General features: G+C 56.7%; 90 protein-coding genes and 6 pseudogenes (1 of these 96 running past the window's edge). 51 read left to right on the top strand and 45 right to left on the bottom strand.

All coding sequences use genetic code 11. The features are described from left to right. Both trmA and ALO43_RS13695 read right to left on the bottom strand, forming a co-directional pair. Positions 1-39 carry the 5' end (the start) of a tRNA (uridine(54)-C5)-methyltransferase TrmA gene (trmA, locus tag ALO43_RS13700; protein WP_024671636.1) on the bottom strand. 1,047 nt of this gene lie to the left of the window's left edge, so the window shows 39 of its 1,086 coding nt (coding positions 1-39); the start codon lies at positions 37-39; its stop codon lies beyond the left edge, outside the window. Beyond that, positions 36-1,331 (bottom strand): NCS2 family permease, encoded by a 1,296-nt coding sequence (locus ALO43_RS13695; protein WP_005894309.1) that lies wholly within the window; start codon positions 1,329-1,331, stop codon positions 36-38. Before ALO43_RS13695 ends, trmA begins: the two co-directional genes overlap by 4 nt. Positions 1,332-1,596: 265 nt before the next feature. On the opposite strand from ALO43_RS13695, the gene ALO43_RS13690 reads away from it, so the two are divergent. From ALO43_RS13690 to ALO43_RS28910, 6 genes are all read left to right on the top strand, one after another. Next, the gene (locus ALO43_RS13690) at positions 1,597-2,127 is read left to right on the top strand and encodes a (2Fe-2S)-binding protein (RefSeq protein ID WP_024671635.1); all 531 of its coding nucleotides are present in this window, start codon (positions 1,597-1,599) and stop codon (positions 2,125-2,127) included. Then, positions 2,124-3,113 carry an FAD binding domain-containing protein gene (locus tag ALO43_RS13685; protein WP_005894307.1) on the top strand — a complete coding sequence of 330 codons (990 nt, stop codon included), beginning with the start codon at positions 2,124-2,126 and terminating at the stop codon, positions 3,111-3,113. Before ALO43_RS13690 ends, ALO43_RS13685 begins: the two co-directional genes overlap by 4 nt. Beyond that, positions 3,110-5,311, top strand: a complete 2,202-nt coding sequence (locus tag ALO43_RS13680; protein WP_024690258.1) for a xanthine dehydrogenase family protein molybdopterin-binding subunit — start codon at positions 3,110-3,112, stop codon at positions 5,309-5,311. The genes ALO43_RS13685 and ALO43_RS13680 overlap by 4 nt, the downstream gene beginning before the upstream one ends. Before the next feature lie 500 nt (positions 5,312-5,811). Next, entirely contained in the window at positions 5,812-7,251 is a 1,440-nt protein-coding gene (locus ALO43_RS13675) for a cytochrome ubiquinol oxidase subunit I (protein WP_024671634.1), read from the top strand. 3 nt (positions 7,252-7,254) lie between these two features. Continuing rightward, a complete protein-coding gene (cydB, locus tag ALO43_RS13670) occupies positions 7,255-8,262 on the top strand; it encodes a cytochrome d ubiquinol oxidase subunit II (protein WP_024671633.1) in 1,008 nt (335 codons plus the stop codon). A gap of 21 nt (positions 8,263-8,283) precedes the next feature. Next, positions 8,284-8,451, top strand: coding sequence for a DUF2474 domain-containing protein (locus ALO43_RS28910; protein WP_005894301.1), 168 nt, complete (start codon positions 8,284-8,286; stop codon positions 8,449-8,451). Between the two features lie 94 nt (positions 8,452-8,545). Here ALO43_RS28910 and ALO43_RS13665 read toward each other — a convergent pair whose 3' ends face one another. Next, a complete protein-coding gene (locus tag ALO43_RS13665) occupies positions 8,546-9,670 on the bottom strand; it encodes a methyltransferase (RefSeq protein ID WP_053931548.1) in 1,125 nt (374 codons plus the stop codon). 128 nt (positions 9,671-9,798) lie between these two features. Continuing rightward, entirely contained in the window at positions 9,799-10,032 is a 234-nt protein-coding gene (locus tag ALO43_RS28905; protein ID WP_005894298.1) for a response regulator transcription factor, read from the bottom strand. Between the two features lie 336 nt (positions 10,033-10,368). Between ALO43_RS28905 and ALO43_RS13655 the strand changes: the two genes are divergently transcribed. Beyond that, positions 10,369-11,145, top strand: a complete 777-nt coding sequence (locus ALO43_RS13655) for a ferredoxin--NADP reductase (RefSeq protein WP_005894297.1) — start codon at positions 10,369-10,371, stop codon at positions 11,143-11,145. A 172-nt stretch (positions 11,146-11,317) separates the two neighbouring features. On the opposite strand, the gene mscL is transcribed toward ALO43_RS13655, so the two are convergent. Both mscL and ALO43_RS30130 read right to left on the bottom strand, forming a co-directional pair. After that, positions 11,318-11,764, bottom strand: coding sequence for a large-conductance mechanosensitive channel protein MscL (gene mscL / locus ALO43_RS13650; protein ID WP_005894296.1), 447 nt, complete (start codon positions 11,762-11,764; stop codon positions 11,318-11,320). 13 nt (positions 11,765-11,777) lie between these two features. Further along, on the bottom strand, positions 11,778-11,960 hold the full coding sequence (locus ALO43_RS30130) for a hypothetical protein (protein ID WP_144106539.1): 183 nt from the start codon (positions 11,958-11,960) through the stop codon (positions 11,778-11,780). Here ALO43_RS30130 and radA point away from each other — a divergent pair. Continuing rightward, positions 11,959-13,326, top strand: coding sequence for a DNA repair protein RadA (gene radA / locus ALO43_RS13645; RefSeq protein ID WP_003381736.1), 1,368 nt, complete (start codon positions 11,959-11,961; stop codon positions 13,324-13,326). The two genes, ALO43_RS30130 and radA, sit on opposite strands and share 2 nt — an antisense overlap. A gap of 13 nt (positions 13,327-13,339) precedes the next feature. Here the strand turns inward: radA and ALO43_RS13640 are convergent, their stop codons facing one another. Next, positions 13,340-13,714 carry a PilZ domain-containing protein gene (locus ALO43_RS13640; protein ID WP_005894295.1) on the bottom strand — a complete coding sequence of 125 codons (375 nt, stop codon included), beginning with the start codon at positions 13,712-13,714 and terminating at the stop codon, positions 13,340-13,342. 284 nt (positions 13,715-13,998) lie between these two features. On the opposite strand from ALO43_RS13640, the gene ALO43_RS13635 reads away from it, so the two are divergent. The 3 genes from ALO43_RS13635 to yjiA all read left to right on the top strand — a co-directional run bounded on the left by ALO43_RS13635 (position 13,999) and on the right by yjiA (position 17,380). Further along, complete coding sequence (locus tag ALO43_RS13635; protein WP_005894294.1) at positions 13,999-16,074, top strand: carbon starvation CstA family protein; 2,076 nt, start codon at positions 13,999-14,001, stop codon at positions 16,072-16,074. Positions 16,075-16,101: 27 nt separating this feature from the next. Beyond that, positions 16,102-16,299 (top strand): YbdD/YjiX family protein, encoded by a 198-nt coding sequence (locus ALO43_RS13630; protein ID WP_002555232.1) that lies wholly within the window; start codon positions 16,102-16,104, stop codon positions 16,297-16,299. A 103-nt stretch (positions 16,300-16,402) separates the two neighbouring features. Further along, entirely contained in the window at positions 16,403-17,380 is a 978-nt protein-coding gene (gene yjiA / locus ALO43_RS13625) for a GTPase (protein WP_054997668.1), read from the top strand. 108 nt (positions 17,381-17,488) lie between these two features. Here yjiA and glyA read toward each other — a convergent pair whose 3' ends face one another. After that, positions 17,489-18,742 carry a serine hydroxymethyltransferase gene (gene glyA, locus ALO43_RS13620; RefSeq protein WP_005894291.1) on the bottom strand — a complete coding sequence of 418 codons (1,254 nt, stop codon included), beginning with the start codon at positions 18,740-18,742 and terminating at the stop codon, positions 17,489-17,491. A gap of 346 nt (positions 18,743-19,088) precedes the next feature. On the opposite strand from glyA, the gene ALO43_RS13615 reads away from it, so the two are divergent. Continuing rightward, positions 19,089-21,833, top strand: coding sequence for a HopW family type III effector protein (locus tag ALO43_RS13615; protein WP_167346613.1), 2,745 nt, complete (start codon positions 19,089-19,091; stop codon positions 21,831-21,833). An 88-nt stretch (positions 21,834-21,921) separates the two neighbouring features. On the opposite strand, the gene ALO43_RS13610 is transcribed toward ALO43_RS13615, so the two are convergent. The 4 genes from ALO43_RS13610 to ALO43_RS13595 all read right to left on the bottom strand — a co-directional run bounded on the left by ALO43_RS13610 (position 21,922) and on the right by ALO43_RS13595 (position 29,435). Then, a complete protein-coding gene (locus ALO43_RS13610) occupies positions 21,922-23,373 on the bottom strand; it encodes an amidase (RefSeq protein WP_054997667.1) in 1,452 nt (483 codons plus the stop codon). A 47-nt stretch (positions 23,374-23,420) separates the two neighbouring features. Beyond that, positions 23,421-24,356: a SphA family protein gene (locus ALO43_RS13605; RefSeq protein WP_042932739.1), complete on the bottom strand. Its 936-nt coding sequence runs from the start codon at positions 24,354-24,356 to the stop codon at positions 23,421-23,423. A 93-nt stretch (positions 24,357-24,449) separates the two neighbouring features. Further along, positions 24,450-25,442, bottom strand: a complete 993-nt coding sequence (locus ALO43_RS13600) for a response regulator transcription factor (protein WP_024691299.1) — start codon at positions 25,440-25,442, stop codon at positions 24,450-24,452. A gap of 156 nt (positions 25,443-25,598) precedes the next feature. Continuing rightward, positions 25,599-29,435, bottom strand: a complete 3,837-nt coding sequence (locus ALO43_RS13595) for a sensor domain-containing protein (RefSeq protein WP_083492173.1) — start codon at positions 29,433-29,435, stop codon at positions 25,599-25,601. Between the two features lie 700 nt (positions 29,436-30,135). Here ALO43_RS13595 and ALO43_RS32110 point away from each other — a divergent pair. Both ALO43_RS32110 and ALO43_RS13590 read left to right on the top strand, forming a co-directional pair. Then, positions 30,136-30,319, top strand: a pseudogene (locus tag ALO43_RS32110) (IS256-like element ISPa46 family transposase); the annotation flags it as partial. A gap of 6 nt (positions 30,320-30,325) precedes the next feature. Next, a pseudogene (locus ALO43_RS13590) lies at positions 30,326-31,093 on the top strand (IS3 family transposase); the annotation flags it as partial. Positions 31,094-31,137: 44 nt separating this feature from the next. Here ALO43_RS13590 and ALO43_RS13585 read toward each other — a convergent pair. Continuing rightward, entirely contained in the window at positions 31,138-31,368 is a 231-nt protein-coding gene (locus ALO43_RS13585) for a helix-turn-helix domain-containing protein (protein WP_054997666.1), read from the bottom strand. 381 nt (positions 31,369-31,749) lie between these two features. Here ALO43_RS13585 and ALO43_RS31845 point away from each other — a divergent pair, with 381 nt between their 5' ends. The 4 genes and pseudogenes from ALO43_RS31845 to ALO43_RS31475 all read left to right on the top strand — a co-directional run. Then, the gene (locus ALO43_RS31845; protein WP_054997677.1) at positions 31,750-32,184 is read left to right on the top strand and encodes a hypothetical protein; all 435 of its coding nucleotides are present in this window, start codon (positions 31,750-31,752) and stop codon (positions 32,182-32,184) included. A gap of 49 nt (positions 32,185-32,233) precedes the next feature. After that, positions 32,234-32,995 carry an SIR2 family NAD-dependent protein deacylase gene (locus ALO43_RS13575; protein WP_054997665.1) on the top strand — a complete coding sequence of 254 codons (762 nt, stop codon included), beginning with the start codon at positions 32,234-32,236 and terminating at the stop codon, positions 32,993-32,995. A gap of 5 nt (positions 32,996-33,000) precedes the next feature. Then, positions 33,001-33,624, top strand: a complete 624-nt coding sequence (locus tag ALO43_RS13570) for a BPSL0761 family protein (RefSeq protein ID WP_054997664.1) — start codon at positions 33,001-33,003, stop codon at positions 33,622-33,624. Positions 33,625-33,728: 104 nt separating this feature from the next. Then, positions 33,729-33,928 (top strand): annotated as a pseudogene (locus ALO43_RS31475) (diguanylate cyclase); the annotation flags it as partial. An 87-nt stretch (positions 33,929-34,015) separates the two neighbouring features. On the opposite strand, the pseudogene ALO43_RS28890 reads toward ALO43_RS31475, so the two are convergent. After that, a pseudogene (locus tag ALO43_RS28890) lies at positions 34,016-34,222 on the bottom strand (IS3 family transposase); the annotation flags it as partial. A 572-nt stretch (positions 34,223-34,794) separates the two neighbouring features. Then, positions 34,795-35,025: pseudogene (locus ALO43_RS32105) on the bottom strand (IS66 family transposase); the annotation flags it as partial. Positions 35,026-35,457: 432 nt separating this feature from the next. Here ALO43_RS32105 and ALO43_RS13560 point away from each other — a divergent pair. Genes ALO43_RS13560 through ALO43_RS13540 form a run of 5 tightly spaced genes read left to right on the top strand, consistent with a single transcriptional unit; the run spans position 35,458 to position 45,058 of the window. Then, positions 35,458-36,363 (top strand): DUF4007 family protein, encoded by a 906-nt coding sequence (locus ALO43_RS13560; RefSeq protein WP_054997663.1) that lies wholly within the window; start codon positions 35,458-35,460, stop codon positions 36,361-36,363. Continuing rightward, entirely contained in the window at positions 36,356-39,814 is a 3,459-nt protein-coding gene (locus tag ALO43_RS13555; protein ID WP_054997662.1) for a hypothetical protein, read from the top strand. Before ALO43_RS13560 ends, ALO43_RS13555 begins: the two co-directional genes overlap by 8 nt. Further along, the gene (locus ALO43_RS13550; RefSeq protein ID WP_054997661.1) at positions 39,792-40,619 is read left to right on the top strand and encodes a phosphoadenosine phosphosulfate reductase family protein; all 828 of its coding nucleotides are present in this window, start codon (positions 39,792-39,794) and stop codon (positions 40,617-40,619) included. Before ALO43_RS13555 ends, ALO43_RS13550 begins: the two co-directional genes overlap by 23 nt. A gap of 15 nt (positions 40,620-40,634) precedes the next feature. Then, positions 40,635-43,055, top strand: coding sequence for a sensor histidine kinase (locus tag ALO43_RS13545; protein WP_054997660.1), 2,421 nt, complete (start codon positions 40,635-40,637; stop codon positions 43,053-43,055). Positions 43,056-43,057: 2 nt separating this feature from the next. Next, on the top strand, positions 43,058-45,058 hold the full coding sequence (locus ALO43_RS13540; RefSeq protein ID WP_054997659.1) for a hypothetical protein: 2,001 nt from the start codon (positions 43,058-43,060) through the stop codon (positions 45,056-45,058). A gap of 192 nt (positions 45,059-45,250) precedes the next feature. Here ALO43_RS13540 and ALO43_RS13535 read toward each other — a convergent pair whose 3' ends face one another. From ALO43_RS13535 to ALO43_RS13520, 4 genes are read right to left on the bottom strand one after another with little or no spacing between them, the layout of a single operon-like run. Next, complete coding sequence (locus ALO43_RS13535) at positions 45,251-45,649, bottom strand: hypothetical protein (RefSeq protein ID WP_054997658.1); 399 nt, start codon at positions 45,647-45,649, stop codon at positions 45,251-45,253. A gap of 2 nt (positions 45,650-45,651) precedes the next feature. After that, entirely contained in the window at positions 45,652-47,886 is a 2,235-nt protein-coding gene (locus ALO43_RS13530) for a hypothetical protein (RefSeq protein WP_054997657.1), read from the bottom strand. Next, positions 47,879-49,468, bottom strand: a complete 1,590-nt coding sequence (locus tag ALO43_RS13525) for a site-specific integrase (protein WP_054997656.1) — start codon at positions 49,466-49,468, stop codon at positions 47,879-47,881. Before ALO43_RS13525 ends, ALO43_RS13530 begins: the two co-directional genes overlap by 8 nt. After that, positions 49,468-50,730, bottom strand: a complete 1,263-nt coding sequence (locus ALO43_RS13520; RefSeq protein WP_054997655.1) for a site-specific integrase — start codon at positions 50,728-50,730, stop codon at positions 49,468-49,470. Before ALO43_RS13520 ends, ALO43_RS13525 begins: the two co-directional genes overlap by 1 nt. A 147-nt stretch (positions 50,731-50,877) precedes the next feature. Between ALO43_RS13520 and ettA the strand changes: the two genes are divergently transcribed. Then, on the top strand, positions 50,878-52,569 hold the full coding sequence (gene ettA, locus ALO43_RS13515) for an energy-dependent translational throttle protein EttA (RefSeq protein ID WP_083492172.1): 1,692 nt from the start codon (positions 50,878-50,880) through the stop codon (positions 52,567-52,569). A gap of 53 nt (positions 52,570-52,622) precedes the next feature. On the opposite strand, the gene ALO43_RS13510 is transcribed toward ettA, so the two are convergent. The 4 genes from ALO43_RS13510 to ALO43_RS13495 form a co-directional block, all read right to left on the bottom strand. Further along, on the bottom strand, positions 52,623-53,120 hold the full coding sequence (locus ALO43_RS13510; protein WP_024670498.1) for a GreA/GreB family elongation factor: 498 nt from the start codon (positions 53,118-53,120) through the stop codon (positions 52,623-52,625). A 76-nt stretch (positions 53,121-53,196) separates the two neighbouring features. Next, on the bottom strand, positions 53,197-53,550 hold the full coding sequence (locus ALO43_RS13505) for a lipoprotein (RefSeq protein WP_005894284.1): 354 nt from the start codon (positions 53,548-53,550) through the stop codon (positions 53,197-53,199). A gap of 132 nt (positions 53,551-53,682) precedes the next feature. Then, complete coding sequence (locus ALO43_RS13500; RefSeq protein WP_053931542.1) at positions 53,683-55,536, bottom strand: Lnb N-terminal periplasmic domain-containing protein; 1,854 nt, start codon at positions 55,534-55,536, stop codon at positions 53,683-53,685. Between the two features lie 62 nt (positions 55,537-55,598). Further along, on the bottom strand, positions 55,599-56,087 hold the full coding sequence (locus ALO43_RS13495) for a DUF3015 domain-containing protein (RefSeq protein ID WP_002555221.1): 489 nt from the start codon (positions 56,085-56,087) through the stop codon (positions 55,599-55,601). A 288-nt stretch (positions 56,088-56,375) separates the two neighbouring features. Between ALO43_RS13495 and ALO43_RS13490 the strand changes: the two genes are divergently transcribed. From ALO43_RS13490 to ALO43_RS13470, 5 genes are all read left to right on the top strand, one after another. Beyond that, positions 56,376-58,811: a Lon protease family protein gene (locus ALO43_RS13490; RefSeq protein WP_005894279.1), complete on the top strand. Its 2,436-nt coding sequence runs from the start codon at positions 56,376-56,378 to the stop codon at positions 58,809-58,811. Positions 58,812-58,992: 181 nt separating this feature from the next. Continuing rightward, a complete protein-coding gene (locus ALO43_RS13485) occupies positions 58,993-59,322 on the top strand; it encodes a PA4575 family protein (protein WP_032618877.1) in 330 nt (109 codons plus the stop codon). A 136-nt stretch (positions 59,323-59,458) separates the two neighbouring features. Further along, positions 59,459-59,947, top strand: a complete 489-nt coding sequence (locus ALO43_RS13480) for a TIGR00645 family protein (protein ID WP_003379718.1) — start codon at positions 59,459-59,461, stop codon at positions 59,945-59,947. Between the two features lie 109 nt (positions 59,948-60,056). After that, positions 60,057-60,365, top strand: coding sequence for a DUF6482 family protein (locus ALO43_RS13475; RefSeq protein WP_005894276.1), 309 nt, complete (start codon positions 60,057-60,059; stop codon positions 60,363-60,365). A 153-nt stretch (positions 60,366-60,518) separates the two neighbouring features. Next, positions 60,519-61,136, top strand: coding sequence for an FKBP-type peptidyl-prolyl cis-trans isomerase (locus ALO43_RS13470; RefSeq protein ID WP_005894275.1), 618 nt, complete (start codon positions 60,519-60,521; stop codon positions 61,134-61,136). A gap of 79 nt (positions 61,137-61,215) precedes the next feature. Here the strand turns inward: ALO43_RS13470 and ALO43_RS13465 are convergent, their stop codons facing one another. Next, positions 61,216-61,458 carry a PA4570 family protein gene (locus tag ALO43_RS13465; protein ID WP_005894274.1) on the bottom strand — a complete coding sequence of 81 codons (243 nt, stop codon included), beginning with the start codon at positions 61,456-61,458 and terminating at the stop codon, positions 61,216-61,218. A gap of 225 nt (positions 61,459-61,683) precedes the next feature. Continuing rightward, the gene (locus tag ALO43_RS13460) at positions 61,684-63,267 is read right to left on the bottom strand and encodes a peptide chain release factor 3 (protein ID WP_024670501.1); all 1,584 of its coding nucleotides are present in this window, start codon (positions 63,265-63,267) and stop codon (positions 61,684-61,686) included. A 299-nt stretch (positions 63,268-63,566) separates the two neighbouring features. Here ALO43_RS13460 and ALO43_RS13455 point away from each other — a divergent pair, with 299 nt between their 5' ends. From ALO43_RS13455 to ALO43_RS13435, 5 genes are all read left to right on the top strand, one after another. Beyond that, the gene (locus tag ALO43_RS13455; protein WP_371906436.1) at positions 63,567-64,325 is read left to right on the top strand and encodes an ABC transporter permease; all 759 of its coding nucleotides are present in this window, start codon (positions 63,567-63,569) and stop codon (positions 64,323-64,325) included. Positions 64,326-64,339: 14 nt separating this feature from the next. Further along, positions 64,340-65,233, top strand: coding sequence for a glycine betaine ABC transporter substrate-binding protein (locus ALO43_RS13450; protein WP_002555211.1), 894 nt, complete (start codon positions 64,340-64,342; stop codon positions 65,231-65,233). A gap of 13 nt (positions 65,234-65,246) precedes the next feature. Continuing rightward, positions 65,247-65,900, top strand: coding sequence for an ABC transporter permease (locus ALO43_RS13445; RefSeq protein ID WP_005894270.1), 654 nt, complete (start codon positions 65,247-65,249; stop codon positions 65,898-65,900). Beyond that, the gene (locus ALO43_RS13440) at positions 65,897-67,063 is read left to right on the top strand and encodes an osmoprotectant ABC transporter ATP-binding protein OsmV (RefSeq protein WP_005894269.1); all 1,167 of its coding nucleotides are present in this window, start codon (positions 65,897-65,899) and stop codon (positions 67,061-67,063) included. The genes ALO43_RS13445 and ALO43_RS13440 overlap by 4 nt, the downstream gene beginning before the upstream one ends. Before the next feature lie 202 nt (positions 67,064-67,265). Beyond that, complete coding sequence (locus ALO43_RS13435; protein WP_005894268.1) at positions 67,266-67,490, top strand: EF-hand domain-containing protein; 225 nt, start codon at positions 67,266-67,268, stop codon at positions 67,488-67,490. A 283-nt stretch (positions 67,491-67,773) separates the two neighbouring features. Here the strand turns inward: ALO43_RS13435 and ALO43_RS13430 are convergent, their stop codons facing one another. Then, complete coding sequence (locus ALO43_RS13430; RefSeq protein ID WP_054997654.1) at positions 67,774-70,260, bottom strand: M60 family metallopeptidase; 2,487 nt, start codon at positions 70,258-70,260, stop codon at positions 67,774-67,776. A gap of 433 nt (positions 70,261-70,693) precedes the next feature. Between ALO43_RS13430 and ALO43_RS13425 the strand changes: the two genes are divergently transcribed. The 4 genes from ALO43_RS13425 to ALO43_RS13410 all read left to right on the top strand — a co-directional run bounded on the left by ALO43_RS13425 (position 70,694) and on the right by ALO43_RS13410 (position 77,047). Next, positions 70,694-71,857 (top strand): type III PLP-dependent enzyme, encoded by a 1,164-nt coding sequence (locus ALO43_RS13425; RefSeq protein WP_003379704.1) that lies wholly within the window; start codon positions 70,694-70,696, stop codon positions 71,855-71,857. 283 nt (positions 71,858-72,140) lie between these two features. Then, entirely contained in the window at positions 72,141-73,340 is a 1,200-nt protein-coding gene (locus ALO43_RS13420; protein ID WP_054997653.1) for an alpha-xenorhabdolysin family binary toxin subunit A, read from the top strand. A 35-nt stretch (positions 73,341-73,375) separates the two neighbouring features. Further along, entirely contained in the window at positions 73,376-74,389 is a 1,014-nt protein-coding gene (locus ALO43_RS13415) for an alpha-xenorhabdolysin family binary toxin subunit B (protein ID WP_024670504.1), read from the top strand. 132 nt (positions 74,390-74,521) lie between these two features. After that, positions 74,522-77,047, top strand: coding sequence for a sulfite reductase flavoprotein subunit alpha (locus tag ALO43_RS13410; RefSeq protein ID WP_054997675.1), 2,526 nt, complete (start codon positions 74,522-74,524; stop codon positions 77,045-77,047). 103 nt (positions 77,048-77,150) lie between these two features. Here ALO43_RS13410 and ALO43_RS13405 read toward each other — a convergent pair whose 3' ends face one another. The 11 genes from ALO43_RS13405 to ALO43_RS13355 form a co-directional block, all read right to left on the bottom strand. Further along, positions 77,151-78,125, bottom strand: a complete 975-nt coding sequence (locus ALO43_RS13405) for a peptide ABC transporter ATP-binding protein (RefSeq protein ID WP_024690161.1) — start codon at positions 78,123-78,125, stop codon at positions 77,151-77,153. Continuing rightward, positions 78,125-79,093, bottom strand: a complete 969-nt coding sequence (locus ALO43_RS13400; protein ID WP_005905942.1) for an ABC transporter ATP-binding protein — start codon at positions 79,091-79,093, stop codon at positions 78,125-78,127. Before ALO43_RS13400 ends, ALO43_RS13405 begins: the two co-directional genes overlap by 1 nt. Before the next feature lie 10 nt (positions 79,094-79,103). Beyond that, positions 79,104-80,015, bottom strand: a complete 912-nt coding sequence (locus ALO43_RS13395) for an ABC transporter permease subunit (RefSeq protein WP_005887019.1) — start codon at positions 80,013-80,015, stop codon at positions 79,104-79,106. A 10-nt stretch (positions 80,016-80,025) separates the two neighbouring features. Continuing rightward, the gene (locus ALO43_RS13390) at positions 80,026-81,036 is read right to left on the bottom strand and encodes an ABC transporter permease subunit (protein WP_005887021.1); all 1,011 of its coding nucleotides are present in this window, start codon (positions 81,034-81,036) and stop codon (positions 80,026-80,028) included. A gap of 74 nt (positions 81,037-81,110) precedes the next feature. After that, positions 81,111-82,706 carry an ABC transporter substrate-binding protein gene (locus ALO43_RS13385; RefSeq protein WP_005887024.1) on the bottom strand — a complete coding sequence of 532 codons (1,596 nt, stop codon included), beginning with the start codon at positions 82,704-82,706 and terminating at the stop codon, positions 81,111-81,113. 83 nt (positions 82,707-82,789) lie between these two features. Then, complete coding sequence (locus ALO43_RS13380; RefSeq protein ID WP_005887025.1) at positions 82,790-84,169, bottom strand: OprD family porin; 1,380 nt, start codon at positions 84,167-84,169, stop codon at positions 82,790-82,792. Between the two features lie 151 nt (positions 84,170-84,320). After that, positions 84,321-85,910, bottom strand: coding sequence for an ABC transporter substrate-binding protein (locus tag ALO43_RS13375; RefSeq protein WP_024690158.1), 1,590 nt, complete (start codon positions 85,908-85,910; stop codon positions 84,321-84,323). A gap of 320 nt (positions 85,911-86,230) precedes the next feature. Continuing rightward, positions 86,231-87,859, bottom strand: a complete 1,629-nt coding sequence (locus ALO43_RS13370; protein ID WP_005887028.1) for an ABC transporter substrate-binding protein — start codon at positions 87,857-87,859, stop codon at positions 86,231-86,233. A gap of 258 nt (positions 87,860-88,117) precedes the next feature. Next, positions 88,118-89,725 carry an ABC transporter substrate-binding protein gene (locus tag ALO43_RS13365; protein ID WP_054997652.1) on the bottom strand — a complete coding sequence of 536 codons (1,608 nt, stop codon included), beginning with the start codon at positions 89,723-89,725 and terminating at the stop codon, positions 88,118-88,120. A 94-nt stretch (positions 89,726-89,819) separates the two neighbouring features. Continuing rightward, entirely contained in the window at positions 89,820-91,361 is a 1,542-nt protein-coding gene (locus ALO43_RS13360; protein ID WP_054997651.1) for an HET-C-related protein, read from the bottom strand. Positions 91,362-91,566: 205 nt separating this feature from the next. Further along, entirely contained in the window at positions 91,567-92,280 is a 714-nt protein-coding gene (locus tag ALO43_RS13355) for an SIMPL domain-containing protein (RefSeq protein WP_005887034.1), read from the bottom strand. A gap of 192 nt (positions 92,281-92,472) precedes the next feature. Between ALO43_RS13355 and ALO43_RS13350 the strand changes: the two genes are divergently transcribed. From ALO43_RS13350 to ALO43_RS13310, 9 genes are all read left to right on the top strand, one after another. Then, entirely contained in the window at positions 92,473-93,732 is a 1,260-nt protein-coding gene (locus ALO43_RS13350; RefSeq protein WP_024670915.1) for an ATP-binding protein, read from the top strand. After that, entirely contained in the window at positions 93,729-94,292 is a 564-nt protein-coding gene (locus ALO43_RS13345; RefSeq protein ID WP_005888899.1) for a response regulator transcription factor, read from the top strand. The genes ALO43_RS13350 and ALO43_RS13345 overlap by 4 nt, the downstream gene beginning before the upstream one ends. Before the next feature lie 87 nt (positions 94,293-94,379). Then, complete coding sequence (locus tag ALO43_RS13340) at positions 94,380-96,113, top strand: ABC transporter ATP-binding protein/permease (protein WP_053931537.1); 1,734 nt, start codon at positions 94,380-94,382, stop codon at positions 96,111-96,113. A gap of 99 nt (positions 96,114-96,212) precedes the next feature. After that, positions 96,213-96,962, top strand: a complete 750-nt coding sequence (locus ALO43_RS13335) for a FadR/GntR family transcriptional regulator (RefSeq protein ID WP_002555183.1) — start codon at positions 96,213-96,215, stop codon at positions 96,960-96,962. A 500-nt stretch (positions 96,963-97,462) separates the two neighbouring features. Continuing rightward, the gene (gene kdgD, locus ALO43_RS13330; RefSeq protein WP_005888902.1) at positions 97,463-98,374 is read left to right on the top strand and encodes a 5-dehydro-4-deoxyglucarate dehydratase; all 912 of its coding nucleotides are present in this window, start codon (positions 97,463-97,465) and stop codon (positions 98,372-98,374) included. A 163-nt stretch (positions 98,375-98,537) separates the two neighbouring features. Further along, positions 98,538-99,923, top strand: coding sequence for an MFS transporter (locus ALO43_RS13325; protein WP_053480161.1), 1,386 nt, complete (start codon positions 98,538-98,540; stop codon positions 99,921-99,923). Between the two features lie 10 nt (positions 99,924-99,933). After that, positions 99,934-101,487 (top strand): galactarate dehydratase, encoded by a 1,554-nt coding sequence (gene garD / locus ALO43_RS13320; RefSeq protein ID WP_024670917.1) that lies wholly within the window; start codon positions 99,934-99,936, stop codon positions 101,485-101,487. A 177-nt stretch (positions 101,488-101,664) separates the two neighbouring features. Next, the gene (locus ALO43_RS13315) at positions 101,665-101,904 is read left to right on the top strand and encodes a PLD nuclease N-terminal domain-containing protein (RefSeq protein ID WP_005888906.1); all 240 of its coding nucleotides are present in this window, start codon (positions 101,665-101,667) and stop codon (positions 101,902-101,904) included. Positions 101,905-102,093: 189 nt separating this feature from the next. Beyond that, the gene (locus tag ALO43_RS13310) at positions 102,094-102,288 is read left to right on the top strand and encodes a hypothetical protein (RefSeq protein WP_005888907.1); all 195 of its coding nucleotides are present in this window, start codon (positions 102,094-102,096) and stop codon (positions 102,286-102,288) included. Positions 102,289-102,550: 262 nt separating this feature from the next. Here ALO43_RS13310 and ALO43_RS31470 read toward each other — a convergent pair whose 3' ends face one another. The 3 genes from ALO43_RS31470 to ALO43_RS13295 form a co-directional block, all read right to left on the bottom strand. Continuing rightward, positions 102,551-102,754: a hypothetical protein gene (locus ALO43_RS31470; protein WP_005888908.1), complete on the bottom strand. Its 204-nt coding sequence runs from the start codon at positions 102,752-102,754 to the stop codon at positions 102,551-102,553. A 202-nt stretch (positions 102,755-102,956) separates the two neighbouring features. Beyond that, positions 102,957-103,742, bottom strand: coding sequence for a sulfite exporter TauE/SafE family protein (locus tag ALO43_RS13300; RefSeq protein WP_005888909.1), 786 nt, complete (start codon positions 103,740-103,742; stop codon positions 102,957-102,959). A gap of 91 nt (positions 103,743-103,833) precedes the next feature. Beyond that, entirely contained in the window at positions 103,834-105,657 is a 1,824-nt protein-coding gene (locus tag ALO43_RS13295; RefSeq protein ID WP_024690152.1) for a sensor domain-containing phosphodiesterase, read from the bottom strand. A 315-nt stretch (positions 105,658-105,972) separates the two neighbouring features. Between ALO43_RS13295 and ALO43_RS13290 the strand changes: the two genes are divergently transcribed. Then, positions 105,973-106,428, top strand: coding sequence for a GNAT family N-acetyltransferase (locus tag ALO43_RS13290; RefSeq protein WP_024670918.1), 456 nt, complete (start codon positions 105,973-105,975; stop codon positions 106,426-106,428). 12 nt (positions 106,429-106,440) lie between these two features. On the opposite strand, the gene ALO43_RS13285 is transcribed toward ALO43_RS13290, so the two are convergent. The 4 genes and pseudogenes from ALO43_RS13285 to ALO43_RS13275 all read right to left on the bottom strand — a co-directional run bounded on the left by ALO43_RS13285 (position 106,441) and on the right by ALO43_RS13275 (position 109,997). Then, the gene (locus ALO43_RS13285) at positions 106,441-106,941 is read right to left on the bottom strand and encodes a GAF domain-containing protein (protein WP_053480157.1); all 501 of its coding nucleotides are present in this window, start codon (positions 106,939-106,941) and stop codon (positions 106,441-106,443) included. Positions 106,942-107,169: 228 nt separating this feature from the next. Continuing rightward, complete coding sequence (locus ALO43_RS32100; protein WP_371906437.1) at positions 107,170-107,958, bottom strand: methyl-accepting chemotaxis protein; 789 nt, start codon at positions 107,956-107,958, stop codon at positions 107,170-107,172. Between the two features lie 66 nt (positions 107,959-108,024). Further along, positions 108,025-108,795: pseudogene (locus ALO43_RS32095) on the bottom strand (MCP four helix bundle domain-containing protein); the annotation flags it as partial. Between the two features lie 197 nt (positions 108,796-108,992). Further along, positions 108,993-109,997, bottom strand: a complete 1,005-nt coding sequence (locus ALO43_RS13275) for a proline iminopeptidase-family hydrolase (protein ID WP_005888916.1) — start codon at positions 109,995-109,997, stop codon at positions 108,993-108,995. 232 nt (positions 109,998-110,229) lie between these two features. Between ALO43_RS13275 and nhaA the strand changes: the two genes are divergently transcribed. Together nhaA and ALO43_RS13265 are read left to right on the top strand one after the other, a co-directional pair. Then, entirely contained in the window at positions 110,230-111,408 is a 1,179-nt protein-coding gene (gene nhaA / locus ALO43_RS13270; RefSeq protein ID WP_005888918.1) for a Na+/H+ antiporter NhaA, read from the top strand. Between the two features lie 378 nt (positions 111,409-111,786). Next, positions 111,787-112,089, top strand: a complete 303-nt coding sequence (locus ALO43_RS13265) for a hypothetical protein (protein WP_005888920.1) — start codon at positions 111,787-111,789, stop codon at positions 112,087-112,089. 122 nt (positions 112,090-112,211) lie between these two features. Here ALO43_RS13265 and katG read toward each other — a convergent pair whose 3' ends face one another. After that, entirely contained in the window at positions 112,212-114,482 is a 2,271-nt protein-coding gene (gene katG, locus ALO43_RS13260) for a catalase/peroxidase HPI (protein ID WP_054997674.1), read from the bottom strand. A 408-nt stretch (positions 114,483-114,890) separates the two neighbouring features. Between katG and ALO43_RS13255 the strand changes: the two genes are divergently transcribed. Further along, on the top strand, positions 114,891-115,322 hold the full coding sequence (locus ALO43_RS13255) for a GNAT family N-acetyltransferase (RefSeq protein WP_054997650.1): 432 nt from the start codon (positions 114,891-114,893) through the stop codon (positions 115,320-115,322). The last annotated feature ends 21 nt before the right edge of the window (positions 115,323-115,343 follow it).

Here is a 115,343-nt window from a genome sequence, read left to right as displayed (position 1 = left end):
CTGACGGTCGTAGCTCGCAGGGTCGAAGGAAACACTCATGCGTTGAACCAGCCCAGCTTGATCACGAACAGAATCGACAGGATCACCAGCGCCGAATTCAGCTCGCGCCAGCGTCCCGACAGCAGCTTGATTGCGGTCCAGGAAATAAAGCCAAAAGCAATGCCGTTGGCGATGGAATAGGTGAATGGCATCGCCAGGGCCGTGATCACCACAGGTGCTGCCACGGTGATGTCATCCCAGTCGATTTCAGCCATGCCCGAAGCCATCAGTACTGCCACGAACAGCAGAGCCGGGGCCGTCGCGAAGGCTGGCACGCTGCTCGCCAGTGGCGCAAAGAACAGTGCCAACAGGAACAGCACGGCTACCACGACCGCCGTCAGGCCGGTACGGCCACCAGCACTCACGCCCGCAGCCGACTCGATGTAGCTGGTGGTGGTCGAGGTGCCCAGCAGCGAGCCTGCCATTGCAGCGGTACTGTCGGCGATAAGTGCACGGCCCATTTTCGGCATGTGCCCGTCTTTGCCCATCAACCCGGCGCGCTTGGCCACGCCTATCAGGGTGCCGGAGTTGTCGAAGATATCGACGAACAGGAACGCAAAGATGATGCTGACCAGACCTACATCCAGCGCGCCCATAATGTCCAGTTGCATGAAAGTCGGTGCGAGTGAAGGCGGCATCGACACAACGCCGCCGAAGGGCGTGAAGCCCAGTGCGATGGAAACCAGAGTGACCGCCAGAATGCCGATCAGCACGGCGCCACGCACTTTGAGGTGGTCCAGCGCAACGATCAGAAAGAAGCCCAGGGTGGCAAGCACCGGAGCAGGCTGCTTGAGATCACCCATGCCGATCATGGTGGCCGGGTTGCTGACCACGATGCCTGCGTTGTGCAGGGCAATCAGTGCCAGAAACAGGCCGATACCGGCGGCAATCGCCGAGCGCAAGGGCAGGGGGATGCTGTTGATGATCCATTCGCGGATGCGGAAGATCGACAGGATGAAGAACATCACAGCGGAAATGAACACTGCACCCAGCGCCACCTGCCAGCTATGGCCCATGTGCAGAACGACGGTGTAGGTAAAGAAGGCGTTCAGGCCCATGCCCGGTGCCAGGGCAATCGGGTAGTTGGCGATCAGGCCCATTACGGTCGAACCGATGGCTGCCGCCAGACAGGTGGCGACGAACACGGCGCCCTTGTCCATGCCGGTCTCGCCGAGGATGCTCGGGTTGACGAACAGGATGTAAGCCATCGCCAGGAAAGTCGTGACGCCCGCAAGAATCTCGGTTCGCACGTTGGTGTTGTGTGCCCTGAGTTGAAACAGCCTTTCCAGCATGTCTGGCTCTCCGTGACGCGGCGTGCGTCGTGAATGATCGACTCCAACAGCAAAGCACAGACTGCAGGGCAGCCCGCTCGATTTTTGCGGGTCGGAAAAAGCCGCGCATCATACCAGCAGCTTGTCGGGATGGCTGCCTGCGGATGACGGTCTTTCGACGATAAGTACGCTCATCCAGAAAGCCTGAACGTTGCAAACCTCACGAAGTCCCACCCCTTAAGACGCATAAAAAGTGCGCCAAGCGACCGCCTACCGTGAGGTTTCCATGAGTGCAACGACCCCGAACCCCCAGGATTTCGCTACCCACGCGATTTCCCTGACCCTGAATGGGCAGCTCCGTCAGCTTGATGTGCTGCCCTGGACCACGCTGCTTGATCTGCTGCGAGATCAGCTCGACCTGGTCGGTACCAAGAAAGGCTGCGACCACGGCCAGTGTGGCGCATGTACCGTGCTGCGTGATGGTACGCGCATCAATGCCTGCCTGACGCTGGCGATCATGTGCGACGGCGCTGAGCTGACCACCATCGAAGGCCTGGCCGACGGTGAGCAACTGCATCCAATGCAGCAAGCGTTTATCAAGCATGACGCCTTTCAGTGTGGCTATTGCACCCCTGGGCAGATCTGCTCGGCGGTGGGCCTCGCCAATGAAGGTCGTGCCAGCACCCGCGCCGAAATTCAGGAGCTGATGAGCGGTAACCTGTGCCGCTGCGGTGCTTACAGCAACATCATTGCTGCCGTCGAAGAAGCGCTGCCACAGTTTCACAATGCCGCAGCCAAGCCGGAGGTGAACGCATGAACCCGTTCACCTACAGCAAGCCGACCGACGTCAGTGCAGCGGTCAATCTGAGCGGGCCGGCCACACGGTTTATCGCGGGCGGCACCAACCTGCTGGACCTGATGAAGGAAAACGTTGCCAGGCCTGAGCATTTGATCGATATCACCGGCCTGCCATTGCGTGAAGTCAGCGAGACCGCGTCTGGCGGGCTGATGATCGGGGCGCTGGTCAGCAACGCCGATCTGGCCTATCACCCCTTGATCGAGCAGCATTATCCGCTGTTGAGTCAGGCTGTACTGGCAGGTGCATCGCCGCAGCTTCGTAACATGGCCAGCACCGGCGGCAATCTGTTGCAGCGCACCCGTTGCTATTACTTCTACGACACCGGCGTGCCCTGCAACAAGCGCGAGCCCGGCACCGGTTGCCCGGCCCGCGATGGCCTGAACCGCATTCACGCGATTCTCGGTGCCAGTGATGCCTGTGTGGCGACTCACCCGTCTGACATGTGCGTAGCCCTGGCTGCGCTCGAGGCCGTTGTGCATGTTGAAGGCCGCGCCGGCAAACGCACCATCGAGTTTGCAGACTTCCATCGCCTGCCTGGTGATGCGCCGCAGCGTGACAACCAACTGGCAGACGACGAGTTGATCACTGCCGTCGAATTGCCAGCGGCGCGCTTTGTCAGCAACAGCGCCTACGTCAAGGTTCGTGACCGTCAGTCCTACGCCTTTGCACTGGTGTCGGTTGCAGCCGCGCTGGAACTCGACAATGGCGTGGTGCGCGACGTGCGCATTGCCTTGGGCGGCGTCGCGCACAAGCCGTGGCGTGACAAAGCTGTCGAGAGCCTGCTGGTCGGAAAGCCCGTGACTCGCGAAAACTTCGCAGCAGTGGCTGACGCCATGCTGGAAGACGCGCAGCCGCTTGCGCACAACGGTTTCAAAGTTCGATTGGCCCGCCGCGCGATCATTCGTGCCTTGAGCGACGCCGCAACAGGAGGGAGCGCCCAATGAACCAGCCATTTTCGCCAATGGGCAAACCCGTGGACCGCGTCGACGGTCGTCTGAAAGTAACCGGCGGCGCACGTTATGCCGGCGAGTACCCTGAAGAAGGCCTGCTGTTCGGCAGTGTGGTCTCCAGCACCATCGCCAGCGGTCGCGTGGTCAGCATCGATATCAGCGAAGCCATGAAAGTGCCGGGTGTCGTTGCGGTAATTGATCACACCAATCGTCCTTCGCTGGCCAGCTATGACGAGAACTATGAAGACGCTGACTCGGCAGACGGCTCGCCATTCCGTCCGCTGTACAACGATAAAGTGTTGTACAGCGGTCAGCCGTTGGCGCTGGTTGTGGCCGACACCCAGGAGCTGGCGCGACACGCTGGTTCGCTGGTACGCATCGAGTACGAACAGGCCAGCCACCAGACCGATCTGCAGGCCATGCTGGATACCGCGTACGACGCACCTGCCGAACTGCCGCCGCCGCGTGGCAACTTCGAGGGTGAGCTGGCAAGTTCGGCGCTGAGTGTCGATGTGACCTACAGCACGCCAAGCGAATACCACAACCCGATGGAACCGCATGCCTCGACGGTTCTGTATCAGGCAGACGGCAGTTTGCAGATCCACGACAAGACCCAGGGTACGCAGAACTGTCAGGACTACCTGCACAAGGTCTTCGGCCTGGAAAAGGACAAGATTCGTGTGTTGGCTGCCTTTGTCGGCGGTGCGTTCGGTTCCGGCTTGCGGCCGCAGTATCAACTGCCTTTGGCGGTGATGGCTGCGCTGCACTTGAAGCGTTCGGTACGCCTTACCCTGACTCGCCAGCAGATGTTCACCTTTGGTTACCGCCCACGTACTGTTCAGCGTCTGCGCCTGGGTGCTGCTGCCAATGGCCGCCTGCTGGCTGTGGGCCACGAAGCCATCGGCCAGACCTCGCGTTTCGAGGATTTCAGCGAGCACGTCGTGGAATGGAGCGGCATGCTCTATCAGTGTGACAACGTGCAACTGACTTACAAGCTGGTGCCGCTGGACGTGTTCACGCCGCTGGACATGCGTGCGCCGGGCGCTGCACTGGGCATGATCGGCCTGGAATGCGCGATGGATGAATTGGCCTGCGCGCTGGCGATCGACCCGGTACGCCTGCGGCTGACCAACTATGCCGAACGCAATGGTAACGAAGACAAGCCTTATTCCAGCAAGGAGTTGCGCGAATGCTACAGCCAGGGCGCCGAGCGTTTTGGCTGGGAACGCCGCAACCCTGAGCCACGCAGCATGCGCCAGGGTCGCCAACTGGTGGGCTGGGGCATGGCAGGCGGTGTCTGGGAAGCCATGCAGATGAAAGCCAGTGCCAAGGCGCGTCTGGGAGCAGACGGTTCGCTGGTGGTTAGCAGTGCCACCACCGATATCGGCACAGGCACTTACACTGTCATGACCCAGATCGCAGCCGAATCTGCGGGTGTCGATGTAGACAAGGTCACTTTCTTGCTGGGCGATTCGTCGTTGCCGACTGCGCCGTTGCAAGGTGGCTCGTTTACCGTGTCTTCAGTGGGTACAGCGGTGCAGCAGGCCTGTCAGGCCTTGCAGCGTAAAGTACTGGAAGTGGCCAAAGGTCTGCATCCGCAGTTCGCCTCTGCCACGCCAGATCAGGTTCGCTTTGAAGCAGGCAAGCTGTACCTGGGTGATCAGGTGCTGTCGATGGCCGAGCTTGCAGCGTCGCAGGCCAATGGCGCGATCGAAGTGCAGGTGGACGCCGAGCCGGACAAGAAGCGCGAAGCCTACGCGGCGGCAACGCACTCGGCGGTATTCGTCGAAGTGCTGGTGGATGAAGATCTGGGCACCGTCAAGGTGAACCGTGTGGTCAGCGCGGTTGCAGCAGGCCGGGTGGTGAATCCGAAAATGGCACGCAGCCAGATTCTGGGTGGCGTGGTCTGGGGGATGGGCATGGCGCTGCATGAAGAAGCGATGCTTGACCATGACCTTGGCCGCCCGATGAACCACAGCCTTGCCGAGTATCACATCCCGGTGAACGCTGATATTGGTGACATCGACGTGCTGTTTGTCGAAGAAAATGACGAGATCGTCAATGCGCTGGGCTCCAAAGGCGTCGGCGAAATCGGCATCGTGGGAGTACCGGCAGCTATTGCCAACGCCATCTACCACGCGACCGGCAAGCGGATACGCGAGTTTCCGATCACGCTGGACAAGCTGTTGTAATTCTTCGGCTGTCGTTCCCACGCCCATGCTCGTCGTTGTAAGCGAGTCTTGAGAGGCCCGCAGATAGGGCTTCTTCCCGGAGGGCGTGGGGGCTTCAGGAGGTTACGACGGCTGCGACGGGCTGCTAAACGGCTCTGAACGGGCGACATTGCTTGTGCCTGATGCTGTTCACGTTCCTGCTGCCGGTTCCCGGCAGTTCGCGGACAAGTCCGCTCCTACACAATTCCTCTCCCTCCGCTCCCACAGAAGCGGAGCGTCGCTCTCCACGTGAGACATCCCGCCACGCGACAATAGACCACACGGCTTAAAGGGCTGAACAGGACTACTCTTTCATTGTCGATTGATCTACGTCATTGCTTAAAGGCACAGGATGACCAATCGACCAGCATTTGCTCGTTCAAGAACGCTGCATAAAAAGAAACAAATGCACTCATTACCGTGGGGGCAATCGCTGTTGGCTTGTTGTCGGCAGCAGGTTTCATCTGAGAGAGGAACGTTTTATGTTCGGTTTAGAGGCTATCGATCTCGCCCGAATTCAGTTCGCATTCACGATTTCGTTTCACATCCTGTTTCCTGCCATCACCATTGGTCTGGCAAGTTATCTGGCTGTGCTCGAAGGCCTGTGGCTGAAGACCCGCGATGATGTCTACCGTGACCTGTACCACTTCTGGTCCAAGATATTTGCCGTCAATTTCGGCATGGGCGTAGTGTCCGGGCTGGTCATGGCCTATCAATTCGGCACCAACTGGAGCCGCTTCTCTGATTTTGCCGGCGCTGTTACCGGCCCTCTGCTGACCTACGAGGTGCTGACCGCCTTCTTCCTGGAGGCCGGTTTCCTCGGCGTGATGCTGTTCGGCTGGAATCGCGTCGGTCGCAACCTGCACTTTTTCTCCACGGTGATGGTTGCCATCGGCACGCTGATTTCCACCTTCTGGATTCTGTCGTCCAACAGCTGGATGCAGACCCCGCAAGGGTTCGAGATCATCGATGGTCGGATTATCCCCACTGACTGGTTCGCCGTGATCTTCAACCCGTCGTTCCCGTATCGCCTGACACACATGGCGATCGCTGCGTTCGTGGCAACTGCGTTCTTTGTCGGTTCTTCCGCCGCCTGGCACCTGCTGCGTGGCCGCGATACACCGGCGGTACGCAAGATGCTCTCGATGGCCATGTGGATGGCCCTCCTGGTGGCGCCTGTTCAGGCAGTGGTCGGTGACTTCCACGGTCTGAACACGCTCGAGCATCAGCCCGCGAAAATCGCAGCAATCGAAGGCCACTGGGAAAACGAGGGTGACAAGCCCACGCCGCTGATTCTGTTCGGCATCCCCGACATGAAGGAAGAGCGTACCAAGTACGCGGTGGAAATCCCGTACCTGGGCAGCCTGATCCTGACCCACAGCCTCGACAAGCAAGTGCCTGCGCTCAAGGAATTCAAACCCGAGGATCGCCCTAATTCGACGATCGTGTTCTGGTCGTTCCGGGTCATGGTCGCACTCGGCATGCTGATGATCTTCACCGGCCTGTGGAGCCTCTGGCTGCGCAAACGCGGCACCCTGTATAACTCGCGTCCGTTCCTGTACATGGCGCTGTGGATGGGACCTTCGGGCCTGATCGCGATCCTGGCGGGCTGGTTCACCACCGAGATCGGTCGTCAGCCGTGGGTGGTCTACGGCCTGATGCGTACCGCAGATGCCTCTTCGGGTCACAGCGTTGCGCAGATGAGCATCACCCTGGTGTTGTTCGTGGTCGTGTACTTCGTGCTGTTCGGCACAGGTCTGGGCTACATGATGCGGCTGGTCCGCAAAGGGCCGAAAGCCTACGTCGAGCACGTACCTGACGGTGGTCCTGGCCAGAAACGCACACCGGCCCGTCCGCTCTCCGCCGCTGTTGAAGGCGCAGAAGATGGCGACAATATTGACCATCTTGGCAAGGGGAACTAAGCCATGGGCATCGATCTTCCGCTGATCTGGGCCATCATCATCGTCTTCGGCATTATGATGTACGTCGTGATGGACGGATTCGATCTGGGCATCGGGATTCTCTTCCCGTTCATGAAGGAAAGTCACGACCGCGACGTGATGATGAACACTGTCGCGCCGGTCTGGGACGGTAACGAAACCTGGCTGGTACTGGGCGGCGCTGCACTGTTTGGCGCGTTTCCGCTGGCCTATTCTGTGGTTCTGTCTGCGCTGTATCTGCCGCTGATGTTCATGCTCATGGGCCTGATATTCCGCGGCGTGGCGTTCGAGTTCCGCTTCAAGGCGACCGAGCTGAAGCGTCACTGGTGGGACAAGGCCTTCATTGGCGGCTCGCTCGCGGCGACTTTCTTTCAGGGTGTGGCGCTGGGTGCCTATATTGAAGGCATTCCGGTGGTCGATCGTCAGTTTGCAGGCGGCTCGCTGGACTGGCTTTCGCCGTTCCCGATGTTCTGCGGCCTGGCCTTGATCGTTGCCTATGCGTTGCTGGGCTGCACCTGGCTGATCATGAAGACCGAAGGCCCGCTACAGAAGGCCATGCATGACCTGGCGCGCCCTCTGGCACTGGCGGTTCTTGCCGTCATGGCCGTGGTCAGCCTGTGGACGCCGCTGGCGCATGCGGATATTGCGCATCGCTGGTTCAGCATGCCTAACCTGTTCTGGTTCATGCCGGTGCCGATTCTGGTGTTGGTGACCATGTACGGGCTGTTCAAGGCTGTGGCGCGAAATGCCCACTACACGCCGTTTCTGCTGACCCTGTTGCTGATCTTTCTCGGCTATAGCGGTCTGGGCATCAGCCTGTGGCCGAATATCATTCCGCCTTCAGTGTCTATCTGGCAGGCCGCCGCGCCGCCACAGAGCCAGGGTTTCATGCTGGTCGGCACGCTGTTCATCATTCCGTTTATCCTGGGCTACACCTTCTGGAGCTACTACGTGTTCCGCGGCAAGGTGACGACCGAAGACGGTTATCACTAGCCCGAACCGAGGAGAATGACGATGTCTGGTAAAAATTCCATGCACGATCCGGATCCGGCACTGAGCAAACCGCTCTGGCAACGACTGGCCTGGCTGGTCGGGATCTGGTCGGGCAGTGTGTTTGCGCTGTTCATCGTCGCCAGCCTGATGCGCATGTTCATGAGCGCTGCAGGCCTGACGACTCACTGATCATCACTGCATTCCCGTTCGTGCCTTCCGGGCACGTTTACGACCCTCTGTCACCGCTCGTGTGGCAAGAGGGTCTTTTTTTGCGTGCTGCGGCTTACTTGCGTGCCTTGAGGATGACGAACTTGGGTGTGGATGCAACCTGCTCGACACCCCTGAACAGGCGCGACAGCTTGGTGTGATAACCCAGATGTCGATTACCGACGATATACAGTGCGCCACCTGTTACCAACGCCTCGCGCGCCTGGAGGAACATGCGCCAGGCGAGGAAATCCCCTACCACCTGCTGCTGATGAAACGGCGGATTGCACAGCACCACATCCAGAGAGTCAGGTTCCTGGCCGTCCAGCCCGTCGCCTGCACGGATGACGGCTTCTCGCTCGCCCAACTGTGCCCGCCAGTTTTCTGCAGCCGATTGCACAGCCATGTATGACTCGTCCACCAGCGTGTAGTGCGCATCGGGATTGTCCAGCGCACTGGCGATGGCCAGCACCCCGTTGCCGCAACCCAGGTCTGCAACCCGCGAGCTGCCCAGGTTCTTCGGCAAATGAGGCAAAAAGGCCCGAGTGCCGATATCCAGACCCTCGCGACAGAACACATTGGCGTGGTTGATCAGTTCGATGGCCGGTTCATCCAGCCGGTAACGTGTCGGGTAAGGCGAGGCTTGCACCTCCTGCGCCTGCGGTGTCACAAATAGCAATCGGGCTTTTTTCACCGCCAGCGAGGCTTGCACCGGCCCCACATACTCTTCCAGCAAGTCTCCGGCCGAGCGCGGCAAATGCTTGACCATCGCCGCAGCGATCACCCGCGCGCCGGGTGCCAGTTGGCCTTGCAGTCGTATCAGTTGCTCTTCCAGCAGGGCAAGGGTCTTGGGGACGCGGATGAGCACCCAGTCGAACGGGCCGTTCAGTGGCTCGCTGGCTGGTATCAGAGGCACCGCGTCATAGGCCATGCCGTTGCGTGCCAGGTTCTTTTCCAGCCCTTGCGCCGCCAGGTACGAATCGGTACTGCTTGACACTGTCGCGTGGCGGGCGAGGCTCGCCGCAAGGGCGCCGAAGCTGTCGTTGAGCACCAGCACCCGGCTTTGAAGGCTCAGCCCGGTCTCTGCAACGTGGCTGAGCAGGTATTCGTCAGCGGCATCGAATGCCTGCAGCGGCTCATCCTGTTGCTCTGGCTGGCGGATGAGATCAAGTTCAGCGAAGGGACTGATGAGCAGGGGCATTGGCGGGAGAACTCTGTGCAATCGAAGGTATATCAGCGAGTCCTGTGACAGGCAGACTCGCCGATACCCGGGATTTTACGTAGTTTTCCGACAGATATCTGCCTATTGCTGAACAACGGCGGTTTTTGTCAGAACATGCCGCTCATCGCAGCACGTACAGCAGCGGCGGTCTTGTTGCACACGCCCATCTTTTGGATGGCACTGGCGATGTGAAAGTGAATGGTGCGCTCCTTCAGGCAAAGAATGATTGCAATGGCACCAGCTGTTTTCCCTTCTGCGGACCACTTGAGGACTTCGATTTCTCTCTGTGTCAGGTTCTTTGCTGGCGAGGGCTGTAGAAAATTGATTTCCATGGTGTTCATGAAGCCTCCTTGCGGTGTGTATCCAGACCTTGCTGTTCGCTTATCCAGTCTAGGAACAAATCACCGGCAACCCGCCGACTGCGCAGGCGCGCTGACGGATGGACTGATGGCACTTGGCACCGCGAAATATGTCTTTACCCTGTAACCCTTGTGCAAGAGCGGTTCAGGTAATTTGTCGCGCAGCCGTTCAGCCAGCTCAGGCAGTCTTCGAGAACCAAATGCTCTAAGCCGACAGGTCGGTTTCGAGGTAAATCATCACAAACAGCCGGTGTTTATCGCGACGGCTTTGCGGGACACTGGGTTCTGCTTTCCATATTCAGGAGTTCAAAGCGCACCATGACCGTCAGTGATGACAAGTTCACCCGACAGACACTGCAGCGTGTCACGCCGCTGACCGAGAACCTGTTCACCCTGCGCGCTACACGCGATCCGGGTTTTCGCTTTCGTGCCGGCCAGTTTGCGCGGCTTGGCGTGACCAAGGCCGATGGCACGACCGTGTGGCGTGCCTATTCGATGGTGTCTTCACCCTACGACGAGTTTCTGGAGTTCTTCTCCATCGTGGTGCCCGACGGCGAGTTCACCAGCGAGCTGAACCGCCTGCGCGAAGGCGACACCCTGATGGTGGAAAAGCAGGCATTTGGTTACCTGACGCTGGATCGATTTGTTGATGGCCGTGACCTGTGGCTGTTGTCTACAGGCACAGGCGTCGCGCCTTTTCTGTCGATCCTTCAGGATTTCGAAGTCTGGGAGAAGTTCGAGCGGGTGATCCTTGTCTACAGCGTGCGCGAGTCCCGCGAGCTGGCCTATCAGCAGCTGATTGCCGAGCTGATGCAGCGTGAGTATCTGGCTGAGTACGCGGACAAGTTTCTGTTTCTGCCCACGGTAACCCGCGAGCAGCATCCGGGCGCATTGAATGGACGCATCACGCAACTGATCGACAACGGAGAACTGGAGCGCGCCGCCGGAATTGCCCTCACGCCAGAGCATTCGCGGGTAATGTTATGTGGTAATCCGCAGATGATCGATGACACACGAGCGATTCTCAAACAGCGCGACATGCGCCTGAGCCTGTCACGCAAGCCAGGGCAGGTGGCAGTCGAGACGTATTGGTAGACGACGCTTCGCTCGTCCACAATCCCCAAGGATCGTAGGAGCGGACTCGTCCGCGATATGCCGGGAACCGGCAGCAAGCTGCTTCAGGGCCGCTTCGCAGCCCATCGCAGCTATCGTAACCTTCTGATACTCCCACGCCCCACAAACACAAGCTCGTGTTTCAAACCCACAATCAGAGTGGGCGTGCAGGGTCCACGGTGACGGGTTCTGCCGGCTTGTTCTGTTCCTTCAGCAGGTCGCGAATCTCGCTCAGCAGAACTTCCTGCCTGGAAGGCGTTGGCGGCAGGGTAGGCGCCTTGGCTTCTTCGCGTTTCAGGCGATTGATCGCCTTGACGCCCATGAAGATCGCGAACGCGACAATGATGAAGTCGATGATGGTCTGGATGAACTTGCCATACGCCAGCAGTACTGCGGGCGCTGTGCCCTGTGCTGGACGCAGGGTGACGGCCAGGTCACTGAAGTCCACACCGCCGATCAACAGGCCTAACGGCGGCATGATGACATCGCCGACGAACGACGAAACGATCTTGCCGAATGCCGCGCCAATGATGATACCGACGGCCATATCGACCACGTTACCTTTGACCGCAAAGGCCTTGAACTCGCTAAGTACGCTCATGGGTAATTCCTTGTTACAGATAAAATTGATCCAGAAGAGTGTAGCCCAGCCGTAGTGTTGCCGCTTGAACCACGTTTAATCGACCGGAGCCGCCTGCGTAAGTTTTATCCGGTTTTGAAACCTGTGCTTCGCCGAGCGAGTAGCGGGTACCGAAACCTGCGCTATGATGGGCGTTTTTCACGACTGGGGTTGTCATGGCCAAGGCCAAACGCTTGTACGGCTGCACCGAGTGTGGCGCGACGTTTCCCAAGTGGGCGGGCCAGTGCGCTGATTGCGGCGCCTGGAACACACTGGTCGAAACCATGATTGAGAGTGGTGCCGCTGCGCCCCCCAGTGGACGCACGGGCTGGACCGGTTCGCAGGCGCAGATCAGAACCCTGGCGGAAGTCAGCGTCGAAGAGATCCCGCGTTTCTCCACCAACTCCGCCGAGCTGGATCGCGTGCTCGGTGGCGGTCTGGTAGACGGCTCGGTGGTGTTGATCGGCGGTGATCCTGGCATCGGTAAATCAACCATTCTGCTTCAGACACTGTGCAACATTGCGCAACGCATGCCTGCCCTGTATGTCACTGGTGAGGAATCCCAACAGCAAGTGGCCATGCGCGCCCGCCGTCTGGGCCTGCCGCAGGACAAACTGCGCGTCATGACCGAAACCTGCATCGAGACGATCATTGCCACAGCCAAGGTCGAAAAGCCGAAAGTGATGGTGATCGACTCGATCCAGACGATCTTTACCGAACAGTTGCAATCCGCACCGGGTGGCGTATCGCAGGTTCGTGAAAGCGCTGCCTTGCTGGTGCGCTACGCCAAACAAAGCGGCACCGCGATCTTTCTGGTGGGTCACGTCACCAAGGAAGGCGCGCTGGCCGGTCCACGCGTGCTGGAGCACATGGTCGACACCGTGTTGTATTTCGAAGGCGAGTCGGACGGCCGTCTGCGCCTGTTGCGGGCCGTGAAGAATCGCTTCGGTGCCGTGAACGAGCTGGGCGTGTTCGGCATGACCGACAAGGGCTTGAAGGAAGTCTCCAATCCGTCGGCGATTTTCCTGACCCGTGCTCAGGAAGAAGTACCGGGCAGCGTGGTCATGGCTACGTGGGAAGGTACGCGACCCATGCTGGTGGAAGTCCAGGCACTGGTGGATGACAGCCACATGTCCAATCCGCGCCGGGTGACACTGGGGCTCGATCAAAACCGTCTGGCGATGCTATTGGCCGTATTGCACCGGCATGGCGGCATTCCGACCCACGATCAGGACGTGTTCCTCAACGTGGTGGGGGGCGTGAAGGTGCTCGAGACCGCATCAGACCTGGCCTTGATGGCCGCGGTCATGTCCAGCCTGCGCAATAGGCCTCTGCCGCATGACCTGCTGGTGTTTGGCGAAGTGGGGTTGTCGGGTGAGGTCAGGCCCGTGCCCAGTGGTCAGGAGCGCCTCAAGGAGGCCGCCAAGCACGGTTTCAAACGGGCCATCGTGCCGAAAGGCAATGCGCCGAAAGAAGCACCTCCCGGCTTGCAAATCATTGCTGTCACGCGCCTGGAACAGGCTTTGGATGCGCTGTTCGAGTAACCCTCCCTTGGGGTTATTCGTACAACTCGATCAAGGCCGCCAGTTCCCGATCGAGTTCCTCGGGGTCGCCGAGGTTCAATTCGACCAGCCGCCTCAGGTAGCTGATCGACTCCAGCCCTATATGCCGGCAAACAAACCCCAGTTGCCGGTTGTTGTCATGGGTGACTTCGGCATCCATTTTCACGTGGGCATCGTTGCTTAGAATGATGTCGACTTCAAAGGGTTGCGTCGGATCACCGTTCCAAGGATCAGGCCGTTCGATCAGCAACCCTTTGAGGGACAGGTCGACCAGTTTCACTTTCCAGCTTTTGTCGCCTTGCTTCAGATCGGTCTTGGCATCAAAGGCAATGCGTTTGAAACGACGGCGATCTTCGGGTGAGTCGGTCATCGGGTTAACTCTCTTGTCGCCCGTTGAAACCAGTCAGCGGGCAGGTTGTTTTCCGAGCAATTCTTTCGTCTCTGCACGATAGACCGGAAAGCAATGGCAGAACAGTTCCTCCTTGCCGTTTTGTGATCCGGCCACCATCTCTTGAGGCCATTCCAGCCCTCTATGCCGGGTATCTGCCGCAATTGATCATTTTTCGACCTAGACCTTGGTTGGGGGTGGTCTTTCGTGGATCCGACGCTAAACTCGCACTGCTTGCCTTCTAGTCAACTCTGCTGGAATAAAAAATGAAAAATAATAATAGCCTGATGCGCCACGTTCCCTGGCTCATCGTTGCAATTGTCGGAGCATGTGCTCTTGGGGTCGTGGCCTTGCGTCGCGGAGAGGCGATCAATGCCTTGTGGATAGTGGTTGCTGCGGTGGCTATCTATCTGGTTGCTTATCGTTACTACAGTCTTTTCATCGCCACGCACGTCATGCAGCTCGATCCGCTGCGTGCCACGCCGGCGGTGGTCAATAACGATGGTCTGGACTACGTGCCGACCAACAAACATATCCTGTTTGGTCACCACTTTGCCGCCATCGCTGGCGCGGGGCCGCTGGTCGGGCCGGTGCTGGCCGCGCAAATGGGCTATCTGCCCGGTACGCTCTGGCTGATCGCCGGTGTGGTGCTGGCAGGAGCGGTGCAGGATTTCATGATTCTGTTCCTGTCCACGCGCCGCGACGGTCGCTCGCTGGGCGACATGGTTCGCGAGGAAATGGGCCGCATTCCCGGTACCATCGCCTTGTTCGGCTGCTTCCTGATCATGATCATCATCCTTGCGGTGCTGGCGCTGATTGTGGTCAAGGCGCTGGCCGAAAGCCCTTGGGGCATGTTCACGGTCATGGCGACGATTCCGATTGCAATGTTCATGGGCATTTACATGCGCTACATCCGTCCGGGACGCATTGGAGAAATCTCTATTGTCGGTGTCATTCTGCTGCTGGGTTCGATCTGGGTCGGCGGTGCGGTAGCGGCTGATCCGACCTGGGGGCCGATGTTCACCTTCACCGGCATACAGATCACCTGGATGCTGGTGGGCTACGGTTTCGTCGCAGCCATGCTGCCGGTCTGGCTGCTGCTGGCGCCACGTGACTACCTGTCGACCTTCCTCAAGATCGGCACAATTCTGGCCTTGGCAATCGGTATCCTGATTCTGGCCCCCGAGCTGAAAATGCCGGCCCTGACCCAGTTCACCGATGGCACCGGCCCGGTCTGGAAAGGCGCGCTGTTCCCGTTCCTGTTCATCACCATCGCCTGCGGCGCGGTGTCGGGTTTCCACGCGCTGATCTCTTCGGGTACCACGCCCAAGCTGCTGGATAACGAAAAGAATGCCCGTTACATCGGCTACGGCGGCATGCTGATGGAGTCATTCGTGGCGATCATGGCGATGGTCGCCGCTTCGGTCATCGAACCAGGTGTCTATTTTGCGATGAACAGCCCGGCTGCCGTGGTTGGCAGCGATGTGGTGACGGTCGCGCAGACGGTTTCCAGCTGGGGCTTCGCCATCACGCCCGAACAACTGACAGCGGTCGCCAAAGACATCGGCGAAAACACCATTCTGGCCCGCGCCGGTGGTGCGCCTACCCTGGCGGTCGGTATCGCGCAGATTCTCCATCAGGTATTGCCGGGCGAGAACACCATGGCGTTCTGGTACCACTTCGCGATCCTGTTTGAAGCGCTGTTCATCCTCACCGCTGTCGACGCCGGCACACGGGCCGGACGCTTCATGCTGCAGGACCTTCTGGGCAGCTTCGTGCCAGCCCTGAAACGCACCGAATCCTGGACCGCCAACGCCATCGGTACAGGTGGTTGCGTCGCCCTGTGGGGGTATCTGCTGTATCAGGGCGTGATCGACCCGCTGGGTGGCATCAACACCCTGTGGCCGCTGTTTGGTATCTCCAACCAGATGCTCGCCGGTATCGCGCTGATGCTCGCCAGCGTCGTGCTGATCAAGATGAAGCGTCAGCGCTACGTCTGGGTCACCATGTTGCCTGCTGTCTGGCTGCTGATCTGCACCGTGACGGCTGGCCTGATCAAACTGTTCGACGCCAACCCAGCGGTCGGCTTCCTGGCCCTGGCCAAGAAGTACAGCGCCGCTGCGGATGCCGGTCAGATTCTGGCTCCGGCGAAGACCATGGACCAGATGCAGCATGTGATCTTCAACGCCTACACCAACGCTGGGCTGACCATGCTGTTCCTGTTTGTGGTGTTCAGCATTCTGTTCTATGCCATCAAAGTAGGCCGTGCGGCCTGGACGACCAAGGAGCGCTCCGACAAGGAAGCTCCTTATCAGGCCATGCCGCCAGCGCCGCAGGTGTGATGATGTTCACCCACAGAGGATTTGCCCATGTTCAATGACCTGAGTCGCCTCGGCAAATACCTCGGTCAGGCCGCGCGCCTGATGGTGGGCATGCCTGACTACGATACGTATGTCGAGCACATGCAGAACACCCACCCGGACAAGCCGATGATGACCTACGAGCAGTTCTTTCGGGAGCGGCAAGAGGCACGTTACGGCGGCAAGGGCGGGCCGAAGTGCTGCTGATATGCTGATATGCTGATCTGCGTTATTGTCTGACCCGACGCGCCACAGGCCATCACCTGTGGCGCGTTTTCATTCCAGCTGAATGCATCACGCCAGGAGCCTTATGACTGAGTTGCAACCCATCCCCGTGACCGTGCTGACCGGTTTTCTGGGCGCAGGCAAAACCACCTTGCTGCGCCATCTGCTCAAGGCCGAGCACGGCCTGAAGATTGCGGTAATCGAAAACGAATTCAGCGATGCCGGTATCGACAGCCAGTTGCTCGGCACCGACCCGGTGCAGATCATGACCCTGTCCAACGGCTGCGTGTGCTGCACCATTCACACCGACCTGACCAAAGCGCTGTATCTGCTGCTGGAGCGCCTGGACAGTGGCGAAATCGCTTTCGATCGGTTGGTGATCGAATGCACCGGGCTGGCCGATCCGGCACCGGTCGCCCAGACGTTTTTCATCGACGAAGAGCTGCGCGAGCGTTATATCCTCGACGGCATCATTACCCTGGTGGACGCTGCCCACGCAGATACCCATCTGGCGCAAACCATCGCCCAGGCACAGATCGGCTTTGCCGACCGTCTGTTGGTCAGTAAGCGTGACCTCGTAGACGACGCAGCCTTCGATGCCCTCAGCGCGCGTCTTGCGCGCATCAACCGCCGCGCCCCGATACGCATCGTCGACCACGGCAAGATCGACCTCGCCGAACTGCTCGACGTGCGTGGCTTCAACCTCAACGCCGACCTCGGCGGCGGCATGGTCTTGCGACCACTGGCCCCGGTCGGCAACTCCGGCGACCGCATCACCAGCCTGGTCCTGCGCAGCGACAAACCCCTGAACCTGGACCGTCTCAGTGAGTTCATGAACGAACTGCTGGAAGACCACGGCAAGCAGTTGTTGCGCTACAAAGGCGTGCTCAACATCGAAGGCGAACCGCGCAAAATGGTGTTTCAGGGAGTGCTGAAACTGTACGGCTTTGACTGGGATACCGAGTGGGCTGAAGGCGAGCAGCGCGAGAGCGTAATCGTGTTTATTGCCGATGAGTTGCCGGAGGAGAAGATTCGAGCGGGGTTCGAGAGGGTTTGTGCATAAGGTATTTGGCTATGATCTGAGTAGCTGCCTCCGCTAGTGAGCCACCCAACAAAAAGCCCCGGTTCTCACGAACCGGGGCTTTTCGGTGTTGCGTCTAGACGAAGTCTATCAAGCGCCGTAGACCGGCAACTTCGCGCAGATGGCCTTGACCTTTTCACGGACAGCGTCGATCACTGCTTCGTTGTTCAGGTCTGCCAAGATGTCGCAGATCCAGCCAGCCAGTTCCTTGCACTCTGTTTCCTTGAAGCCACGAGTGGTCACTGCCGGGGTACCGAAGCGCAGGCCGGAGGTGACGAACGGGGAGCGTGGGTCGTTTGGCACGGAGTTCTTGTTCACGGTGATGAAGGCGCGACCCAGGGCGGCGTCTGCGTCTTTACCGGAGATGTCCTGCTTGATCAGCGACAGCAGGAACAGGTGGTTTTCAGTCCCGCCGGACACCACGTCGAAGCCGCGCTCGATGAAGACACCGGCCATCGCCTTGGCATTCTTGACCACTTGTTGCTGGTAAGCCTTGAACTCGGGTTGCAGCGCTTCCTTGAAGCAGATCGCCTTGGCCGCGATGACGTGCTCCAGCGGGCCGCCCTGCGAGCCAGGGAATACAGCTGAATTCAGCTTCTTCTCGATGTCGGCGTTGGCGCGAGCCAGAATCAGGCCGCCACGTGGACCGCGCAGGGTCTTGTGCGTGGTAGTGGTCACGACGTCTGCGAATGGCACCGGGTTCGGGTAGACGCCTGCTGCGACCAGACCGGCAACGTGAGCCATGTCGACGAACAGGTAGGCACCGACCTTGTCGGCGATGGCGCGGAAGCGCGGGAAGTCGAGGATCTGCGAGTAGGCAGAGAAACCGGCGACGATCATTTTCGGCTTGTGTTCAACAGCCAGGCGCTCGACTTCGTCGTAGTCGATCATGCCGTTGGCATCGATGCCGTACTGGACGGCGTTGTACAGCTTGCCCGAGGACGAAACGCTGGCGCCGTGGGTCAAGTGACCACCGTGGGCCAGGCTCATGCCGAGAATGGTGTCGCCGCCTTGCAGCAGGGCCAGGTAGACAGCCGAGTTGGCCTGCGAGCCTGCGTGTGGCTGAACGTTGGCGTAATCGGCGCCGAACAGCTCCTTGGCGCGGTCGATGGCCAGTTGCTCGATAACGTCGACGTACTCGCAGCCGCCGTAGTAACGCTTGCCTGGGTAGCCTTCAGCGTACTTGTTGGTCAGGACCGAGCCTTGAGCTTCCATGACGGCCGGACTGGTGTAGTTTTCCGAGGCAATCAGCTCGATGTGTTCTTCCTGACGCAGAGCTTCTTGCTCCATGGCGGCAAACAGATCGGCGTCGTACTTGGCGATAGTCAAATCACGGCTGAACATGGCAGTCCTCAAAGGGGCATGGCGGAAAAGGCGACTATTCTACCCCATCGGGTTTTATCTGGCATATGAAAGGCAGTCATCTTGACCAGTGACAGCGTTCACGCTGCGCTCTGCAAGGCGTGAAATCATTGCCACTGTGCAGGCGCAAGCCCTGCTCTGGGCGGGGCTCACCCGCATGAGATTGCCCGGTTCGATGGCGTCATCCCTGGCTTGATCCCGGCACATTCACTCTAAATTTCAGTGGCCATGCGTCGACTCTTCCTTGGCTGCCGGGAACCGTTGCGGGTCGGATGCCACTTAGTCGGTCAATTGCTTGTACCCACTAACCACAGGGAAAACGCCCATGATGCCCTCTCAGATCACGCGCTCCTCTCATTCCTCATTACCGGACGCCGCCCCGGCGTCCTCCGATGCCGCCAGCAGCTGTGAGCAAACCCCGCAACAGGCTCGTACCACGGCCTTTGTCGCCTCCGGCGAGCTGGCCGTGGCATTTGGTCGCACTTCCGCTGTGCCGGTGCAGGACCCTGTGCGCCTGTTGTCTAATCTCCAGCGTGAACTGGGCAAGACACACCCGTCCTGGCCCGATGTTGCCCAGCTCGGGCAGGACCTCGCGGAGGTCGCCATGACTGAGCAGGGCTGGCATCAGCTGGCAAGCGAAGATCAGCAGCCAGCGCTGAAAAATGTGCTTGATCATTGCACTAAACTTCTGTTCGATAAGCCCGGGTCCAGCGCATCCCACGCGTCGCTGGCCCAGGCCCTTGAAGGGCTAAGCGCGGCGCGGCTGCATCAGTCTCTCGCCTGTTTGACCACCCGGACGCCTGCCTTGGCGCTAGCGGTCCCGGATCTGCTGGCGCTGGCCCATCTGGAACCCGAGTCTCTGGCCGCAAAGCCCACCAATGCCTTGTCGTACGCGCTGTTCAGCAGTTTCGTTCAGACGACCAAACATCGTGCGCTTGAGTTGATTAACAACCTTCAGCATCAATCCGCAGAAACCGTCGGTCTGTTGCGCTCGCATGCCGATACGCTCAAAAGCCTTGAGGGATTGCCTGGCGCCTTGCAGGCACTGACAGAAAACTGCCCGGACGTGTCTGCCCGCAACGCGCTGCAGGAGTTGGCGGAGGTGGCCGGGGAGCTGCTGCAGCAATTACGCGCACACGATCTTTTGCCGCAGTTGCAGGAAATCTCGAGTGAACCCGAAGAGGCATCAGTGCACGGTGAGGAGCCTGTCGAGCCCGCCGAGCCAAGGCTGACGCGAAGCCAGGCACTGCTTATGGCCGGCGGCAATCTGGTGCGCAAGTTCGATGCCTACGGGGCGTTGGCGCCGATGGATGACAAGGGCTTGCTGGCCCTGATGCGCACCCCGGCGCCGCACCTGTCGCCCGATCAGATGCATGCCTTTCTGAACAGGCATGTGCTCCACCTCACTCAGGAGCAGCGCAACATCGTCAGCGAAACACCATTGCCTGTCGCCTCTGAAGAAAACATCGAGGCCCAGCGCGGCATGGGGTTCGATGAAAAACTGCGGCTGGCGCTGGCCGCAGGCACGCTGGTGTTGACCGAGGAACAACTGGCCGAACTCGATGAGTTACCGAAGGCGAGTACCACGACATCCGACGTGTTGAAGCCGCTGTTGGAAAAACCATCGTCTGCGCTGACCGAGGCAGAGCACGACATGCTTGGCGCAATCGTTCAGGCCAACGCGCAGGGACAACTCGACGCCTGGCGCGCTCACAACGAAAAGTTGCCTGAGGTATTGCAGCGCTCGGGGCTGCCATCCCACGTGCGTGAGGAGTTGCTCAGCCTCAATAAAAGCATGAATGCCGAACTGGGCACGCTCAAGAATGGCGCCTCGTTGATCAGCCGCGTTGGCGCAAGCCCGGCGATGCTGCTCGCGCTGGCCCCCTTGCCTCTGGCCGTGGCGTTCGTCAGCAATGACAACTCCTACAGCTCATCGCTGGTTGCACACTACACCAAGAACGCCGTGTTCATGGCCGGCCTGATGATGAACGAGCTGACCAACGCGCGGACCAACGTCGATCACGGCCTCAACCGCTACTTCGTCACGTTGCTGTCCAACGCCATCGTGGCGCAGCCCACTTTCGCCAAAAACGAACACCTGCTGGATCAGGTCGGCTTCGGTATCGCAACGGCTGTCGCGTCCGGCGCGGCCACGCTGGGCGTGTTCAACCGCGAGTCGATTGCAGCCGCTTTCAAGATGGTGAAGAGCAAGCTGTCAAAGCAAGACACCGGGGACGCGAACATCTCGGAAGAAGATCACCTTGCCGTGGTCAAGCACTTCGACGTCAGCGAGCATTTCGCTCAGCAGATGAAAGTGGCGACCGAGGTTTACAAGCAGGACAAAAGCATCACCGACATCATGAATTCAAGCCTGACGTATCTCGGCTCCAAGAGCAGCGAGTTCCGGGCTACATTCGAAGTCGCCGATGCCATGCGTGCAGGGCTGGAACTGTCTGCGAGCGAGCGCAAGGAGGACCCTGATTTCTACACCAAGCTGGGTCTGGTTGCTCTCACTGCGAGTATCGGTGCGGCGCTGGTGATGTTGATGAAAAGCATGGTCGGTAAAGCCGATTATGCGGCGGACGGCGCCTGGTGCGTGTCGGAGATGCTCAAACTGGCCATGAATCCCGAAGTCGATATGCAAAAGGCGGTTCAGGTCTTCAAGGAAATCGTCGGGCTTAACCTGGTGATGACGGGGTTTTTGGGCGTCAACAAAGCCTGGAATTTCCTCGACAAGGGTTTGAAAGGCTACGCCTCGGGCGCCGCAGTGCTGACCGCAGCCAACCTCACGCTGCCCGGTATGGTCGGCGAAGTGGCAGGCGCCGCAGCCGGCAAGGGGTTGAGCTACCTGACTGACAAGGGCAAGGCGGCGCACCAGGCTGGCAAGGCGGCAGCGTCCTGGGCTGGCAATTACGTCGGCACCTCGCGTCTTGGGGGGGCGGTCAGCTCTCTGCAGGCTGCAATTCCCGGCAGGGTTGCCGGTGGGCAAGTAGTGGCGAGCCTCTATGACCGCTACCGGTACATGACCGGGGCGCATCCGGAGCCTGTACAGGAAACGGCTGGCGAGCCATAAGTTCTTAGCCTGAAGACTGCAGCCTGCGACCCAGGCTGCAGTCCCGCCTGGCCTCCGGCAATAATCCCTCCTTATCAATCCCTTCGTATCAATCCTCCTTCGCACTGCAAGGAGGCCTGCGTGCTGCCCACGGTTGGGCGCGTTCCAGTTGAGCTGCAAGGCTCAACAAGGTCAGTTCGTCGCCAAACCGGGCTACGAAGTGAGAACCCAGAGGTAGCGAATCGGCTGTCCAGTAAAGAGGCACGGACATGGCCGGTTGCCCTGTCGCATTGAACAGCGCCGTGTAAGGCGAATAGCTGTGTGAAAGGGCAATGAAGTCCTGCAGCGAACGGCTGTCGTCGTCGAACGCCAGTTCTCCGAGTCGGGGTGGTGCGCGGTTGAGCGTCGGGGTGAGGACGATATCGTAATCCTCGAAGAAACCGGCCATGGCCCGGCCCAGTGCATGCATTGATTCGACTGCCGAAATGTAGCGTGTCGCAGGCAGTTGGCCACGCTCGCGCAGAATGACGCGGGTGCGGGGCTCCAGTTCGTCCATGGCAACCGGGAAACCGCGCATTTTTCCGAGCAGCTCAAGGTAGCCCTGGGTGTGGGAGCCGATGATGTCGAACGTCGCATCGAGGAATTCAGGCAGCCTGACCGGCAGTGTCGTTGGCACAACGTAATGGCCGAGCGACTCCAGCAAGGCCGCGGTGTGCTGCAGTGCAGCCAGAGCCTCCGGTTCTGCATGCCAAGGCGAAAGGGTCGAGATCAAGGCGATTTTCAGCCGTTTGGGTTCGCGTTCTACTGCCCGCGAGAAGGCGGTTGGCGGCATGGGCGCCGCATAGGGAGCACCTGAATCAATTCCTGCGGTGGCATCGAGCAGGGCGGCGCTGTCGCCTACCGACAGGGTAATTGCATGCGCCGTTCCCAGTCCTGCCCAACCTTCACCGACCATAGGGCCTGAAGGCAACAGGCCACGCGATGGTTTGAAGCCGAATACGCCGCAGCAGGAGGCCGGCACGCGAAGGGAGCCGCCACCGTCGTTGCCATGCGCGAAGGGGATGGCGCGTGCTGCCACCAGCGCTGCGGCACCACCGCTGGAGCCGCCCGCGCTGTAATCCAGATTCCACGGGTTACGGGTCGCCCCGAAACGTTGCGATTCGGTGCTGTAAGAGACGCCGAACTCAGGTGCAGTGGTGGTCCCGATAAGTTGGCATCCTGCGCGACGCAGCCGGCTGACGATTTCGCAGTCGATGTCCGAGCGGAAATCGCCCAATGCGCGTGAGCCACAGGTCATCCGCGCACCTGCCATAGGGGTGAACATGTCTTTCACGAGGGTAGGGACCCCTGCCATAACGCCCTGTCGAACGCTATTTTCGGTCGCCTGACCGCGCGCCTGTTCATAGAGCTTTTCGCAGACCGCATTCAGGCTGGGTTCTACCTGTTCGACCCGCGCGATTGCGGTTTCCAGCAGTTCACTCGGGCTCACTTCGCCTTTGCGTACCAGCGCTGCCAGGCCACGTCCATCCAGGGTATTGAATAATTCGTGCAGGTCTTTCATTGATTGCCTCCAGGAGTTAAAGCAGGTGGTCGTGATGAGTACGCCACTTAAAAACTGATGCCGGTGCGCAGCGCGACGGTGTAGCCCTCGGCCCGATTGCGGGCATCGAACTCCTTGTAGGCGTGCAGCCACACAGGAGGCAGACCGCTACCGGGTTTGAAGTAACTCACGGCGGGACCTGCGGCGATTACGCGGGCGCGGTTGCCCCGAGTCAGTCCTGGCGCGTCGTCATCCGAGAGTTGTCTGTAGTAGTAACCGCCGATGCCCAGGGTCCAGTCGCCAACGTGTTGACCCACCGCGAACTCGTGGCGATATTCGACGCCGCTGCGGTAGTCGGTGTCGGGGTTTCGCGCGTTGATATCGATCTGAAAACTGGAAGAAACCTCAAATCCGCCGGGTGAAATGTAGGTCGCATTCAGCAAGGGGGAGAGCGTCCAGTGGTTGGTTCCGGGGCTGACCAGACGGTTCTTGTCATAGTCTCCGGTAGGGGCCTGAATCATCAGTTGGGTATTGATACCGAGGCCCGGGCCAGGCGTCCATTCCAGAATAATCGGCACCACTTGCAGGTCTGCGGGACGAAAGACCGATGCGCTGTCGCTGAAGACGCGTTGACCTCCGGCGTTCACGCCCAGGTCTGCATCCATCTTGAAAAACACGGGCACTGCAGCGAAGCCATAGCGGGCGCCCAGAAACGTTTGCCCGGTCATGCGCAAGTAAGCCAGGCCGATTGCCAGAACGTTGATATGGAAATCGTTACCGCTGTTATTGCCTTTGCTGTCGGTGATGACGTTCGCCCGGTAGTTGCTGACGCGCATTCCGACGGTGCCATTGGGTGTCGACGGTGGCATGAACCCTGACCCGAAGTCGAACACCCCCGCCGCTGTGGTGGGGGCTGCGTTCTCGGTAGCGTAGGTTCCGGGCGCCAGTGCAAAGATCAGAATGACAAGTCCTGACGCTGTAAGGATCCGCTTTTTTAATGACATTGGAATGCGCCTTGTTATTTTTATGGGCGAACACGTGCCTCCCTGGCAGGGTGGCCGTTATTGAACATTTCGACGGGGGTTAAGTGCCTGACGTCAGCCGTCAGTCAAATGCAGTAACTGAGTGATCTGCGCTTTACGGGTGACACCCAGCTTGTTGTATATCTTTCTCAGGTGATGGCGGACGGTGCAGGGAGAAACACCGATCGTGCGGGCGACTTCCTTGTAGGTTTGTCCGACCGCAAAGCCTTGTGCGACCTGAAGTTCTCGCTGGCTCAACAGTTCCAGGGTGCTGCGTCGGCGAGCCGTCAGCAGTACAAGGTCGTCTATGGGTTGGGCGGTGATCTGAAGGTTCTGGCTCAGGTAGCCTTTTTCAGGGCAGACCTGTCCTGGCAGACGATTGGACGGCCTGTCAGGCCATTCCGGGTTCAGCATCGAAGAAAACGCAGGCTCCATCGAAAGCAGCACGCCGTAACGATCGCTTACGGCCATCGCCGTCTCGTCGCAGGCCCCTTGAGTTTCCCTCAGGGTGACGAGTGTTCTGAGATAACTTGCCTGTTCGGCGGCTATCAGATGCGGCATCAACCACTCGACCAAGCGTTTTTCCAGGGGCGAAAAGGGCTCACCGCCTTCCGAGCGGAACAGCGTCAAATGGACGCCCAGTTGTGTGTGAGGGTCTGTCAGCACAATGCCCAGTGCGAACGATAGATCGTAACGGCGGCCGAGTCCGGCAAGCGCTGCAGGTGCGTCTGGTGCAACACAGTGAATGACCTCACAGATGCCCCGGTTCATGTGCATTTTGCCAAGGCTGGCATCTTCGGTCTTGAGTTTCTCCCACTCGGTCGGGTAATCGGAAGACAGGCCCAGCAAAAAAGAACTGTGCTCGACAGGCCAGTTGTCACGCCAGGCAGATCGGCCCCACCAGGCCTTGTCGAATGACACCAGGGTGTTTACCTGCGCAAGCGCCTGCTGGTGAAACGTTGAGATCGATGCGCTGCGAACCCCGGTCTGTAGTTCAAGAATCACCGTGTTCAAGGCGTCTATGACCTGACAGGAAACACTGTTCAGGGATGTTATCTCGTCGACCATGCTACCCCCTTGTGTTCATTGTTATGGGTAGAGCAATCGCACGTGAACGCTGTGCGAGGCAGTGACTCAAGTCTACCCATATTCAGGGTTTCGGCTATCGTTCAAATGTACGATGGTGGCGGGATTATTCGAACGGGCGCCTGGCAAGACAGCCTGCTAATCGAGCATGAACAACGCGTCATTGCTAAATTGCGCTTCGAACTGGCCGGGAGGCATCGGGCGGCCGAAGAGGTAGCCCTGAACTTCGTCGCAGCCGTGCTGGCGCAGGAATTCCAGTTGCTCGTGGGTTTCCACGCCCTCGGCGATGACCGAGAGGTTGAGGCTGTGGGCCATTGCAATAATGGCGCGGGCGATCTGGGCGTCCTGCTCGCCTGACGGCAGGCCGTCCACGAAGGTGCGGTCGATCTTCAGAACGTCGATCGGGAACTGCTTGAGGTAATTCAGTGATGAATAGCCTGTGCCGAAATCGTCCACAGCGATGCTCAACCCGAGGTTTTTCAGGCCATCAAGGATGTGCATCGCTTCCTCGACTTCGCGCATCAGGATGCTCTCGGTCAACTCCAGCTCCAGGCAGGCGGGTGACAGCCCCGTCTGCTCCAGAATGCCGGCAATACGCTTGCCGAGCTGGCCGTCCGAAAACTGTCGCGCCGAGATGTTGACTGACACTTTGGGGACTCGCACCCGGGCCTGATGCCAGTGCTTGAGCTGCCGACAGGCCTCAGCGAGTACCCAGTCGCCGACTTCGACGACCAGCCCGAGCTCTTCGAGCACCGGGATGAAGTCGTTCGGCGGGACCAGCCCGCGGCGTGGATGACGCCAGCGCAGCAAAGCTTCTGCGCCGGTCAGACGTTTGCCATCGCCACTGAACTGCGGCTGGTAATAAAGGGTGAATTCCTGTTGTTCCAGCGCGTGACGCAGATCGCTTTCCAGTTCCAGGCGTTCAAGCGCCGTCGCGTTCATGTCCGCCTGATAGAACTGGAAGTTGTTCTTGCCGCACTCTTTGGCGTGGTACATCGCCGTGTCGGCGTTCTTCATCAGTTGGCTCAGCTCATTGCCGTCCTGTGGGCTGAGCGCGATGCCGATACTCGCGGTCACGAAAAACTCCCGGCCTTCAAGCACAAACGGAGTCACCAGGCTGGTCAGGATCCGCTCTGCAACATGAATGGCGCGGTTCAGCGCAGCTTCGCGAGTGATTGCCGGTTGCAGCAGCAACGTGAACTCATCGCCGCCCATGCGTGCGACGGTGTCATCAATGTCTACACAGGCAAGCAGACGGGTGGCCATTTCCTGAAGCATCCGGTCGCCTGCGGCGTGGCCCAGGGAATCATTGATCGGCTTGAAACGGTCAAGGTCGAGGAACATCAGCACCACCCACGCCTTCTGGCGTTCGGCCTGCTGCAGCGCTGAATGCAGCCGGTCCTGAAAGAGCGTGCGATTGGGCAGATGGGTCAGTGCATCGTAATAGGCCAGACGATGGATACGGTCCTCACTGGCCTTGCGTTCGCTGATATCACTGAAAAAACACACGTAACTCGCCAGGTCGCCTTCATCATCGACAACGGCCGTTATACCGACCCATGCCGGATAATGTTCACCGTTACGTCTTTTCAGCCGGATCTCACCCTCCCAGGTGCCGCGACCGTCCAACTGCTTGAGGATATGGCGCATTTGCGCTTCCTGCTCGGTCTCTACAGTGAGCATGCCGGGCAACTGATCGAGTACCTGAGCCACCTCATAGCCGCTGACGCGGGTGAAGGCTTCGTTGGCCTGGACGATATAGCCCGCCGGGTCGGTGATGAGGATTGCCGATGTCGAATGTTCGAATACCGTGGCGGCCATGCGCAGGTCTTTCTCGGCGCGGCGCTGTTGGCTGATGTCCCTGCCGACGCCGAAGATACCCTCGAAGTGACCGTGCTCATCCCATACCAGCACGACGCGCAGCTCCACCGGGATCTTGCGACCGTCGGCGCGCAGGCAGTCGAACACAAACATCCGGGTGGTCACTTCATCACGCAGCCTGGCCAGTTCCCGAGGTTTTTTGAGTACCTTGCCGATCCTGCTCATCAGGGCGTCGAAGCCAGCCAGTTGCTGACGGTTGGCCAGTACTGCCGACCAGCCATTCTGGACAATCCAGTCGGCGCTGTAGCCCAGCGCACGTTCTACGGAAGGGCTCACGTAGTTGATGTCCAGCAGGCCATCTGTGGAAAAGATCACGTCGCTGATGCTTTCGGCGAGCATGCGATAGCGCTGTTCGCTGTCACGCAGCGACTGGCTGGATGCCACCTGCTCGGTGATGTCCTTGGCAATGCCGATGATGCGCGTGACCCGATGCTCTGCGTCCCAGGCCAATGCCTGCTCGCGCACATCGAAACTACGCCAGTTGTTCTGGCTATCGCGAAAGCGCAATACGCTTTGCAGCAGCTCGTTATGCCCATGATGGCGTTGACGCAGTCGCATGTCCTGATAGCTTTTGGCGTCCTCCGGATGTAACAGTACCTCCCAGAAAAACTCGCCCATGGCGCGCAGTTCCAGCGCGCTGTACCCCAGCGTGTGGCCAAAATGATGGTTGCTGTAGATCATGCGTTGGCTGAGTACGTCCTGAACGTACAGGTGATCCGGCACGGTCCGGACCACATCGGACCAGAAGCTTTCGCGATCCTGCAGCGACAGCTCTACCTGTTTGCGGCTGGTGATGTCGCCGATACTGAGAATTACTGCATCGAAGTCACTGCGAGCTTCGGGCAGGCGCATGACCAGCCAGAGATGCTGATCCTCGCCGCTGGCGCGGGGCAGGCAGATTTCCAGCTCCAGCCGCGATTGTCTGGCGAGTACAGCATGAATCACCTGGACGCCGATGCCGCGGCGGAAACGCGGTTCGCCTTCGATCAACTGCTGCCAGGCCTGTTCGCTGCTCTCTATTTCCAGCAGGCCCAGAGCCACTTCATTGACTTCATTGATGCGCAACTGCTGTAACAGCCGTTTCAGCGACGCAGGCTGACTTTTGAGCAGAACCTCGAAGTCTTCGCCAGTGCTGACCTGAAGCGCCTCGAGTTGCTCCTGAAGGCCGGACATGTCCATCACACAGATCGCGACACCTGCGCCTTCGAAGATGTCTCGGTAACGGCGACGGCTTTGCATCATCTGGCGCTGACGCCTGCGCAGGCTGATCAGTGCGATCAGCGGCAGAATCGACAGCAGCAGGCCGATCAGGCATTTACCTATCAATGGCGTCAGCAGATCGTTGCGGGCCTTGTAGGCATCGAACATGCCCCGCAGTTGCCAGTCACTGTTGCTGAGCGGTTGCAGCAGAACAGTTTCGGACAGGCCGCTGTCTGCCTCGTTGGAAGGCAGTGGCTCGCGCAGAATCACCCTTTGGGTCTTGCGCTGCTCCAGGCGCCAGGCGTACTGAAAGTTCTGACCTGGCTGGCTTGCCAGATCCTTCAGGGCTTCCGGGGCCATGCGCAATACCCAGTAGTAGCCGTTGGCGTCGCTACCCTGGCGAATCAGCGCGTAAACCTGTGTGCTGTCGTCAGTGCTGGTATAGAAGTAGGGCCGACCGAGCGCCTGTTTCATCGCCTGTTTGAGAAATTCTCCGTCCCGGGACGCTTCGGCGCTGTCACTGACGACGGCTCCGCTCATGTTCAGACGGGCGAAGCTGCGCAGCGCGGGCAGGGCTGTACGCAGGTGCGCCAGCGTTGCCGACTGCCCCGGCAGTTCCCCGGAAGCCTGGGCCTCGTCCAGCAGGTTCATGGCGATCTGCGCCTTGAGCGCCATGTTCAGGCTCAATCGGTCAGAGAGCTGGACGCTGTAGTCCAGACTGCGTTGACGCTGACGCTCCTGCGTCTGATGGAACTGCTCGATCAACTGCCACAGCAACAGCGCCAGCATTACCAGCACCAACGCTGCCAGCGCACCTTTCACTGACCCACGCAGAGGCCTGGTCGTACTTTCCGGAGCGACATTGGGTGACGGCGAAGGTGCTGTAGTGGGCAAATCTTTGTTCCTGATTGCTGGACTGACGCGGTGGTGCTTTATAGTAAACAGGTCGGTTGCCCGAGGGGCGGCTAGCATGCCCTTAGTTATGGCAGAGTGCCAGCCTTTTGGGGGCGGATTGTTTGCCCTGCGGCCTGCATTCCGGTAGCTTTGCGCAACGCGCGTTACCCGCAGACTCCTGCATGAGTGACCCCACTTTTTGCACTATCGACCCGGCTTTATAATTGCCTGCACTGCCCCAATCTGTTTATGCCTTGTCTGATTCAAGGCGCGGAACGGTCAGGCGGCAAGTCTCAAGGACAAATAAAGCTTTTTTCGACCGGAGCTTTAAGCTCGTTGCCCAAATCGGTCTTCATCACAGACGCTAGGTTTTCATTCCATGGCTCAATACGGTTATCTGCCTTATTAACTTTTAGTCGTGTTTTACGATCTGCAGTCGGTCCCTCATGGCCACTAGCTTTCGAGCCTGTCCAGCATCTTTTTCTTCTCAAACCTGTGTCAGGGAGGAGATATTGGTTAGCTTTTGCTGATTTTGGGTCAAATCTAGACTCCAAAACTTAACTTTTTTGTAAGTGTTCCTATGATCGCTTCTTGTCAAGGCATGAGACGTCCGATTTTTTGTGTCACCGGCTGATGAGCGACACTGTCGCTACGAACTGCAGACACCATGAGCAAGGCGTAACACTTCATCACTGAGGAGATGCTGAGTCAGCTCTTGGCTAACTATCAGGAGTCTGAAAACCTGGTCGATGCTGACGGCATCCTCAACCAACTGATCAAAATTGACCAAGATACTGGCCGAGCGCGCACTGGATGCGCGACTGACCTACCATCTAGGCCATGGCAAGCATCAACCTATCAGCAACCCAGCTGGCAACCCCCGCTGCCGGAAACGTCGGTATCCGAATGCCGAACGGGTGGTTTTGCGCAGCCGCGTGATCGAGCTGCTTACGCAAAGCCGAAGCGATGCGGGCAGCCGGAGCATCATGCTGATGATGAAAGAGGACGGCATGCAGATCGGGCGATTCAAGGTACGTAGGTTGATGCGCGAGATGAACTTGATCAGCAAACAGCCGGGCTCCCATGCCTACAAAAAGGCTACCGTGGAGCGGCCTGATATCCCGAACGTGCTTGATCGAGAGTTCAATATTACATCCCCGAACAAGGTCTGGTGCGGTGACATTACGTACGTCTGGGCTGAAGGCCGATGGCACTATCTGGCGGCTGTCATCGACCTTTGTGCCCGTCGTGTTGTAGGTTGGGCGTTCTCATCCACGCCCGACGCCGACTTGGTAATCAAGGCATTGGACATGGCGTACGAGCAGCGTGGCAGGCCGCAAAACGTATTGTTTTACAGCCACTAGGGCAGCCAATATGGCAGCCGGGGTTTCCGTCAGAGACTGTGGCGATACCGCTTCACACAGAGCATGAGTCGTCGCGGCAAGTGCCATGATAATGCGCCGATGGAACGACTATTTCGCAGCCTAAAAAGTGAATGGATACCGACAGTGGGCTACATGAGCGCTGCGCTAGCGCAACAGGATATCGGCCGGTTCCTGATGGAGCGATACAACTGGCGGCGACCGTATAAGTTCAACGAAGGGCTAGCGCCTGCGGTCGCTGAGGAAAAACTCAATTCAGTGTCCGGGATCAGTTGACCACTACACTAGTAACTTCAAACCTGTTTAAGCGCCATGGTCGATCAGGCGGGATGCAGCTCTGACACCTGAGGCAGTAGGCCGGATGGGTCGCATGCAAGCACACCTGCGATGCGATAAAGCTTCTCGACTGTAATATTTACTTCGCCACGCTCGATCCGGCCCATATAGCTGCGGTCGATATTGCAGGCCAGCGCCAGTGCATCCTGAGAAATCTGGCAGGTTTTCCTCTGCGTTCGGATGCGTCTCCCTAACGCTTTCGCCAACTTGTCCATGACCGTCTCAATTCCACTTGAGGCGGGACTATCCTGCGTTTGCGGACACACGAGCCACGGACTATAATCCGTATTTTTGGAAATCCACTCCTTTGGTACCTCAATGAAATCAGCCTCGTTCCATCTTTGACAGGCGTCTGTATGAGCTGCTTCAGGAGGAAAGGCGTACACGATTCACGACTCGTGAATTGCGGGATGCTTACGCCAAGCGTCTGGATGACATGAGTCTTCGTATCACCGATGTGCTGCGCTACCCATTGTTTTTCCACAAAGTGGATGCATGCGGCGCCGACTGAATTGGGAGTGGCTTAGCAATTGATATACGTACTTGACCCTGCAGAACGGACTGTCTCCACCAGGACACACTGTGAGTTGGAGGGCATGGTTTTTCTCTTGACTATCTCCTCCACTCAGACCGGGATGTGTGATCGCGCTGCAATGGTCAGTTGCGCGTATGAGCTTCAGCATTACATGACTGCCGCCTCGAATGTGGAGATCAGCCATGTCCAAATGCTTTGTCCACCAGCGATCAGCCGCTCTGGCAAATGGAGCCTCGAGGATCTAGATCGAATCACTTGTTTCCAAGGCATCGCAACTGAGGACAGTGCTGTGGTGTATCGCACCTCGCAAGGCGTTTACAAAATGGGGGATCTAGACCTTCGCAGGAAGAAAACATCACGGGTATGGTTCTCGAAAAAGCGGCTAGAAAATCACCAGCCCAGAATGTCGGAGCCAGCCCATAAGTCCGCAGCTCACCAGATGTACGCTCCCCTTTACCTTAAGCCAGCACCAGTTTTTAGGTCGAATAGTCAATGATGCTTGCCAGATTCGTCCGTCTTTACCGGGTCAGTACTGAGGATATTCTGTGCCTGAATTTAGAAACGCTGCGAAGGCCTTGTCGGACGCCCTAGAGATCGTCGTCTTCACGGGTGCGGGAATCTCTGCTGAAAGTGGCATCCCCACGTACGGCGATCCATTGACCGGTATTTGGGCTTCATACGATCCGCGCAATATGGAAACAGCCAAGGCCTTTCGTGAAAATCCTCCGTTGGTATGGGGGTGGTACCTATGGCGGCGCCAACAGGTCTCTAATGCCACCCCCAATGCTGCACATCTCGCGGTGAGCCGATTGGCCAAATCGGGGTATAACGTCTCCGTGATCACTCAAAACGTCGATGACTTGCATGAGCGAGCGGGATCCGTGGATGTACTGCATCTACACGGGAGCCTTTCTGCGCCAAAGTGCTTTGCATGCCATCGAACGGCAGCAGTACCTCCATCGCAGGTGACTTCTCTTATCGGTGGCGAGCTCGAACCGCCACGGTGTGTCAGGTGCAACGGGAAGTTACGCCCTGGCGTAGTTTGGTACGGCGAGGACTTGCCTTCAGACGTTTGGAAGTCGGCAATCGCCTCGGTGAAGAGCTGCGACGTTCTGATCTCCGTGGGTACATCTGGAATCGTTACGCCCGCAGCTGACATCCCCAGGACTGCCCTGTCGTATGGTGCGACGGTGATTCACGTCAACACGGAGGATGTCAGCACCGGCGCGCAGAATGAACTCATGCTGATTGGGAAGGCGACCGAAGTCTTCAAGAGACTGTGCGCCCTCCTACCGAGTGGGGAGTAAGCACTATGACCACTGCCTATGAGCGGACACGCAGCGTAATTGAAACGGGCGGATTTTTGGCGAGGATTTCCCGAGATAAAACCTTGCCCGACTACGTCCGCGAGCAAGCCAGGCAGTTGCTGCGTCACTACCCCACGGCAGAAGCTGTAAGACTGGCTGGGCGATGCGAAGCGATCAGGCAGGATGAAGTTTCAAAGCTCTCTGGCAGTCCGAGAGCACTGCATCCCGCACTTTCGACCTGGCCTCTTCTTGATCCTTTCTTCTACGACCCTACAATCCACGATGCTTCTCACCCGAGTGCTCCACCGGTTGTGGCTGGCTATACCGCGCTGCAACCCAGCCCTCGCACAGAGGAAAGTATGGTGGCCGCCAGCTTTCGAATATTGGGGCTGGTTGCACCCGCAGGCACGGGCTGCTTGAGCATTGAACACCGCTGCTTCACATCAGCTCGAGCGCTGGTTCTCTCCCGCGCCACTGTGGTGTTGGGGTCACCATCAAGAGCCCGTGACTGGTTTGAGGGTCGCATCCGTAGCTTGGATAAGCAGCTGCCCTGCACGCTGATGAACAACGTTCACGAACTCACTCTGGTCATGGACACTCTTTTCCGCCTCGAGCACGGAATCTTCTGATAAGCCTCTTGCTTGCGATGCTTACTGTCCAAGTGTGCGTGGAATCCGCATGCTCCCTGGCCGCTGCCGCAACGTCTCGAAGATCGGGCCCCGCAACGCATGGAGGCTTACTGCGCACTTTTTTGGAGATGTTGTCGAGACGGCTCGTTGGGCTGATTGGTACGGTCGGCGCTGGAGGCACCTATCAGGGATGGAAAACCGTGATGAGGCTTTTTGGAAGCTATTGGACGATTACCGTGTGTTCGCTGTCTTCGACGAAATCCATCATTGCGTTTGTTACAACACACTCTTAAGCAATGCTTGGTGTTGGTGCTGATACGATTTTGACCCAGCGGTGTTGCCGCTGACCGAAAACTGACCCGGTGGGGATGCGGACAAAAACCTGGACTGGTTATGCCGCGTGGCCCAGTATCTGACGATACTCAATGGGGCCTGAGAGCGCCGCGGGGAATTTTGATACGTTTCTCGTTGTACCAGCGAATGCATGAATCCAAGGCCTGAATGAACGGCTCTATGCTCGTTGACTGCCAATTGCCAGGATGAACAGTTCCGTTTTCAGCCGGCCGAAGATGCCTTCACAAGCCGCGTTGTCAGGCGATACAGTGACCCCTCGGATCGTTAGCTTAGTTATGCCAATCGTCCAGACAAAGAAAAGCCCGCTGGGTGCGGGCCTTGGTATGCGCTGGAAATTAACTACCATGTGGCTGCATCAGGGATGTGCTGCAGTTCGAACGACATACAGTCTTCGACCTCGGAAACGCCTTCTGGATCCGTACGCCATGCGTCTTGAACATCTGATCCATTCACGCCAATGGTGACGTTCAAAAGCCAAGTGAAGGTGCCGTGATCGGTGTGAGCGGACAAGGTCACATTCCACTCCTCGTCGTCTTCTTTGTACTGAGCGGGTGCGTTGAGGACCCACTCGCCTTCTGTCAGATCGCTTGAATCTAGGCGGTATTCATCATCCTCTACCTTGTAGGAGACATCACCGGACGCTGAAATTTGTAGGCCTATAAATTTTCCTATTTATGTTTGAGGTTAGCTTGCAGGTGATGGGGAACTGTACCCTCCTCATCCTCTTGCAAATTATACGCGATCGGTCTGTCGCAAAGAAATGTCAGCCTCTCTGTAATCGTCCAACCAATCCATCTTGTGTGACTAGAGCGGACGTCATATGTGCGGCAGATGCCCCTCCATCTCACTCTCTCGTTGCGTCGGCAAGCGCGTCAGTAAATCTTTGAGGTAGGCATACCTGGGTGAACCTCATCATCTCTGCTGCTCCTGTCCGGCTTCAAATGGCCCTGTCATAAAGGTGGCGCGACAGCGCTGCTAGCGTTTCAGACTGTAATCGAGTGCTCTGCTGACGACGGATCCTTCTGGAACTAGGTCGCTGTGGGCGAGAAAATTATGCTCGCCAGCCGTCTAGGTAGACAGAAGTCGACCGCGTGACCTGCTGCCAAGTCAGCTATCAGTGGCAATGGTGCCAAGCCTGAGGACGAGACTGGCCTAACGGACAAAAGACAGGGGAAATGAGCACCTTTAGGAGGCGCTCCCCCTGTGTTAGGTCTCTCAATAAAGTATCATACGAGTATTGATAAAGCCTGCCACGAGGCTTGGGGTAAGTAGGATGAAGGTTTTGTTTGACACCCGCAGGATCCAGAAGCTAGGGCGCGTTTCGCTTAGCGAGCAATTGCTGAGGAATGCCGGCCTACACGAAGGCGACCAAGTAGATATCTACTTTGATGCCGCCACGAAACGCATCATTATCGAGCCTGCAGCTCAGAGCAACGACCAAGCTGCTTCGGAGAAATTGGCACCAGGGAGGAAAGGTTGATGTCGAGTATTCAACGACGAGATGAGCGCTTCTCGGGACATGAGTCCTTCGTTTGCCGTTACGGATGGCTGCCAAAGCTACATCAAGCAATTATCAACAATCCCCTTGCGCTGAAAGATGAAGCTCAGGCGACGATTACGTTGGGCATTGGCCGCAACATGGTCAAGTCGATTCAATTCTGGGGTGAGGCTTTCGGGATAGTCGATGGTCGCGATTCTTCTGGCCTGCAATCCGGCCCGATTGGAAGCTTGCTGCTTTCGAAAGATGGTTGGGACCCTTTCCTCGAACAGCCTGAGTCGCTTTGGCTGCTTCACTGGTGGATTTCATCTCACGCGGAGATTGCAGTTTGGAACTTGGTCTTCGGGAGCGCAATGTATTCCCGTTTTGATCGAAAGACTCTCATCGCGGGTCTCGTGGATCAGGCATCCGCTAGCAACAAAAAGCTGGCGGTCTCCACTCTTGAGCAGCATTCAAGCATTTTCCTGCATTCGTACAAGCGGGAAGAGTCTGCAGGTGATGATACCTCGTGGTGCCCACTGCAAGATTTGGGACTTTTTGAAGAGGTCACTGCCGACGACGGCAGAACTGTTTATCTGGTAGGTAGAAATGCGCCCTTAGGTCTGTCTCCAAGAGTTTTCCTTTTTTCCTTGATTGATTACTTCGAGCGTCAAAATACCAACTCTCTCAGTCTCACCAAAATTGTTCATGGTGAATTCAGTCCCGGTAGCGTTTTCAGGTTGGATAACTTTCAAGTGAGTAGCTTGATAGAAGGTGTAGAAAAAGAGTTTGGTGGTGTTGTGCGATTTATTGATACCGCTGATACCCAGCAAATTATTCTGGATACAACTTTCGCGCCCTCTTGGGCTGATTGCTTGCTGGGTGTGGGAGAAGAATCGAATGTCTGATCGACTGATAGATCACCTTGAGCTGGACTCCAAATTCCTGCGCTCCATTTCGCTGACTAGAGATTTGCGGTCACAAGATTCGCTCGATAGTTATCTGATCACTCCTGCTGTCTTGGCAGTGCTTCGCCAGATTGGCGGTGCGTTGAAGTCGGGAAGCGCACAACGCGCCTGGAAACTCATTGGGCCCTATGGCAGTGGTAAGTCGGCGTTAGGGTTGCTGCTAGCCCGTTTGTTAGAAGGGCAAAAGAGCTCTCATGCAATTTACAAACAGCTCATTGAGGCCTCTACAGAAGTCGCTGAGCTTTTCCCACAAGGGCAAAATCGCTTTGCACTGGCAATAAGCGGTTCGCGCGTATCGTTGGGTGACGCGTTAGCACAGTCTATTCTTGACGCACTTGAGCACCTGCCAAAAAACAAGCTGGCTACTGAGCTTAAGCGCCAGTTGGATACGAAAGCTCAGACCTATCGTGACGTACCCCTTAACGCAGCGACGAGTAGATTGCTGAATGACTTTGTTCTAATCACCAAAGGTGCTGGATGTTCCGGTGTCCTATTGCTGATTGACGAGCTTGGCAAATTCATCGAGTACGCAGCTCTAAATCCGGAAGCCGGCGATTTGATGTCTTTGCAGCAAATCGCTGAGGTCGCATCTCATCCTAAGGACGATGGTCTACTAGTCATATCAATGCTGCACCAGCACTTTGATGCTTATGCCACAGGTGTAGGTCGGACACTTTCCGATGAGTGGCATAAGGTCTCAGCACGCTTCGATGAAGTGCCTTTTGATGAGCCGGTCGAGCGGTATGCGCATTTCGCTCTTCATGCCCTAGGCGCGGATGAAACCATTACTGAGTCGGTTACCCTGAAAAAAGATGCCCGGAGCATCTACAAGCAAGCAATTGATTTCAACTTTTTCCGCGGAACTGGTGAGAGTGAGCTGTTCTCTCAGGCAGAGCGCCTGTACCCATTGCACCCAGCAGCTCTGGCTTGCTTAGCGGTCATATCTAAGCGATTTGGTCAGAGCGAGCGTTCATTTCACGCATTCATGCGTGGATATGAGTCCGGAGCACTGAGAGACTTCGCGGAGCGTAATATTGTCGATCATTCTTCTTGGTATGGAATGAGCGAGCTTTTTGACTACCTCACGACAGGGGTAGGGCTTCGCTTCCGTGATCTTGAAGCTGAGCGACGCTGGGATTTCGCTCGCTCTGTCGTAGAGCGTAATGACGCGGAGATGACGGCGTTACAGCTTGAATTACTCAAGTCGATTGCGGTCATCGAGCTGGTCGCTCAAGTCCTCCATGTGGTGTTGACCGTTGAGCTCCTTAGATTTGCTATGGGGGAAGACCTTGGAGCTATCTCCGAAGCTTTGAGTGAGCTAACTGCCAAAAGAATCCTAGTACATCGTCCTGCGAGTCATGATTATGGTTTTGCCGTCAGTCACGCTATCAACGTCGAGGCTTTATACGAGGAAACGATGCAGCGCTCTGCTGATGAACTGATGTTCAATGGCGTTTCACAAGCCCTATCTGAAAGAAGCGTTATTGCAAGTCGTCACTATCAGCAGACAGGAACAATCCGCTCGGTAAGAGTGACTGCAGGCACGTCGGATAGAATTGCGCAGTCGATCGGTGTTCATGGTCGCCATGATGGCAGTGTGGGGCTGATATTCGCAGACGCCGAATCGTCTGCTTTAGTCGGTGCTGCTGAAGAGGTAGCTCGCTCTACTGACGACGTTTTATCGCTTACCGCAATTGTCAAAGTCGGTCCGGATGAGCGAAATGCTCTCATTGAATACTCCCGCTGGTTGATGGTTCATGACCAGGTCAAGCTTAGTCATTTAGATCCCTGGACTGAGCGTTATGTCGAGTCGAGGTTCAGTACGGCACGTGAAAGTGTTAGCCGACTGGTCTTGGCATTGCTGAACCGGCAAGCAAAAGGGTCCTCCGGTATGCAGTATTGGCATAAAGGCAAGGTGATCGCCGATAGCGGAGCAATGAACCTTAGTCAAGCCGCCTCTTGGCTGTTCGATAAGGTTTACGAGGCGGCTCCGACGATCAATAACGAATTGATCAACAAAGAGAAGCCTTCATCTGCAATCAATGCAGCTCGGCAGCGTCTATTTGACCTGCTGGATAAAAAGGTTGATTCAGAGCTGCTAGGTATCGTCGACTTCCCACCCGAACGATTGCTCTACAGCTCTCTGCTTCAATCCACTGGACTGCATCAGAAAGGGGCTGGCGGCCGTTGGTTGTTAACGGCACCGGACGGTAATTCTCCTGCCGGCATACGTAAAGTTTGGGCGGAGCTTGATAAGCAACTGATGATTGACGGGCAGGTCACTTTTGCTGAGGTCATTTCCAGTCTGGCACTTCCGCCGCTAGGGGTCCGAAGTGGGCCGGCCAGCGTGTGGTTCATGGTTTACCTTCTTGTTAACAAGGAATCGTGCGCGATTTTCGAACGAGGAAGTCTGATCCTAGAGTTGACCTCCGATCATCAGCAACGGATGTTCAGAAGCCCTCACACCTTTAGCTTCCGCCGCTTCGACATTGCAGCAGAGCGCAAAGACCTGATCAAAGATTATGCAAAGGCATTTGGAGCGGTAGGTGTGCAGTTGGGGTTGAACGCATCTTACCTGGATGCTGCGCGGGAGCTGATCCGCTGGTACGGGCGTCTTCCGCAATATTCGCAAGAGACACTGCGACTTACAAACCAAACCAAAGCCCTTCGCGACGTAATTAAAAGAGCAACCGACCCAGTTTCGTTGCTCGCCGTTGATATGCCGCGCGTGGTGAAGGCTGGGAAGGGGAAGGACGCTAGTAGCTTCCCCGATCTGCTGGCGAAAAGCCTCACTGAGCTTGGTATGGCATACCGACGGTTGCAGGATGAGGTTAGCTTTTCCATGGCGCAGGCTTTTGAGATCACAGGCCCTCTGAAGGCCCTTCGATCGCAGCTCCAGGAAGAGTGCGCTGATACTGCGCAGTCTCTTGCCGAGGTAGATCTTAAAGCCTTCATCATGCGCTGTTCGGACATCACCTTGACTGACGACAAGTGGATGGATTCCATTGCGAGTGTTGTCGTTCATAGACCCTTAGATATCTGGAAAGACAGTGACGCTCCGATATTTGCGGAGTCCGTTCTTGAGCTATGCGGGCGCTACAAGCGCTGGCTTAGGGTAGCTATGCGTAAAGGCGAGTTTGAGCGTCAAGCGCAACGCTTCGTCGGGGTGACTTTGACTCTCCCCAGCGGCGAAGAAGCAGCGATGCTATTGACCTCTGATCATGAGACCAAGATCATGGCTAATGGCCTGCTAGAGACTCTCACTAAGCAAGTGGGCGGCAATTTGAATTTGGCCGCTTCAGCCCTTGCTCAAGCGTTGCTGCAATTGCAGCAGGGCTCCACTGAACACGATGAGAATGAGCTAAGCGATGAGCAACGAACCGCAGGTTAGACATATCCTTAGCCTCTCAGGGGGCAAGGACAGCGCAGCGCTGGCGATTTACATGCGAGATCGTGTGCCAGAAATGGAATACATCTTCAGCGATACCGGCAAAGAGTTACCAGAGACGTATGACTATCTGCAGCGTCTGGAAAATTACCTCGGGAAGCCGTTGCATCGTTTGAACGCTGACCTAGGCTTCGATCACTGGTATGACATGTATGGAGGGATGATTCCCTCCAATCATCGTCGTTGGTGCACGAAGATGCTCAAGCTTAAGCCTTTTGAGGATTTCTGCGGCGACCAACCAATAATCAACTACGTTGGGCTCCGTGCTGATGAAAACCGCACGGGGTACATCAGCCATAAGACAAATATCGAAGCTGTGTACCCGTTCCAGGAGGACGGGCTAATCCTGCGCGATATTGAAGAGATTCTACGAGTTTCTGGGGTTGGGATGCCCCCTTACACGAAATGGGGAAGAACCCGCTCTGGATGCTACTTTTGCTTCTATCAGCAAAAAATCGAGTGGGTGAAGTTAAAAGAAACACATCCCGATTTGTACGAGAAAGCTAAAGAATATGAAGTGCCCTTTGAAAAAACAGGTAACTTCTTTACTTGGAGCCAAGGTGAAAGCCTTGCGGAGCTTGAACAACCGGAGCGTATGGCTCAGATTAAGCGTGATCATGCGCTTCGCGTGGAAAGAATGGCTCAGCGGAAGGATAATTCAACACTGATTGCGGTTTTTTCCGAGCTTGACTCAACTGAGGCTCCAGATGACGATGATGATCAGGGATGCTTGGTATGCTCGCTTTAGACGAAGGAATGTAATATGTCATTCAAAGTGAAGGCTAGAGTCTTGCTGGAGCTAGGAGCAGAGCTTATCAGTTCTGATGGAGTAGCACTTTACGAGCTGATTAAAAACTCCATAGATGCCGGGACTCCAAAAATTGAAGTGCGTATAAACGTCGCATTAACCGCTTCTGGATATCAGGCTCTTATATCTAGTATCAAAAATGGACAGGAAGATTTTATTCCCGATACGCTGCTTATAAGTAATCTAACCCGTTTTTTTGAACCAAGTACACCTCTTGCTATTCGAGAGTCGTTGGTGCAGAAGCTGTCAGGGCTTAATCGTACTGATTCTTTAGTCGCTCTTAGGGATTTTTATTGTCAGCACTCTTATATTGAGGTGGAGGACTGGGGAAGCGGGATGACACACGCTGACTTAGATAAAAATTTCTTGACCATAGGTACGCCGCATAGAGCAAGCGAGCGGCTAGTGGGCGAAGATTCCGAGGGAAAGCGTCCTATATTAGGTGAAAAAGGAATCGGTAGACTTTCCGCGATGCGACTCGGAGAGAAGTTAGAGCTAATTACTGGCACAAAAAAAGACACTAATTGGTCGAATCTGTTCGTAGACTGGAAGATACTTGGTGATAATATTGACCTCGATCTCGGTGCGTTTAGTGTAAAGGCTGAAAAAGGCAAGAAGAAGAACAGTGTAAAACCCAATGGCACTCTAATTCGAATTAGTGACATACGAAGTGATTGGTCATTCCAAAGAGTTTCCCAAGTTTCTAAATCCGAACTGTCTAAGCTTCAAGACCCTTTTGATCTTGAGGCATCTGTACTCGATTTAAGAATTAGCTTTAATGGAAAAGATGTCGATGTGATCGAGGAAATGAATCCGGATTGGCTGGCCGGATGGCACGGGTATTTTAAGATTGATTTTTCCTATAGAGACAACAATGGAGTGAGAGAGCCTGTTATTAAAGGCATCGCAAAGTTCAGAGTTCCAGAAAAGGATGGCCAGAATGTTGAGGACGAGTTGATCGATTCTGGGGAGATATATTCTGCAGGTGATGATTTATATAGCCTTCTTGCAGATATAGATCAGCCTTTGTATAAGGGCGGTACGGAAAATGGCCCAGCACGATTTGCGGGGATCCAAACGTTAGGCGAGTTTAGCGCTGTCGGTTACTGGTTTAATAGGCAGAGAAAGAGGAGGGAGCTACCTACCGAGAAATACAACGAGTTTGGTGAGTGGCTCTCTCAGTGGGCCGGTGGCTTGTTAATGTACAGGGATGGCTATCGAGTTTATCCTTATGCAGATCCCGATGACGACTGGCTTCAGCTGGATCAGAAAGCTCTCAAGCAGCGTTCTTTTAAGCTCAACCGAGGCCAATTTGTCGGTCGAGTGAAAATTAGTTCACGAGATAACCCTTTTCTGAAAGATCAAACCAACAGACAAGGTCTTTGTGACTCACCAGAGCAAAAAAAACTTGTTCAATGCCTTCAATATGTAATATGGAAAGAGCTCGGAGCCCTTGTTAAAAAATATGAGCTAAAAAGTACCTCCAGGTCTATGTCCAGTATAAAGGAGATAGATAATAAGGTTAAAGAAAGCTCCAAAGACGCTAGGGCTCAACTTCGTGAGTTAGCAAGGCAGCTTCCAGATGAAGAGAAAACAGTGCACGCTCTTCGCGGCTACGTAGAGGAGTTAGAAGCAGCTTGGTCTAAAGCTAAAACTACGATTCGAAAGCAGCAAGATCAGTCGGATGTCTACCTTCATCTTGCTGGCGCTGGAATGCTCATGGAGTTCGTAGTTCATGAGCTTAATCGGATGACTCGTTCAACGTTAGCCGACCTCAATAAGGTGAATTTTAATAAGCTTCCTCCATCTTTACAGTCATTAAATGCTCAGCTTAAAACACTTGAAAAGCGTTTGAGGATACTCGATCCGGTTAGCACTCCTGGGAGACAGAGAAAAGAAAGTACGGACGTTGTACAGGTAATACAAACTTTATTGGAGGCCCATAGTTCTCAGTTTGAGAGGCATGAGATTAACGTTTCATTTGAAGAGCCTAGCCATTTTTTTGCTACGGTCGTTCAAGGCCAGATGTATCAAATTTTTGAAAATTTGATATCCAATTCAGTCTATTGGTTAACACACCACAGCGCGATGCTTCTTGAGGCTAATGGTGAAAAAAATACCTATTTGCCCTGTATAGAAATCTTAGTCGATGTTAATGCGCGAGAAATTATTTTTAGAGATAACGGGCCTGGTATAAGAAAAGCCGATGGCGAGAAAGTTTTCGATCCCTTTTTTAGTAAAAAGCCGTCAGGTCGTGGGATCGGATTGTATATAGTAAAAAACTTGTGCGCTGAAAATAATATCTCGGTATCACTTATTAAAGCAGATTCTCGAGATACTCATGCTGGTTTTGTATTTGGATTTGAGAGCAAATAAAAATGGCTACAAGGAAGTTGAAAAGAAAAGCATTGTTTATCGATGATGCTTTTGCACGCCCTACTGTTTCTGATTTCCAGAAACAAACTGTGCAGTTGCGAAGATTTCTAAAGGATAATGTTGAGACCAGAGTTTGGTTTGATGAGCAGTTCGGACTGGATGGTGAACCTTCAGGACGCTTATACTTTGAACCTCTTACCTCTAAACCAGAAGAGATTCTGAGATTCTGGAGTATACGCAATAAGTCACCATCAAAGAACCAGCTAGTTAAGCACGTTTTTTCTGATTTGGTTGAAGAGCTTAGCCAGCATCATAAGCCTTTGTCTAAAATTGAAAGGATTTTAAAAAGTAAAGGGTGGAGCGTGGTGAAAACACCTGCTCTTCCAGATTTAGATCTTGTTGAAACAGATGTTTCATTAATAATTATAGATTACCTTCTTAGTAATGAGGTGCCGGATGATATTGAAGGAAAGGTTGCGGAAAGTATTGCATTCTTAAAATCAGTAATCACTCGCGCAAAACAAGAGGAAGGCTGTACTCATCCTTTCGTAATCCTTATCTCTAGTCTTCCTAATTTAGCGGAGAATGATGCTTATAACTTTCGCAAAAGTTCTTCAACTCCTGGAGGTTTTTTTCGGTTTGTAAGAAAGTTAACGGCAGAAGCAGAGTTTTCTGATGCCGTAGATACATTTTCTCTTCAGGAGGGTGAATTAAAGAAATTTAGAAGTGTTCATGTCAGCCTTGAGAGAGCTATCTCGTCAGCTGCGCACAATCTCCTTGAGCAAATTGAAGGGCTGGAACTGGAGGACTTAGCTACTCTTTATACTGCTCAATTGGTCACAGAGAAAGAACCTTTGTCTGACTATTTGGGGTGGCTCTCGGGTCAGCTTTTGACCGCCTCAATCCAGAAAGATATCACACTGGCCGAGAAGTCTATGGATCTTCCACCGGAAAGCTATGAGGTATTGCTAGGGCACTGTGAGCCAACGCAAAACGTGTCTAATTTGTTTTCTGATTTTTCCTCTGTTAAACCTGCATCAGGGGAACTTTTTAGGAATAAGAACAAGCAAAGACAAATTCGTTTTGGCGATCTTTTTGTAAAGCTGTCATCAAAAACATCTAACGGTAGTGGAAAGGAAGCTATCGTCAATGCGCCGGATGCAACTTTTTTAATGGTTATATCCCAAACTTGTGATTTGTTACAAGGAAAAATTACAAATGGCCAGGTGTTATGTGTTCAAGGTAGCGGGCGACAAGTCGAACCTACTGAGATTGAACTGCTGCGCGCTACAATAAAACAGATGGGTTCTGATGGTGATATCTTAATAAGAAATGGCGAAAAGTTTACCCAGATCGAGTGGGGGAATAAAAATCTCCTTACCGTCGATCAAAAAACGTTAAGTAAAGAGTTGGGCTTCTCCTATTTGGGGCGACTTAACGAAATTTATGCTTTAGAGGTTCAGCACACAGCGCTTCATCAATTAGGCCGTATTGGCGTCCCAATTGTTCCAGGTTATCGTGTTTTTTTTGGTGCTGTTGAAATTCGAGTGTTTTCTGCAAAGTCTGAACTTTCTGATTATTTTGTTAGTTTGAATAATAGTTCTGTCTTGGCCGTGCTGCGCAGCGAAAAAATCGCTAGCTCAATCAAGCAACGACTGCTTTTTTCTGGGGAACTTCATCGTTGGTTATCAGATCGTCTGAGTGAAATGCTATTGAAAGAGGGATTTCCAAACGGCTTAATAAAGAACGTAACCGATATTTCTGCAGCTCTGAAAAGCGTTGAGTCATTCAGTACTCTTGTAAAGTTTAAAGAGGGCATGATAGACGGCTTTTCGAGAGAACCAATTACGGAGTTGGGGGAGGACAAGGTTCAATCAATTCCAAATGGCGTACTGATAGTTTTGAAAGATCTGCCTCGTGTAGAAAAAAATATTCCATCTCCTAGAGTGCAGATTACATTTTTACCATCTATACAGTTCCATAAAGATAATGTTGATATTTGAAATTATATTCTATGAAGCTTAAGTGGAAGAGTATGATTAGCTCGATAAAAAAGGCTGCTCAGCGGCGCTTATTTTTGTTGGGCTAAAATTCTGGTTGCGGCACGAATAGCAGTCATCCCCCGCACAAATCCGTACGTGCGGAACCGCGCATAGGCGCCTGCATTGGGTAAGGTAGTTATCTTTCAAATGAGATCAGGTCCTCTTCTGAAGCTGTGAAACCGGCCGCTCCAACATTGATTGCGTTAGCCCGTGCATATCTGCATTGGCTTGCCAGATCAAAAATCGGCTATGCATATCTCGAACAGCGGCTAACAGCTTCTGGTTGGACGCTGTCACTTTCTCAATGTGCTCGTTGGCTGCCTGAATATCGCTAATCCAGCCAGGCTTAAGCTTCTGAGCCTTCAATGCCGCCTTGCAGTTCTTCATCGCTAAATCCACGGCAGGTAGATTCATCAGCGACTGGCGAGCACGACTGATACCCAGTTTTTGTTTGCAGGCCTCAACGAGCAAAGGCCAGGTCAGCTTCGGCTCTGACCATTCCTCAATCAGCTTTATGATGCGCTTCTCATCCTTTGGCGTTAAATGCCCCATCTTTAACCCTCAATCTCATTCAGCAAAGCCAAGACGTCATCTAACGATGATAACGCCTCTTGCGCTGGGTGCTCTTCAATGACTTTGACTGCGATCAGACCTGACATTGCGACGGCGTTCTTGGTCAGCGTCCAACCGTTATCAGCGTTCCACACAATGGCACCCTTTTCGAGTCCGGGGTTTTCCAGCATTTGGATGAGCTCCTCGCACTTAAAGAGCTTCTCACCCAGTTTCTTGGCCCACTCCGATGCCCCAAACACGTCCCGAGACTGCGCATCCAGGGCTTTATCGAGGCGTCGTTTAAGATCGTCGCGTTCTTCCTTAAGGTTGCCAAGCTTCACGTCATCCCCTTTGACGCATCCGAGCCGCCCGCAGTCCAAGCAGGCGCCCATTTTCGGGCAGGGCTCGGAAGCAAAGTTGTGCACACAAACGCCGAGATGGGTTTGATGGATAATGCGATCCTGCTCACCCTCGCGCAGTTCCCTTACATCTGCAAGACTCAGAGGCTGATTGGTTTTAACCTTGTCCAGACGCAGGGCAGCGGTGCCGTGCTTCGTTTTGGGGTGATAATCCGCAACCCCTTGGGTGCGTTCCTCGACTGTTTCATGGTTGTAGACCGATCCCATCGACGAGCGCCCGGAGAAAGCATCAATCAAGAGCTGCGACAGACCGGCCTTGCGCATCTGCGTGTTCAATTCGTGCCGAAACGCATGCGTGTTGACCTTGACGCCGGGGTAACCATAGCGTTCGAACAGGCTTTTCACTGCTGGGTTGTTACTACCTCCTAACTGCGCATTCATTCGGCCAGTGCTCGCCGCGATCTCCACGCCAAACCCGTGTTGCGCACCAGATGTACCTGAGTCTCCAGCCAGTGCTCCCGTGCGCATGGTGAACAACGCATCACGGTACTTCAACCGAGCTTTGCCCTCCGTGTACGGCGTGGTGTATGGAAAATCCTTTGGAAGATACTTCTCCCGCAACAGCATATTGAGTCTGCGTAGCGTGATCACACATCGGTCGTCAAACTCCCAACCCTGGACCCCAAGCTTTCCCTTAACATGTATTCTCTTCCCTTTGCTGGAATCCCACCCGTCACGGATCTCGGCCAAGAGCGCTCGGACGGCGGGGCTCAACGCCTTTTGCTTCTCAAGGCTTTTCAGTAACTTGACATTGAATACTGATCGCGCGTGCCCCTTATGAGCGGCGAGTTTCAGCGCGGCACAAGCTTCGACGTATGTGAGCGGTTCATCAGCTCCCTTGGGTGGCACTCCTGCGTGGGGGGGGAACTCATCGGGATGGTCTTCCAGCCAGGCGGCGTAAGCCCGCGCTTCATCGGTGATCGGTTTCAGTAACATGATGACCCGCTCGACGACCGGCTCCATCTCAGGGATAACGACGGGCTTCGCCGTCATCTGGTTCATCTTTTCCGCGTACCAGCGCAGGAACATGCGCCGATTGCCCTGGGCATCCTCTTTGAATAGCAGGAAATTCAATGGAAGATCCGCCAATTCACCCACGCGACTGGGTACACTCAGTAACAGCGCACAGGCGGATGTCACTACGATGTCGAGGTGGCTGGTCAATTCGTTTGTGAACACTTCCCCGAGGGCTCTGATCGCTTCAGGGTTAGGCAGCTTCTTTTCCCGATCCTCTCTTTGCTGCTTGAGCGTGCCTCTCTGGCTCTGCCTCAGCGGAGATGTCCACCGGAAATCCGACTTGAGCAGTTTTTTGGCCAGCATCAGGGCGATGATGGCCTCAAGTGACTTACTGTAAACGTATGCGGTGTTTCCTTTCGTCCAGTGACGTCTCATGTGCTCGCACGCATTATTACAGACAGCGGCGGACACCCGCGTCACATCCAGCGTGCCGGTCAACTCGAACAGGGCGACTTCCAGCCCCCTAAGAGCGTTCATCCAGTCACTCATCCCCTTTTTCTGCAAATACACCCTTCGGTACACCAGTATGGCTTTGGTAAATTCCGTGAAGGGTGCCTGCATCGTCTTTCGGGCAGATAAGGTCGATCCGAGCGCCGTGAAGCTACAGCTTGAGAGGCCATGCGGGTGCCAACTGCCGTCTTCCCAGCGAATACTCGCGTTCACTCGATTGGGAATGCCTTTGGGCAGAGTGTTTTTTGCCCATTCGATAAACGCCACGAGGTGAGCCTCCGCATCCAGCTGGCTCTTGGGATTAAAATCAACAATGTTATTCGGCGGTTCAGAATCAAACGCTTCAGTCATTCTTCTGTGCCCTTGAGTCCGATGATCGGCGCATGGCCTCGCAATCCAGAATAACCTTTCGGCAAGCGAGAATGGCCCGATCCCATAGCACGCCGGTCGTTTTATCCGTGGCAATGGTTTGCTCCCGGCGACGCTCCAATCGCTCAAGGACCTCGCGGTGATTGGCGTGCAAAAGGGGCTGGAATTTTCCGCATGCATAACAGGTATACGGCGCATCGAGAAGGCAGGCGGTCGTGGCACCGCACACTGCCACATCCTCGATTAGGCGATCCGCTCGATCCCCGTTTATGGCTGAGGTGAGATCTGTGACGATGATCCCGGTGAACGCATTCACAATCAAGGCCATATGGTTGTTCATCTTCGCGTCGATCAACGCCAGCAACTCCGTCGACACGGCGCGGTACTTTCGCACTGTTCGAGTATCGCTATGCATCAATGCGCGGGCTATCGCAAACTCACTCAGCCCCGCATTGGAAAGGTCCGTGCCGAGGGTGTGCCTGAACCGGTGCCCCGTCACTTTCAGCGGCTGATGGGTGCGAGGCGAAATTGGAAAACTCTCCATCCGCTCGATGTGACGAAGCCATTGCTTGACCGTGCCTGATCCGACATGAAAGAGGGGCTGCGGCGCGTCTTCGAGGGCTTTTTGAAGGGGGCTATCGAGCAACACAGGGGGATTCCACCGCCGTTTCCAAGCTTCTGCTGCATCACGATCCAGCTTCTTACGAAAGAGCGGCACATTCTGGATGGCTACATTCCAATCGACACCGCTTGGGTACGTTTGCCAAAGTTGCGCCAGAATCATTGCCTTGTAGGCCTGCACTGTGTTGTAGAGGTCCTCATCCAGCCTAAATCTTTCGGATTTTTTTCGCCAACCCGCCTCGTCGCCTTTTTGCTTTGCCCAATGAAACTTGACCTCGCTCTCCGTGAAGTCACCAAAAACCATCATTCGCACCTGATAGCCACGCTGTCCGTAAATCATCAACATGCGCAGGTAAATGTACTGCTCGAAATCTAACTGCCCGTGACAGAACTGCTCATGTATCCATTGATGCAGCGCGTCCTGCTCGACCTGTGTGAGCGGGCCTTCTTCGGGGTCTAGGCTAAGGATCACATCGTTGCTGGAATTCTTTTTCCTGGGCAATTCCTTGTAGGCATCGATCAGGGATTGCGACGGGCGCTGTTCGAGGGATTCGCAATCGTGCCAAAACGCTATGAAGGAGGCCATGACACTAAACTCTTTATCGCTAAAGCGCTCCCGCAGTGCGATCAGTTGATCCTCGTTGAGCGGGTCAAGCCCAGCCTGAGCAGCCCGCGACAACACACTGGCAGTGTTAGCAACCGTGCGCGCTGCCACATCGCCCATTCGGTACACCAGGGCGGCGTGCAACCAAGGCCGCCAGTCCGGCGAGACGCAGGCAATAGCCGCTTTCCAGTTAACTGAATCACTAGTCGACTTATCCGGTTTCCACATGGGGTCAGCGGGCGTGAACACCTCCCCACATTTCGCCAGGCGAGGCGTGTTCAGCCACGCATCTAGGGTGCTCTGCTTTGGTGCCTGAAGAGCTTCGACGGGAATGTTCACTATGAACCTCCTCGTGTCGTGTCGGCTTTCTGACGGCTGGCCGTAAACCGCTCGGCCCGTTTCTGAATTGCTTTGTCTGCCTCTTCCTTCCAGAATTTCGCGCCGTAGTGGCCGGGCATGTTCGAGTCGGGACTCCAGCCGAACATCCAGGTTAGGGTCTTTTGGACTTGAGTGATGCGGTCCTCCGGCGTGAGCAGTGCAAGTTCCTCACGCATGCTTTCCAGCATCGTGCAAACCGCGTCATGCCTCAGAATATGCGGGTGCACATGAGCCAGTTCCGGCGCTATTTCGCGGACTCTGGACAGAACGCCATCCACTGCCTTGATGGTCAGAGGTCCGCCCTCATTTCGCTTGTGCGCCACCAGCAAAAACGGATGCCTTCTCGCTAGCGATGCACCGCTACGGAGCTTTCTGTGGCGATATTTCGATTCGTACTCAGTTATTGCGTCATACAAGTCATCGGTCATCACCAGCATGCGCTCGTTGGTTTTGAATTGCGGGGCCATCGTTCGTGGATCGAGGCTCTCATCCTCAAGGTTGACCACCGCTAGTTGACGACTGTGCCAGTGAATATCGCTAGTCTTGATCAGCAGCATCTCGGAGCGTCGCAGCCCCATGTCGAGGCCCAGCAGCAAAATGATGTAGTTACGCAGTCTGATGGCTTCATCTGAAAAGGGGTTCTCGGCGTGATCTGGATGCATGATTTCCAGCAATCGAGTTCGCTCTTGACTCGTAAGCCCCTTCATTTCTTTCGTTCGCGTTTTTTTCCACGCAGGTCTGGCCGCTTTGATCTTGCGGTTGATGCGCTTCTTCAGATCGTCAACCGCCTCATATCGTGTTGAGTGATCACCCAGCTTGTCATAGAGAAAGGCTAGATAGTCGCGTACAGCCTCGATTCGCTGCTGTGCGTGGACCTTGCCAACGGATTTGTAGGCAGTCGGATGCAAACGCATCCCCGCATATTTCATGGCCAAGGTTTGCTTGCTGAACCCCGCGTCCGACACAAACCTGGAAAGCTCACTGTCTGTCAGGTACCTGCTGTGAGGGCGCTGTTCGAGGTGAGAAATCAGATCAATGGAGGAAAACGCCAGAAACTCCTCAAACACAGCCAGATGCTCAAGGTACTTCTTGGTTGTTTCGAGGGCTCTGCCCGAGTGCTCCATGGTGATGTATAGGTTGGGGTAGTACGCAGGAATGTAGTCTTGCACCAACAGCTTTCTTCGAGCAGCATTCACCACCTGCTCTATGACCTGGAAACCCATGTAGCTCCCTCATAAAACATAACTTTTCTAAGTATAGTCAGGGGTATCGGACGGTCAGCGCAAAACTTAACGTTTTATTTCCAGAGTTTAAGCGCCTGTCTCTACCCTCAAAGCACTGAAAATACAGGATTAAAGGCGAATCAAACCATGTCCAAAACTGACAAAGCAGGAAAAACAGGCTCTTACGTCTACACCATGCATCGGCTGAGCAAAGTTGTGCCGCCGAAGCGTGAAATCCTGAAAAACATTTCTCTGTCTTTCTTTCCAGGCGCCAAGATCGGCGTGCTGGGCCTTAACGGTTCGGGCAAGTCCACGCTGCTGAAGATCATGGCAGGTGTCGACACCGAATTTGATGGCGAAGCTCGCCCGATGCCGGAACTCAATGTGGGTTATCTGCCACAGGAGCCGCAACTTGATCCGAACAAGACGGTTCGTGAAGTCGTGGAAGAGGCGGTCAGCGTCGTCAAGGATGCGCAGGCGCGTCTTGATCAGGTGTATGCCGAGTACGCCGAGCCAGATGCCGATTTCGACAAGCTGGCGGCCGAGCAGGCCAAGCTCGAATCCATCCTGCAAGCCAGCGACGGTCACAACCTGGAGCGCCAGCTGGAAGTGGCGGCCGATGCGTTGCGCCTGCCAGCCTGGGACGCGAAGGTTTCGGTTCTGTCAGGTGGTGAAAAGCGCCGCGTGGCACTGTGCCGTCTGCTTTTGTCTGCGCCGGACATGCTGCTGCTCGACGAACCGACCAACCACCTGGACGCCGATTCCGTCGCCTGGCTGGAGCACTTCCTGCACGACTTTCCAGGCACCGTGGTAGCGATCACGCACGACCGTTACTTCCTGGATAACGTGGCTGGCTGGATTCTGGAACTTGACCGTGGCGCGGGCATTCCTTACGAAGGCAACTATTCCGGCTGGCTTGAAGCCAAGTCCGATCGTCTGGCCCAGGAATCCAAGCAGCAGACCGCCCATGAAAAGGCCATGAAAGACGAGCTGGAGTGGGTCCGCAAGGGCGCTAAGGCGCGTCAGTCCAAATCCAAGGCACGTCTGCAACGCTTCGAAGAAATGCAGTCGCAGGAATTCCAGAAGCGCAGCGAGACCAACGAGATCTACATCCCTGCCGGTCCGCGTCTGGGCGACAAGGTCATCGAATTCAAGAACGTCACCAAGGGTTACGGCGACCGCGTGTTGATCGACAACCTGTCGTTCAGCATGCCTAAAGGTGCCATCGTCGGCGTTATCGGTGGTAACGGTGCCGGTAAGTCGACCCTGTTCCGCATGCTGATGGGCAAGGAACAGCCGGATTCGGGCAGCATCGAAGTCGGCGAGACCGTGCAACTGGCCTGTGTCGACCAGAGCCGTGACGATCTGGACGGCAGCAAGTCGGTATTCCAGGCTGTTTCCGACGGTTCCGATGTGATCCGTATCGGCAACTACGAAATTCCGTCGCGTACCTACGTCGGTCGTTTCAACTTCAAGGGTGGCGATCAGCAGAAGTTCGTCAAGGACCTGTCCGGTGGTGAGCGCGGTCGTCTGCACCTGGCGTTGACGCTGAAGGAGGGTGGCAACGTCCTGCTGCTCGACGAACCGTCCAACGACCTCGACGTGGAAACCCTGCGTTCGCTGGAGGAAGCGCTGCTCGACTTCCCGGGCGCTGCCATTGTGATCTCTCACGATCGGTGGTTCCTTGACCGCGTGGCCACGCACATTCTGGCGTACGAAGACGACTCACAGGCGATCTTCTTCGAAGGCAACTACACCGAGTACGAAGCCGACCGCAAAAAGCGTCTGGGCGAAGCAGCGGCTCAACCGCACCGCGTCCGGCACAAAAAACTGGCCTGATCAGCGTTCAGGCATGCGCCGCTCCCGACCGGGAGCGGCGCTGTTTTGAAGGGTCATTCTTCGGTTTCGATCAGCAGCACTTCAATCGAAAGATCCCCTGCCGGCCGCTGCCACACCACCTCGTCACCCTGGCGGGCGCCAATCAATGCACGACCCAGTGGTGAGCCCCAGTTGATGAGCCCGTTGGCTGCATCAGCCTGATCTTCCCCGACCAGATGCACCCGTTGGCGGTTGTCGTCTTCATCGGCGAACGTCACCCAACTGCCAATCTGCACCTTGTCGGTCGAGACCGCGGGCGCGACCACCTGTGCGCTTTGCAAGCGCTGGTTGAAGTAACGCAGATCGCGTTCAATGTCGGCCAGTCGCTGTTTGTCGGAGTCGTCTCCCAAGGCACTTTGCGCACTGTGCTGGGCTTGCAGGGTGCTCACGTGTTCATGCAACAGCTGCAGACCGCGTGCGGTGACGTAATTGGTCTGCTCGCTGACCAGCCGTTCTATCGGTTGTTCGGCATCGGCGGCAGCGTTGTCTTCGTTTACAAAAGCGCGACTCATGAAGTGTCCTCCCTAATAGAGGTTAGGCCACGCGTGCAGGTTATTGGTTTCGTCGGATTTCCAGTCTGTCCGCGAGTCAGTTTGGACGATAGGCCTTGGCGGCGCTGCGGGTCTTTTCCTGTTCCCAGGCACGATCACGATCATTGAGGATCTGCCCGGGGTAGAAGCGGTCGCGGTTGTTCTGGGCGGCCTGACACTGGCGAAAACCATCCGTCCAGCCTTCGGCGTAGAGTTTTTCCTTCAGGTAACGAGGTACGTTCTTTCTGAAAAGCCCGGTGCTGGCGCCTGCCGCTTCACGGCCGCTGCCACAACCGTCCTGGTACCCGTCGGCAAAACCGGGTGGATAACCCTCGGCCAGCATCTGGTCACGGGTGGACTGACAACCCGCCAGCACGATGGCCAGCGACAACAACAGCCAAAACCGCTTCATGATGGTTTCCTCTTCTTATTGGAGGAGTCTAGAAGCAAATGTGTGAGTTATTTGTAAAAGCGACGTAGGGAATGTGTCAGGTGATCACGCTTTCATCGCCCCAGGCGCGATGAAAGCGTTTTAGCAGCCGAGTCAGTAGTGATACCACTTCACTTCAAGCATTACTTCGTTCTGCGGCGAACTCATCTGGCTGAATTCGCGTTGGGCGCTGAGGCGCAAGCCCAGGTTGCGGGACAGCTCCCATTGCTGATTGAGGCTGACGCTGCGGCGTACTTCACCATTGGTGAAATAATCGCCCTTGGCTTCCAGGCTCAGGTTGCCAAGCGGGTTGCGCCACAGCACGCCGGTATTGAAGCCGGCAGCGGGGGAGATGAACTCGGCGAAGTCGTTGTTGTGCTCTACGCGCACCGTACCCAGTGCAAAGCCAAGCACTTCGTCCGCCAGTTGCCAGGTTCCGCCGCCACCACCGTTGACATGGCTGACGAGGTTTTCATCGCCATGCTTGCCGAGCACCCGTTCGAGCCCGCCAGTGACCTGCCATGACCACGGCTTGAGCAGCTCGGTGCGCGGCGTCAGCGAGCGAATGGTCGCCAGATCCAGTTGCTGAACCTGCCAGTCGTTGCCCTCGTATTGGCGAACCTTGAGTTGCAGTATCTCGATCTGTGCGCCCAGCGGGAAGCCGTAAGCGTTGTCGTTGAGGTCGTGGTAGGCCATGCGCAGGCCGTACTCGGCAAAAGCTTTGTCGCCGCGTGTACCGGCGCCCAGTTGCCAGGTGCGCGACTCATGGCCTTCTTCCGGCAGACCGGGACGCTGGATATCCAGTTGTGGCGGCGGGTTCTGGTTGATCGCCTGCAGCAACTCGAAACTGCGTTGCGAGCGCTGTGTGTCGCGCTCAAGCCCGTTGGCGCGATAACGCTCCAGGCGATAGGCCGCATCCTGAATCAGCGCACGGCGCTCTTTGGGCTGGGCCAGATACTGGCTATCCTGCAACTGCTTTTGATCGGCGCTGACCTTCAACACCCACTGCTGTTCGTCGGCATCGAGCGGCGCTGCACGGCTCAGCAGTTCGCGCTCGCGGGACGGGCGATAGTCGATTTTTTCGACCAGCCCGGCGGCCTTGATGGCTTTGACGGTGTCGGTAGGGATTGCGGTCAATTCGAACTGGTCGGTCAGATGCAGCCCCGGGCGTGCAACCTGCAGCAATTCCAGCAGACGATAGGAGCAGTTTTCATCGAAGAAAAAGTAGCTGAAGCGGATCTGCTTCAGTTCCCATACGTGCTCGACCATGCGCCCGGTTTCTTCCGGGGTCAGGTTCAGCCGGTATTCCCACAAGTCGCGGTTTTCCAGGCTGCGGTACTCGGACAGCTTCTCCTGGTAAGGGACCAGTGCAAACAGCCCCGGATAGCCGCCCGCCAAGCCTTTCCAGGCATACAGAATGCTGTTGTCCATGCCTTCTATGTAGGCACCGAAGTTGATCGCATAGCTCAACAGTGTGGTGTTGTTGGTTTTCGCGCTGGCCGGGTCGATGCGCAGCAGCGTGTGGCCGAACATGGAGGACGGGCTGTTGAGGTAGGCCGCCGGGAAAATCAGCACGGTGCTGTCCGGGGCCACGTCCTTGTACCAAGCCTTGAACTCCTTGCATTCCGGGGTCGGCAGGCCGGTCAGGTGCAACTGATCGCGCAGCCAGCGGGTTCGGGCCGGGTACACGCACTGGGCGTGGTTCTGCTCATCGGTGACTGGCGCGTAAATAGCGTCCAGGGTTGCGCTCAGCTCTGCCTGCGGGTCATGAGCACCGTCGGCGGCGAGGAAGAATTTGGGGTCGGTCACGTAACTGCGCCAGCCGCCGAGCTTGCCAGCCTCGTAGTGGCCCAGTGAAATCCAGAATGGCTCGTTGGCCAGTTGCTGCAAACGGTCGGCGGGTGCATGAGGGGCCGCAGACAAGGGGGCACAGACAAACAGCGTCAGCGATACAAGACGTTTGAGCATAGAGGGCAACTAGTCAGGAAGGAGGAGCCCGCCTCTCACGAAAGAGAGGCGGGCGAACGACTTTAAGCCTGGGTAGCGTACTTGGCCAGGGTCGGATCGTTTTTCAGAACGTTGACAGTGTTGGTGTGAACGTCTTCAGCGGTGGCGTCGGCCTTGCTGAAGATTTGCGAGAAGTGTTCGTGAGTGACGGCCGCGAAATGCTCGCGGTCTTCAGGCGCAACGCCCAATACCACGGCGTAGGTGGTCAGCGCTTCGCCCTGACCCATCGCCATGTCCTTGGAGAGTTCGTCCATCATGCCATTCATGGCAAGCCAGGATTTACCACCGTAGGTCAGTGCGCCATTGGTGGAGCAGCCGTTGGTGCCGGAGGTCATGCCGAACGTGGCGTTACCCGAAGTGCCGTTGGTGGTCGAAGCCAGGAAGTGAGCTGGAGTGCCGCGCTGGCCTTCAAACAACATGTTGCCCCAACCGCAGTCAGGACCGCCTGGAGCTTGTGCCATAGCGTTGATGGATACAGCGGCGAAGAGCGTTCCAAGAAGAATCCGTTTCATAGCTTTTTCTCTTTTTAGTTCAGCCAAGGGTCGAGTTTCTTGAGTCGTCACATCAAGACAGATGGTCTGCCAGCAACCACCTGTGCAATTTGGAGCGTAGGCGGGTTCGAAGGGTTCCGCGACCTGTCACAGATTATTACCTGAAATTTGTTTTTTCATCTTGCGTTCGGCATCGTCCCGACCATTACTTCCTGCCGGGCAAGGCCTCGGGTTCTTTCCTGCCTTGCAAGTCGCATGCGGCGAGCGCCAGAATGCCGACATCTGCCCTGCCTGATGTAAGGAACACTGATGCCCGATTCTGTCGCAGCCAACCTACGCCTAGCGCCCCACGCGCTGACCCGTCCGTTTTCCGCTGAGCAGTTCAGCTTTGCGACTACCCACGAGCTTGAACCCTTTCGCGGTGTACTTGGCCAGGAGCGCGCTGTAGAAGCCTTGCAGTTCGGCGTGGCCATGCCGCGTCCCGGTTACAACGTTTTTGTCATGGGCGAACCCGGCACCGGGCGCTTTTCATTCGTCAAACGCTACCTCAAGGCCGAAGGCAAGCGGATGCAGACCCCGTCGGACTGGGTTTACGTCAACAACTTTGACGAACCCCGCGAGCCCAAGGCACTGGAGCTGCCGCCAGGCAGCGCGCACGCATTCATCGCCGATATCAATGGCCTGATCGACAATTTGCTGGTGACGTTCCCGGCGGTGTTCGAGCATCCGTCCTACCAGCAGAAGAAAAGCTCGATCGACCGTGCATTCAATCAGCGCTATGACCGTGCGCTGGATGTGATCGAGCGCCTTTCTCTGGAGAAAGACATCGCGCTGTACCGCGACAGCACCAACATCGCCTTCACCCCGATGGCGGATGGGAAGGCGCTGGACGAAGCCGAGTTTTCACAGTTGCCCGAGGCTGACCGCGAACGTTTTCATGAAGACATCTCCGCCCTTGAAGAGCGTCTAAATGAAGAATTGGCCAGCCTGCCGCAATGGAAGCGCGAGTCCAATAATCAGTTGCGTCAGTTGAACGAAGAAACCATCACCCTGACCTTGCAGCCGCTATTGGCACCGCTGTCGGAAAAGTACGCCGAAAATGCAGCGGTCTGCGCGTATTTGCAGGCAATGCAGGTTTACTTGCTGAAAACAGTGGTCGAGCAACTGGTCGACGATGCCAAGACCGACGCCCAGGCGCGCAAGTTGCTGGAGGAGCAATACAGCCCGAGCCTGGTGGTCGGCAATAACCATAATGGCGGTGCGCCGGTGGTTTTCGAGCAGCACCCTACGTATGACAACCTGTTCGGGCGCATTGAATACAGTACCGATCAGGGCGCGTTGTACACCACCTATCGCCAGTTGCGACCTGGCGCCCTGCACCGTGCCAACGGCGGCTTCCTGATTCTTGAAGCAGAGAAAATGCTCGGCGAACCCTTCGTGTGGGATGCCCTCAAGCGCACGCTGCAGTCGCGCAAGCTGAAGATGGAATCGCCTCTGGGTGAGTTGGGCCGGGTCGCCACCGTGAGCCTGACGCCGCAGGTCATCCCGTGGAACGTCAAGATCATCATCATCGGTTCGCGCTCGCTGTATTACACCCTGCAAGACCTCGATCCTGACTTCCAGGAGATGTTCAGGGTGCTGGTCGATTTCGACGAAGAAATCCCCATGGTTGACGAGACACTGGAGCAATTCGCCCAGTTGCTGAAAACCCGTACTTCGGAAGAAGGCATGGCGCCATTGACGGCCGACGCGGTTGCGCGGCTGGCGACCTACAGCGCTCGACTGGCCGAGCATCAGGGGCGTTTGTCTGCGCGCATCGGCGATCTGTTCCAGTTGGTCAGCGAGGCTGACTTCATTCGCCAACTGGCCAATGACGACAAGACCGATGCAGGGCATATCGAGCGGGCCCTCAAAGCCAAGGCCACGCGTACCGGACGGGTCTCGGCACGTATTCTCGATGACATGATGGCCGGCGTGATCCTGATCGACACCGACGGTGCGGCTGTCGGCAAATGCAACGGCCTGACGGTGCTGGAAGTCGGTGATTCCGCCTTCGGTGTACCGGCCCGTATATCGGCCACGGTTTACCCGGGTGGCAGCGGGATCGTCGACATCGAGCGTGAAGTCAACCTCGGCCAGCCGATCCACTCCAAGGGGGTGATGATTCTGACCGGGTACCTGGGCAGCCGCTACGCTCAGGAATTCCCGCTGGCGATTTCCGCGAGCATCGCGCTCGAGCAGTCCTACGGTTACGTGGATGGCGACAGTGCGTCGCTCGGCGAAGCCTGCACGCTGATTTCCGCGTTGTCACGCACCCCGCTCAAACAATGCTTCGCGATCACCGGCTCCATCAACCAGTTCGGCGAAGTGCAGGCGGTGGGCGGGGTCAACGAGAAGATCGAGGGCTTTTTCCGCCTGTGCGAAGCGCGTGGTCTTACGGGCGAGCAGGGCGCAATTATCCCGCACGCCAACGTCACTACGCTGATGCTGGACGAGCGTGTGGTGCAGGCGGTGCGTGACGGGCAATTCCATATCTATGCTGTGCGTCAGGCGGATGAGGCCTTGAGCCTGCTGGTCGGCGAGCCCGCCGGTACGCCTGACGAGAACGGTGAATTTCCGGAGGGCAGCGTGAACGCGCGCGTGGTGGAGCGTTTGCGCGACATCGCGGAAATGCTCAGCGACGAAGACCTCAAGGAAGAACTGGAGAAAGAGCCTGCTCAGTTGCAGCCCGAGCTGAAAGCCTGATAAACGCCAGATACCGGGCAGCTCAGATGCCGCCCGGTGCCTTACTCTTCCGTTCATCAGGGATGTTTTGCGCAGGCGCGTTTTTCTTCTAGTCTTTCACCTTAATCGCAGTGGCCAGACGGATTGGCGTACATCCTGCTTTGTGAGAAGGATGAACAATTTCGCTGATCAGGAGCGCATCATGCAGCGTAGCCTTTGCCTCACCCGAGAATGCATGGGGCTGATGACTCGAATCGAATGCGTCATTCGGCCTCTTCCCAGAGACAACGCCCAGTGGATCGTGCTGCTGGCAGCAGGAATGGCTGGAGAACAGCCTTCTGCAGTGAGGTTTCAGGGTCCTTTTCCGGGCTTGCCCTGCGCCCGGTCGGTACTGACGGCCATTGTCGAAAACCTCTCTGTGCAGGGCTACCAATGCCTCGACGATGTGCCTATCTGGGTCTTGCACATGCAGGCCGAGTTACGGCGCATCAACAGTGACAATGCACTGCGGCAAAGGTCTTCAACCTTCTAGGTTCCTCCCGACTTCCGTGTATTCAGTTCCTCAACGGTGCGGGTCTAGCCGCTGTGCGATATTTTGTCGCCCGCCCAGAGCGGCTTGTAACCGCTGATATACTCGCCCGTCCCTCCAAAACACCTTGCGAGTACCAATGGAACGTTTTTTTGAAAATGCCATGTACGCATCGCGCTGGCTGCTGGCCCCGATTTACTTCGGGTTGTCGCTGGGCCTTCTTGCGTTGTGTCTGAAGTTCTTCCAGGAAATCTTCCACGTCATCCCCAATATCTTTTCCCTGGCTGAAGCGGACCTGATTCTGGTGCTGCTGTCGCTGATCGATATGGCCCTGGTAGGGGGCTTGCTGGTGATGGTGATGATCTCCGGTTACGAAAACTTCGTGTCACAACTGGACATCGACGAAGACAAGGAGAAGCTCAACTGGCTGGGCACGATGGACTCGTCCTCGCTGAAGATGAAGGTCGCCGCCTCTATCGTGGCTATCTCGTCTATTCACCTGCTGCGGGTGTTTATGGATGCCACCAACATCAAGCCGGAATACCTGATGTGGTACGTGATCATCCACATGACGTTCGTTATTTCGGCGTTTGCGATGGGCTATCTGGACAAGCTGACCAAGCATTGAAGCCCAGGCTGTATCAGGCGGCCTGGCTGCCCCTGTTTCTGGCATGTTGCTCGATGATGCGGTAAAACGTCCGTTCCGATGCTTAACGTGCAGCGCAGGAGGTTCGATTATGAATTATCAGGAATTTACCGCGCACGCCCAGGCAGGGCGCGTCGAGGAGCTGAACCTGATCTCCATCGAAGGCGGTATCTATCTGCTGGATGTGCGCATGGACGGCACTTCGGTGATGCTCAAGGACCCAGCGGGCAAGACGTTGCACCTGCGCTCAGTGGAACACGCACGCGAATTGCTGAAAGATGTTCCGGTGGTGCCGTTTTATCTGGTGCATTGCGTGGTCCACGACGAGTTGTGCGGTATGCCGGTCAATGACCGCTCGGAAATGCGCTTGCCAATCTCTTTCCACTCTTCATGGTCCTGATTGCCAAGGGGCAATCGCAGGCGCAGTAGGGCCTGCCGGGTCAACTGTGCTAGGCTGCTCGGCCTTTTGGTTCGGGGCGCATCAGGGTAAAGCGTGATTGCCGTTCAGTTTTCACGCGATTATCGACTGCGTGCCCCTCTGCGGAGCAGTGTCATGTCCGAAGTCAATCTGTCTACCGACGAAACCCGCGTCAGCTACGGTATTGGCCGTCAGTTGGGCGACCAGTTGCGCGAAAACCCGCCGCCTGGCGTCAACCTGGAAGCAATCGTGGCGGGCTTGCGCGATGCTTTTGGCGGTCAGCCAAGCCGTGTGGGTCAGGAAGAAATGTCCGCCAGCTTCAAGGTTATCCGTGAAATCATGCAGGCTGAAGCAGCCGCCAAGGCTGAGCAGGCTGCGGGTGCCGGCAAGGCCTACCTGGCTGAAAACGCCAAGCGCGAAGGCGTGACTACTCTGGCCTCGGGTCTTCAGTTCGAAGTCCTGACTGCAGGCGACGGCGCCAAGCCGACCCGCGAAGACCAGGTACGCGTTCACTACCACGGCACGTTGATCGACGGCACTGTCTTCGACAGCTCCTATGATCGTGGCGAACCTGCAGAATTTCCGGTCAGCGGCGTGATCGCAGGCTGGACCGAGGCGCTGCAGCTCATGAACAGCGGCAGCAAATGGCGCGTCTACGTGCCGAGCGAACTGGCGTACGGCGCCCAGGGCGTTGGCAGCATCGCACCGCACAGCGTGCTGGTATTCGACGTGGAACTGCTGGACGTTCTGTAATCGACCCGGTCGATACAGAGGGTCGCTGAACGAATCGCGCTGATTCGTTCAGCGACGGGGTTGTGCTGATGCTTCATGCTCAGTGCAACTCACCCATCGGGCGCAACGCCCTTGCATAGCAGAACAGAAACAGGTTTCTCACCAGTTCCTTCAGCACCATCGGCTCGCTTGAACTCAGACTGTAAACGTCCAGATCGCCCTGATCGCGCAGCTCTTCGAGCGCTTCCTCTTCCAGAACGGCACACACCTCACCTGTCTCCCGATGAAGAATTCTAAGATAAGGGTGTGGGCGGTCCAGCCAAGCATCGATCAAATAAGTCATGTCTCATCTCCTGTGCAAGTAAGATGAGAATAATTCTTATCGGGATAATAGCAAGGCACTATTGAGATTAATTCTCATTTTGCGCTGAATGGTTGATGCAGGTCAGTGAATGCCCTTCAGAATCGGACGCATAGCGTCCAGAAAGACATGCCCACGCGGAGCATGGGCACGATAGAGGCGGTAGTAGGGTCACGCTCTGCGTCACACTGCCTCGCTATCGGTCTGTCAATGGTGCTCGCGAGTGGCGCGGAATTTCACGTCGGGCCAGCGTTCTTCCATCAGCGCCAGGTTCACGCGGGTAGGGGCGAGGTAGGTCAGGTGACCGCCACCGTCCACTGCCAGGTTTTCCACGGCCTTGTTTTCAAACTCCTCGAGCTTCTTCTTGTCGGCGCAGTCGATCCAGCGAGCTGACCACACTGTGATCGGCTCATACGCGCATTCGACCTTGTATTCCTCCTTCAGGCGGCTGGCGACCACGTCGAACTGCAGCACACCGACGGCGCCGAGAATGATGTCGTTGCTGCGCTGCGGGAAGAACACCTGCGTGGCGCCTTCTTCGGCGAGCTGTTGCAGGCCCTGGCGCAATTGCTTGGACTTGAGCGGGTCTTTCAGTCGCACGCGACGGAACAGCTCCGGGGCGAAGTGCGGAATACCGGTGAAGCCCAGTGCTTCGCCTTCGGTGAAGGTGTCGCCGATCTGGATGGTGCCGTGGTTGTGCAAGCCGATGATATCGCCAGCGTAGGCTTCTTCCAGTTGCTCACGTTCCGAGGAGAAGAAGGTCAGCGCGTCGCCGATCCGCACGTCCTTGCCCAGGCGCACGTGACGCATTTTCATGCCTTTCTCGTAGCGCCCCGAACAAATACGCATGAACGCAATGCGATCGCGGTGCTTGGGGTCCATGTTCGCCTGAATCTTGAACACGAAACCGGCGAATTTTTCTTCTTCCGGCTCGACGGTGCGCTCGTTGGCAACCCGTGCCAGCGGCATCGGCGCCCAGTTCACCACAGCATCAAGCACATGATCGACCCCGAAATTGCCCAGCGCCGTACCGAAAAAAACCGGGGTCAATTGACCGTCGATGAACTCCTGCTGGTTGAACTCGTGACAGGCGCCTTGCACCAGTTCCAGTTGCTCCACGAAGCGATCGTACTCGTCGCCCAAATGGGCGCGGGCTTCGTCCGAATCGAGCTTCTCGATGATTTTGGTTTCGGTGCGCTCGTGCCCGTGGCCTGCGGTGTAGACGATGATGTAGTCATCGGCCAGGTGATAGACACCTTTGAAATCTCGATAGCAGCCAATCGGCCAGGTGATCGGTGCGGCTTTGATCTTCAGGACCGCTTCGATCTCGTCGAGCAGCTCGATAGGGTCACGAATGTCGCGGTCGAGCTTGTTGATGAAGCTCACGATAGGCGTGTCGCGCAGGCGGCAGACGTCCATCAGCGCAATGGTACGTGGCTCGACACCTTTACCACCGTCAAGGACCATCAATGCCGAGTCGACTGCCGTCAGGGTGCGGTAGGTGTCTTCGGAGAAGTCTTCGTGACCCGGCGTGTCGAGCAGGTTGATCATGTGGTCGCGATACGGAAACTGCATCACGGATGTGGTAATCGAAATACCACGCTGTTTCTCCATTTCCATCCAGTCGGATGTGGCGTGCCGGTCGGATTTACGCGACTTGACCGTACCGGCAATGGAGATTGCCTTGCCCATCAACAGGAGTTTTTCCGTGATGGTGGTTTTACCCGCATCCGGGTGGGAAATAATGGCGAAAGTGCGGCGTTTCGCGACTTCGGCGGCCTGTTGGGTCATGGGAAATCGCCTGGAATGGGATCGAAAAAGGGCGCAGATTATAGCTCAACTTGCGGCAATAACCGAACCGTTCAGACAATAAACGATGGCTAGATAATGTCTCATGTGGGAACCTTTCCGGTCGTGGAGACGTCCATTCCCCCGTCAAGGCCGCTACGGAGGCCAACGTCGGGGGCTGAATCATCAGCATGTTGGTTTGACGAAGCTGCGCTTATGGCTTGTGTTTTCGCCGAGGTTAATCCCTTACCGGCGACCCACCCGCTGCTCTTCGCGAACGTTATTGGCGGCATCCCTTTCGGATGCACAGGTCAACGCGTTCGCCGACTGAAATAAGGAGTCCGCCTGTGGCAAATCGCTATGGCAAGGGGCTATTGGGAGGCGCGGTTGTGATCGCACTCCTGGCCCTGCTGATCCACTGGATCGGCATCAGTACTATCAAGCAATACCAGGACGACCTGCTGTTCTACCTCCAGGCTCACCTGATTCTGGTTCTGGTTTCAATGTTGGCGGCCCTCGTGGTCGGTATCCCGGCAGGTATCGCACTCAGCCGTCCGAGCATGGTTGGCCGTGCCGAACGCTTCATGCAGATATTCAACATCGGCAACACTGTTCCGCCTCTCGCCGTTCTGGCCATTGCCCTCGGGATTCTCGGGATAGGCAGCGGGCCTGCAATCTTCGCGCTGTTCCTCGCCTCGTTGTTGCCCATCGTGCGCAATACCTACGAAGGCCTGAAAAACGTCCAGGGTTCACTCAAGGAAGCTGCCGTCGGCATCGGCATGACCCCGCGCCAATTGCTGTGGCGTGTCGAGTTGCCTAATGCCGTCCCGATCATCATCGGTGGTGTGCGCGTCGCGCTGGCGATCAACGTCGGGACCGCGCCGTTGGCGTTTCTTATCGGTGCCAACAGCCTTGGCAGCCTGATTTTCCCCGGCATCGCGCTGAACAATCAGCCGCAACTGGTGCTGGGTGCGGCATGTACCGCTCTGCTGGCGCTGCTGCTCGACGGCCTGGTGACACTGGCCAGTCGTATCTGGCTGGAACGCGGTCTGGCTCGCTGAGCGAAGGAATTATCATGAAAAGAATATGTTTGTTTTTAGGCTTTGCCTTGCTGTTTCCGGCATTTGCCCAAGCGGCAGAAAAGCCGCTGCTACGCGTCGGCGCACGGGTGTTCACCGAGCAGACCATTCTGTCTGAACTCACTGCGCAATACCTGCGTACAAAGGGTTATGACGTTCAAGTCACCGGCGGCCTGGGCAGCAGCCTGGCGCGTAGCGCGCAGGAAAGTGCTCAACTGGATCTGATCTGGGAGTACACCGGCGTATCGCTGGTGAATTACAACCACGTTGATGAAAAGCTCGACAGCGAACAAACCTACGCTCGGGTGAAAGAACTCGACGCGAAAAAAGGCTTGGTCTGGCTTTCCCCGTCGAAATTCAGCAACACCTATGCCTTGGCGCTGCCGCAGAAAATCGCTGACAAGTACCCACAGGTCAACACCATGACCGACCTGACCAAAGTTCTCAAAGACGAAGCGAAAGAGGGTCATCTCGTAGCGCTGGACACTGAGTTCGCCAACCGTTCCGACGGTCTGCTCGGCATGGTCAAGCATTACGACATGAATCTCGGTCGTGAGAACACTCGCCAGATGGACGCGGGGCTGGTTTACACCGCGCTACGGAACGGCCAGGTGTTTGCGGGCCTGGTGTACACCACTGACGGTCGCTTGAACGCCTTCAAGCTCAAGGTGCTGGAAGATGACAAACGTTACTTCCCGGACTACACCGCCGCGCCGGTGATCCGTCAGGATTACTTGGACAAGCACCCGGATATTGCCCCGTTGCTCAAGCCTTTGGCTGATCTGTTGGACACCCAGACCATGATCGACCTCAACGCCCGCATCGATGTTGGTCACGAGAGTCCATCCAAAGTTGCCGCAGATTTCCTGCGTCAGCACCCACTTAACTAAGGACGGAGACGACATGAGTTTTTTTAACGTTTTCTCCCAGATCGACTGGGCTCAGGTGCTGCATCTGACCACGCAGCACATCACCCTGGTCGGCATTGCTGTGACCCTGGCCATTCTGGTCGGCGTCCCGCTGGGCGTACTGATGACCCGCTTTCCGGCGCTGGCCGGCCCGCTGCAAGCCAGCGCCACCGTGCTGCTGACCGTGCCGTCCATTGCGTTGTTCGGCCTGTTGCTGCCGTTCTACTCCAAATTCGGTCAGGGCCTTGGTCCGATGCCGGCAATTACTGCAGTGTTTCTCTACTCGCTGTTGCCGATCATGCGTAACACCTACCTGGCGCTGACTGGCGTCGAACCCGGTATTCGCGAAGCAGCCAAAGGCATCGGTATGACCTTCGGCCAGCGTCTGCGCATGGTCGAGCTGCCTATTGCGGTGCCTGTGATCCTTGCTGGTGTGCGCACCGCGGTGGTGATGAACATCGGTGTCATGACCATTGCCGCGACCATCGGTGCCGGTGGTCTGGGTGTACTTATTCTTGCTTCCATCAGCCGCAGCGATATGTCGATGCTGATCGTCGGCGCGGTCCTGGTCAGTATTCTGGCCATCATCGCCGACCTGCTTCTGCAATTGCTGCAACGCACGCTGACTCCAAAAGGATTACTGAAATGATCGAACTCCAGAACCTCTCCAAGACTTTCCAGAGCAACGGCAAAGAAGTGAAGGCTGTCGATTCGGTCAGCCTCACAGTCAATGAAGGCGAGATATGTGTCTTCCTCGGCCCGTCGGGCTGCGGCAAGAGCACCACGCTGAAAATGATCAACCGTCTGATCATGCCGACTTCCGGCAAAGTACTGATCAACGGCGAAGACACCACAGGCCTGGACGAAGTGACCCTGCGTCGCAACATCGGCTACGTGATTCAGCAGATCGGTCTGTTCCCGAACATGACCATCGAAGAAAACATCGTGGTCGTGCCCAAGTTGCTCGGCTGGGACAAGCAGCGTTGCCATGACCGTGCTCGTGAACTGATGAGCATGATCAAGCTGGAGCCCAAGCAGTACCTGCATCGCTACCCGCGCGAATTGTCCGGTGGTCAGCAGCAGCGCATCGGTGTGATCCGTGCCCTGGCGGCCGATGCGCCGTTGCTGTTGATGGACGAGCCGTTCGGTGCGGTCGACCCGATCAACCGCGAGATGATCCAGAACGAGTTCTTCGAGATGCAGCGGGCGCTGAACAAGACTGTGATCATGGTCAGCCACGACATCGACGAAGCCATCAAGCTGGGCGACAAGATCGCGATCTTCCGTGGCGGCAAGCTGCTGCAGATCGACCACCCGGACACCTTGCTCGCGCATCCTGCTGACGACTTCGTCAGCAGTTTCGTTGGCCAGGACAGCACCCTCAAGCGTCTGCTGCTGGTCAAGGCTGAAGACGCCGCCGACAACGCACCTTCAGTCAGCCCGGAAACCCCGGTCGCCGATGCGCTGGAAGTGATGGACGAAAACGACCGTCGTTACATCGTCGTCACCGACAGCGAAAACAAGGCGATGGGCTATGTGCGTCGTCGTGACCTGCATCGTCAGCAAGGCAACTGTGCGCAGTTCCTGCGCGAGTTCAATGCCACTGCGGCATACGACGAGCACCTGCGCATTCTGCTGTCGCGCATGTATGAGTTCAACCGCGCCTGGCTGCCGGTGCTGGATGCCGAGAACGTGTTCCTGGGTGAAGTGACACAAGAGTCCATTGCGGCGTATCTGAGCTCGGGCCGTTCGCGTGGCATGAAGACCAGTATTGTCTCGCCAGCGGAAGCGGCGGCAGACGCGCAGGTTTGATGTGAAAATGCATAGCCCGGTGCTGCAAATGCCTGGGCTAAGCTGATCAGATAGCGTTTGCTTTTTCACACCTCACAATGTAAGTCAACTCTCAGATCTGTCAGTAGCGTTGCGAGGGTCGCGAGTCTAACGTGGCTTCACGCAGCACCGTTTACTTTCGTGGCTTTACGTGCTGTTTTATATTCAAGTGAGGGAGTGAGTGATGGCCACGCTTACGGATGAGCAATTGGCGCGAGCGCTCGAAGACTTCTACCGGTACGATACGAATGGCGATGAAAAAGTAACCGTCGCAGAGTTTCGTTTAACGATGGAAAAGTACCTGACTCCGGAAGATTTTGAAGCCTTGCTTGCCAAGATAAATTCGGATGGTAATGACGAAATAAGCTGGGAAGAGTTCCTGACGGATTATGAGAATGACCTGGGTTAGTGTGACAGCGTCATCAATGCAGAATGACGACGTTCGATAGGCCGTTTTACGTCTGGACGTTATACTTTAAGCCCTGCCCGAGTTGAGTCAGGGCTTTTTTTTGTCGATCTTTTTTGTGGGTGATGAGGTCAGAGGAGACGTGCGGTCTTTTCGAAGTCGGGCCGTTCGCGTGGCATGAAGACCAGTATTGTCTCGCCAGCGGAGCAAGTGGCTTCCTGATTTGTGGAGTTGCAGCATTACCGCAGTGCCGCCATTCTGCATGGCCGGCGGCACTGAGGGCTGTTTACAGTGCGCTCGGGTCGCAGTGAGTCAAGTCTGCGTCTTGCAACGCTGAGAGGTGTACTGCAGTAGCGGTATTGCTTTCATACAGGGTATACGTCATGCCGCTGTGCTCGCAAAAGACTTTGCAATTGTCATCGCTGTCGAACTTTGCATTACTGGTCCAGACTCCGTTCGACAGGCTTGAATAATACGGGCGCCCTTGAGTGACTTCGGAGGAATATCGGTCGTTGACATAAAGTTTATAGTTGTGTGTTTTGAAGACGTCCCCTTCGAAGTAGACAGACAGGCTATTTGCTGTTCGCACCACCTTGGCGATGGTTGTTTGAAGCAGCAAACGCCGTGCGATGCTCAGATAAGACTGGTAGTCCGCTCTATTGGTAATACTGATAAGCGGGTCGCCATTGACGGTCCTGTACAGGGTGTTGATGGTTTGTTGATCGGCCAATGGTGTTAGCGTCGTCATGGTGTAATCAGTGAAAAGTGCTCGTATCGGGAGCGCTATTCGGCTTTCCGCCAAGGTTGCCGAAAAAAGCACATAGGGTGTGCTGGAGTGATCCATGCTGACGGTAATGGAGTAGGTGTCGTTGGGGTCTACAGCTCCATACTTGACCCAGATGTTCTCGATCAGGTCCGATTGGCTTGGGTATCCCTTGTCAAGCGTGGCGTAGACCAACGAAGTGCCGCGGAGTGCATAGGTGTAGTTCTTGAAGTCTGCGGTGGCGAACGCGACGCTGATGAATCCCGAACTTATCTGCACGCTGGCGATCATTTTTTGTAGATAAATGCGCTGTGCCCGACGCAGTAAATGAGCATGGATTTCGTTGATTTGAAGTCTGTTGACTTCCGAGAAATACGTATTCAAAGCGAGCTGAGTAAGCCCCGGTCTAAGCTCGGCACAATGGTCATCGGTAAACAGGTTTCTTATGGTGGCCAAGAGCAAAGGGTAGGATCGGGTACTGGCCGCCTCATACTGCAATGAATTGGGCTCGTGGGTGACGACATTTACAGCCCATTTCTCACCCGGCATGATCTGAATGTGGACCTCTACATAGCAACGGTTGCCGTCAAGAATGACGCTGCAATTTGTACAGACTGCATGATTTACCGTTGCCATAACCAGTCCGTTTCTGGTCACGTTGTAGCGGAATTTCTCGAACCATTTCTCATTGATAGAGAAGCGGGTGGTCTGGTTGAAATCTGCCTTCAGGTCCGACAGGATATGGGGCAGCTCAGGAAAATACACCGGAACAGGCAGAGAAATCGGAAAGGTTATTGTCGCATCGGTCTCCCAGATTGGTTTTTCCAGCGAAGGCAAATCGGTAATTTGTCGCAGTGTTTCTGGCGTCGAGTAAATGCCCCACTTATCAAAAAATGTTGAGAGATCCCTGCCGCTAATCAGCGAGGTTTCCACGATAAAACGTTGAATCTTGTCGCCACTCTGCTGCGGCGGGGCTTGCATGAGCCGGTAGCGCTGGTGCAATTGAGGGTAGAACGGCGGACCAAATGTTTGGTGAAGTTGCCAAAACATGGCGGCTTTCTGAAAAAGATTGGGCAGCTCACTAAAAACGCGGTGTGAACTGTTCAGGTACTGTTTTATGGACGGGTACTGGTTGTCCAGGCGAGAGGCACGGCCGTCCATTCTTTCTTGCGTTGCAAGTGAATATATATTGACGGTCACCTCCGTCATCCCCGCCCATGTCATGGGGTCTATCTGCCGTTGATGACCACTTTCATGCCACGGGCCCCAGCGCTCCTCAGCGATATTGCCTGATAACAAGTACCTCAGGGCCACTGCGCCGCTGTAGCCCATATGTCCATCCGCGGCAAACATGTAGCCTGTGTCTGCTTCTACATGGAAATGCTTATTGGGGTCTATTGCCCACTCCGTCTCACCTTCGCCCAAGGCCCCCGAGATGTCATCCTGAGACCGAATGACTTCATCGTAGTAAGCCATCAGCTTTTCAGGGTCGGTGATGTAGAGCCGGGCACTTTCGTAGCGGACGATGATGATGGCTCGCTCGCTGGTAAGCATCACAACAGGCGCATTGTTGTATTGGGCCATCCTGGCCTGCCACATCGCGTTGGTTGTTTCTTTCAACGTGAAGGCTGGCACATAGCTGTAGTCGCCCTTTATGGTTATAGGGACAGACTTGCCCGCCTCTTGATAGATAAAACTCAGCAGGCCTGACTCAGGCACGTCTATGGCATTCAGACCGACCTTCAGATCAATAACGATGGGGGTATTGAATCGGGGGACGCCGATAACAGCGGAGATTTTCCCTGCTGATTGCTCATAGTGGCTGAGTTCCAAGCGCTCGCCTTTCGTGACATAGAAACTGGTTGGTTGGTAGTCACTGTGCGCCCTGGGGCGCATCTGCCGAACCTTGTTCAGGTAGGCAGAGGTTCTCCCTGTGACGGTAAAACTTGTTTGACGTGGTGTGGGGCTGACAGGCTCCGAGCCTGGAGTGTCACCGTGTCTATCGTCCATGATCATTTCCGGATGAGGTGGCTTGGGCTTTATATTGGGCGCGTGGGCAGTCGATCCGTCTACTGTCAGAGCTGACAGGTTTGGCTGCTCTTTGCCTCATCGTGTTCTGGGCCCAGGGGAACATCTGCCTGTCATGCTGGTCGGTTAAACAGGTCCTTGACGAGGCAACTCAAGCGCCTTGTGCAAGAACGCGACATTTTTTGTTGATCTCCGGCCCCTCAGGTCCTAAAGTTCGCGCCGAACGTCCATGCTGGAAACGATCCATCCGGCTCAAGTACTGACGACGAGACAGCAAGGCCAGGAAGGCAGCCCTTCAGGGCCTTTTTGCTTTCGGCGACGTGCCTTGGGAAGTAGGCGAACCAAAGTGGGGACACAGAGGGCGTTCATTTGCACCCATTTACCAATACCGTTTGCCATCAGGAGTTCCCGCAGCATGTCGATCAATGTCGAAGACTACTACTCAGCCGACACCTTCAAGAAAATGAAAGCGTTCGCTGACAAGCAAGAAACTCCGTTCGTGGTCATTGATACCGCCATCATCAGCAAGGCTTATGACGACCTGCGTGCGGGCTTCGAATTCGCCAAGGTTTACTACGCCGTCAAGGCCAACCCGGCCGTTGAAGTGATCAATCTGCTCAAGGACAAGGGGTCGAGCTTCGACATCGCGTCGATCTACGAGCTGGACAAGGTCATGAGCTGTGGCGTTGGCCCGGAGCGCATGAGCTACGGCAACACCATCAAGAAATCCAAGGACATTCGCTACTTCTACGAGAAGGGCGTGCGTCTGTTCGCAACCGACTCCGAAGCGGACCTGCGCAACATTGCCAAGGCTGCACCGGGCTCGAAAGTCTATGTGCGTATCCTGACCGAAGGTTCGACCACGGCTGACTGGCCCCTGTCGCGCAAATTCGGTTGCCAGACCGACATGGCGATGGACCTGCTGATCCTCGCTCGCGATCTGGGTCTGGTGCCCTACGGCATCTCGTTCCACGTCGGTTCGCAACAGCGCGACATCAGCGTTTGGGATGCGGCCATCGCCAAGGTCAAGGTCATCTTCGAGCGCCTGAAAGAAGAAGACGGCATCGTTCTCAAGCTGATCAACATGGGTGGCGGCTTCCCGGCCAACTACATCACCCGCACCAACAGCCTGGAAACCTACGCTGAAGAGATCATCCGCTTCCTGAAGGAAGACTTCGGTGATGACCTGCCGGAAATCATTCTGGAGCCAGGCCGTTCGCTGATCTCCAACGCCGGTATCCTGGTCAGCGAAGTGGTACTGGTCGCGCGTAAATCGCGTACGGCGGTCGAGCGTTGGGTATACACCGACGTGGGCAAGTTCTCCGGCCTTATCGAAACCATGGACGAAGCCATCAAGTTTCCGATCTGGACCGAGAAGAAAGGCGAGATGGAAGAAGTGGTCATCGCGGGGCCGACCTGCGACAGCGCCGACATTATGTATGAAAACTACAAGTACGGCCTGCCACTCAACCTGGCCATTGGTGACCGTATGTACTGGTTGTCGACCGGTGCTTACACCACCAGCTACAGCGCTGTGGAATTCAACGGTTTCCCACCATTGAAATCGTTTTACCTGTAAATTCCCGGCTTAAGAAAAAACCCATGAAAATGGGTTTTTTTTTGTTCGCAAAAAAATAATTATATAAGTCTTTGTGTGGCGGAAAGTACGGTAGGTGCCACAGTATTAATGATCGTATTCTCTGGTGTGTAATAAGTTCTAGCGCGGTGCGCTGCTTATTCCTACAGGGGTCGTCCATTACGTTCGCTGTTTAAAGTTGATACCCTCTGTTAATTTTCAGTGGCCTTGAAGCGGCAGTTCTTGATTGTCGCAAAACAGGGCTTCAATAATAAGGAAATTAATAATGGTTACGACGGTTGAACCGCAATTTACAGATGGCAATGAACACTCGCTGGAAGAGGTCAGTCGTGTCAGCAAGGAGTTGATGGACGTCCTTACTGGTCAGGGCGCGGAAGTTGCGCGTGCCCCCGGTTTGTTGATCACCAACGAAGATGTTCGACGCATCAGGCGTTATGTCAACACGGGGCTGGCACTGCCTACCGCACTGGAAGAAGTACGCCAGTTAGTAGGTGGCAGTGACAATGGCATTCCCGGCCTGGGCCCGGAAGCAATTGCCGAGTTGCACACCGGTATCCAGAACCATGCCAAAAGCTGGTCAGCGATTGAAACCAATATGCAAAAAGTCGGCAGCGATCTTTATGTCTTCTCGGGCAATCTGATTACTATCGCAACCGAGATTGTCGGGTTCATCAAAGGGCTGGATTCCTATCAGACCCTTCAAGTGGGCGACTTGACTCCGTCGCAGATCGATCAGATGCCTCCGGTCGCGCTGATGGACCATGACAGCAAGAAGATGCCCGGGTTGCTTGCCTTGATTGATGACCTCAAGGTCTACATCAAGGAGCATAGCGCCAGCACCACGCGTACCAGGGTCGGCGTGACTGAGTTCAAGCGTCACCTCAAGGATGATATCTCTCCTGCAGTGGCGTTGAAAATAAACCTGGTCAGCTCAGGAAGTGCAGGTAACGATATCGCCTGGCTCACCGGTGAAGCCGAGCAGCTCAACAAGCGCATCAATCAGAAGCTTGCGGAATATGAAGCGTACTGTGATTACAGGTGGATCGGTTTCTGGTGGGGGGTTCTTGGCGGGGCTGTGTCCTACTCTATCTATGGCCCCAAAGCATCCGCGGCGCTTTTTGAAAAAGACACGCTGATTGAAGAGAAGCGTCAGATAGAACTGTCGATAAACAAAAAAAACAGGTTGTTGAGCGATCTGCTGGCGTTCGAAACCAGTCTTCAAGATTTGAAAGCCAGAATTGATGGCGCTGCCAGTGGCGTCAGCAACATTGAAAGCCTGTGGGTACTGCTGGAAGAATTGGTCGAGTCCTCCTACGACCGCATAAAAAGTACCAGCAATGCCGTGTACCTCGTCAGTTTTGTGTCCCGTTTTCAAACATTGATGAGCAACTGGAAAGAGATTCAGGCCCAGGCCTTTGATCTGTTGACCGCTTTCAATAATGCACTGGACGAGCCCGTTGTCTAAGTGCGGATATAACTTATATTCAAGGAAATACTGTGATGAATGTTCACGTGCTTGATACGCCTTTTCAACTGCCCGCACCCAACATGGAAGTGCTTGTTGCCGGTCGTGAAAAACTGAAACAACAAGCGGACGCGCTGGGAGATATTTATTTACCTGTGATGATGGAAACCTTGCGCAGCCTGCTCATCGAAGTGGGCAATGTCGACAAGAACGTGCTGGATACGCTGACGCTTGTCCCGCATGGCTTCAACAGTGATGAGATGCTGCCTTATCTTGAGGCTGTCGAACAACTCAAGGGCCAGTCTGACGACACTAAACGTGACGCTGCGGTTGCAGAGTTCAATAAGATCATCAGCACGCTGCTGGACGAAAAAATCGTCTATCTGGCTAACCACGCCAAAGTTCTCGATAAGGCTCTGGCCAATCTGAATGCAGTGCAGGTTGACGCCGTCGATTATCTTGCGCCCGCTCTTGATCAGGAAATCATTGCGCTCGGCGCTCGACTGGCGGCTGAAAATACGCGCCTGGATGAAGTGTCAGAACAGGCCGCTGTGGTTAACGCGTTGATTACAGACCTCGAGAACCTCAATATTTTCGACAGATTGAAGCCTCTGGTTGCGTCGCTGGAGAAACTGGCCGACATCGATCCCAGAAGTCCACTGATTGGTTCAATCAAGGCGGGTATCGTCGGTGTGTCCAACATTTTGAACCTGTTGGATGCTGCCGTTGACTACGATCATCTGCTGGCCCTTAGAGACAGGCTGCAAGCACAGCTGACCGACCGACAGGAAACGATTGGCGATACTCGGGCAGCACTTGCAATCGAAGTAGGCAAGCGCGATCAGCTCTCTGGCCTGGTACTGGTTCATGGGTACAGGGGCGACTACGCTCGAGAGGTCGAAAAACTCCACGCGGCGCTGTCTCAGGTCCTGTCCAATTGCCTGCTGCCTGCCACCGACACGAGCGAAGAACGTGTCACACATTTCAGCCGCCAGGCGAACGCGTTGAACACTTACCTGGTGGATCTGCGAGGCGACTGGCGTAGCTGATAGCCCGGTATTGCAACGCCTGGCACCACCGGCTGGCTTTGCGGCTTATGGCAAAACGCACGTTACAGATGGACACACCATGGCCGTCAGTGCATTAATTGCGCCGCGCAATATGAGTGAGTAGCGAGTGTGTTGAAGAAAGTCCTGTTTCAGATGCACTGGTTCTTCGGGATCACGGCAGGCCTGGTTCTGACCCTGATGGGTATCACCGGCGCACTGTATTCGTTCGAGGACGAAATTCTCGATGCCTTCAACCCTGACGCTCTGCTTGTTGAAGCGCGCCACGCGACACTGCCGCCCCTCGAGCTTGTGCGCAAACTGGAGGCCGCAACCGGGCTAACCGTGGCCATCCTGCGTGTCGAAACCGTCGGGAATCGTGCCGCTCAGGTGTACTTCACACCTGAACCGGGCGAAAGACGAGGCCCCAAACGCAATTTCGATCCTTACACGGGCGAGCTGAAGGGCGATGCTGCGGGTGAAGGTTTTTTCGATTTCGTCCTTAAACTGCATCGTTATCTGGCCATGGGCGAGTTCGGCAAGCAGATTACGGCGGCCTGTACGCTGATTCTGGTGTTCTTCTGCCTGTCCGGGCTTTACCTTCGCTGGCCCCGTCAGGCACGCAACTGGCGTGTCTGGCTGACCCTCGACTGGGCCAAAAAAGGCCGCAGTTTCAACTGGGACCTGCACTCGGTTTTTGGCACATGGTGCCTGTTGTTCTACCTGCTGTTCGCCATTACTGGCTTGAGCTGGTCTTATGACTGGATGAGCAATGGTCTGAACAAGCTGCTGGGCGGCCCGTCGCTGGAGTCGCGCAAGATCTCCACGGTTATCACCGGCAAGAAAGAACCTTTGGCAGTGGACTATGCGGCCATCTGGGACAGTATTCAAAAAACTGCCGGGCCTGGCTTACGAGCTTATAACCTGCGCCTGCCTGCTGCGGGTGGTCAGCCTGCCACGGTATTTTACCTGCTGCAGAACTCGCCGCATTCGCGCGCCCTGAACAGCATCACGCTTGACCCGGCCAGCGGGCAGGTCAGTTCAGTGTCGCGCTATGCCAAGCTCAGCATCGGGGAGCAATTGCTGGCCAGCAACTATGCGCTGCACGTGGGGAGCTACTTCGGCCTCTTTGGTCGAATCGTCATGACTGCTGCGGCGTTGATGATGCCGCTGTTTTTTGTTACTGGCTGGTTGCTGTACCTGGATCGACGCCGCAAGCAGCGTGACATCAAAAGCGCACGTATGGCGTTGTCAGAAGACGTATCCGCTGACACGTCTGCCTGGCTGATCGGTTTTGCCAGTCAAAGCGGCTTTGCCGAACAACTGGCGTGGCAGACGGCGAGCCAGTTACAGGTCGCAGGGGTGCCTGCGCGCGTGCAGCGATTGGGCGACGTGACCGTGCAGGATCTGTGTCAAAGCCGTAACGCGCTGTTTATCGTCAGCACATTCGGAGACGGAGAAGCCCCGGACAGTGCCCGAGGGTTCGAGCGCAAGCTAATGGGCAGCCCGATCGCTCTGGACACGCTCAATTACGCAGTACTGGCGCTGGGCGACCGGCAGTATGCGCATTTCTGTGGTTTCGCCCATCGTTTGAATGACTGGCTGGCCGAACGTGGCGCACGCACCCTGTTCGCTCCGATCGAAGTCGACAGGGTCGATCCCGCCGCCTTGCAGCGATGGCAGCAGCAACTCGGGCAACTGACCGGTAGCGCACCGCAATCGGGAAGTTGGCAAGCACCGGTTTTCGAAAACTGGACCTTGACGCGTCGCGAACACCTGAACCCTGGCAGCAGCGGTTCGAAGGTGTATCTGCTGGACTTGATTGCTCCAGCATCAACCAGCTGGCAGGCGGGTGACCTGGCCGAGGTGATGCCTCGTAACGCAGCTTCTGCCATTGAGCCGTTTCTTGATGGGTTGGGCATTGATCCGTTTACTCAGGTGCAGGTCGGCGGGTTGCGCGAATCACTCGTACAGGCGCTGGCCACATGCCAGTTACCGCAGAACCGTGCGCATCTGGTGGGCCTGCATGCGCAAGCGCTGGTCGATGCGTTGGCGCCTCTGTCTGCGCGTGAATATTCAATCGCTTCCATTCCCGAAGATGGCTGTCTGCAACTCATTGTTCGTCAGGAGGTTCATCCCGACGGCACGCTGGGGCTGGGGTCTGGCTGGCTTACCGAGCATGCCGCTCTCGACAGCGCTATCAGTCTGCGCGTGCGGCGTAACAGCAGCTTTCACCTGCCGGTTGAACCGGTGCCGCTGATTTTGCTTGGCAACGGCACCGGGTTGGCCGGCTTGCGCAGCCTTTTAAGGGCCCGCATTACCCAAGGGCAGATGCGTAACTGGCTGTTATTTGGTGAACGTAATCGGGCATATGACTTCCATTGCGCTACAGAACTGCAGAGTTGGCTGGAGGCCGGTCGTCTGAGCCGTCTTGACCTGGCGTTCTCGCGTGATCAGGCCGAGAAGGTCTACGTGCAGGATCGCTTGCGCGAGACGGCTGATGAGTTGCGCACATGGCTTGATGACGGTGCAGCTATCTACATCTGCGGCAGCTTGCTGGGTATGGCGGCGGGGGTGGATCAGGTGTTGAAGGACGTGCTGGGAGAGCAGAGAGTCAGTGAGCTGATCGAGCAGGGACGTTATCGGCGGGATGTGTACTGACCGGGGTTCTTGCTAATGGAGCGGTTTATGAAGATCAGGCGCGGAGCGTCCAGAAAGGCGTGCCCACGCTGGAGCATGGGCACGATAGGCTTTTAGCTTTTAGCTACGCGGCTACGAACTGCTCGGCGTAATGGCAGGCCACCTGGCGGTTGTCCACCAGACGCAGCTCCGGCACTTCGGTGGAGCAACGCTCGGTCGCATAGGGGCAGCGCTTGTGGAAGGCGCAGCCGCTTGGCGGGTTGAGCGGGTTGGGCAGTTCGCCGACGATCTTGATCTTCGGTTTGAGCGGGTCCGGGTGAATGGTCGGGGTCGCAGACAGTAGCGCTTGTGTGTAAGGGTGCAGCGGACGGTTGTAGATCTCTTCCTTCGGGCCCATTTCCGCAGGGCGGCCCAGGTACATCACCAGAACTGTATCGGCGACATGACGCACCACCGACAGGTTGTGGGAGATGAACACGTAAGCAGTGTTGAACTCCTTTTGCAGATCCATGAACAGGTTCAGCACCTGCGCCTGAATCGACACGTCCAGCGCTGAAGTCGGTTCATCCGCCACCAGCACTTTGGGCTGCAGCATCATCGCCCGGGCCAGCGCGATACGCTGACGCTGACCACCGGAAAACATGTGCGGATAGCGCTGGTAGTGCTCAGGGCGCAAACCGACCTGAGCCATCATGGCCTGCACTTTTTCGCGGCGTTCTGCGGCTGACAGTTTGGTGTTGATCAGCAGCGGTTCGCCTAATTGATCACCGACTTTCTGACGCGGATTCAGCGAGGCATAAGGGCTCTGAAAGACCATCTGTACATCTTTGCGCAGTTGCTTACGTTCAGACTTGCTTGCTCCAGTGACTTCCTGACCGGCGATTTTCAGTGAACCGGAGGAAGGCTCTTCGATCAGGGTCAGGGCGCGGGCCAGTGTCGACTTGCCGCAGCCGGACTCGCCGACCACCGCCAGGGTCTTGCCGGCTTCCAGCTCGAAGGACACACCATTGAGCGCACGCACCAGCGCTGTGCCTTTGAACAGGCCGCGGGAGACTTCGTAGTGACGGGTAAGGTCGCGGGCGGTAAGTACGACGCTCATTACGCCACCTCCTGGTTCAAGGGATAGAAGCAGCGTGCCAGGCTATGTGCCTTAGGCGCCAGGTCCGGACGCTGGGTCCGGCAGTTGTCGCGCACGTAAGGGCAGCGCGGCGACAGCAGGCAACCCTGCGGGCGGTCATAGCGGCCTGGGACCATGCCCGGCAAGGTGGCAAGGCGTTCGGCGCCCATGCTGTGCTCGGGAATGGCGGCGAGCAGCGCCTCGCTGTACGGGTGGGCAGGTACGTCGAACAGCCCCGGCACCTGACCGACTTCGACAGCCTGACCGGCGTACATCACGCAGACACGCTGCGCTGTTTCGGCAACGACGGCCAGGTCGTGGGTGATCAGCACCAGCGCCATGTCCTGTTCTTTCTGCAGGCTCAGCAGCAGGTCCATGATCTGCGCCTGAATGGTCACATCCAGTGCGGTGGTCGGTTCGTCGGCAATCAACAGTTTTGGCTCGCCGGCAATGGCCATGGCAATCGCCACACGCTGGCTCATGCCGCCCGACAGCTGATGCGGGTAGGCATTCAGACGCGCAGCAGCGCCAGGTATTTCAACCTTTTCCAGCAGTTCCAGCGCACGTTGACGTGCAGCCTTGCCCGACATGTTCAGGTGCTGGCGCAATACTTCCTCGATCTGGAAGCCGACGGTGTAGCTCGGGTTCAAGGCCGTCATCGGGTCCTGAAAAACCATCGACAGGTCTTTTCCGATGATGCGACGACGCTGCCGCGAGCTGAGCTTGAGCAGGTCATTGCCGTCGAAGTTGAGCGCATCGGCGGTGATGATGCCGGGCGAATCGATCAGCCCCATCAGCGCCATCATGGTGACGGATTTACCGGAACCCGATTCACCCACGATGGCCAGTACTTCACCCCGGTCTACGCTCAGGGACAGGCCGTCCACAACGGGTACGGCCGTGGTGTCGCCGAAGCGGACATTGAGATTCTTGATTTCAAGAAGTGACATGCGAATCTCCTCAGGCGGCGTTTTTGAGTTTCGGGTCCAGCGCATCGCGCAGACCGTCGCCCATCAGGTTGATTGCCAGCACGCTGAGCAAAATGGTCAGACCAGGCAGGCTTACGACCCACCAGGCACGTTCGATGTAGTCGCGGGCCGAGGCGAGCATGGTGCCCCACTCAGGCGTTGGCGGTTGTACGCCAAGGCCCAGGAAGCCCAGTGCCGCTGCGTCGAGAATCGCCGACGAGAAGCTCAGCGTTGCCTGAACGATCAGCGGCGCCATGCAGTTCGGCAGCACGGTGATGAACATAAGGCGCGGCAGGGTGGCACCGGCCAGACGTGCAGCGGTCACGTAGTCGCGGTTCAGTTCGCCCATCACCGCAGCACGGGTCAGGCGCACGTAGGACGGCAGCGACACGATGGCGATGGCGATGACGGTATTGATCAGGCCAGGGCCGAGAATTGCCACGATGGCGACCGCCAGCAGCAGCGATGGCAGGGCCAGCATGATGTCCATCAGGCGCATGACCGACGGGCCCAACACGCGCGGGAAGAAGCCCGCCAGCAGGCCCAGCAGGATGCCAGGGATCAGCGACATGACCACCGAGGCCAAGCCGATCAGCAGAGACAGGCGCGAACCCTGGATCAGGCGCGACAGCAGGTCACGGCCCAGTTCGTCGGTGCCGAGGATGAATTGCCATTGGCCGCCTTCTAGCCAGACCGGAGGGGTCAGCAGAAAGTCGCGGTACTGCTCGCTCGGGTCATGGGGGGCAACCCATGGGGCGAACAGGGCGCAGAACACGATCAGGATCATGAACATCAGGCCGGCAACTGCGCCTTTGTTCTTGGAGAACGCTTGCCAGAATTCTTTGTACGGGGACGGGTAAAGCAGGCTTTGATCGACTGCTACCGCAGGAGTAGGGGTGCTCATATCGATAATCTCAGCGCTGGTGACGAATGCGTGGGTTGGCAAAGCCGTAGAGGATGTCCACCACGAAGTTGACCAGGATCACCAGACAGGCGATCAGCAGAATGCCGTTTTGCACGACCGGGTAGTCCCGTGCGCCAATGGCTTCGATCAGCCATTTGCCGATGCCGGGCCAGGAGAAGATCGTTTCTGTCAGAACCGCACCGGCCAGCAAGGTACCGATCTGCAGACCGAATACGGTCAGTACCGGGATCAGCGCGTTACGCAAGCCGTGAACGAACACCACGCGGGCAGGCGACAGGCCTTTGGCGCGAGCCGTGCGCACGTAGTCTTCACGCAGTACTTCAAGCATCGACGAGCGAGTCATCCGGGCGATCACCGCCAGCGGGATGGTACCCAGCACGATGGCTGGAAGGATCAGGTGATGCAGGGCATCCAGAAACGCGCCTTGCTCGTCACTGAGCAGCGTGTCGATCAGCATGAAGCCGGTGACCGGCGGAATGTCGTACAGCAAGTCGATCCGCCCGGACACCGGGGTCCAGCCCAGGGTCACCGAGAAGAACATGATGAGGATCAGGCCCCACCAGAAGATCGGCATGGAATAGCCGGCCAGGGATATACCCATGACCCCATGGTCGAACAGGGACCCTCGCTTGAGTGCGGCGATCACGCCCGCCAGCAGGCCAAGGATACCCGCGAAAATCAGGGCTGCCAGCGACAACTCCAGGGTGGCCGGGAACAGCGAGGTGAACTCGCTCCAGACACTGGTGCGCGTGCGCAACGACTCACCGAGATCGCCTTGGGCGAGCTTGCCGATGTAATCGATGTACTGGGCATACAGCGGTTTGTTCAGGCCAAGACGTTCCATGGCCTGAGCGTGCATTTCCGGATCGACCCGGCGCTCACCCATCATGACTTCAACCGGGTCGCCCGGGATCAGACGAATCAGTGCGAACGTCAACAAGGTGATGCCGAAGAAAGTGGGTATCAGCAACCCCACTCGGCGGGCGATAAAACTAAACATCTTGGTGTGTACCTCATCAGCCGGTTAGGCGTGCTCCGGCGAGTCTCGGGTGACGAGCTCGCCGGATTATTTTTCTACTTCACCTGGGTAGTGGCGAAGTTATTGGTGGTGAGCGGGCTGATTACATAGCCCTCTACGTTGTTGCGCATGGCGGTGAACATTCTGGTGTGAGCCATGCTGATCCAAGGCTGGTCCTTGTTGAAGATTGCCTGGGCCTGTTCATAGAGCGTGGCGCGCTCCTGGGGGTTCACTGTTTCGCGAGCCTGATCGATCAGTTTCTGGAAATCGGCGTTGCACCAGCGCGCATAGTTCTCGCCGTTTTTCGCCGCTTCACAACTGAGCATCGGGGTCAGGAAGTTATCAGGGTCGCCATTGTCGCCTGCCCAGCCGGCAGACACCATGTCATGTTCGCCATTTTTGGCACGTTTGAGCATTTCACCCCATTCCATGACGCGAATGTCGATCTTTATGCCGATCTTGGCCAGATCGGACTGCATCATTTGTGCCCCGAGCATCGGGTTGGGGTTGGTCGGGCCACCACCATTGCGGGTGAACAGGGTGAACGTGGTGCCTTCCGGCACACCGGCTTCCTTGAGTAAGGCCCGTGCCTTGTCGAGATCAATCGGCGGATTCTTCAGGCTGTTGTTGTAACCCAGCAGGGTCGGCGGATACGGGTTGACCGCAACCAGCGCATTGCCCTTGCCGAACAGTGCATTGACATAGGCTGCCTTGTCGAAGGCCATGTCGATCGCTTTGCGCACTCGCACGTCGCTCAGGTACTTGTGCGTCGTATTGATCGCAATATAGGAAGTCGTCATGGCCTCCAGTTCTTCGACCTTCAGATTAGGGTCTTTCTTGATGCTCGGAATGTCGTCCGGCTTGGGGTACAGCGCGATCTGGCATTCGTTGGCCTTGAGCTTCTGCAGGCGCACGTTGTTGTCGGTGGCGATGGCCAGAATCAGTGCTTCGGCAGGTGGCTTGCCACGGAAGTAATCCGGGTTGGCCTTGAAACGCACCTGGGCATCTTTTGCGTAACGCTGGAAGATGAACGGGCCGGTGCCGATCGGCTTGCTGTTCAGGTCACCGGTCTTGTTGGCTTTCAGCAACTGGTCGGCGTACTCGGCCGGGTAGATCGAAGCGAAAGCCATGGCGATGTCAGCCAGAAATGGCGCTTCTCGGCGTGTCAGGGTGAACTTGACGGTGTAGTCGTCGGTTTTTTCGACGCTTTTCAGCAGCTCTTTGAAGCCCATGCTTTCAAAGTAGGGGAAACCCACGCTCGACTTGTCATGCCACGGATGTTTCGGGTCCAGCTGGCGCTGAAAACTCCAAAGTACATCGTCGGCGTTCATGTCGCGGGTCGGTTTGAAATAATCGGTGGTGTGAAACTTGACGCCTTTGCGCAGGTGGAAGGTGTAGGTCAGACCGTCTTCGCTGATCTCCCAGGATTCAGCCAGTGCGGGGATGACTTCAGTCGAACCGGGCTTGAAATCTGCCAGACGGTTGAACACGGTTTCAGCCACGGCATCGGCCGTGACGGCAGTGGTGTACTGCACCATGTCAAAGCCTTCAGGGCTGGCTTCGGTGCAGACCACCAGGGGTTTAGCCGAAACACTGACGGCGACGCTGAGCAGGGCCAGGGCGATCGAGTTGCGTAGCGATAACAGTTTCATTTGTGAACCCTCCATAGAGTTGACGCCGATGGTGATGCCCTGACGCAAGGCTGTTGCATTGCGTCAGGGCGTTTTTCAGCGAATCAGAGAATGTTGAACGGGACAGTGGTCACCAGACGGAATTCGTTGATGTTGCCATCAGCCTGATTCTCGCTGGCGCGGTGGGTGGTGTAGGTCGCGCGGATAGCAGTAGCCTTGAGCGGACCGGACTGCACGGAGTAAGACGAACCGATGCCGTACTCGTAGTGGGTTTCGCCGTCCATTGCCAGCACGTCGGTGTAGCCGGTGCCTTTGTAATGAGTACCGTCGATGTCCCAGCCGCGAGCCTGGTAGATGTTGAACTTCAGGCCTGGCACGCCGTATTCGGCCATGTTCAGCACATAAGCGATCTGCAGGGATTTCTCATTCGGGCCGTTGAAGTCCGAGAGCAGGGAGTTGGCGAGGAAGATCGCGTTGGTGTCGTGGGCGTAGTCGAAGTACTCGTTACCGTTCACTTCCTGATACGCAACGCTCACGCTGTGGGCGTTGTGTGTACCGGTGAAGGACAGGCTGTAGGTGTCGTTGTCGATCGCGCCCAGCTTGCTCTGGCCAGCATCCTTGGTCTTGTAGTAGTTCAGGTTGGTGCTGAGGGCCAAGGCCTTGCTGTCACCCAGTTCGTGGGTGAAACCGAAGTAGTACTGATGCCAGAAGTCTTCCAGGTTTGAGGCGTAGAAGCTGGCGGTCAGGCTGTCGGTAGGCTTGTAGTCGCCGCCGAACATGTCCAGACGATCAGCAGTCTTGCTGCGATCACCGTATTCGGAGCGGAACTTGTCCAGGCTTTGCTCCATACGTGGCGACACGCGGTCGAAGCTGCCGGCCTGCAGGGACAGGTTGTTGAATTCGTCGCTCTGTACGGCAAAACCCTGGAAGCTGGACGGCAGGGCACGGTTGCCGATGAAGGCGATAACCGGCGTGTTCACCGACTGGCGGCCCATGGTCAGAACTGTATTGGAGACACGGGCCTTGACGTTGCCCAGACCCATTTTGCTCCACTGGCCAACTGCATCGCCGTCACTGTGGGCCAGGGTACGGTTGGAATTGCCTGCGAAGTCATCAGTGTCGCGGTCCAGTGCGATGGCGTTGTACAGGGCCAGTTCTGTGGAGAAACCAACAACACCCTGGGTGTAACCCGAGGTGTAGTTGACGATGGTGCCCTGCTGCCAGTTGATACGGCGCGAGGTCTGCTCAGCGACGCCGTTGTCGTTGTAGCGGAACACCTCGTCGCGACGCTTGAGTTCATTGGCATACCAGTTACGGGTCGTGCCGGTCAGGTGTTGATCTTCGAAAAAGCCGTTGGCGTCGGCCTGGGCATTCTTGGAACTCAGCTGGGTCGGCACGAATGTCTGGCTGGCTGGCTCTGCCTGAACCAACGCGCCGAACGAGGACAGAGACAAGGCCAATAATGCGGTGCTTGTGGTTTTCACTATGTACTGCTCCCTTTATCACTTTTATAAATGCCAGTTCTTTAAGGTCTGGCTTTTGGTGGTGCAGGGTTGGTGGCCCTGCGTTGTTATCAATGCGCAAGTGCTGGCGCCGGCCACCCTTCAAGGCAGCGCAGGCAAGCTTGATTTCCGATCAGTCGGCGATGCTTACGCCGGAAAAGTTGTTGCGGCCAAATGGGCTGACGTGGAAGTCCCTGACCTCGGCGCGCAACGGCTGATTGACCGTCGAGTGGGCAATCGGGGTGATTGGCACCTGTTCCTTGAGGTAACGCTGTGCCTGTTTGTACAGGTCGGTGCGTTGCTCGCGGTCAGTGACGGCGACGGCGGCCTTGACCAGCTGGTCGTATTTCTCATCGCACCACATCGAGTAGTTGTTACCGCCAATTGCCGCGCAGCTGTACAGGGTGCCGAGCCAGTTGTCCGGGTCACCGTTGTCGCCGGTCCAGCCGATCAGCGAGATATCGTGCTCGCCATTCTTGGTGCGCTTGAGGTATTCGCCCCATTCGTAACTGACGATCTTGACCTTGATGCCCACCTTGCTCCAGTCGGCCTGAAGCATCTCGGCCATCAACTTCGCATTGGGGTTGTAAGGGCGCTGTACCGGCATGGCCCAAAGGGTCAGTTCGGTGCCTTCCTTGACCCCGGCTGCACGCAAAAGCTCTTTGGCTTTTTCCGGGTTGTAGGGTGCGTCCTTGATGCTGTCGTCGTAGGACCACTGGGTTGGCGGCATGGCGTTGACTGCCAGTTGCCCGGCGCCCTGGTAAACCGCGTTGATGATGGCTTTCTTGTTGACGGCCATGTCCAGCGCCTGACGCACTTCCAGCTTGCCTAATGGCTCATGACGCACGTTGTAGGAGATGTAACCGAGGTTGAAGCCCGGTTTCTCGATGATCTGTAGGCTTTTGTCTTCCTTGAGCTTGGCGAGGTCTGCAGGGCGCGGGTTGACCGAAACCTGGCACTCGTTGGCCTTGAGCTTTTGCATGCGCGCCGAAGCGTCGGTGACTATGGCGAAGATCAACTGGTCGATCTTCACCCGGCTCGGGTCCCAGAACTCCTTGTTGCCCTTGTAGCGAATTTGCGAGTCTTTCTGATAACGCTGGAACACGAATGGGCCAGTGCCGATCGGCTGCTGGTTAATGTCGCGAACGTCCCCCTTGGCCATCAGTTGTTCGGCGTACTCGGCAGACAGGATGCTGGCGAAGTTCATCGCGATGTTCTGAATGAACGCAGCGTCGACCGTATTGAGGGTGAATACCACCGTCAGCGGGCCGGTCTTCTCGATGGACTTGATCTTCTTGTTCAGGCCCATACCGGTGAAGTAAGGGAACTCGGTCGGGTAGGCTTTACGAAATGGATGTTCGGGGTTAAGCATGCGATTGAACGTGAAGACTACATCGTCGGCATTGAAATCACGGCTGGGTTTGAAGTTCTTGTTACTGTGGAACTTCACGCCTTCGCGCAGATGAAACGTGTAGACCAGCCCATCTTCTGAAACATCCCACGAGGTCGCCAAAGCCGGCACCACCGTGGTATCGCCCTGCTTGAATTCGGTCAGGCGGTTATAGATCGGCTCTGAAGCGTCGTTATCGGTTGATGAGGTGTATTGCGCCCCGTCAAAGCCTGCAGGACTTGCTTCCGAACAGAACACCAGATTATTTGCATGGGCCAGCGGAGCCAGGGCAAACAGCCCCAGGCACGACGTCATCGCAAGAGTTTTACGCATGATAATCCCTATCCCTCAAAGGACGAGCCGCGGCTCGAATGTCTAACAGGCCCACAGGCGATAACCGAAAGAGCACGCCCCATGCTTCACGATTTGCCAGAGCCCCCACGCGACAGCTTCCTGCCTGTTGTCGCGACCTTTGGACGGTAAGTCGGTAAAGGCACGCGGTAAATAGGCTCGAATGCTGTAAAGCTCGTAGGAAAAATCGCGATGACAGTGAAAGAGTGTCGGTGACGACACTCTTTCACTGGTCGCATAGGCTCATGTTCAGGTGTAGCAGCTGTGCTGCGCCGCGTGAGCAGCGCAGCAGACCGGCGCCATTACTTGCCGGTCACGCTCACACCGTAGAAGGAGTTCAAGCCAAACGGGCTGATCTTGAAGTCCTGTACGCTGGTGCGCATGGGTTGATAGACCGTCGAGTGCGCGATAGGCGTCATCGGCACTGCGTCTTTCAAGAGGTGTTGCGCCTGTTTGTAAAGTTCGGTGCGCTTGGCCTGATCAGGCGTTTGTTTCGCCTGATGGATCAGCGTGTCGAACGGCTTGTCGCACCATTTGGCAAAGTTGTTGCCATTGAGTGCGTCGCAGCCGAACAGGGTGCCCAGCCAGTTGTCCGGGTCACCATTGTCGCCGCTCCAGCCAATCAGCATCGCGCCGTTTTCACCATTCTTGGCGCGCTTGATGTATTCGCCCCATTCATAGCTGACGATCTTGGCGTTGATACCGATCTTCTTCCAGTCAGACTGAAGCATTTCGGCCATCAGTTTGGCGTTGGGGTTGTAAGGACGCTGAACCGGCATTGCCCAAAGGGTAATTTCGGTGCCTTCCTTTATGCCTGCTTCCTTGAGCAGCGCGCGAGCTTTCTCGGGGTCGTACTTGGCATCTTTGATGGTGGTGTCATAAGACCACTGTGTCGGTGGCATGGCATTGACTGCCAATTGACCTGCGCCCTGATACACCGAGTCAATGATCTGCTGTTTGTTGACCGCCATGTCCAGTGCCTGACGCACTTTCAACTGGGCCAGCGGGTTCGGATGGTCTTCACCCTTGATCTGGTCCATCACGTTGTAGGCGATGTAACCCAGGTTGAAGCCAGCCTGATCAGGCATCTTCAGGTTCTTGTCGGCCTTGAGTGGTTCGAGGTCGGCAGGGCGTGGGTAAGCGGTGATCTGGCATTCGTTTTTCTTGAGCTTCTGCATGCGCACCGAGGCGTCGGTGGTGATGGCGAAGATCAGGTTGTCGACCTTGACGTCCTCAGGCTTCCAGTAGTCCTTGTTACCGGTGTAACGGATGTTGGAGTCTTTCTGGTAGCTCTTGAACACGAACGGGCCAGTGCCGATCGGCTGCTGGTTGATCAGCTCGGGCTTGCCTTCCTTGAGCAGCTTGGCGGCATATTCTGCGGACTGGATCGACGCAAAGCTCATGGCCATGTTCTGGATGAACGCAGCGTCGACCTTGCCAAGAACGAATTTGACGGTGTGATCGTCGACCTTCTCGATCTTGGTGATGTTTGTGTCCATCGCCATGTCGGTGAAGTAAGGGAATTCGGTCGGATACGCTTTGCGGTAAGGCATGTCCTTGTCGATCATGCGATTGAACGTGAACAACACGTCATCGGCATTGAATTCACGCGTCGGCTTGAAGTACGGCGTGGTGTGGAACTTGACGCCTTCGCGCAGGTGGAAGGTGTACGTCAGGCCGTCTTCAGAGATGTCCCATTTTGTGGCCAGGCCTGGCACAACGGCGGTGCCGCCACGTTCAAACTGGCTCAAGCGGTTGAAAATGGTCTCTGCCGAGGCGTCGAAGTCAGTGCCTGTGGTGTATTGACCCGGATCGAATCCGGCAGGACTGCCCTCGGAGCAGAACACCAGGTTCGAGGCTGCGTGGGCGAAAGGTGCGCTGGCTAGCAAGCTGGCGCCGAGCAGAAACGGAATGACCGCGTTTTTGAGCATGGTTGCCTCAGTTGTTGTCATTTTTTGATTAGAGGGAACGACCTCATGAGCCGATCCATCCGATACTTATGCAGGGGCCATACCCAAAGCAAGACAATGACGTCAAAGAAGCTACAAAGAGTGGCACGATCGTACAGGAATGTCGCGAAAGTGTAATTTTTTGGAGAGTTGAACGTTTGCGCGGGGTATTTCGCAGGGGTTCACGCACCGTTAAGGCGCAACCGGGTGTGAAAAATGCACCCGGTTAGGGCCATATTGTTACTTCGCTGTAGTCAGGCCGACACCATAGAAGGGGGTGAGGCCGAACGGACTGATTTTGAAGTCCTGCACTTCCTTGCGCATTGGCTGAAACACTTTAGAGTTGGCGATGGGCGTGATCGGCACTTGTTGCTTGAGGATGTGCTGAGCCTGCTGGTAGAGCTTGATGCGTTCGTCCCGGTTGGTCGTGATCTTGGCCTGTTGCACCAGTTTGTCGTAAGCCGGGTCGCACCATTTGGCGTAGTTGCTGCCTTTGACAGCTGCGCAGCTATAGAGCACACCCAGCCAGTTGTCAGGGTCGCCATTGTCGCCGGTCCAGCCGTAGATCATCGCGTCGTGCTCGCCTGCCTTGGCGCGCTTGATGTACTCGCCCCATTCATAGCTGACGATGTTGGCCTTGATGCCTATCTTTTCCCAGTCCGACTGAATCATCTGCGCCGACATGCGCGCATTGGGGTTGGAAGCGCGCTGGACCGTCATGGCCCACAGGTCGATTTTGGTCCCCGGCGCGACGCCAGCTTCCTTGAGCAGTTGTCTGGCCTTGGTCAGGTCGTGTGGCGCATCCTTGATCGTCGGGTCGAAGCTCCACTGGTCTGGCGGCAGGGCATTCTCGGCCAGTTGACCTGCGCTCTGGTAGACCGCCTTGATAATGGCCGGCTTGTCGATGGCCATGTCCAGCGCCTGACGGACCTTGAGCTGGTCAAGTGGCTTGTGGGTAACGTTGTAGGCCAGGAAACCCAGGTTGAAGCCAGGCTGGCTGAGGACCTTGAGGTCAGGGTCCTTTTTCATTTCTTCAATGTCCTGAGGACGCGGATAGCCGCTGACCTGGCACTCGCCGGCCTTGAGCTTCTGCATGCGCACCGCGGCATCGCTGCTGATCGAGAAGATCAGGTTGTCGATCTTCACGTCCTCGGGCTTCCAGTACTCGGTGTTGCCCACGTAACGGATCTGCGAGTCTTTCTGGTAGCGCTTGAATACGAACGGCCCGGTGCCGATGGGTTTCTGGTTGAGTTCTTCGGCCTTGCCTTCCTTGAGCAACTGATCAGCGTATTCGGCGGACTGAATAGAGGCAAAGCTCATGGCCAGATTCTGCACGAACGCTGCATCGATAGTGTTCAGGGTGAAACGGACGGTTTGCGGGTCGATTTTTTCGACGCTCTTGATTGTCGTGTTCAGGCCCATGTCAGTGAAGTAGGGCGACTCCGACGGGTAGGCTTTGCGAAAAGGATGATTGGCGTCGAGCAGGCGGTTGAACGTGAACAAAACGTCGTCGGCGTTGAACGTGCGGGTTGGCTTGAAATAGTCCGTGGTGTGGAATTTCACGCCTTCGCGCAGATGAAACGTGTAGGTCAGCCCGTCGGGTGATACGTCCCAGCTGGACGCCAGCCCGGGCTCTACTTCGGTCCCGCCACGCTTGAACTGGGTCAGGCGATTGAAGACGGTTTCGGCCGACGCATCGAAGTCGGTGCCGCTGGTGTACTGGCTGGGGTCAAAGCCTGCCGGGCTGGCTTCAGAGCAGTACACCAGGGTGCTGGCTGCGTGGGCCAGTGGGGCGCAGGCCAGCAGCGTGGTGCTCAGGAGCAGCGGTTTGAAAAGTGTGTGTCCCATGGATCCCTCGCGTGGTACGGCAGTCACCGTGCTTTAAGTCGACAATAAGATAGACACGGATAGTGCCGTACTTGGTCCGGGTGGGACAATACGCTTACTTGCCGGTAATCCTCGCCCACAAGTCCGACAGCGAGGCACTTTCGAAGAATACGTTCAGAAAATGGCTGCCGTCCTGGCTGAACCGCTGCAGGTCTTTCTTCGCGTTGCTCTGCAATTGAACACGGGTCTGGTCCAGCTCGCTCTTGAGTGCAGCACGCCTGAGCTGTTCGGGGTTTGCCTCGGCCCATTCACTGACGATGCGGTCCTGCCAGTCGCAGTCCATCGGGTGGGTGAAAAACCTTGCGGCAACGTGTGCCGGATGTTCGACACCTTCCTTTGCGTGCCAATGGTTCAGAACGGCCCTGCCTGTTTCAAGCACCGCTGTTCTGGCAAGCTCTGCGGCGAGGACATGCAGCGGATGTTGCGCATGATCTTTGGCCAGCTGGGAATGCGACGGGTCAGTCGAGCCGCTGGTGTTCGGGTCCTCGTCGAGCATGGTCTGCACGTCGTCAACGCTGTTGCCCAGCCAGACGGTCAGGCTTTGCAGGACGATCCCGAAAGCATTTCCCAGCAATCGTCCTGGTGTAACGATGAAGGCATAGAACTGTTCGACCTGTTCGGAGAACGGCTGGCTGGCCCATTGGTCACGCGCTTCGAGGAAAGCCTCGTAGCCTGCAAGCAGGCTCTGGTCAGGGTGCTCGCCAAGGATGATCTGGATGATCTGGTCGCGCTCGTAGCGTTCTCCGGCCTTGAACGCTTCGAACGGTTTGTCGTCTGGCGAGAACAGAATCTTGCCAAGGGGTTCTGCAAGGCTGGCGATGATGTCGCTGCCGCCGAACGTACCTGTGACGAGGGGCAGTGAGTGCCTGCAGTCTGCATTCGACGTCCACGGCAACACGTCGGTATAGCCCTGCTTGATCAGGCTCAGTTCAGCGAAATTGGAATGGGCAAAGAAGTCTTCGAGAACATGCAGTGCAGCACCCATGTCCCGCAGCCCGTCCGTGGAGTGGGCACCGGCCTCTACGGCCGACTTCAGGCCTGCGGTCATGATGTCTGCCGAGCGCTGAAGGTAGCGCTTCATCGAGGTGTCATGGTCGACCTGCAAGGCCTGATCGTCAGGTAGTACCCATTCGTCAAAGTCGCCGTCGCGCTCTTTTGGGTTGGCCGGGTTGGGGTTCGTAGCCTTGGGGTTGTCGATGTGCTCGCCAGGGCGATAGACGCCGAGCCGTTGCGCAGTTACTACAAAGCGTGAACGGTCCACGCGCATCAGGTCGGTGAACTCCTTCACTGCCAGAACATCCACGATGCGGGTCAGTGCATCGCGGGAAAGCAGGTCAGGGAAGCTTTTCGGCATGCTCGTCGCCCTGACGATCTTCGGGTCGAGCAGTTGCGAATAGTCGCGCAGCCAGTTGCCGAAATAGATCGCGCGGATTTGTTCCGGCGTGAAACCGGCAGATTCGAGAACAGTCTCGATCGAAGCATGCGTGTGTTTGTCTTCGTCGCCTTTGCCTGCTTCAAATCGCAGTGGCACTGGAAGCTCTTCGCCGTTGCTATCCATGATCTGATCGATGGCAACAGCCGGGTGCTGGGGACTCATCCTTGATTCCTTGATGATAAGACGGCGAGCCGGGTCATTCGGCCGGCGTGACCGTGTTTGAACGGGAGGTGGCAATTTTCGCGCGCACCGGGTTTGTCGACAATCAGGCGACGTATCAGCAGGCGTAGGCGATTGCCGAGGAGGAGGGGGGCAAGAGAAGGGCGAGTGTGGGAAAAGGCGGTAGCCGAAACTACCGCCCCATGATTCAGGGAATAGCGACTTCGATGATGCCATCAGCTGCAACGCTGACCTGGCTGGTGCCGGCTTCGACATCCGGGGTCGGTGCAGAATCTTCACGTAACGATTTGGCCATCATCATGACGGGCGCACGCAGGTAGGGTTGCGGGTAGCCTGACGTATTGAGGTTCAGGTTGACCAGCTTGTAGCCTGTGCCGCCCAGCGCCTCAGTGACCAGTTGCGCGCGGGCCTTGAATGCGTTCACGGCGTCCTTGAGCAACGCGTCTTCGCTGGTCTTGCGGGTCGCAGGCGAGATCGAGAAGTCCATGCCGCCCATTTTCAGGTCCGTCAGCAGCTCGCCGGTCAGCTTCGACAGCACCGCGAAGTCTGCGCTTTCGAGGCGCAGTTCGGCGCGTTCACGCCAGCCGGTGATCTTCTGGCCTTTGTCGTCGTAGACCGGGTAGCTGTTGCGGCTGCCTTGGCGAATCTTCACATCCTTGACCTGCCGTGCCTGACCCAGCGCCTTGTTCAGTGTCTCAGTGATCTGTGCCGCCAGTTTGGCCGGGTCACTGTCCTGGGCTTCTGTGTACAGCGTGACGAGCATCAGGTCGCGCTGAACCTCCTGATTGACCTCGGCGCGCAAGGATATCTGGTTATAGCGGGCTTCTTCAGCCAGCGCTGGCAGGCTGGACAGGGCAGCGGCCAGCGCGACGAGCGCGGCAGCAGGACGGAGATTGAACATGAAAGCTCCTTGTTATCAAACGGCCGCCGACAATTGTCGAATGGCGCAAAGTTCTCTGACTGTAGCGGTTTGGCCCGGTTCCTGCGATGACAGACTGCTTCGGTGTGCGGTGCGTTGACGCACTTTTCCAGTTTTGGCTCCCGCTTGGTTATACTCGCAACGATCCACCTGGAGCACTCATCAGGAGAGCTCATGCTCGCCCCCGTTCAAATGCTTTCAGCCACACGGCAAAACCTGTGGCGCCTGACATTCATCCGTATTCTGGTGCTGGCCGCGCAAGCGGGCTCGGTGGGAATGGCGTGGCTGTTCGACTTTCTGCCGCTGCCGTGGCTGCAACTGTCTATAACACTGGGTTGCTCGCTGGTGCTGTGCGGGCTGACTGTGATCCGCCTGCGCACGTCCCTGCCGCTGACCGAGTTCGAGTATGCGCTGCAACTGGCGCTGGACCTGCTTATCCACAGCGCCTTGCTGTACTACTCGGGCGGCTCGGCCAACCCGTTCGTTTCCTACTATCTGGTGCCGCTGACCATCGCCGCCGCAACCTTGCCGTGGCGTTACTCGCTGATTCTGTCCGGTTTCGCGCTGACCATGTACACCCTGTTGATGGTGCGTTCCTACCCGCTGGAAACGGACTCGATTGCCCGTGAGAGCATGCAGGTCTACGGCATGTGGCTGAGCTTTGCGCTGGCAGCGGCAGTCATCACGTTCTTCGCGGCAAAGATGGCCGAAGAACTGCGTAGTCAGGAGCAACTGCGTGCCGAGCGTCGTGAGGAGGGCCTGCGCGACCAGCAGTTGCTCGCCGTCGCCACCCAGGCAGCAGGCGCCGCCCATGAGCTGGGTACACCGCTGGCGACCATGAGCGTGCTGCTCAAGGAAATGCGTCAGGACCACAGCGACCCGGCGCTGCAAGAAGACCTGTCGGTGTTGCAGGAGCAGGTCAAGCAGTGCAAGCAGACCCTCCAGCAACTGGTGCGGGCTGCCGAGGCCAACCGGCGCATGGCCGTCGAGCATCAGACTGCCACGCGCTGGCTGGACGAATCGCTCAATCGCTGGCACTTGATGCGCCCTGAAGTGAGTTACCGCTTCTATCAGTTGGGCAAGGGCGAAGTGCCTACACTGGCGCCGCCGCCCGACCTGACTCAGGCGTTGCTCAATCTGCTTAATAACGCTGCCGATGCCTGTCCCGACGGGCTGGAAGTGAACCTGGATTGGGACAACGCGGAAATCTGCATCAGTATTCGTGACCACGGCGCCGGTGTGCCTCTGGCCATTGCCGAGCAGATCGGCAAACCGTTCTTTACTACCAAGGGCAAAGGTTTCGGCCTGGGTCTGTTCCTGAGCAAGGCCAGCGTCACCCGTGCGGGTGGCTCGGTAAAGCTCTACAGTCATGAAGAAGGCGGTACGCTCACCGAGTTGCGCCTGCCCCGAAACACGCGAGGAGAAGAAGCATGAGTGAGGATGACATTCAGGTCGAAGGCGAAGAGCTGCCGCACCTGTTGCTGGTCGATGACGACGCGACGTTCACCCGTGTGATGGCCAGGGCCATGAGCCGCCGTGGCTTTCGTGTGAGCACGGCAGGCTCGGCAGAAGAGGGCTTGGCGCTGGCGCAGCAGGACATTCCCGAATATGCCGCGCTGGATCTTAAAATGGACGGCGATTCCGGTCTGGTTCTGCTGCCCAAGCTGCTGGAACTGGACCCGGACATGCGCGTGGTGATCCTCACCGGTTATTCGAGCATTGCCACTGCAGTCGAAGCCATCAAGCGTGGTGCGTGCAACTACCTGTGCAAGCCGGCTGATGCGGACGACGTATTGGCGGCGCTGCTGTCCGAACACGCCAATCTCGACACGCTGGTCCCCGAGAACCCTATGTCGGTGGATCGTCTGCAGTGGGAGCATATCCAGCGTGTGCTGACTGAACACGAGGGCAATATTTCAGCAACTGCCCGTGCATTGGGCATGCATCGCCGGACCTTGCAGCGCAAGTTGCAGAAGCGCCCGGTGCGGCGTTGATGAAGGTTTTTTCATAGTGATCGTGTAAGCGTTCTTTTGCTTCATTGTGCTCAGGCCGTACTTTCAAAGAGAGCGAGCCTGAACTACATGAATCGCAATGCTGAATATTCTGCCGTCAACGATACTGTCAAAGGGGCGTTTCTACGCCGCGTCTGGAAGCTGATAACGCCGTACTGGCGCAGCGAAGAAAAGGCCACTGCCTGGCTGTTGCTGATTTCGGTGATCGCCCTGTCGCTGTTCAGCGTGCAGGTGTCGGTCTTCTTCAACAGCTGGTACCGGGATTTTTACAACGCCCTGCAGAACAAGGATCTGGCGGCGTTCACCCACCTCATCCTGTACTTCAGCGGCATCGCAGCCATCGCCATTCTGGCTGCGGTCTATCGCCTGTACCTGACTCAGCTGCTGACCATCCGCTGGCGCCGCTGGCTGACAGAGCAGCACTTCGCCCGCTGGCTGGCGGATAAAAATTACTATCACCTGGAGCAGGGCGGTTACACCGATAACCCTGACCAGCGGCTTTCAGAAGACCTGAACGAATTCACCACCAGCACCCTCAGTCTGGGGCTCGGTCTGATGAGTTCGGTTGTCAGCCTTGTTTCGTTTTCGGTCATTCTCTGGGGCGTTTCAGGCAGCATCGAGCTGTTCGGCATCACCATTCCAGGTTACATGTTCTGGGCGGCCATGCTCTATGCGCTGGTGGGCAGCTTGCTGACGCACTGGATCGGTAAACGGCTGATCCCGTTGAACAACCAGCAAGAGCGCTTTGAGGCAGACCTGCGTTTCGCGCTGGTCAGGGTGCGCGAAAACGCCGAGAGCATCGCCTTGTCCGAGGGCGAGCGTAATGAAAACCAGCGCCTCAGCGGACGCTTCCAGATGATCTGGAATAACTTTCGAACGTCGATGAAAGTGCAGAAGCGACTGACCTTCTTCACCTCGGGCTATTCGCAGATCGCCTTGATTTTCCCCTTCATCGTGGCAGCTCCACGGTATTTCGCGGGCAAGATCGAACTGGGTGATCTGATGCAGATCAACTCGGCGTTCGGTAACGTGCAGGAGAACTTCAGCTGGTTTATCAGTGCGTATGGGACGCTGGCTTCCTGGCGTGCCACGTCTGACCGTCTGCTGAGCTTCCGACAGGCCATGAGCGATCACGAGGCGCAGCAACCTGCCATCGAAAGGACACGCTCCGAAGACGCGTTGGAACTGCGTAATCTGGGGCTGGAAATTGCCGGTGGTCGTCAATTGCTCACCGATGCCAACCTGCGTATTGGTGCAGGCGAGCGGGTCATGTTGAGCGGTCGTTCCGGCAGCGGGAAAAGCTCGCTGCTGAGGGCGCTGGGCGGGCTATGGCCAAACGGTTCAGGGCAGATCCGTCTTCCCGCAGGGCCAGCGCTGTTTCTGCCGCAACGGCCTTATCTACCGATCGGGACGCTGCGCGAGGCAATGAGTTATCCACAGCCTGCAGATCACTATGCTGCAGAGCGCTTTGCCGACGTGTTGAATCAATGCCGTCTGGAACACCTGATTCCACGACTGGATGAAAGCAATCACTGGCAGCGTTTTCTGTCGCCGGGCGAGCAGCAGCGGGTAGCGTTTGCGCGCGCCTTGCTGATTGCACCGCGCTGGTTGTTGGTAGACGAGGCCACTTCAGCCATGGACGAGGATGACGAAACCGCCATGCATCGCGCGATCATCGACGGCTTGCCCGGCCTGACGCTGGTCAGCGTCGGCCATCGCAGCAGCCTGCAACGTTTTCACGATAGGCATGTGCGTGTCGAGGGCGGCCAATTGGTCGAACAGCGGGCAGCTGGCTCTGTCTGACAAGGCTTGTGTCCTACAGGCGGTATTTTTTGAGGGTGTGATCATATAACCGCTGAGCTATCATTAGCCCTTGTTTAGCAGTCCAGAGATCGATGTTGGATGGAAAATCAAAGCGCTCCGCCCCGCGCCCGTAGAAAACACCGCAGCCTCGCGCAGGAGCTGGTCACCGAGCTGTCCGAGCGTATTCGCAGCGGACAGCTCAAGCGTGGCGATAAACTGCCCACTGAATCCGCGATCATGGAAGAGCAGGGCGTCAGCCGCACGGTGGTGCGCGAGGCCATTTCGCGCCTGCAGGCGTCCGGGCTTGTCGAAACCCGTCACGGGATCGGCACCTTCGTTCTCGACACTCCCAGCCCCAGCGGCTTCCGGATTGATCCGGCGACCATCGTGACCCTGCGTGATGTACTGGCGATTCTCGAATTGCGCATCAGCCTCGAAGTCGAGTCGGCAGGGCTGGCAGCTCAGCGCAGAAGCGATGAGCAACTGGCGGCCATGCGTTCGGCACTGGACGCACTCAATGAAAGTGCCGCACATGCCACCGATGCAGTAGCGTCGGATTTCCAGTTTCACCTGCAGATTGCCCTGTCGACCGGCAACCGCTATTTCACTGACATCATGACTCACCTGGGGACCAGCATCATTCCGCGCACGCGCCTGAACTCGGCGCGTCTGGCCCATGATGATCAGCAGCACTACATGGACCGGCTAAGCCGTGAGCACGAAGAGATCTTCGACGCCATCGCCCGTCAGGACTCCGATGCCGCTCGCGCTGCCATGCGCCTGCATCTGACCAACAGCCGCGAACGCCTGCGCCACGCGCATGAAGAAGCAGAGTCGCAGCGGGCTTGAGGATCGGATGTAGCGGGCAGCGAAGACGAATTGGCAGGTCGGCGATCTCGAGAAGCTGCAATGGCTTCGCATCAGATTAGGCTCCTTGTGCGGGGGGATGTAGGAGCGGAATTGTCCGCGAAGGCGATGGTTCAGACACAGAAAATGCATCGGATGTACTGGCCCATTCGCGAGCAAGCTCGCTCCCACAACGTATGGCGAAGACCACCCGCGGACTTGTCCAAGAAGGCGGTCTGACAGGTCAGTTATCTCCAGAGGCTGTAATGGCCTCGTCGTGAGCAATGCGGATCGCCGCCCGGTCACTCGCATACAGATACAGCCGAGGTGGCTTGCTTTGGTGCCGTTTCGCACCGCAGCGTCAAAATCGGACTCCATCCTCTCCCGCTGAAAAAACCCGAAATCCCTGTTGAGTGATTTTATTATCAGTTGTACGATGACTTACGACATCGGCAACGACCCGGTGATCTTCTAACAATTATGTCCCCCAGGGTGTTCGAATAATGAATCCACAAGAACTGAAGTCCATCCTCTCTTCCGGTCTGCTGTCTTTCCCGGTTACCGATTTCAACGCCCAAGGTGATTTCCATCGCGCTGGCTACATCAAGCGCCTCGAGTGGCTGGCCCCGTACGGTGCCAGTGCCTTGTTTGCTGCAGGCGGTACAGGCGAGTTCTTTTCCCTTGCAGCCAGCGAATACTCCGAAATCATCAAGACTGCCGTCGACACCTGCGCTACCAGTGTGCCAATCCTGGCCGGTGTAGGCGGGGCAACTCGTCAGGCCATCGAATATGCTCAGGAAGCCGAGCGTCTGGGCGCCAAAGGTTTGCTGCTGCTGCCGCACTACCTGACCGAAGCCAGCCAGGACGGTGTTGCCGCGCACGTTGAGGCTGTCTGCAAATCGGTCAAGATCGGTGTGGTTGTCTACAACCGCAACGTCTGCCGTCTGACACCGACGCTGCTGGAGCAACTGGCCGAACGTTGCCCGAACCTGATCGGTTACAAGGATGGCCTGGGCGATATCGAACTGATGGTTTCGATCCGTCGCCGTCTGGGTGATCGCTTCTCGTACCTGGGCGGTTTGCCTACCGCCGAAGTGTACGCCGCTGCCTACAAGGCGCTGGGCGTACCGGTCTACTCGTCGGCGGTGTTCAACTTCGTGCCGAAACTGGCGATGGACTTCTACCACGCCATTGCCCGAGACGATCATGAAGCAGTCGGCAAGTACATCGACGACTTCTTCCTGCCTTATCTGGACATCCGCAATCGCAAAGCGGGCTACGCAGTCAGCATCGTCAAGGCCGGTGCCAAAATCGCCGGTTACGACGCAGGTCCGGTTCGTGCGCCATTGACCGACCTGACGCCAGACGAGTGCGACATGCTCGCTGCCCTGATGGACAAGCAAGGCAAGCAATAACACCTGTGACGACAGAGCCGCTGAGCGATCAGCGGTTTTTCGTTGCCGCGCATGACCCTTACAGGTGGTAGATGTCGTCGCCGTGACACTGCCAAGGGGCCTGTAACGCTACACCCCAAAACAGCTTTACCCGCGTAAAAAAATAATCAGTGGGAGCTCTACGATGCAAAAGTCCAAGCCGACGCACGTCCGCTATTTGATCCTGTTGATGCTGTTTCTTGTCACCACGATCAACTACGCCGACCGCGCCACCATCGCTATCGCTGGTTCCAGCATCCAGAAAGACCTCGGCATCAGTGCTGTCACTCTGGGCTATATCTTCTCCGCATTTGGCTGGGCCTACGTGGCCGGTCAGATCCCTGGTGGCTGGCTGCTCGACCGGTTCGGGTCGAAAAAAGTCTACGCCATGAGCATTTTCACCTGGTCGCTGTTCACCCTGCTGCAAGGCTACGTGGGCGAGTTCGGCGTCTCCACGGCAATCGTCGCGCTGTTCATGTTGCGCTTTCTCGTCGGTCTGGCTGAAGCACCTTCCTTTCCGGGCAACGCACGCATTGTGGCAGCCTGGTTCCCGACCGCCGAACGCGGCACGGCCTCGGCGATCTTCAACTCGGCGCAGTACTTCGCGACTGTGCTGTTCGCACCGCTGATGGGCTGGATCGTTTACACCTACGGCTGGCAGCACGTATTTGTGGTCATGGGCGCATTCGGTATCGTGTTCTCGATGGTCTGGATGAAGGTCATCTACGGCCCGCGTAACCACCCGATGATCAACGAGGCCGAGTTCGAGCACATATCGAACAACGGTGCGCTGGTCGATCTTGATCAGGACAAAGGCAAGAGCACACAGAAAACAGCCAGCAGTGGCCCCAAATGGGACTACATCCGTCAGTTGCTGACCAACCGCATGATGCTCGGCATCTACCTGAGCCAGTACTGCATCAACGGCATCACCTACTTCTTCCTGACTTGGTTCCCGGTGTACCTGGTTCAGGAGCGCGGCATGACCATTCTCAAGGCTGGCATGATTGCCTCCTTGCCGGCCATTTGCGGCTTCATTGGCGGGGTATTGGGCGGGATCATTTCCGACTACCTGCTGCGCAAGGGCCACTCGCTGACCTTCGCCCGCAAAGCGCCGATCATCGGCGGCCTGTTGCTGTCTACCTCGATCGTGACCTGCAACTATGTCGATGTCGAATGGGTGGTCGTGGGCTTCATGGCGCTGGCCTTCTTCGGTAAAGGCGTCGGTGCGCTGGGCTGGGCGGTCATGTCCGATGTTTCGCCCAAGCAGATTGCCGGTTTGAGCGGTGGCCTGTTCAACACCTTTGGTAACGTTGCATCGATCACCACCCCGATCGTGATTGGTTACATCATCAGCAGCACCGGCTCGTTCAAATGGGCACTGGTGTTCGTGGGCGCCAACGCGCTGGTTGCGGTGATCAGTTACATTTTCATCGTGGGCGAAATAAAGCGTGTGGAATTGAAAGAGCCGCCTGCCAAGGGGCCATCGCTGAACGACTCGATCAGCGACCTTTCCGAAGCAAAATCCTGAGGAAACCGTGATGAACCTGATTCAACATGCCGATTCTCCGCGTTACATCCGGCTGCATCCGCTGGATAACGTCGTGGTCGTGGTCAACGATCAGGGCGTGCCAGCCGGCACCGAGTTCGATAACGGGCTGGTGACGGTCGACAACGTGCCGCAGAGCCACAAGGTCAGCACCGTTGACCTGGCAACAGGCGAGGCGATCATTCGTTACGGCCATACCATCGGTTACGCGCTGCAACCGATACCGCGTGGCAGCTGGGTCAGGGAAGACCAGTTACGCATGCCATCCGCGCCCGCGCTCGACAGCCTGCCAATGTCTGATGCAGTGCCGGAAAAACAGGCGCCGCTGGAGGGTTACACCTTCGAGGGCTACCGAAATGCCGACGGCACGGTGGGCACCCGCAACATTCTGGGGATCACCACCACGGTGCAATGTGTGACCGGCGTGCTGGATCATGCGGTCAAGCGCATCCGTGACGAACTGTTGCCCAAGTATCCGAATGTCGATGACGTGGTGGCCCTGACCCACAGCTACGGTTGCGGCGTTGCGATCACAGCCACTGATGCTTATATCCCGATCCGGACCGTGCGCAATCTGGCACGCAACCCGAACCTGGGTGGCGAGGCGCTGGTGATCAGCCTGGGCTGCGAGAAGCTGCAGGCCGGGCAGGTCATGCATGAAGGCGACAGCTCGGTGGACCTGAGCGAACCCTGGCTGTACCGGCTTCAGGACTCCAGCCACGGCTTCAACGAGATGATCGAGCAGATCATGGAGCTGGCCGAGACACGCTTGAAGAAACTGGACCTGCGCCGGCGCGAGACTGTTCCGGCTTCGGAGCTGATCCTGGGCATGCAGTGCGGCGGCAGCGATGCGTTTTCCGGCATCACTGCCAACCCGGCTCTGGGTTATGCCTCGGACCTGCTGCTGCGCGCAGGGGCGACGGTGATGTTTTCCGAAGTGACCGAGGTGCGCGATGCTATCTATCTGCTGACATCCCGCGCGCAGGATCAAGAAGTCGCGCAAGCACTGGTTCGCGAAATGGATTGGTACGACCGTTACCTGGCCAAGGGCGAAGCCGATCGCAGCGCCAACACCACGCCGGGCAACAAGAAGGGCGGATTGTCGAACATTGTCGAGAAGTCTCTCGGGTCCATCGTCAAATCCGGCAGCAGCGCCATCAACGGCGTGCTGGGGCCGGGCGAACGGGTCAGTGGCAAAGGCTTGATCTTCTGTGCCACACCCGCCAGCGACTTCGTTTGCGGCACGCTGCAACTGGCTGCCGGAATGAACCTGCATGTGTTCACGACAGGGCGCGGCACGCCTTACGGCCTGGCGATGGCTCCCGTGGTGAAGGTCTCGACCCGCACCGAACTGGCTCAGCGCTGGCCTGACCTGATCGATATCGACGCTGGCCGTATCGCCACCGGGCGCGCAAGCATCGAGGACTTGGGCTGGGAGCTGTTTCACTTCTACCTGGACGTGGCCAGCGGCAAGAAGAAGACCTGGACCGAGCACTACCGGCTGCACAACGACATCACCCTGTTCAACCCTGCGCCTATTACCTGACAGTCTGTTACGCAGAACGCTACGGACGTCGCTCTCACTCTAGTGGGGCGGCGTCCGTCCAATGCTGCGTAAAGGTCCGATCCAAAAGATTCTCTGAACTTTAAGGCACTTTCAGGCCTCTTCTACAGTAAGGGCGGCCGGTCTGGCTGCCTTCGTTGAAGGTGCAGGAGATTTCAAATGGGTTGGATATCGGAAAATCATTTATGGCTGTTTGCGGCGCTGACTGCGTTGGTCGTGATTTCAGACATTTGGGCGGTCATGCGCATTCGCAAAAGCAAGACTGAATCCAGCAACAAGCTGATGTGGATCATCGTTGTCATCGCTGTGCCTGTCCTGGGCGTGCTGGCACTCGTCATTGCGGGACCGCGCCTTGTCGACACCCCTGCGCGACCTGAGCAGCAAAGTACAAAGTATTAACCCCGTCTTCCAGAAATGCCCCGCCTTGCTGCGGGGCATTGTTGTTTATACGCCCCTGATTCTCTCCCGCCGGGCAGCTGTCATCATAAAGATGAGTCGCCAGCTGGCAAAAATTCAAATCTCTGCAATTCTTCTGACATGGTGAGGTGTTCATATGCTCGCCATTCAGACCCGAAAAGGAGAGAGCGCATGTCTATCATTACCAAGTGGGCGTTGCAGGCGGTTGCACTGATTGTGCTGGGCTGGATGGCGACAGTGACGGCAAGCTGGAACAGCGGTGTTGCCAGTGGCACCGGCAGCGATCGTCTGGCCGAGTTGAGCGTTGGTGTACTCAGCAGCACGACTGTGAGCGCCACCCGCTCCGCGACTGTGCAGGGCGAATAAATCACGCACAAGCCGCTAGATGGCCTTACTTTTCTGCAGGCAAAAAAATGGCCCACAACAGGGTGGGCCAAATGGGATTCATCAAAGGAGTGGGGTCAATTTACCCATCCAGACGTGAAGAGGATGTGAAACGGATGTCATGGAAATGAGAAGTCTTTCAGTTTGAAAAAAAGATGCCATCTGGATAAAACAGCGTTGTCAGCTGTGTGATAACGCTGTTTGGTGGCGGGTCCTGGCTGTTGCCTGGACGAGACGCGGGGACTTAGCGGGCCATCGCTCTTGCGGTTCTTTCAGCAGGCATCACCCGATGTGCCATGTGGGGCAACGAGTGAGGCGCATCGATTCTGGATTTCATGCGATCTGCAAATTCTCTGGCTTCCTGCCAACTCCTGCACTTGACCGGGTAATCATCAAGTTTTACAACCCAATCAGCCCCGTATACACCTTCTTCAATTCGGATAAGCATTGCTGGCATCTCCTGTTAGCGAGGGTAAATCTGTGCCGGGTCATCGGCGTGAAAGCAGACCGACAAAATCCTGCGCCGAAAACCTGTGCGGGGCTACAAAAAATTACACTTCCCGATGAATGTAAGCCTCGCGCAACAGATCCTGACGTTGTTTGCATGCGCGCAGCCTGACGCAAAAATGTGACAGGCTGATGGGGGAGGGTCAGAACGCCAGTTTGAAGCCGATCATGCCCAGCATGATTGCCAGGAAGGGCCGCAAGATATCGTCGGAAATCCGGCCTGCCATATGGCTGCCTAGATAAATGCCGGGTAACGAGCCCATCAGCAGCCAGCCCAGCAATGCCCAGTTCATGTTGCCCATGCTGGCGTGGCCCAGGCCTGCAACCAGCGTGAGCGGAACCGCGTGGGCGATTTCAGTGCCCACCAGACGCCGGGTAGGCAGCAGCGGATAGAGGATGAACAAGGCGACAGTGCCCAGCGCGCCCGCACCGATGGAGGTCAGCGCCACCATGGTGCCGAGGATCAGGCCGGTGATGACAGTCAGGACCGTCAGGCTGGTGCCGCTGAAAAACGAGTGGCCGTCGCCGCGACCATGAGCGAACGCCAACAGTTTTTTCTTGAAGAGGACGGCAAGGGCAGTGAGGAGCAGCACATAGCCCAACGCCTGCTTGATGATTGCATTCAGGGCTTCGGGTGCAGCATGCAAGGTGCTCAGGAACCACAGCGTCAACAGCACCGCAGGCACACTGCCCATTGTCAGCAGACCTGTGACCTTCCAGTCGATGTTGTCATTTTTGCGATGGACCAGCACCCCGCCGGATTTGGTAATCGCCGCGTACAGCAGATCCGTGCCTACCGCTGTGGCCGGGTTGATGCCAAACCACAACAGAATCGGCGTCATCAGCGAGCCGCCACCGACTCCGGTCATGCCCACGATAAAACCGACTACCAGCCCTGCAACTACAAACCCCAGACCACCCGCTTCCATATCCAACCCTGTCAAGCAAACGCATCAGGTAAAAAGTGGCGGGCAGCATAACGGCTTATGCCTGAAACGGTTATGAAGATGTGGTCTAAGGTTATAACCGTTTGTCACGGATGACAGCGGCCTCAGCGGCTTCGGCAACGCTTTGCAGACGCCGAGTAGGGCCAATCCATTTCAGCAGTGCGTCGGCTTCCATCGGTTTGGCAATCAGGTAGCCCTGGCCTTCGTCGCAACCCCACTGTTTGACCAGGCGCCGGATATCATCTGTCTCGATGCCTTCGGCGACTACGCAATAACCCAGCTTCTTGGCGAGACCGATCAAGGCTTTGACCAAGCGTTGATCGGTCTTGTCGGACGCCAGGTTACGAATCAGCGACTGGTCGAGCTTGACCGTGGTCGCGGGCAACTGGCGCAGGTAGCTCCAGTTGCTATAGCCAGTGCCGAAGTCATCGATTGCCACGTCCATGCCCATCTGACGCATGCGTTCCAATTGGTGGCGCACTTCCGCCGGGTTCTGCATCAGCGCCCCTTCGGTGAACTCAAGTTCAAAGCGCGTGGGGTCGATCTTGTGCTGGCTCAGCAGGCGAATCATCCGGTCGGTAAACGCAGGGCCGGAGAGGTCTGCCGGGCTGACGTTGATCGCAATGCGGAAGTCGAACCCCTTCTGCTGCCATTGCGCGGCCTGCTCGATTGCGGTCTTGAGCACCCACAGGCTCAGCGGGCGCATCAGGGCGGTCTTTTCGGCCAGCGGCACGAACTCGGCCGGGCCAATGGGGCCGAGTGTCGGATGATTCCAGCGCAGCAAGGCTTCTACCGATGTGCAGAGACCGGACGCCAGATCAATGCGCGGCTGGTAGACCAGACGCAATTGATTGTCGGCATGCACAGCAGTGGTCAATGAGCTGAGCAATTTGAAGGCGCGTTGTTGCGCGGCATCGAAATGCGGCTCGTACATTGCCCAGCCGAGGTTGCGATCACGCGCGTCATCGGCGGCGCTGATGACCATGCGCATCCAGTCCTGCTCTTCGGCCGCGTCGCGACTCAGCGTCACGACGCCCAGGCCCACCTGCATCTGCACGGGAATGCCTCGGCATTCAACGGGGGTCTGGAAATCTTCAATAATGATGCGCAGCAGGTAATCAGGCACCTGATCGCCAGGCAGCAGAAAACCGAAGCGGGTAGGGCTGACTTTGTACAGCGGACAGGTCGGCGGCAGCAAAGCCTCCAGGCGGCCCTTGATCGCTGTCACCAGGTCTTGGGAGAAGCTGTAGCCCAATGCCTTGACGATGTCATTCAGGAACGCGGAGGTGATCATGTCCACCGCAACCAACTGATAATCGAGAGTCGAGGCTAGCGCCTGATGGATGTCTTCCTGCAGGCGCGAGCGGTTGTACAGGCCGGTAGGCTGATCGATGAAGCAGCTGAGTCGCAGGCTGACGATGCGTTTCATGACCAGCGAGGCGAAGCGCTTGAGCATCAGCATTTGATGCTCGCTCATCGGCTCGCGCGGTTTGGTGTCGATCACGCACAGACTGCCCAGCGCAAGGCCGTCGTCGGTGATCAGCGGCGCGCCAGCGTAGTAGCGGATATCCGGGTGGCCGGTGACCAGGCCATTGTTCACGAAACGCTCGTCAATGGTTGCGTCAGGAACTTCAAACGGGACGTCGGAAAGGATCGTATAGGCGCAGAACGACACATTACGCGGCGTTTCCCGTGGTTTCAGGCCAACCCTGGCGCGAAACCACTGGCGATTCTCGTCGACGATGGAGACCAGCGAGATAGGTGCCTGAAAAAACTCGGCAGTCATCGCCACGATCTCATCGAGTACGTCGTCTGACGTATCGTCGAGCACGCACAGCTCCCGTATGCGCAACAGACGTTGCGATTCATTAAACGGGATAGGGGCGCTGGCGTTCATAAGATTCTCAAGGGTGTGCGGTGATGCCTATTTGACATCACGAAACGCACTTTAGCAGGAGAAAAGATTTCGACCACGGGCGCGAGATGCCAGTTAATCGGCAGCGGCCACTTATTTTTTAGCGTAATCGCTCTATGGGGCAGATAGATAAAGGATGCAGCTTCATATTTCTCGGGGTTTTGCGCGTGGTGCCATTCGTCGGCTTGTCAGGAAAACCTTCGAATCTCGTGTATTGCACCGGGCGCTGTCTTTGGGATTTGCAGGCTTTTGCAGTCCGAAATAAGCTCAGTGATCGTCAGTCATGGAGCGCTTCATATGAATGTCCAGATCCGGCCCGCCTGCGAGGCAGATGCCGAGGTCATCAGTCGAGTGGTATTTGCAGCCTTGCACACCAGCAATGCCAGGGATTACTCGGCCGACGTAATCGAGCGTGTCGCGCAGAGCTTCAGTGCTTCTGCGCTTTGTGCACTGATGAGGCAACGCCAGATGTTTGTGGCAGTGGCAGGAGCCATGATTGTCGGAACGGCGAGCCTGGACGGCCATGCCGTTCGCTCGGTATTCGTGGACCCCGACTGGCATCGGCGCGGGGTGGGCCGGTTGTTGATGGAGCAGATTGAGCGCGTGGCCCGTGGCGCGGGCGAAGAGCGGCTGGTGGTGCCGTCGTCAGTGACCGCGCAGGGGTTCTACGCCGCTCTGGGCTTCAAGGTTGTGCGCGAGCACATTGAGGACGAAGAACGCACCTTGATCATGGCGCGGCACCTGCACAGCTGAGGCAACGAAGGGTCAGGTGGTCAGTTCCTGGATTTCCTGTAGCTGGTAGTGGGCATACAGCGTGCTGCCGATCAACGTGCAGAACACTTTCAGGGTGTCGAGCGTATCGTGATCGTCGAGCTGCGCGGGCAGCGTGTCCAGGCCGCACAGCGTGCCGAAGAAGTCTCCGTTGGGAAAAATGATCGGCAACGAAAAGTAGCTCTGAAACCCGTAGAGTTTCGGCACCGGGTGCGCGGAGTAAACCGCATCAGTGGCCAGTTCGTTGATCACGATAGGCTTTCTGTGCTGACGCAACTCGTTGCAGAGCGTTGTTTCCAGTTTGAGCTGATGGCCGGGTTCCAGTCCAAACTGGATCTCGTCATACACCGCACACGCGGTCCAGCTGCTGTCGGTCACTTTTGCAATAGCCGCGAATCTCAGCCCGGTCAGCCGGGTTACCAGCCGCAGAAGGCTGGAAGTGGCTTCGATTTCACTGATGACTGCCAGCTCTGCCGAAGTCAGGTTGTTGTTCAAAATGCGTCACCCTGGTCATAAAAGCACTCACGCAACCTTGGCAGTACGCCTGGCGCATGCCGATTTTGTGCAGGGTGTGATCGTGCCATATCTGATCAAGGCTTACATAACTATCTTGGTCCACGTACGTCACGATCGGTTATCAACTTTCAGTACGTTCTCAGCGCGACCACCCAAACAAGGCCTTACTTGTCGGGTGCCGTTGTCGCCACTGTCAAAACAAGCGCATCAGGTTTTGAATCGCAATACTAAATCGTTCAGATTTACCGCCAGTTCCGAAAGCTCGTTACTGGCTTCCAGTGTCTGGCGTGTGCCCTCGCTGCTTTGCACGGCCAGGTTACGGATACTGATCAGGCTTCTGTCCACATCTCTTGCCACATGCGCCTGTTGTTCGGACGCCGTGGCGATTTGCAGGTTGCGGTTGTTGATCTCCAATACCGAATCGGTGATCTGCCGCAACGACTGCCCGGCGTCTTCAGCCGTTTTGCGCGTGTTGTGTACCTCAAGAGTGCTCTTTTGCATGGATTCGACCGTGGCGGACGAGCCAGCCTGTATCGCCGAAATCATCTGTTCCACTTCCTGAGTGGAAGTCTGTGTGCGATGCGCCAGTGCGCGCACTTCATCCGCCACCACGGCAAACCCGCGGCCCTGTTCGCCTGCACGCGCGGCTTCAATGGCGGCGTTGAGTGCCAGCAGGTTGGTCTGCTCGGCAATCCCGCGAATCACGCCCAGCACTTTGCTGATGTCCTGCGCCTGGCCCGCAAGGGCCGTGACCTGTGCGGAAGAGCCCTCTACCAGCCCGGTCAGGTTCTGCATGGCGGTCAGGGTTTCGGCGACACGCTGGTTGCCCAGATCGGCGGAAACACTGGACTGCTGAGCCGCCGCAGACGTTGACGTGGCGTTGCGAGCGACCTCTTCTACGGCGGCGCTCATTTCATTTACCGCAGTTGCGGCCTGTTCAATTTCGCTGTTCTGTTGCTGCAATGTGCGGTCGGCGCTTTCGGTAATCGAGGTCATCTCGACGGCGGCAGTGCTCAGTTGAGCGGACGCGCCGGAAATTTGCCGGATGGTATCGCGCAGGTTGCTCGACATCGTGTTCAGCGAGGTCATCAGCCGGGCCGCCTCATCCTTGCCGGAGACTTCCAGTTGCCGGGTCAGATCTCCCGCAGCAATGTCTTCTGCTAGCTCCAGAGAAGCGCTGATCGGGCGAACAATGCTGCGCGTCAGTGCAATGGCGAGGAATACGGTGAGGATCGACGCAACAATGACGACAGCCACCAACACATTGACGCTGTGGTTATAGACCGCTGTTGCGTCCTCGCCTGAGCGTTGGGCGTCTTTTGCGTTACGACCGCGCAGCGTGTTGAGGTCGGCCTGATAGGCATTGGCTCGCTGAACCTGTTCGTTGTTGGCGAAAGACAGGGCTTTTTCGTGGTCTGTCGCGTCGGTCGTGATTATCTGCTTCACGCCGGCCACGTAATTGTCCATCTTGTTGTGGGCCTCCTCGAACTGCACCCGGTCCTGCTCGTCGGAGATCAAATTCTTTCGGTAGAACTCACTGCGCCCCTGCAGCGTGTCAATGGCTTCCCGGGCGCTGCTCGCCGCCGTGCTTCGTACGGTAGGGTCGGTGCTGGCCAGCATGCGGATGCTTTCCAGGCGAGCATGAAGCAGGGCGATCTGGATGTCGTCGACGACCTGAACGCTGGGCAGTGAGTTCTCCTCGATGTTCTGCTCTGCCGCACGCAGGTGTCCGATCTGAATGTACGAAAACACGCCCAGGCCTATCAGGATCATGGTGATGATGCCAAAGCATAAGGATGCTCTGCGCGAGATATTCAACGACCTGAGATTCATATCAGCCTCCAGCGGCTAAAAACAGACGGAGGGGTGAAAAGCCCCTTCCTATGCCTGTTTTTCTGCCGAAGTTGATAGAGCTTTAATCAAAACGCCATGAAAGTTATTTCATGCTCGCGTTAAGTTGCTGGATGTAACGAGTTACTGTGAGGTCGCAGCGCTGATAGTTTCAGATGCTGATGATTGCACTTCTCGATTTAAGTATTAACTCTATTTTTACTGCCTTGCTCTTTATGGGGCAGCTTTTTATTGTCGATGAACCCTTCTTCCGTCTGCGCGTGAGCGACAGATCGCCGGTTGGCGTCGGCGACGTTATCCAGAAAGTTCGCTACACAGCCCATGCAGGCGATACGTTCTTCCACATGCGGCATGTGGCTTGAATCCTCGAATACTTTGCAGACGATACCGCGGATTTTTTTGACGTAAGGCCTGACCACCGTCGAGGTGGCTTCGTCATGGCGACCGGAAATCAACAGGGCAGGGACATTGACGAGCGGCAGGCGGTCGACAATGGACCAGTCTTTCAACGTGCCGGTGACATGGAACTCCGTGGGCCCGTTCATCGAGTGATATACGGTCGGGTCTTTGTCGATCTGCTCGAAAGTGCGTTTCACCTCGTCCGGCCAGCGCTTCACGCGACACACATGGCGCTTGTGGAAAAGCCCGGAGGCTGCCAGATAGTCCGGATGGTCCAGCGTGCCAGCCTGTTCATGAAGCGATAACGCCGTCTGCACGGCCTCAGGCAATTCCTTGCGCAGCCGGTTAGCTTCGCTGGCCCAGGTATGCATATCCGCCGGCGAGTTGGCGATGATAAGTGCTTTCAGGCCTGGCGGTTGGAGCACAGCGTGCTCCGAAGCCAGCATGCCGCCCCAGGACTGGCCGAGCAGCACGTAATTGTCAGTGATTTTCAAGTGCGCCAGCAGGTTATCGAGTTCTTTCAGAAACAGATCGACTGTCCAGAACGCTGTGCCTTTGTGGGGTAGGTGGGTCGAGAGTCCGTTGCCCAACTGATCGTAATGGATGACAGTCCGGCCCGTACTGGCAATGTCTTTGAACGAATCGACGTAATCATGTGTACAGCCAGGGCCGCCGTGGAGGATGACCAGCGGCGTGCTACCGGTATGGCGATCGCCAGTGACGCGATACCAGGTCCTGTATTCGCCAAAGGACGCGTAGCCTTCCTCTATCGGCATATATGCCATATCACCGGTCCCTGCTGGATAATTACTGGCACCATAGCGCGGGCGGGAAAATCTTGTAACTATAGGAAGTGATAGGTTTTGGCCGAGAGCCCGGTCGGCTGTCGCACCTGGCTGGCGGCAGGAGCACTGTGCATCCAGCGGCTAATTTGTATCCTCAGGTTTACCTGGGCATTGGCGAGGGCGGCGGGTGGTAAAGTCGCTGCCTTTTTACGCTACACCCCGCGGAGCCTTCATGCACACCCCCACGCCTCATAACGAATCCCCTAACGCGCTGGCGTTCATCACGCGGTTTTTCGCCGCTGAGTCCGCTGGCGGGCTGGTCCTGATGGGCGCTGCTCTGGCTGCCCTGATCGTTGCCAACTCGCCACTGGCCGACAGCTACTTTGCGGCGCTGCACGCGGTATTCGCCGGGCTGTCGGTTGCGCACTGGATCAACGACGGGTTGATGGCGATTTTCTTCATGCTGGTCGGGCTGGAAATCAAACGTGAAGTGCTTGCGGGCCAGCTCGCATCGTGGGGCCAGCGAGCATTGCCAGGCTTCGCCGCGCTGGGCGGCATGGTGGTTCCGGCATTGATCTACGTGGCATTCAACTGGGGCCATCCAGACACCATCGGCGGTTGGGCCATTCCGGCAGCGACCGACATAGCGTTTGCGCTGGGCGTGTTGTCCTTGCTTGGCAAGCGCGTGCCCCTGTCGCTCAAGATATTCCTGTCGGCACTGGCGATTCTCGATGACCTCGGTGCTGTCCTGATCATCGCGCTGTTCTATACCAGTGACCTGTCGATCCCCATGCTCCTGGCAGCTTTTGCCAGCATTGCCGCGCTGGTTGCACTTAATCGACTGGGTGTGAAAAAGCTGCTGCCTTACCTGATCATCGGCGCGCTGCTGTGGTTCTTCATGCTCCAGTCCGGTATTCACGCCACCCTCGCAGGTGTCGCGCTGGCACTGTGCATTCCGCTCGGCAAACCCGATGAAGAAGCTACTTCGCCGCTGCTGCACCTTGAAGAAAAACTGCACCCCTGGGTCGCGTTCGCCGTTGTACCGATCTTCGGCTTTGCCAACGCTGGCGTGTCACTGTCAGGCATCACCGCCGACAAACTGGTAGACCCGGTGCCGCTTGGCGTCGCACTGGGGCTGCTGGTCGGCAAACAGGTCGGCATCTTTGCAATGGCGGCTCTCGCCATCCGCGCCGGTTTGGCCCGGCTGCCAGACGGTAGCAACTGGGGCCAGCTATACGGCGTCTCGGCACTGTGCGGTATCGGTTTCACCATGAGCCTGTTCATCGGCGCACTGGCCTTCCCAGGCGCTCCGGATCTGGTGGATGAGGTCAAGGTGGGCGTGCTGATCGGGTCGGTGTTGTCGGCGTTGCTGGGGGTGATGGTGTTGCGCAGGTTTGGGGCGCGGGGGTGAATCGCTGCGTTGCGCAACAAGCACTTATCTTTACGCAAAGTCTAGATGAGCTTGGAAAGCGGGTCTGAAACTATGCAGACTCTCGTTCACACGCGTTACACACAACCCCTGAGTTCCCCGGAAAATGGGACCGTCATAGGATCCTGTTTATTAATGTTTATGGGTTGAGCGTCGATACAGCTGGAGCAAACAGGCCTTGCTGGTCAAAGCGGTCAATTATCCGGTGTGAAAGGCCTTGAATCACCCACGCTGGCTATCACGCCCGATCTGCGCGCTACTGAAAAAACGGAACCGCAGAGTGATCGCAAACCTCGTCCTGTTGCAATAACCCATCTAAGGATGGCAATTTTACGTCTTTATTAAAGAAGGGATTCAGCTATGACTTCAAAGATTCCGATGGCTTTACTGTTGTGTGCTTTGCCTTTTTTCACGTACGCAGCGGAATACAACGTAAAGACGTACTGCAAAAAAGTAGCCGACTCTGTAGGTGGGAGCGCTCAAATCGAACTCGGATGTCGTGAGCAGGAAAACGATGCGAAAGCTGCTATACCGGGCAAAAACGCAACGCCAAAAATATTGAAATATTGCGATCAGGTTGCCCAGTCAATCGGTGGCAGCTATCAGATACTTTCAGGCTGTATTGACCAAGAGCAGGATGCACAAAAGAAACTCGGAAATTAATCCTCTTTCTCGGCATTTAAGGTCCAAGGTGCATTAGCAATAAGGGCCCTGTTGCAAGCGCAAGCCTAGAAAAACGCCTCCACAAGGGAGGCGTTTTTTACACTCGGTATATCACCCAAGCATCAAGCGAGGTCGAAACGGTCAAGGTTCATCACCTTGGTCCAGGCGGCCACGAAGTCTTTGACGAACTTCTCGTTCGCGTCCGAGCTGCCATACACCTCGGAGATCGCACGCAGTTGAGCATGAGAGCCGAAGACCAGATCGACACGTGTGCCGGTCCACTTCACTTCGCCAGTCTTGCGGTCACGTGCTTCAAAGGTGTCGTTGGCACCCGAAGTCGCTTTCCACTCGACGCCCATGTCCAGCAGGTTCTTGAAGAAGTCGTTGGTCAGGCTTTCTGGAGTGTGAGTGAACACGCCATGTTTGCTTTGCCCGACATTGGCATTCAAGACCCGCAGGCCACCCAACAGCACGGACATTTCCGGTGCAGTCAGGGTCAGCAGTTGTGCCTTGTCGACCAGCAGCGACTCAGCCGACACCTTGTAATGACCCTTCTGATAGTTGCGGAAACCGTCGGCAACAGGTTCCAGGAAGCTGAACGACTCTACGTCGGTCTGCTCCTGAGAAGCATCGGCACGGCCCGGTGTGAACGGAACCGAAACGTGCTGGCCAGCGTTTTTAGCGGCCTGTTCGACGCCTGCACTACCGGCCAGAACGATCAGGTCAGCAATGGAAATCTTCTTGCCGCCCGACTGAGCGCCGTTGAACTCGCTCTGAATACCTTCGAGTGTCTTCAGCACGTTCGCCAAATGCGCAGGCTGATTCACAGCCCAGTCCTTCTGCGGCGCCAGACGCAGACGCCCGCCGTTGGCACCACCGCGCTTGTCAGAGCCGCGGAAGGTGGAAGCTGCCGCCCATGCGGTTGAAACCAGCTGCGACACCGACAGCCCCGAAGCAAGAATCTTGCTCTTGAGCGCGGCAACATCCTGATCGTCCACCAACGGATGATCAACGTCCGGAATCGGATCCTGCCACAACAGCTCTTCGGCCGGTGTTTCCGGACCGAGGTAGCGGGCGAGTGGGCCCATGTCGCGGTGAGTCAGCTTGAACCAGGCGCGGGCAAATGCATCGGCCAGTTGCTCCGGGTTGGCCAGGAAGCGGCGGGAGATCTGCTCGTAAGCCGGATCGAAACGCAGCGCCAGGTCAGAAGTCAGCATACTGGGTGCATGACGTTTGCTCGGATCATGGGCATCCGGAATCTTGCCGGCGCCAGCGCCGTTCTTCGGCGTCCACTGATGTGCGCCCGCCGGGCTCTTGGTTAGCTCCCACTCGAAGCCGAAGAGGTTTTCGAGGTACTCGTTGCTCCACTTGGTGGGCGTCGAGGTCCAGGTCACTTCCAGGCCGCTGGTGATGGTGTCACCACCTTTACCCGTACCGAACTTGTTGCTCCAGCCAAAGCCTTGCTGTTCAAGACCTGCGGCTTCCGGCTCCGGACCGACGTTGTCGGCAGGGCCGGCACCGTGAGTCTTGCCGAACGCGTGACCACCGGCAATCAGCGCCACGGTCTCTTCATCATTCATGGCCATGCGGCCGAAGGTTTCACGAATATCCCGCGCTGAAGCAACCGGATCAGGAACGCCTTCAGGGCCTTCCGGGTTCACGTAGATCAAGCCCATCTGCACTGCGGCCAGCGGGGTTTCCAGATTCCGTTCGCCGCTGGCGGTACGGCTTTCTTCGTTAGGGTGATTCTCCGGCTCGGCCACCAGCGTGCCGTCGCCCGGCTGCTGCATTTTCTTCTGCGCGCCGTAACGCTCTTCGCCGCCCAGCCAAGTGGTTTCGGAACCCCAGTAAACGTCTTCTTCCGGCTCCCAGACATCCGGGCGACCACCAGAGAAACCGAAGGTCTTGAAGCCCATCGACTCCAGCGCCACGTTACCGGTGAGCACGATCAGGTCGGCCCAGGAAATCTTGCGGCCGTACTTCTGTTTGACCGGCCAGATCAGACGACGGGCTTTATCCAGGCTGACGTTGTCAGGCCAGCTGTTAAGCGGCGCAAACCGCTGCTGACCGGCACCTGCACCGCCACGGCCGTCACCGGTACGGTAAGTGCCAGCGCTGTGCCAGGCCATGCGAATGAACAACGGACCATAATGGCCGAAGTCAGCTGGCCACCAGTCCTGGGACTGAGTCATGACATCGCGCAGGTCCTGTTTGACCGCTTCAAAGTCCAGACTCTTGAATTCTTTCGCATAGTCAAAGCTCTCACCCATCGGGTCAGAGAGCGGGGAGTGCTGGTGCAGAATCTTAAGATTCAGCTGCTTCGGCCACCAGTCACGGTTCGTTGTACCGCCGCCGGCAGCATGGTTGAAAGGGCACTTCGATTCAGTTGACATGCTTGATACACCTTTGGTCATTTTCATTCGGTCATCCAGTCCTTCGGGACCTGAACAACACTGAAAGAACTCATAGCACAGGGTTCATATCGGCCGTTCGATCAACGATCAGGCCAACTCTGTAAATACGTCGCGTGGCGATAATCAGATTGCCGCGAGGCGAGCCCACAACGTGCGCAGTAAACCTGAGCTCATTCTTATCTCCTCATCAGGGTAAAACCGTGCGGCCTCCGCCGACGCCTTGTAGATTAGCCTCCTTGGCGGATATTTCTAATAGAAAGAACGTTGGGGGGTGATAGGGAGATTTAGAGACGGGTCGTGCTGGCGGATCTATAGCGCGGTGTCATCGAAATGCCCAGTCCATCTGCTAGCCTGTGAGGCCGTTCGGACAGCAGAATGGATTTACCAATGATCACAATCCGCCCCATGACGATGAACGACTACAACGCAGTCATCGAATTCATGCGCACCACACCCGGCATCTCGATCCGCGAAGCCGACTCTCGCGAATCGACCGCACGCTATCTGGAGCGCAACCCTGGCATGAGCTTTGTCGCCGAAGCCGATGGCGTTCTGTGCGGCTGCGTCATGTGTGGCCACGACGGTCGCCGAGGGTATCTGCAGCATTTGATTGTGCTGCCTGATTACAGGCGGCAGGGAATCGCCCAAGAGTTGGTTGAGCGGTGTCTTGGTTGCCTGGAGAACATCGGGATTTATAAGTGCCATCTGGATGTGATGAAGACGAATGAGGCTGCTGGGCGGTACTGGTCGGGGCAGGGTTGGGTGTTGCGGGAAGATATTGATCGGTATTCGATGGTGCGGCGGGAGGGGGATGTTTGAAGGGGGGGCTCTCTCTGGGAT

This window comes from Pseudomonas tremae (genome assembly GCF_001401155.1).
Taxonomy (GTDB): domain Bacteria; phylum Pseudomonadota; class Gammaproteobacteria; order Pseudomonadales; family Pseudomonadaceae; genus Aquipseudomonas; species Aquipseudomonas tremae.
Note: the sequence above shows the minus strand (reverse complement) of the source record. Positions and strands in the feature narration are given on the sequence as shown.

Bases quoted from the DNA above. Each gene is read 5' to 3' on its own strand.
- ALO43_RS28905 (WP_005894298.1), bottom strand. From the start codon at position 10,032: ATGAACACCATGGAAATCAATTTTCTACAGCCCTCGCCAGCAAAGAAC.
- ALO43_RS32100 (WP_371906437.1), bottom strand. From the start codon at position 107,958: ATGACCTCGATTACCGAAAGCGCCGACCGCACATTGCAGCAACAGAAC.
- ALO43_RS13585 (WP_054997666.1), bottom strand. From the start codon at position 31,368: ATGGACAAGTTGGCGAAAGCGTTAGGGAGACGCATCCGAACGCAGAGG.
- ALO43_RS13550 (WP_054997661.1), top strand. From the start codon at position 39,792: ATGAGCAACGAACCGCAGGTTAGACATATCCTTAGCCTCTCAGGGGGC.
- ALO43_RS13385 (WP_005887024.1), bottom strand. From the start codon at position 82,706: ATGAAACTGTTATCGCTACGCAACTCGATCGCCCTGGCCCTGCTCAGC.
- ALO43_RS13325 (WP_053480161.1), top strand. From the start codon at position 98,538: ATGCAAAAGTCCAAGCCGACGCACGTCCGCTATTTGATCCTGTTGATG.
- ALO43_RS13615 (WP_167346613.1), top strand. From the start codon at position 19,089: ATGCCCTCTCAGATCACGCGCTCCTCTCATTCCTCATTACCGGACGCC.
- ALO43_RS13435 (WP_005894268.1), top strand. From the start codon at position 67,266: ATGGCCACGCTTACGGATGAGCAATTGGCGCGAGCGCTCGAAGACTTC.
- ALO43_RS13600 (WP_024691299.1), bottom strand. From the start codon at position 25,442: ATGGTCGACGAGATAACATCCCTGAACAGTGTTTCCTGTCAGGTCATA.
- ALO43_RS13510 (WP_024670498.1), bottom strand. From the start codon at position 53,120: ATGAGTCGCGCTTTTGTAAACGAAGACAACGCTGCCGCCGATGCCGAA.
- ALO43_RS13395 (WP_005887019.1), bottom strand. From the start codon at position 80,015: ATGAGCACCCCTACTCCTGCGGTAGCAGTCGATCAAAGCCTGCTTTAC.
- glyA (WP_005894291.1), bottom strand. From the start codon at position 18,742: ATGTTCAGCCGTGATTTGACTATCGCCAAGTACGACGCCGATCTGTTT.
- ALO43_RS13560 (WP_054997663.1), top strand. From the start codon at position 35,458: ATGTCGAGTATTCAACGACGAGATGAGCGCTTCTCGGGACATGAGTCC.
- ALO43_RS13355 (WP_005887034.1), bottom strand. From the start codon at position 92,280: ATGTTCAATCTCCGTCCTGCTGCCGCGCTCGTCGCGCTGGCCGCTGCC.
- ALO43_RS13490 (WP_005894279.1), top strand. From the start codon at position 56,376: ATGCCCGATTCTGTCGCAGCCAACCTACGCCTAGCGCCCCACGCGCTG.
- ALO43_RS13360 (WP_054997651.1), bottom strand. From the start codon at position 91,361: ATGAGTCCCCAGCACCCGGCTGTTGCCATCGATCAGATCATGGATAGC.
- ALO43_RS13275 (WP_005888916.1), bottom strand. From the start codon at position 109,997: ATGGCATATATGCCGATAGAGGAAGGCTACGCGTCCTTTGGCGAATAC.
- ALO43_RS13680 (WP_024690258.1), top strand. From the start codon at position 3,110: ATGAACCAGCCATTTTCGCCAATGGGCAAACCCGTGGACCGCGTCGAC.
- garD (WP_024670917.1), top strand. From the start codon at position 99,934: ATGAACCTGATTCAACATGCCGATTCTCCGCGTTACATCCGGCTGCAT.
- ALO43_RS13480 (WP_003379718.1), top strand. From the start codon at position 59,459: ATGGAACGTTTTTTTGAAAATGCCATGTACGCATCGCGCTGGCTGCTG.
- ALO43_RS13445 (WP_005894270.1), top strand. From the start codon at position 65,247: ATGAGTTTTTTTAACGTTTTCTCCCAGATCGACTGGGCTCAGGTGCTG.
- ALO43_RS13450 (WP_002555211.1), top strand. From the start codon at position 64,340: ATGAAAAGAATATGTTTGTTTTTAGGCTTTGCCTTGCTGTTTCCGGCA.
- ALO43_RS13375 (WP_024690158.1), bottom strand. From the start codon at position 85,910: ATGCGTAAAACTCTTGCGATGACGTCGTGCCTGGGGCTGTTTGCCCTG.
- kdgD (WP_005888902.1), top strand. From the start codon at position 97,463: ATGAATCCACAAGAACTGAAGTCCATCCTCTCTTCCGGTCTGCTGTCT.
- yjiA (WP_054997668.1), top strand. From the start codon at position 16,403: ATGACTGAGTTGCAACCCATCCCCGTGACCGTGCTGACCGGTTTTCTG.
- ALO43_RS13365 (WP_054997652.1), bottom strand. From the start codon at position 89,725: ATGGGACACACACTTTTCAAACCGCTGCTCCTGAGCACCACGCTGCTG.
- ALO43_RS13520 (WP_054997655.1), bottom strand. From the start codon at position 50,730: ATGGGTTTCCAGGTCATAGAGCAGGTGGTGAATGCTGCTCGAAGAAAG.
- ALO43_RS13630 (WP_002555232.1), top strand. From the start codon at position 16,102: ATGTTCAATGACCTGAGTCGCCTCGGCAAATACCTCGGTCAGGCCGCG.
- ALO43_RS13655 (WP_005894297.1), top strand. From the start codon at position 10,369: ATGACCGTCAGTGATGACAAGTTCACCCGACAGACACTGCAGCGTGTC.
- ALO43_RS13475 (WP_005894276.1), top strand. From the start codon at position 60,057: ATGAATTATCAGGAATTTACCGCGCACGCCCAGGCAGGGCGCGTCGAG.
- ALO43_RS13405 (WP_024690161.1), bottom strand. From the start codon at position 78,125: ATGAGCGTCGTACTTACCGCCCGCGACCTTACCCGTCACTACGAAGTC.
- ALO43_RS13535 (WP_054997658.1), bottom strand. From the start codon at position 45,649: ATGGGGCATTTAACGCCAAAGGATGAGAAGCGCATCATAAAGCTGATT.
- ALO43_RS13420 (WP_054997653.1), top strand. From the start codon at position 72,141: ATGGTTACGACGGTTGAACCGCAATTTACAGATGGCAATGAACACTCG.
- ALO43_RS13255 (WP_054997650.1), top strand. From the start codon at position 114,891: ATGATCACAATCCGCCCCATGACGATGAACGACTACAACGCAGTCATC.
- ALO43_RS13295 (WP_024690152.1), bottom strand. From the start codon at position 105,657: ATGAACGCCAGCGCCCCTATCCCGTTTAATGAATCGCAACGTCTGTTG.
- ALO43_RS13400 (WP_005905942.1), bottom strand. From the start codon at position 79,093: ATGTCACTTCTTGAAATCAAGAATCTCAATGTCCGCTTCGGCGACACC.
- ALO43_RS13300 (WP_005888909.1), bottom strand. From the start codon at position 103,742: ATGGAAGCGGGTGGTCTGGGGTTTGTAGTTGCAGGGCTGGTAGTCGGT.
- ALO43_RS13290 (WP_024670918.1), top strand. From the start codon at position 105,973: ATGAATGTCCAGATCCGGCCCGCCTGCGAGGCAGATGCCGAGGTCATC.
- ALO43_RS13470 (WP_005894275.1), top strand. From the start codon at position 60,519: ATGTCCGAAGTCAATCTGTCTACCGACGAAACCCGCGTCAGCTACGGT.
- cydB (WP_024671633.1), top strand. From the start codon at position 7,255: ATGGGCATCGATCTTCCGCTGATCTGGGCCATCATCATCGTCTTCGGC.
- ALO43_RS13555 (WP_054997662.1), top strand. From the start codon at position 36,356: ATGTCTGATCGACTGATAGATCACCTTGAGCTGGACTCCAAATTCCTG.
- ALO43_RS13335 (WP_002555183.1), top strand. From the start codon at position 96,213: ATGGAAAATCAAAGCGCTCCGCCCCGCGCCCGTAGAAAACACCGCAGC.
- ALO43_RS13545 (WP_054997660.1), top strand. From the start codon at position 40,635: ATGTCATTCAAAGTGAAGGCTAGAGTCTTGCTGGAGCTAGGAGCAGAG.
- ALO43_RS13495 (WP_002555221.1), bottom strand. From the start codon at position 56,087: ATGAAACGGATTCTTCTTGGAACGCTCTTCGCCGCTGTATCCATCAAC.
- ALO43_RS13390 (WP_005887021.1), bottom strand. From the start codon at position 81,036: ATGTTTAGTTTTATCGCCCGCCGAGTGGGGTTGCTGATACCCACTTTC.
- ALO43_RS31470 (WP_005888908.1), bottom strand. From the start codon at position 102,754: ATGCTTATCCGAATTGAAGAAGGTGTATACGGGGCTGATTGGGTTGTA.
- ettA (WP_083492172.1), top strand. From the start codon at position 50,878: ATGTCCAAAACTGACAAAGCAGGAAAAACAGGCTCTTACGTCTACACC.
- ALO43_RS13540 (WP_054997659.1), top strand. From the start codon at position 43,058: ATGGCTACAAGGAAGTTGAAAAGAAAAGCATTGTTTATCGATGATGCT.
- ALO43_RS13340 (WP_053931537.1), top strand. From the start codon at position 94,380: ATGAATCGCAATGCTGAATATTCTGCCGTCAACGATACTGTCAAAGGG.
- ALO43_RS13370 (WP_005887028.1), bottom strand. From the start codon at position 87,859: ATGCTCAAAAACGCGGTCATTCCGTTTCTGCTCGGCGCCAGCTTGCTA.
- ALO43_RS13310 (WP_005888907.1), top strand. From the start codon at position 102,094: ATGTCTATCATTACCAAGTGGGCGTTGCAGGCGGTTGCACTGATTGTG.
- ALO43_RS13265 (WP_005888920.1), top strand. From the start codon at position 111,787: ATGACTTCAAAGATTCCGATGGCTTTACTGTTGTGTGCTTTGCCTTTT.
- ALO43_RS13500 (WP_053931542.1), bottom strand. From the start codon at position 55,536: ATGCTCAAACGTCTTGTATCGCTGACGCTGTTTGTCTGTGCCCCCTTG.
- ALO43_RS13665 (WP_053931548.1), bottom strand. From the start codon at position 9,670: ATGCCCCTGCTCATCAGTCCCTTCGCTGAACTTGATCTCATCCGCCAG.
- ALO43_RS13695 (WP_005894309.1), bottom strand. From the start codon at position 1,331: ATGCTGGAAAGGCTGTTTCAACTCAGGGCACACAACACCAACGTGCGA.
- ALO43_RS13605 (WP_042932739.1), bottom strand. From the start codon at position 24,356: ATGTCATTAAAAAAGCGGATCCTTACAGCGTCAGGACTTGTCATTCTG.
- ALO43_RS13685 (WP_005894307.1), top strand. From the start codon at position 2,124: ATGAACCCGTTCACCTACAGCAAGCCGACCGACGTCAGTGCAGCGGTC.
- ALO43_RS28910 (WP_005894301.1), top strand. From the start codon at position 8,284: ATGTCTGGTAAAAATTCCATGCACGATCCGGATCCGGCACTGAGCAAA.
- mscL (WP_005894296.1), bottom strand. From the start codon at position 11,764: ATGAGCGTACTTAGCGAGTTCAAGGCCTTTGCGGTCAAAGGTAACGTG.
- ALO43_RS13640 (WP_005894295.1), bottom strand. From the start codon at position 13,714: ATGACCGACTCACCCGAAGATCGCCGTCGTTTCAAACGCATTGCCTTT.
- ALO43_RS13315 (WP_005888906.1), top strand. From the start codon at position 101,665: ATGGGTTGGATATCGGAAAATCATTTATGGCTGTTTGCGGCGCTGACT.
- katG (WP_054997674.1), bottom strand. From the start codon at position 114,482: ATGTCAACTGAATCGAAGTGCCCTTTCAACCATGCTGCCGGCGGCGGT.
- ALO43_RS13635 (WP_005894294.1), top strand. From the start codon at position 13,999: ATGAAAAATAATAATAGCCTGATGCGCCACGTTCCCTGGCTCATCGTT.
- ALO43_RS13455 (WP_371906436.1), top strand. From the start codon at position 63,567: ATGCACAGGTCAACGCGTTCGCCGACTGAAATAAGGAGTCCGCCTGTG.
- ALO43_RS13425 (WP_003379704.1), top strand. From the start codon at position 70,694: ATGTCGATCAATGTCGAAGACTACTACTCAGCCGACACCTTCAAGAAA.
- ALO43_RS13675 (WP_024671634.1), top strand. From the start codon at position 5,812: ATGTTCGGTTTAGAGGCTATCGATCTCGCCCGAATTCAGTTCGCATTC.
- ALO43_RS13570 (WP_054997664.1), top strand. From the start codon at position 33,001: ATGACCACTGCCTATGAGCGGACACGCAGCGTAATTGAAACGGGCGGA.
- ALO43_RS13610 (WP_054997667.1), bottom strand. From the start codon at position 23,373: ATGAAAGACCTGCACGAATTATTCAATACCCTGGATGGACGTGGCCTG.
- ALO43_RS13690 (WP_024671635.1), top strand. From the start codon at position 1,597: ATGAGTGCAACGACCCCGAACCCCCAGGATTTCGCTACCCACGCGATT.
- ALO43_RS13350 (WP_024670915.1), top strand. From the start codon at position 92,473: ATGCTCGCCCCCGTTCAAATGCTTTCAGCCACACGGCAAAACCTGTGG.
- radA (WP_003381736.1), top strand. From the start codon at position 11,959: ATGGCCAAGGCCAAACGCTTGTACGGCTGCACCGAGTGTGGCGCGACG.
- ALO43_RS13485 (WP_032618877.1), top strand. From the start codon at position 58,993: ATGCAGCGTAGCCTTTGCCTCACCCGAGAATGCATGGGGCTGATGACT.
- nhaA (WP_005888918.1), top strand. From the start codon at position 110,230: ATGCACACCCCCACGCCTCATAACGAATCCCCTAACGCGCTGGCGTTC.
- ALO43_RS13415 (WP_024670504.1), top strand. From the start codon at position 73,376: ATGAATGTTCACGTGCTTGATACGCCTTTTCAACTGCCCGCACCCAAC.
- ALO43_RS13465 (WP_005894274.1), bottom strand. From the start codon at position 61,458: ATGACTTATTTGATCGATGCTTGGCTGGACCGCCCACACCCTTATCTT.
- ALO43_RS13345 (WP_005888899.1), top strand. From the start codon at position 93,729: ATGAGTGAGGATGACATTCAGGTCGAAGGCGAAGAGCTGCCGCACCTG.
- ALO43_RS13460 (WP_024670501.1), bottom strand. From the start codon at position 63,267: ATGACCCAACAGGCCGCCGAAGTCGCGAAACGCCGCACTTTCGCCATT.
- ALO43_RS13505 (WP_005894284.1), bottom strand. From the start codon at position 53,550: ATGAAGCGGTTTTGGCTGTTGTTGTCGCTGGCCATCGTGCTGGCGGGT.
- ALO43_RS13440 (WP_005894269.1), top strand. From the start codon at position 65,897: ATGATCGAACTCCAGAACCTCTCCAAGACTTTCCAGAGCAACGGCAAA.
- ALO43_RS13530 (WP_054997657.1), bottom strand. From the start codon at position 47,886: ATGACTGAAGCGTTTGATTCTGAACCGCCGAATAACATTGTTGATTTT.
- ALO43_RS30130 (WP_144106539.1), bottom strand. From the start codon at position 11,960: ATGACAACCCCAGTCGTGAAAAACGCCCATCATAGCGCAGGTTTCGGT.
- ALO43_RS13430 (WP_054997654.1), bottom strand. From the start codon at position 70,260: ATGGACGATAGACACGGTGACACTCCAGGCTCGGAGCCTGTCAGCCCC.
- ALO43_RS31845 (WP_054997677.1), top strand. From the start codon at position 31,750: ATGGTTTTTCTCTTGACTATCTCCTCCACTCAGACCGGGATGTGTGAT.